Annotated in this window: 58 protein-coding genes and 1 riboswitch (1 of these 59 running past the window's edge); of the genes, 31 read left to right on the top strand and 27 right to left on the bottom strand. The window is 70.0% G+C overall.

Features of this window, described 5'->3' with window-relative positions; translation table 11 throughout:
* The 7 genes from AC1Q7O_RS16415 to AC1Q7O_RS16385 form a co-directional block, all read left to right on the top strand.
* A protein-coding gene (locus AC1Q7O_RS16415; RefSeq protein ID WP_492658733.1) for an Ig-like domain-containing protein crosses the window boundary here: on the top strand, positions 1-33,106 show its 3' portion. Its footprint begins 12,530 nt before the window's first position; the window shows 33,106 of its 45,636 coding nt (coding positions 12,531-45,636); its start codon lies off the left edge, out of view; its stop codon occupies positions 33,104-33,106.
* Positions 33,107-33,131: 25 nt separating this feature from the next.
* Entirely contained in the window at positions 33,132-33,704 is a 573-nt protein-coding gene (locus tag AC1Q7O_RS16410) for a hypothetical protein (protein ID WP_492658734.1), read from the top strand.
* Positions 33,705-33,770: 66 nt separating this feature from the next.
* Positions 33,771-35,612, top strand: a complete 1,842-nt coding sequence (locus tag AC1Q7O_RS16405; protein ID WP_492658735.1) for a hypothetical protein — start codon at positions 33,771-33,773, stop codon at positions 35,610-35,612.
* A complete protein-coding gene (locus AC1Q7O_RS16400; protein WP_492658736.1) occupies positions 35,600-37,774 on the top strand; it encodes an efflux RND transporter periplasmic adaptor subunit in 2,175 nt (724 codons plus the stop codon). The genes AC1Q7O_RS16405 and AC1Q7O_RS16400 overlap by 13 nt, the downstream gene beginning before the upstream one ends.
* Positions 37,775-38,402: 628 nt before the next feature.
* Positions 38,403-40,391, top strand: coding sequence for a preprotein translocase subunit SecA (locus tag AC1Q7O_RS16395; RefSeq protein WP_492658737.1), 1,989 nt, complete (start codon positions 38,403-38,405; stop codon positions 40,389-40,391).
* A complete protein-coding gene (locus tag AC1Q7O_RS16390) occupies positions 40,388-41,209 on the top strand; it encodes an efflux RND transporter periplasmic adaptor subunit (RefSeq protein WP_492658738.1) in 822 nt (273 codons plus the stop codon). Before AC1Q7O_RS16395 ends, AC1Q7O_RS16390 begins: the two co-directional genes overlap by 4 nt.
* A gap of 61 nt (positions 41,210-41,270) precedes the next feature.
* Positions 41,271-41,348, top strand: a riboswitch (S-adenosyl-L-homocysteine riboswitch).
* A 12-nt stretch (positions 41,349-41,360) separates the two neighbouring features.
* Positions 41,361-42,548, top strand: a complete 1,188-nt coding sequence (locus AC1Q7O_RS16385) for an MFS transporter (RefSeq protein ID WP_492658739.1) — start codon at positions 41,361-41,363, stop codon at positions 42,546-42,548.
* On the opposite strand, the gene AC1Q7O_RS16380 is transcribed toward AC1Q7O_RS16385, so the two are convergent.
* The 7 genes from AC1Q7O_RS16380 to AC1Q7O_RS16350 all read right to left on the bottom strand — a co-directional run bounded on the left by AC1Q7O_RS16380 (position 42,538) and on the right by AC1Q7O_RS16350 (position 50,422).
* Complete coding sequence (locus AC1Q7O_RS16380; protein WP_492658740.1) at positions 42,538-43,476, bottom strand: DUF3616 domain-containing protein; 939 nt, start codon at positions 43,474-43,476, stop codon at positions 42,538-42,540. The two genes, AC1Q7O_RS16385 and AC1Q7O_RS16380, sit on opposite strands and share 11 nt — an antisense overlap.
* Entirely contained in the window at positions 43,473-45,284 is a 1,812-nt protein-coding gene (locus AC1Q7O_RS16375; RefSeq protein ID WP_492658741.1) for an aminopeptidase P family protein, read from the bottom strand. Before AC1Q7O_RS16375 ends, AC1Q7O_RS16380 begins: the two co-directional genes overlap by 4 nt.
* Positions 45,285-45,335: 51 nt before the next feature.
* Positions 45,336-46,166, bottom strand: a complete 831-nt coding sequence (gene kynA, locus AC1Q7O_RS16370) for a tryptophan 2,3-dioxygenase (RefSeq protein ID WP_492658742.1) — start codon at positions 46,164-46,166, stop codon at positions 45,336-45,338.
* A 2-nt stretch (positions 46,167-46,168) separates the two neighbouring features.
* Positions 46,169-47,422 carry a kynureninase gene (gene kynU / locus AC1Q7O_RS16365; RefSeq protein ID WP_492658743.1) on the bottom strand — a complete coding sequence of 418 codons (1,254 nt, stop codon included), beginning with the start codon at positions 47,420-47,422 and terminating at the stop codon, positions 46,169-46,171.
* Positions 47,419-48,054: an arylformamidase gene (gene kynB, locus AC1Q7O_RS16360; protein ID WP_492658744.1), complete on the bottom strand. Its 636-nt coding sequence runs from the start codon at positions 48,052-48,054 to the stop codon at positions 47,419-47,421. The genes kynU and kynB overlap by 4 nt, the downstream gene beginning before the upstream one ends.
* Positions 48,055-48,151: 97 nt before the next feature.
* Complete coding sequence (locus tag AC1Q7O_RS16355; RefSeq protein WP_492658745.1) at positions 48,152-49,273, bottom strand: ABC transporter substrate-binding protein; 1,122 nt, start codon at positions 49,271-49,273, stop codon at positions 48,152-48,154.
* A 30-nt stretch (positions 49,274-49,303) separates the two neighbouring features.
* Positions 49,304-50,422: an ABC transporter substrate-binding protein gene (locus AC1Q7O_RS16350; protein WP_492658746.1), complete on the bottom strand. Its 1,119-nt coding sequence runs from the start codon at positions 50,420-50,422 to the stop codon at positions 49,304-49,306.
* A gap of 229 nt (positions 50,423-50,651) precedes the next feature.
* Here AC1Q7O_RS16350 and AC1Q7O_RS16345 point away from each other — a divergent pair, with 229 nt between their 5' ends.
* Entirely contained in the window at positions 50,652-51,362 is a 711-nt protein-coding gene (locus tag AC1Q7O_RS16345) for a hypothetical protein (RefSeq protein WP_492662727.1), read from the top strand.
* On the opposite strand, the gene AC1Q7O_RS16340 is transcribed toward AC1Q7O_RS16345, so the two are convergent.
* Positions 51,352-52,269, bottom strand: coding sequence for a LysR family transcriptional regulator (locus AC1Q7O_RS16340; RefSeq protein ID WP_492658748.1), 918 nt, complete (start codon positions 52,267-52,269; stop codon positions 51,352-51,354). The genes AC1Q7O_RS16345 and AC1Q7O_RS16340 overlap by 11 nt on opposite strands.
* Positions 52,270-52,412: 143 nt before the next feature.
* On the opposite strand from AC1Q7O_RS16340, the gene AC1Q7O_RS16335 reads away from it, so the two are divergent.
* From AC1Q7O_RS16335 to AC1Q7O_RS16300, 8 genes are read left to right on the top strand one after another with little or no spacing between them, the layout of a single operon-like run.
* Complete coding sequence (locus AC1Q7O_RS16335) at positions 52,413-53,591, top strand: acyl-CoA dehydrogenase (protein ID WP_492658749.1); 1,179 nt, start codon at positions 52,413-52,415, stop codon at positions 53,589-53,591.
* A 60-nt stretch (positions 53,592-53,651) separates the two neighbouring features.
* Positions 53,652-54,113, top strand: a complete 462-nt coding sequence (locus AC1Q7O_RS16330; RefSeq protein ID WP_492658750.1) for a YybH family protein — start codon at positions 53,652-53,654, stop codon at positions 54,111-54,113.
* Between the two features lie 39 nt (positions 54,114-54,152).
* Entirely contained in the window at positions 54,153-54,566 is a 414-nt protein-coding gene (locus AC1Q7O_RS16325; protein ID WP_492658751.1) for a hypothetical protein, read from the top strand.
* Positions 54,567-54,568: 2 nt separating this feature from the next.
* The gene (locus AC1Q7O_RS16320) at positions 54,569-55,450 is read left to right on the top strand and encodes an HNH endonuclease (RefSeq protein WP_492658752.1); all 882 of its coding nucleotides are present in this window, start codon (positions 54,569-54,571) and stop codon (positions 55,448-55,450) included.
* A gap of 15 nt (positions 55,451-55,465) precedes the next feature.
* Positions 55,466-55,951: an SMI1/KNR4 family protein gene (locus tag AC1Q7O_RS16315; RefSeq protein ID WP_492658753.1), complete on the top strand. Its 486-nt coding sequence runs from the start codon at positions 55,466-55,468 to the stop codon at positions 55,949-55,951.
* A gap of 5 nt (positions 55,952-55,956) precedes the next feature.
* Positions 55,957-56,442 carry an SMI1/KNR4 family protein gene (locus AC1Q7O_RS16310; protein ID WP_492658754.1) on the top strand — a complete coding sequence of 162 codons (486 nt, stop codon included), beginning with the start codon at positions 55,957-55,959 and terminating at the stop codon, positions 56,440-56,442.
* 5 nt (positions 56,443-56,447) lie between these two features.
* Complete coding sequence (locus AC1Q7O_RS16305; RefSeq protein ID WP_492658755.1) at positions 56,448-56,933, top strand: SMI1/KNR4 family protein; 486 nt, start codon at positions 56,448-56,450, stop codon at positions 56,931-56,933.
* Positions 56,930-57,724, top strand: coding sequence for an ATP-grasp domain-containing protein (locus AC1Q7O_RS16300; protein WP_492658756.1), 795 nt, complete (start codon positions 56,930-56,932; stop codon positions 57,722-57,724). The genes AC1Q7O_RS16305 and AC1Q7O_RS16300 overlap by 4 nt, the downstream gene beginning before the upstream one ends.
* Here the strand turns inward: AC1Q7O_RS16300 and AC1Q7O_RS16295 are convergent.
* The 5 genes from AC1Q7O_RS16295 to AC1Q7O_RS16275 all read right to left on the bottom strand — a co-directional run bounded on the left by AC1Q7O_RS16295 (position 57,708) and on the right by AC1Q7O_RS16275 (position 65,534).
* Positions 57,708-58,502, bottom strand: a complete 795-nt coding sequence (locus AC1Q7O_RS16295; RefSeq protein WP_492658757.1) for a glutaminyl-peptide cyclotransferase — start codon at positions 58,500-58,502, stop codon at positions 57,708-57,710. The genes AC1Q7O_RS16300 and AC1Q7O_RS16295 overlap by 17 nt on opposite strands.
* 35 nt (positions 58,503-58,537) lie before the next feature.
* Positions 58,538-59,920: a TolC family protein gene (locus tag AC1Q7O_RS16290; RefSeq protein ID WP_492658758.1), complete on the bottom strand. Its 1,383-nt coding sequence runs from the start codon at positions 59,918-59,920 to the stop codon at positions 58,538-58,540.
* Between the two features lie 5 nt (positions 59,921-59,925).
* Positions 59,926-61,941, bottom strand: coding sequence for an ATP-binding cassette domain-containing protein (locus AC1Q7O_RS16285; RefSeq protein ID WP_492658759.1), 2,016 nt, complete (start codon positions 61,939-61,941; stop codon positions 59,926-59,928).
* A gap of 328 nt (positions 61,942-62,269) precedes the next feature.
* Positions 62,270-63,427, bottom strand: coding sequence for an efflux RND transporter periplasmic adaptor subunit (locus tag AC1Q7O_RS16280; protein ID WP_492658760.1), 1,158 nt, complete (start codon positions 63,425-63,427; stop codon positions 62,270-62,272).
* 184 nt (positions 63,428-63,611) lie between these two features.
* On the bottom strand, positions 63,612-65,534 hold the full coding sequence (locus tag AC1Q7O_RS16275; RefSeq protein WP_492658761.1) for a glucokinase: 1,923 nt from the start codon (positions 65,532-65,534) through the stop codon (positions 63,612-63,614).
* 341 nt (positions 65,535-65,875) lie between these two features.
* On the opposite strand from AC1Q7O_RS16275, the gene glk reads away from it, so the two are divergent.
* The 6 genes from glk (at position 65,876) to AC1Q7O_RS16245 (ending at position 77,362) form a co-directional block, all read left to right on the top strand.
* Complete coding sequence (glk, locus tag AC1Q7O_RS16270) at positions 65,876-66,871, top strand: glucokinase (RefSeq protein ID WP_492658762.1); 996 nt, start codon at positions 65,876-65,878, stop codon at positions 66,869-66,871.
* A 439-nt stretch (positions 66,872-67,310) separates the two neighbouring features.
* Positions 67,311-69,995 (top strand): TonB-dependent receptor, encoded by a 2,685-nt coding sequence (locus AC1Q7O_RS16265; protein ID WP_492658763.1) that lies wholly within the window; start codon positions 67,311-67,313, stop codon positions 69,993-69,995.
* 418 nt (positions 69,996-70,413) lie between these two features.
* Positions 70,414-73,185, top strand: a complete 2,772-nt coding sequence (locus AC1Q7O_RS16260) for a TonB-dependent receptor (RefSeq protein ID WP_492658764.1) — start codon at positions 70,414-70,416, stop codon at positions 73,183-73,185.
* Between the two features lie 159 nt (positions 73,186-73,344).
* Positions 73,345-75,327 carry an alpha/beta hydrolase family protein gene (locus AC1Q7O_RS16255; RefSeq protein WP_492658765.1) on the top strand — a complete coding sequence of 661 codons (1,983 nt, stop codon included), beginning with the start codon at positions 73,345-73,347 and terminating at the stop codon, positions 75,325-75,327.
* Positions 75,328-75,389: 62 nt separating this feature from the next.
* Positions 75,390-76,619: an alpha-amylase family glycosyl hydrolase gene (locus AC1Q7O_RS16250; protein WP_492658766.1), complete on the top strand. Its 1,230-nt coding sequence runs from the start codon at positions 75,390-75,392 to the stop codon at positions 76,617-76,619.
* A complete protein-coding gene (locus AC1Q7O_RS16245) occupies positions 76,616-77,362 on the top strand; it encodes a sugar nucleotide-binding protein (RefSeq protein ID WP_492658767.1) in 747 nt (248 codons plus the stop codon). Before AC1Q7O_RS16250 ends, AC1Q7O_RS16245 begins: the two co-directional genes overlap by 4 nt.
* 7 nt (positions 77,363-77,369) lie before the next feature.
* On the opposite strand, the gene AC1Q7O_RS16240 is transcribed toward AC1Q7O_RS16245, so the two are convergent.
* The 7 genes from AC1Q7O_RS16240 to AC1Q7O_RS16210 all read right to left on the bottom strand — a co-directional run bounded on the left by AC1Q7O_RS16240 (position 77,370) and on the right by AC1Q7O_RS16210 (position 86,504).
* A complete protein-coding gene (locus AC1Q7O_RS16240) occupies positions 77,370-78,257 on the bottom strand; it encodes a hypothetical protein (RefSeq protein WP_492658768.1) in 888 nt (295 codons plus the stop codon).
* A 40-nt stretch (positions 78,258-78,297) separates the two neighbouring features.
* Positions 78,298-79,179, bottom strand: a complete 882-nt coding sequence (locus AC1Q7O_RS16235; protein WP_492658769.1) for an aldo/keto reductase — start codon at positions 79,177-79,179, stop codon at positions 78,298-78,300.
* Positions 79,176-81,551, bottom strand: coding sequence for an alpha-amylase family glycosyl hydrolase (locus AC1Q7O_RS16230; RefSeq protein WP_492658770.1), 2,376 nt, complete (start codon positions 81,549-81,551; stop codon positions 79,176-79,178). The genes AC1Q7O_RS16235 and AC1Q7O_RS16230 overlap by 4 nt, the downstream gene beginning before the upstream one ends.
* Before the next feature lie 180 nt (positions 81,552-81,731).
* On the bottom strand, positions 81,732-82,622 hold the full coding sequence (malG, locus tag AC1Q7O_RS16225; RefSeq protein WP_492658771.1) for a maltose ABC transporter permease MalG: 891 nt from the start codon (positions 82,620-82,622) through the stop codon (positions 81,732-81,734).
* Between the two features lie 2 nt (positions 82,623-82,624).
* Complete coding sequence (gene malF / locus AC1Q7O_RS16220; protein ID WP_492658772.1) at positions 82,625-84,196, bottom strand: maltose ABC transporter permease MalF; 1,572 nt, start codon at positions 84,194-84,196, stop codon at positions 82,625-82,627.
* 5 nt (positions 84,197-84,201) lie between these two features.
* Positions 84,202-85,380: a maltose/maltodextrin ABC transporter substrate-binding protein MalE gene (gene malE / locus AC1Q7O_RS16215; RefSeq protein WP_492658773.1), complete on the bottom strand. Its 1,179-nt coding sequence runs from the start codon at positions 85,378-85,380 to the stop codon at positions 84,202-84,204.
* The gene (locus tag AC1Q7O_RS16210; protein ID WP_492658774.1) at positions 85,377-86,504 is read right to left on the bottom strand and encodes an ABC transporter ATP-binding protein; all 1,128 of its coding nucleotides are present in this window, start codon (positions 86,502-86,504) and stop codon (positions 85,377-85,379) included. Before AC1Q7O_RS16210 ends, malE begins: the two co-directional genes overlap by 4 nt.
* 330 nt (positions 86,505-86,834) lie before the next feature.
* Between AC1Q7O_RS16210 and AC1Q7O_RS16205 the strand changes: the two genes are divergently transcribed.
* Genes AC1Q7O_RS16205 through malQ form a run of 4 tightly spaced genes read left to right on the top strand, consistent with a single transcriptional unit; the run spans position 86,835 to position 95,114 of the window.
* Positions 86,835-89,336 carry a glycogen/starch/alpha-glucan phosphorylase gene (locus AC1Q7O_RS16205; protein ID WP_492662726.1) on the top strand — a complete coding sequence of 834 codons (2,502 nt, stop codon included), beginning with the start codon at positions 86,835-86,837 and terminating at the stop codon, positions 89,334-89,336.
* Positions 89,337-89,338: 2 nt separating this feature from the next.
* Positions 89,339-91,516, top strand: coding sequence for a 1,4-alpha-glucan branching protein GlgB (gene glgB, locus AC1Q7O_RS16200; protein ID WP_492658775.1), 2,178 nt, complete (start codon positions 89,339-89,341; stop codon positions 91,514-91,516).
* A gap of 11 nt (positions 91,517-91,527) precedes the next feature.
* Complete coding sequence (gene glgX / locus AC1Q7O_RS16195) at positions 91,528-93,606, top strand: glycogen debranching protein GlgX (protein WP_492658776.1); 2,079 nt, start codon at positions 91,528-91,530, stop codon at positions 93,604-93,606.
* Positions 93,603-95,114, top strand: a complete 1,512-nt coding sequence (gene malQ, locus AC1Q7O_RS16190) for a 4-alpha-glucanotransferase (protein ID WP_492658777.1) — start codon at positions 93,603-93,605, stop codon at positions 95,112-95,114. Before glgX ends, malQ begins: the two co-directional genes overlap by 4 nt.
* 19 nt (positions 95,115-95,133) lie before the next feature.
* Here the strand turns inward: malQ and AC1Q7O_RS16185 are convergent, their stop codons facing one another.
* The gene (locus AC1Q7O_RS16185) at positions 95,134-96,096 is read right to left on the bottom strand and encodes an integron integrase (protein ID WP_492658778.1); all 963 of its coding nucleotides are present in this window, start codon (positions 96,094-96,096) and stop codon (positions 95,134-95,136) included.
* 1,222 nt (positions 96,097-97,318) lie between these two features.
* Between AC1Q7O_RS16185 and AC1Q7O_RS16180 the strand changes: the two genes are divergently transcribed.
* Complete coding sequence (locus AC1Q7O_RS16180; protein ID WP_492658780.1) at positions 97,319-97,831, top strand: hypothetical protein; 513 nt, start codon at positions 97,319-97,321, stop codon at positions 97,829-97,831.
* A 130-nt stretch (positions 97,832-97,961) separates the two neighbouring features.
* A complete protein-coding gene (locus tag AC1Q7O_RS16175; protein WP_492658781.1) occupies positions 97,962-98,441 on the top strand; it encodes an ASCH domain-containing protein in 480 nt (159 codons plus the stop codon).
* A gap of 193 nt (positions 98,442-98,634) precedes the next feature.
* Here the strand turns inward: AC1Q7O_RS16175 and AC1Q7O_RS16170 are convergent, their stop codons facing one another.
* Both AC1Q7O_RS16170 and AC1Q7O_RS16165 read right to left on the bottom strand, forming a co-directional pair.
* Positions 98,635-100,476, bottom strand: coding sequence for a glycoside hydrolase family 13 protein (locus AC1Q7O_RS16170; protein ID WP_492658782.1), 1,842 nt, complete (start codon positions 100,474-100,476; stop codon positions 98,635-98,637).
* Positions 100,473-102,065, bottom strand: a complete 1,593-nt coding sequence (locus AC1Q7O_RS16165) for an alpha-amylase family glycosyl hydrolase (RefSeq protein ID WP_492658783.1) — start codon at positions 102,063-102,065, stop codon at positions 100,473-100,475. The genes AC1Q7O_RS16170 and AC1Q7O_RS16165 overlap by 4 nt, the downstream gene beginning before the upstream one ends.
* 125 nt (positions 102,066-102,190) lie before the next feature.
* Between AC1Q7O_RS16165 and AC1Q7O_RS16160 the strand changes: the two genes are divergently transcribed.
* The gene (locus AC1Q7O_RS16160; RefSeq protein WP_492658784.1) at positions 102,191-104,890 is read left to right on the top strand and encodes an alpha-1,6-glucosidase domain-containing protein; all 2,700 of its coding nucleotides are present in this window, start codon (positions 102,191-102,193) and stop codon (positions 104,888-104,890) included.
* A gap of 9 nt (positions 104,891-104,899) precedes the next feature.
* Here the strand turns inward: AC1Q7O_RS16160 and AC1Q7O_RS16155 are convergent, their stop codons facing one another.
* The 4 genes from AC1Q7O_RS16155 to AC1Q7O_RS16140 all read right to left on the bottom strand — a co-directional run bounded on the left by AC1Q7O_RS16155 (position 104,900) and on the right by AC1Q7O_RS16140 (position 110,172).
* Complete coding sequence (locus tag AC1Q7O_RS16155) at positions 104,900-105,388, bottom strand: hypothetical protein (protein ID WP_492658785.1); 489 nt, start codon at positions 105,386-105,388, stop codon at positions 104,900-104,902.
* Complete coding sequence (locus tag AC1Q7O_RS16150) at positions 105,388-105,882, bottom strand: peptidoglycan DD-metalloendopeptidase family protein (protein ID WP_492658786.1); 495 nt, start codon at positions 105,880-105,882, stop codon at positions 105,388-105,390. The genes AC1Q7O_RS16155 and AC1Q7O_RS16150 overlap by 1 nt, the downstream gene beginning before the upstream one ends.
* A gap of 145 nt (positions 105,883-106,027) precedes the next feature.
* Positions 106,028-106,573 carry a PEP-CTERM sorting domain-containing protein gene (locus AC1Q7O_RS16145; RefSeq protein WP_492658787.1) on the bottom strand — a complete coding sequence of 182 codons (546 nt, stop codon included), beginning with the start codon at positions 106,571-106,573 and terminating at the stop codon, positions 106,028-106,030.
* 11 nt (positions 106,574-106,584) lie between these two features.
* Positions 106,585-110,172, bottom strand: a complete 3,588-nt coding sequence (locus AC1Q7O_RS16140; RefSeq protein ID WP_492658788.1) for an alpha-1,6-glucosidase domain-containing protein — start codon at positions 110,170-110,172, stop codon at positions 106,585-106,587.
* A 216-nt stretch (positions 110,173-110,388) separates the two neighbouring features.
* On the opposite strand from AC1Q7O_RS16140, the gene pulA reads away from it, so the two are divergent.
* Positions 110,389-113,922, top strand: coding sequence for a pullulanase-type alpha-1,6-glucosidase (pulA, locus tag AC1Q7O_RS16135; protein WP_492658789.1), 3,534 nt, complete (start codon positions 110,389-110,391; stop codon positions 113,920-113,922).
* A gap of 94 nt (positions 113,923-114,016) precedes the next feature.
* Positions 114,017-115,249: a tetratricopeptide repeat protein gene (locus AC1Q7O_RS16130; protein ID WP_492658790.1), complete on the top strand. Its 1,233-nt coding sequence runs from the start codon at positions 114,017-114,019 to the stop codon at positions 115,247-115,249.
* Positions 115,250-115,343 lie beyond the last annotated feature (94 nt).

The raw sequence follows: 115,343 nt of genomic DNA, 5'->3' as shown, positions 1-115,343 counted from the left end.
CGCGGTGGCGGCCGGCGCGTCGTTCACGCGGCTGACCAGCGACGGCCAGGTCAGCGCGGATGTCGGCGCGGGCGCCCGCATCGGCCAGGATGCCGGCCAGACGGTCGGCGCGCTGCACGTGAAGGCCGAGGCCAACCTCGACGCCGAGGCCCACACGCTGGCTTTCTCGGTTGGTGCGGTGGCCATCAGTGCCAACTTCGCCTTCGCCGACGTGAAGCCGCTGCTGCGTGCGTCGGTGGGCGACGCGTCGCTCATCAAGACGACCGGCGAAGCGACGGTGGACACACTGTCCACCGGCAAGGCCGACGCCAAGGTGCTGACCGTCACGGCCGGCGCGGGCGCAACAGGCGTCAGCCTGTCCAGCGCGACGTTCTCGCCGACGGTGCAGGCACTGTTCGGCGCCACGTCGGTGCTGAACGCCGGCGGGCTCATCCGCGTGCAGGCACGCAACAACCACAACGGCAGCGGCGCGCTGGCCAACAAGGGCGCGTGGGCCTCGTCCACGGCGCCAGGCTTCGGCGGCTTCACCGGCAACGGCGCGGTGCCTACGGCCGAGGCCAACGGCAGCGTGAAGGCCAGCGTCGGCTCGGGCTCGCTGATCAGCGCGGGCGGGCGTGTCGACGTGCTGGCCTACAACAACAACGAGGCGCAGGCCGAGGCGCTGGCGCTGTCCATCGGCGGCGCGACCGTCGGCGTCAGCATCGGCAATGCGCGTGCCAACGGCGGCACCACGGCCGAGCTGCTGGGCGGCGTGGGCTCGTCCACCGACCTAACCGTGCGCTCACAGGCGCGCAACCTCGCCAATGCCGACGCCGATGCCTCTGGCGGCGGCCTGGACGCCAACAACGGTGCCAGCAGCACGGCGCGCGCCAACGGCAATGTGCAGACCGTCGTCGGCGTCGCCGCGCAGGACGCGACGCTGAACGCCAGCGGCGCCATCGTCATCGAATCGCGCTCCAGCAACGACGCGACGGCCAACACCTACGGCCTGTCGCTGGGCGTGTCCAGCGCGGTGGGCATCATGGCCGCCAGCGCCGAGGCCTCGCCCGACGTGCGTGCCACCGTCACCGGCAACACCCACCTCGTCTCGGGCACCGGCGCACGCGTCGGCGCCTATCACAACCAGGGCGGCGAAGACGTCCGCGCCACGGCCGACGCGGCCGGCGGCGGCTTGGGCGCTGCCGTCAACGGCACCATCGTCAACGCCAAGAGCCTGGGCAACGCGCAGGCGCTGGTGGGCGACAACACGTCCATCGCCGGCGGCAGCGGTGCCGTCGTCGTCGAGGGCCTGTCCGACAACATCGCCAACGCCACCGGCACGGCGGTTTCCGTGGGCCTGGTGCTGGGCGTGGGCGGCGTCGTCGCCAACGCCAGCACCGGCGGCACCACGGGGGCCGTCAGCGGTGCCGACGTGACCGGCGCCAGCTACGCGGTGCTGGCCCATGCCGACCAGGACGCCGTCGGTAGCGCCACCGCGGCGGGCGGCGGACTGGTGGCCGGCGCCACCGGCGCGGGCGGCACCAGCAGCGTCACGCCCACCGTCAACGCCGGCATCGGCGACGGCGCGCAGGTCAGCGTGGCCGGCCCGATCTCCGTGATTGCCGAAACCACGGCCGACTCCGACGGCACCGCCAACGGCGTGGCCGTGTCGGGCGGCTTCTCGATGGGCATCTCGGTTGCCGACGCGACGCTGAGCCCGACGATGACCAACCGCATCGGCACCGGCGCCAGCCTCAGCGCCAACGGCGCGGCGTCCGATGTGACCATCGCCGCGCGCGTCAACAACGGCGTCAGCAACGCCGGCGGCACGACGGCCATCGCCACGGCGCCGTCCGGCGGCCTGGCCGCCGCGCTCAGCGGCACCAGCGCCTCCGCGCAGACGACCTACAACATCCTGCAGAGCTCGGGCGCCAGCGTCACGCTGAACGCCGGCCGCGACCTGAACGTCGAGCTCAAGCTCGGCAACCACGTCGAGTCCACCTCCAACAGCGACACCTTCGGCGGCGTCGCCGTCGGCGGCTCGGTGGCCAGCAGCACGGTGGACGGCAGCGCGCAGAGCAACTTCACCAGCGCCGGCGGCACCGTCGGGCGCAACCTGAACGCGCTGGGCGTGTCCAGCCAGCCGGTGACGGCCACGTCGCGCGCCGCGGGCGCCGGCCTGTTCAGCGGCCAGTTCAACAGCGCCACGGCCAGCTTCACGCCCAGCATGGGCATCAACCTGGGCAGCGGCACCACCAGCGTGGGCGGCAACGCCACCGTGCAGATGCTGTCCACCACGGACACGACGGCCAACACGGTGGGCCGCTCGCTGAGCGTGGCCGGCAGCATCGGCGCGTCGCTGGCGTCGGCCACGATGAGCCCGACGGTCTACGCCCGCACCGGCAACCAGCAGCTGACGGCGGGCGGCTTCGTGCTCGTCGAGGCCCGCCACAACCACGACGGCCAGGCGCCCACCGGGCAGGACACCACCGCCACCGCCAAGGCCTCGGCCGGCGGCGCGCTGGTGGGCATCACGGGTGCGTCCGCGTCGGCCACCGCATCGGCCAACGTCGACGCCAGCGTCGGCGCCGGCGCGAAGCTCACGGGCGGCGGCTCGGTGCGCGTGCTGGCCGACGGCGTCAACATCGCCACGGCCGACAGCGCCGGCCTGGGCGGCGGCGGCTTCATTGCGGAGGGCCTGTCGTCCAGCTCGGCCATCGTCGGCGGCGGCACGACGGCCGACCTGCGCGGCGGCGTGGGCGGGGCCACGCTGGTCAACGTCGTGGCCGACGGCAGGAACAACGCAGTGGCCACGGCCAGCGCGTCGGGCCTGGCCGGCCTGGGCGGCGCCGCCGGTGGCAGCGCCACGGCGCGCTCCAACAGCGGCGTGGCCGCGGGGCTGGGCGACGGCAGCGTCGCCAGCACCACCGTCACAGGGGGCGCCGTGCTGGTGGACGCCATCTCCAGCGCCGACGCCGACGCGCAGGCCAAGGCGTTCTCGTTCGGCCTCGGCAGCGCCGTGGGCTTCATGAGCGCCACCAGCCAGGTCAGTCCCGCCGTCGCGGCCGAGGTGCGCGGCAGCACCGGCGTGACCGGCGCCGGCATCACCGTGCGCGCCCGCCACAACCAGGGCAGCGAGAACAGCACGGCCGTGGCGGATGCCGCGTCCGCCGGCGGCGGCGCGTCGCTGGGCGGCGGCAACGCCGACGCGACGGCCGCGGCCGACACGCGGGCGCTGGTGGGCAACGCCGCCAGCTTCGACGCCGGCAATGGTCATGCGGTGACGGTGCAGGCCGACGCGCGCAACCTGGCGGTCGGCACCGGCGAATCCTTCAACGGCTCGCTGGGCGTGTCGGCCGGCGTCGTCACGGCCGCCGCGCGCTCCGGTGGCATCACCGAGGCCACCAGCGGCGCCGACGTGACGGCCAGCGGACTCACCGTGCGTTCCACCGCCGTGCAGACCGGCACGGCCACGGCCGAGGGCACGGCCGGCGGCCTCGTCGGCGCCGGCACCGGCGCCGGCGTGACGACCACCGTCAACCCCGACGTGCGCGCCGGCCTGGGCGACGGCGCCATCATCGACGTGGCGGGCGGCATCGCCGTCAGCGGCACCGCGACGACGGATGCCGACGGCACCGCCACCGGCGTGGCCGTGTCGGCCGGCGGCTCGCTGGGCCTGTCCAAGGCCGACGTGACGCTGGCACCCAAGATGACGCTGGCCGTGGGCAGCGGCGTCAAGGCGACGACGCACTCGGCCAACACCGGCGACATCGCGTTCTCGCTGACACACAACGGCGGTGGCGCCTCGGCCACGGCTCATGCGGCTGGTGGCGGCATCCTGGCCGGCGGCGGCGCCGACGCAGACGCCAAGCTGGCCTACAACATCACGACGACGACCGGCAGCGGCGTCACGCTGGACGCGGCGCGCGGCGTGTCGTTCACGACGCAGGCGGGCGGCTTCGCGCAGTCCGTCGGCGACGCCGAGGGCCTGGCGCTGGGCGGCGGCTTCGGCGCGGCCACGTCCAATGCCAACGTCAGCGGCACCGTCAGCCAGGCGCTGGGCAGCGTCAGCGGCACGCAGGCGCTGGACTTCAAGGTCGACACGCAGGTCAACAGCTTCGCCGACGCGGATGCGCTGGCGGCGTCGCTGGGCCTGGTGGGCGCCGGCGCGGTGAATGCCGCCACGGCCAGCTACACGCCCACCGTCACCGCCAACCTGGGCGGCGGCGGCACGCTGGACGTGGGCCGCGACCTCATCGTCAACGCGCAGACGCGCGGCGATTCGTCGGCGCTCGCCAAGGGCACGTCCATGAGCCTGGGCGGCAGCATGGGCGGCTCCATCGCGACCGCCACGCTGAGCCCCAGCGTCAACGCGCTGACCGGAAACCAGCGCGCCGATGTCGGCCGCGACATCAGCATCCACGCCAGCCACAACCACGACGGCGCCGGTGCCACCGGCCAGGTCACGTCGGCGGTGGCGCGCAGCTCGTCGGGCGGGCTGCTGCTGGGCGCCACCGGCGCGGCGTCCACGGCCAACGCCAACGCCGGCACGACGGCGCGCAGCGGCGCCGGCAGCGTGCTGACGGCGGGCGGCTCGCTGAAGATCCATGCCGACGCCAGCAACGTCGCCGACAGCGAAACCTCCGGCACGGCGCTGAGCCTGGTGGTGGGGGCCGGCAAGTCGGTGGCGATCTCCAACGCCAACGGCGGCACGACAGCCGAGATCGGCGGCGGCTCGGCGGGCAGCAGCTTCGTCGACGTGCGCGCGCTGGGCCACAACGATGCCGATGCCCGCGCCAACGCGTCGGGCGGCGGCCTGGGCGGTGGCGTCAACAGCGGCGACGCCACGGCCAAGGCCAACGGCGCCGTGACGGCCGGCGCGGGCAACGCCAGCGTGGCCAGCGTCGTGACGAGTTCCGGCGCCATCACCATCCTGGCGCTGTCCGATGCCGATGCCAATGCGCAGTCGCGCGGCCTGTCTGCTGGCCTGGGCCTGGCCGTGGGGCTGATGTCGGCCAACGCCGAGGTGGCGCCCAACGTGACCAACCTCGTGCAGGGCACGACGACGCTGAGCGGGCAGGGCGTCAGCCTGCTGGCCCAGCACAACCAGGGCGGCCAGAGTGCACGCGCCAAGGCCGACAGCGCCGGCATCCTCGGTACCGTCAACGTGGCCGGGGCCACCGCCACGGCCCGCGCCGGCGCCAACACCAGTGTCAACACGGCGGTCACGTCCACGCTGAACGGCAATGGCGGCGTCGTCACCGTGCAGGCGCTGGCCAACAACCTCGTCGACGCCGACGGCAGCGCGCTGGGCGTCGGCGGTGCCGCGCGCGGCGCGATGGCGGCCACGGCCACGTCCACCGGCACGACGGCCGCCACCAGCGCGGCCAAGGTCAACGGCGCGGGCCTCGTCATCGACGCGACAGCCAACCAGGTCTCCACCGCGACGAGCACCGCGGCCGCCGGCGGCGTGTTCGGCGCCAGCGTGGGCGCCACGTCCACCAGCGCCGTCACGCCCACGGTCACGGCCGGCATCGGCGCCGGCGCGGTCATCGACGTGAACGGCGCCGTCGACGTCGGCGCCAACGCGACAACGCAGGGCACCGGCACGGCCGACGGCGTGCAGTTCGCCGGCATCGCCGCCGTGGGCGGCACGGTGGCCGATGTCGACGTCAACCCGACGATGACGGCCAACATCGGCAACAACGCCCGCATCACGACGCATGGCGACAAGGGCGATGTCGTCATGGCCGTGCGGCTGAACAGCGGCAACGCCGGCGCCGGCAAGGCCATCGCGCGGTCCTCGGCCAGCTCGGGCTCGACGATCTCGTCGTCGGGCAGCAACGCCACGGCCAACGCCGTGTCCAACCTGACCAACAACACCGGCTCGGGCGTCACGTTCAACACCTCGGGCAGCGTGCGCTTCGACACGCTGGCCGGCCTGACGGCCGACGCCAAGGGCGACAGCCTCAACCTCGCGCTGGGCCTAGCCGGCGGCGTGGCCAAGTCGGCCGCCAGCATCGCCGGCACCACCAATGCCGTGACCGGCGCCATTTCCGGCAGCGTGGGCGGCGACCTGGTCGTCAACAGCGTGGCCAGCTACCGCGCCATCTCGGACACCCTGTCCGGCAAGGGCGGCCTGCTGGGATCCTTCGGCAACAACACCGCCAGCGCCGTCGTCACGCCGACGCTGAACGTCGGCATCGGCTCCGGCGGCAGCATCAGCGCCGGCCGCGACGTCGTCATCAACAACCTCTCCAGCGGCGACGCCGATGCCGATGCCAAGGGCACCAGCATCGCCGGTGCGGCCACGTTCAGTGGCTCCACCGCGACGGCCCGCGTGCGGCCCGACATGGACACGCTGGTCGGCGCTGCCGACGTCAGCGCCGGCCGCAGCTTCAGCGTGACGGCCCGGCACAACCACAACGGTGCCGGCGCCACCGGCGACGATGCGACGGCCGACGCCAACGCGTCCGGCGGCTCGTTCGGCTTCGCCGGCATGGGCTCGGACAGCCTGGCCCATTCCTCCGCCGACATGACCACCAGCCTGGGCGGCAGCGGCGCTGACCTGTCGGCCGGCACGGGCGACTTCAGCGTCACGACGCTGTCCGGCAACCTCGCGACGGCCAACGGCTATGCGCTGGCCATCGGTGGCCTGCTCGGCAAGGGCAACTCGCGCGCCGACGCCATCGCCGGCGGCACGCTGACCAACGCGCAGAACAACCAGTACAGCAACGACAACCAGACGACCACCATCGCCGCCGGCACCGGCATCAACGCCGGCGGCAACGTCAGCATCCAGTCCATCACCGACCAGGGCGCCACCGCCAACACGACGGCGCCTGCCGGCGGCCTCATCAGCCTGGCGTCCAACGACGCCAGCGCCGTGCTGGCGCGCAACCTCAGCACGCAGACGCTGGGCAGCGGCATCACGGCGGGCGGCAACATCCTCGTCGGCTCGCGCTCCAGCGGCGGCTCCACGGCCACGGCGCGGGCTGATGCCTACGGTCTCGGCGGCATCGGCAAGGCGGCGTCCAATGCGCAGGTCACGCCCACCATCACGACCAACGCCGGCGGCGTGCTCGATGCCGGCGGGCGCATCACGCTGCAGGCCTCGCACGACGGTACCCAGGGCGCCACGGCCCGTGCCGAGGCGGCGGCCGGCGGCGCCATCGGCATCGACGGCGCCGATGCGCGTGCCGGGTCGGCGGCCACGGTGTCCGCGGCCATCCTGAATGGCGCGTCGGTCAACGCCGACGGCGGCACCGAGGTGCTGGCCGGCATCGCCGACAAGGCCATCGCCAGCGGCGACGGCCAGGCCTACGGCCTCGGCGCGTTCGGCGCCACCGATGCGCGGGCCGATGCCAACTCGTCCAGCCGCGCCAGCGTGGGCAACGCGCAGGTCACCGGCGCCAGCCTGACGGTGGAAGCCACTGGCGGCGGTCGCGGCAACGCGGTCGCCAAGGCCACCAGCGGCGGCCTCGTGACCGGCAACGGCGCGGCACCGCTGGTCAACGTGAACCCGACGATCACGGCCGAGCTGGCGGGCGGGGCGCGCGTCAACGTCGGCGGCAACGTGGCCGTCAAGGCCAGCGGCAATGCCGAGGGCGACGGCAACGCGGTCGGCCGCGCGGGCGGCGCGGGCGCAGTCAGCATCTCCAAGGCCGACATCAACGTGAACCCCAGCGTGCGGGCCGAACTGGCGGCCGGCTCCGAGGTCGCGGCCGGCGGCAGCGTGACGGTGCAGGCCCGCCAGGGCCAGTCCGTCAGCATCGGTGACCCGACGTTCGGCGCCGGTGGCGTCGACGCCGGCAGCAACACCATCACGCTGAACGGCGAGCACGGCCTCGTCACCGGCGACACCATCACCTACAACCAGGGCGACGACGCCAACACGCCGGTGGGCGGGCTCGTCGAGGGCCGCAACTACCAGGTCATCGTGCAGAGCCCGACGGCCGTCAAGCTCGGCTCGGTGTTCAACGCGTCGGTCGTCGACGCCGCCAAGGACGAGATCAAGTTCGACGTCGAGCACGGCTTCAGCGACGGCCAGCGCGTCATCTATCACGCGGCCGGCAACCCCGGCATCAGCGGCCTCGTCGATGGCCAGGCCTACTTCGTGCGCGTCATCGACGCGCAGACCATCAAGCTGGCCACCAGCGCCGCCGCGGCCACCGTGCCGCCCAAGACCTTCTACAGCTCGGGTGTCAACGCGACCACCGAGCGCATCACGCTGAACGGCCACGGCTTCGTCGACGGCCAGCAGGTGACCTACCGCACCGGTGGCGACGAGCGCTTCGAGGGCTCGGCCGTCGAACAGGCCGGCGACAACGTCATCACCGTGGCCGGCCACGGTTTCAACACCGGCGATGCGGTCAAGTACAGCACCCGCGACCTCGTCATCGAGAGCCCCAACCTGCCGGCCACGGCCATCACCGGACTGACGGAAGACACGACCTACTACGTCATCCGCGTCGACGCCGACCACATCAAGCTCGCGCTGAACGCCACCAACGCCGGCAACGGCACGGCCATCGACATCAGCAACTCGGCCGAGTCCGCCGCCAGCGGCCACACGCTGGCGCGCGTCGGCGCGGCGCCGCTGTCCGGCCTGGCCAGCGGCAACACCTACTACGTCAAGTTCATCGACGCCAACACCTTCCAGCTGGCGGCCACGCCGGGCGGCGCGGCCATCGACATCGGCGCGGGTGGTGGCAAGCACACCATCGGCACGGAGGGCATTGAGCTGTCCGGCGCGTCGACGGCCGGCCGCCACCAACTGGAGCTGGACATCACCGGCAGCGGCAGTGGTGGTGGCCACCAGTTGCTGGGTGCCGGTGGCGCGCGGTCGCTGATCAGCGACGCCATCGACAACGGCGTGTCCAGCGGCGCCACGTCCGGCTCGGTCGGCGCACTGATCTTCGGCAGCAAGGGCTCGGAGTCGCGCGTGGACATCGTCACCAGCGTCAAGGCGCTGGTGGGCGACAACGCCAAGGTCACGGCCGGCGGCGACATCACACTGGACGCCTTCTCCGCCGCCAACGGCGCGGGCACCGGCGGCAGCAGCGGCGGCGCCTTCATCGCGGTGGGCTACACCGAGGTCTTCGTCAACGCGACGCAGACCGTGCAGGCCCAGGCCGGCGCCGGCGCGCAGCTGACGTCGGGTGGCTCGGTGCTGCTGCAGTCCAAGAGCAGCCAGAACGGCACGGTTGACGCCAACTCCAAGGGCGGTGGCGTCATCAACTCGTCCGAGGCGTCGGGCGGCGTGCAGCTGAACCACAGCACGACGGCCGGCGTGGGCAACAACGCCAGCGTGACGGCCGCGCACAACGTGACGATGGCGTCGGAGTCGGCCTTCGACGGCAACGTCTACGGCAAGGCCTCCAGCGGCGGCCTCGGCGCCGCGTCGACGAGCAGCATGTACTGGAACGTCGGCTCGTCCGGCGCGCACCAGCAGACCGGCGTGGACGTGGGCAGCAACGCCACGCTGCTGGCTGGCGACGACGTCAACCTTGCTGCGCGCATGACGCACATGCAGAGCCGCGTGACGGCTGACGCCTACTCGGCCGCGGCCCATGCGGACCCGGACGCCGACGCCTACAGCCGCTTCTACTCCGACGCGACCGTCAACGTGCGCGCCGGCGCCCGCGTGACCGCGCTGGAGAACATCAACCTGCAGACGCTGCACACCGGCATGGGCAGCACGACCTATGCCGAGGGCGAGGCCGACTCGGCCACCGGCAGCACCGACGTGAACGCGTTCTCGGAGTTCGGCACGCAGTCGCTGGTCACCGCCGACGCCGGCGCGCTGTTCGATACGCACGCGCTGGACGTGCGCGCCGAGCTGGGCAGCTACGGCTGGAGCGCCCGCGCCAAGAAGGACGGCGCCTGGGGCTACGACGGTGGCGATGCCCATGCCGGCGCGCCGCACGGCTTCAACCAGCTGATCGGCTTCAACGCCGATGCGCGCCTGTCGTCCGGCCCCAACCCGCTGCTGCATGTCGACGCGGCCGGCAACGTCGTGACCGCGCAGAACGTGACGGTCAACAACACGGCCGGCACTGTCATCGTCAACGACATCACGAACAACAGCGTCGGCACGGCCAACTTCCGCGCCAACGGCATCTACGACCCGGCGCACGCCGACATCCAGCCGGGCAAGGTCGAGGGCACGCAGTCGACGTTCACGTTCGTCCACACCTTCAACCGCATCACGCTGACCAACGAGTCGGCCAAGGACCTGCGCATCAACAACATCGCGCCGGTCAACACGACGGCGGTGCCGACGGTGAACCTGGACGTCGACAACGTGACCGGCCCGGCCACCGACGCGACGCCGTTCCACTTCAACATCCGCCATAGCTACGGGGCCACCGAACTGCTGATCCGCAACACCAGCACCAACCCCGGTGCCGACGTGCAGATCAACGGCGTCATCGACAACCCGCTGGGCTCCACGCTGATCGCCGCCGTGGGCGGCAGCATCGTGCCGTTCAGCGGCGCCGCGCTGGTGCGCACCAATACCGCCAACCTCAGCGCCGGCAGCGCCATCGGCACGGCCGGCCAGCGGCTGGAGCTGGAGCTGGTGCAGAGCGAAGGCCGGCTTGCCGCGCTGACCAGCCAGTCCGGCGGCAGCAGCTTCCTGGGCATCCGTGGCCTGTTGCGCGACCCGGCCGCCAGCGGCTTCACGCTGTCGCTGGGCAACCTCAAGGCCGGTGGCGAGCTCAACCTGCTGCTGCGCGAGGCCAGGCGCCAGGTCATCGTCAATGGCGTGCCGCCCACCTACCAGGTGCAGGTCCACATCGACTACGCCAGCACCGGCGCCGACCTGGGCACCACCAACTGGATTCGCCACTTCCGCCCCGACCAGCCGGGCAGCGCGCTCGTCGACTTCCCCGTCGGCTTCTTCGGCACCGGCAACGAGGCCATCGCGTCGACGACGTCGCTGGGCAAGCTGGAGGCCGGCACCGACCTGTCCGTCATCGCGCAAACGCCGGCGCAGCGCATGGACCTGTTCCAGCGCGCCAACTGGATTGCCAACGGTAACGCCACCGTGCGCAGCAATGGCGACATCACGCTGCCGCATACGCTGCAGGCGGCCACCGGCGACCTGTCGGTGCAGAGCCTGAACAATTCCGTCTACGCCGACCACCTGATCGCCGGCGCCGACGGCGAGGTCACCGCCGCGCTGGACATCGCCAACGTGCTGGCCAGCTACGCGCACACCTGGGTCAACCTCTACACGAACAACCTGCTGACGGCCGGCAGCACCGCCACGCTGACCGCGGGCCGCGACATCACGCTGCCGCGCATCGTGCAGGGCGGCGGCAACGTCACGCTGCAAGCCGGCCAGCAGGTGCTGGCACCGGCGTCGATCTGGTCCGAGGCGGCCGACGTGCGCATCACCAGCACCAGCGGCTCCGTGCAGGTGGACCATGTCGTTGCCGGCAGTGACGTGTCCATCACGGCCATGCAGGGCACGATCTCCAACGTGACCGGCGGCCAGACCGGCACGCGCATCGGCCTGTACCCGAGCAACCTCGTCACCGCGGGCGACAGCATCACGATGCTGGCCGGCGGCAACATCACGCTGCCGCGCCTGGTGCTGGCGCAGGCCGGCGCCATCAGCCTCACGTCCACCGGCGGCAGCGTGCTGCTGGAGCGCGTGGAGGCGGCCAACAACAACGTCACGATCTCGGCGGCCAGCGGTGGCATCCAGGAGATCGGCAGCGACGCTGCGGCCGATGTGCTGGGCATCACCCTGCGCCTGACGGCCGGCGCGGCCGGTATCGGCACGAACGCGAACGCGCTGGAGATCGACTCCTCCCGCCCCAGCCACGGCAACGTCTGGGCGCTGGCCGACGGCTCCATCTTCATGGTGGAAGTTGCCGGTGACCTCAACCTCGACCGCGTGCGCTCCAGCATCGCCGACGTCGATCTGAGCGTGCTGACCGGCGACCTCGTCGACGACCTGTCCGACCTGGCCTCCGACATCGACGGCAACAACCTGACGCTGACCGTCAGCGGCAGCGTCGGCAGCTACTACGACGACATCGAGATCGACAGCCGCTTCAGCGCCGCCGGCGGTCTCGTCAACGCGAGCGGCAACAGCGGCGTGCAGCTGACCGAAGTGGCGCAGGCGCTGTACGCGGGTGCCATCATCAGCAGCGCCGGTCACGTGCGGCTGACGTCGCGCGACAGCCAGGCCACCGGCGAGCACATCGTCGTCGGCGAGGGCCGCAGCGTGCAGGCCGGCAAGAGCATCACGCTCAGCGCGGGCGACGATCTGCGCATCGACGGCACCGTCACGGCCGGGGAGCGCCTGTTCTTCGCGGTGGACCATCACAGTGCCGACGCGGAGGGCGGCGTCGCGTTCATCGGCGGCACGGTGACGGGCGACCGCCCCGAGCTGGCGGGGGAGGAGCAGGCCGACACGCTGGACGTGTCCGCCCAGTCGCAGGGCTGGACGCTTTACGGTCGCGGCGGTGACGACGTCATCAGCGGCGGCAGCGGTGCCGACGACCTCTACGGCGGCGACGGCGTCGACACGATCTCCGGCAACGCGGGCGACGATCTCCTCGTGGCCGGCGCCGGTGCCGGCGGCACGCTGAGCGGCGGTGCGGGCAACGACCGCCTCTTCGGCAGCGACGACGGCGGCGACGGCGCCCAGGGCGACACGCTGCTGGGCGGCGACGGCAACGACCAGATCTGGGCGCTGGGCGGCTCCGACTTCGTCGACGCCGGCGCGGGCGACGACTTCGTCGACGGCGGCTCGGGCGACGACACGATCTACGGCGGCGCGGGCAAGGACCAGCTCTACGGTGGCCGCGGCGACGACACGCTCTACGGTCATGCGCCGACCGAGCTGACCGACCAGCCCGTCGACGACAACGCGACCGACCGGCTGTTCGGCGAGCAGGGCGACGATCTGCTGTACGGCGGTGGCGGCGACGACGTGCTGGACGGCGGCTTCGGTCGTGACAGCCTCTACGGCGAGGCCGGCAACGACGAGCTGAACCAGGGCTACGGCCAGGACGGCTTCATCGACGGCGGCGACGGTGACGACCTGCTGATCGGCTCCAACGACGGCGACGACCACCTCTACGGCGGTGCTGGCGAGGACCGGCTGCAAGGCCTGGCGGGCAACGACAGCCTGGACGGCGGCACCGGCGCCGACACGCTGGAAGGCGGCGAGGGCGACGACCTGCTGGAGGGCGGCGCGGGTGCCGACCTGCTGGTGGGCGGCGCGGGCAACGACACGCTGTATGGCCACGCGGCCACCGGCGCGGGCGATGACAACGCGGCGGACTACCTCTACGGCGACTTCGGCACCAATGGCAACGAAGCCGGCTCGGGCCGCGACCGGCTCTATGGCCAGGGCGGCAACGACCTCCTGTACGGCGAGGGCGGTGACGACCTGATCCAGGGCGTTGCCGGCATGGCCGTCGCCGAGACCGGTGGCGGCAGCACCAACCTGATCGACTTCGGCGGCGGTGGCGACGACGCGGCCTTCAACGGCACCGTCACCGCCACGCCGGCGCCGGCCACCGTGCCGGTGGACGACACCAGCCCGCGCGCGGCCGGCCAGCTGCCCGACGGCGTGGTGGGCAGCGGCCGCTGGGCCGACCTGAACGGCAGCGCGGCCGACGCGCTGCGCGGCCTGAGCGGCGACCTGGGCCTGTCGCAGGACCCTGCCGTCGCGACCGGCCCGGCCGGCGAGCGCTATGTCGCCTGGAGCGACAGCCGCAACGGCAACCTGGAGATCTACGTCGCCCGGCACGACGGCACGCAGTGGGTGGCGCTGGGCGGCAGCGCGTCGCAGGGCGGCGTGTCCGCCAGCAGCGCGGCGGCGTCCGCCAAGCCGACGCTGACCGTCGACGGCAGCGGTGCGCCCATCGTGGCCTGGACGGAGACGCAGGCCGACGGCAGCCACGACATCGTCGTCAAGCGTTGGAACGGCAGCGCCTGGGTCAGCCTGCCCAACGCCACCATCAACGGCCATGCGGTGCAGGCCAGGCTGGTCAACACCGCCAACGGTCCGGTCGTCGTCTACACGGACGACGCCGCGGGCAACCTGCGGCTGTACGCCCGGCTCTACACCGGCGGCGCCTGGGTCGCGCTGGGCAGCGCGGCGGCGCCCACCGGCACCGGCCTCGCGGTCGGCACCGAGCTGCGCGACTTCAGCGTCGCGGCCAGTGGCGGCAAGGTCGCCATCGGGTACTCGGCCGTGCAGGCCGGCACGTCGCTGCGCCAGGTCTACGTCACCGAGTTCACGCCAGGCGGCACGCCGGGCGCGGGCACGTGGGCGGGCCTGGCCGGTTCGGACGCTGGCACCGGGGTGTCCGGTGGCGCCGCCGTGAAGACGGCGCTGGGTCTCGACTCGACCTGGCATGCGCAGCCCAGCGTCGCCTACTTCGGCGGCAGCCTGTTCGTGGCCTGGCAGGCCTGGGCGGACCAGGGCGCCACCGTTGTCACGGCCCAGCTGGGCGCGGGCGGCGTGACGGTGCGCGACGTCATCAAGGATCAGAGCCGCCCGGGCCTGCCGCAGCTGGCGGCCGGCGGCACGTCGCTGCGCCTGGTGTGGGCCAACACGCCGCTGCTCGACGCGGCCACCAGCCTCTACGAGCGCCAGTGGAACGCGACGACGCAACACTTCGAGGAGGTGCTGCCCGGCCAGGCCAGCGGCATCGGCGCCGGCAGCGGCATCAGCCAGACCGGCGGCGAGCCGCAGCAACTGGCGCTGGCCGTCGATTCGACCGGCAAGGCCCTGCTGGCTTGGGCAGACGCGACGGTCGGATCGCCCGAGATCCTCGTGCGTGCCGATGCGGCACCGGTCGGCCGCGTGTTCACGGCCACGGCCGGGAACACGGTGCAGAACATCCTCGACACGCAGACACTGGGCGCAGGCGACGTCATCGTCGTCAGCGGCAGCCAGGGCGGCTTCACGGTGTCGGCGGCCGATGCCGGCGTGATGATCTGGGGCGCACCGGGCAGCAGCATCAGCGGCGCGGTCGTCGTCGACGGTGCGAACGTGACGCTGCAGAACCTCAAGCTGCAGTCCACGCTGACGATCGCCGGCAACGGCGTGGGCGTCAGCGACACCAGCGCCGCCGGCCTCGTCAGCCTGACCGCGGGGCAGGGCGCCCGGCTGTTCGGCAACACGTTCACCGGCGGTGTCAGCATCGCCGCGGGCGTGCAGAACGCCAGCCTGCGCTTCAACACGATCTCCGGCGGCGTGGGTCTGCTGCTGGACAGCGCCACCGGCGTGCAGATCCGCGACAACCGCATCACCGGCACGACCGCCGCACTGCGCATCGCCGCCGGCTCCACGGCCAGTGGCCTCATCGCCGGCAACACCTTCATCGCCACCGGCGCAGGCACCGGCCTGGACCTGCTGGCCACGTTCGACGGCGTCATCGAGACCAACCGCGTCCAGGGCGGCGCGCTGGGCGTCAACTACGCGGCCGGCAACCAGCTGGCGGGCAACACGGTCACCGGCGCCACCGTCGGCCTGAAGAGCAGCCTGGCCGGCGCGGCCGCGCTGGGCTGGGTGGGCGCGTCCGTCGACCGCCCGAATACCTTCGAGGCCAATGCGACCGGCGTGCAACTGCTGGGCGGCGCGCTGATGCAGGGCCAGGTCGTGCGCGGCAACACGGTGGGCGTCACCGGCGCCGGCCAGCTGGGTGGCGAGACGCTGGCGCATGCCAACCTCATCGAGGCCAATGTCACCGGCGTCAACGCGTTCACCGGCACCATCCAGTTCAACCGCTTCTCGGCCAACACGACCGCGATCAACGCCACCAGCGAGCAGCGCATCCTGCACAACCTGTTCTACCGCAACACGCTGGTGGGCGTGGAGATCAACGGCCGTAACGATGTGCGGGTGTTCAACAACACCTTCTACGCCGTCACCGGCGACAACCTGCGCAGCGAAGGCGGCAGCAGCGAAGTCGAGGTGCAGAACAACCTGATGTGGGCGATGGCCGGCTACGACCTGTTCGTGGCCAACGACAGCCGCTACGGCTTCTACTCCGACTACAACAACCTGTTCACGTCGGGCGCCGGCAAGGTCGGCTTCTGGACCAAGGACTTCCGCGACATCCTCGACTGGCAGGCCGACATCGCGAAGTTCGACCTGCACTCCATCGGCGCCACGGTCGTCAACCCGACGTGGGCGCGGCCCGAGTTCGTCAGCGTGCTGGGCGACGACTTCCGCCTGCGCGAGCCGGTGGCGCTGCAGCGTTTCAGCTCGCCCGGCATCGACATGGGCAACGTGCTGGTGGACAACGGCCGCAACCCGGCCGAGCAGAACCTCATCGCCAACCCGGGCTTCGAGACCGGCACGACCGGCTGGGAAGTCAACGCCGGCTCGCAGGCGTTCGTGACGCCCAGCGGCTCCGCGCCGCTGGCCTACGAGGGCAGCAACTTCTTCTTCGCCGGCGGCGTGGCCGGCGGCTTTGCGCGCCAGACCTTCACGCTGGCGCAACTGGGCCTGACGGCCGCGCAGGCCGACAGCCAGGACTACGAGCTGCTGTTCGGCGGCCGCATCCGCATGGGCGTGGAGAGCCCGGTGGACAGCGGCGAGGTGCAGCTGATCTTCCGCAACGCCGCGGGCGACGTGCTCGCCACCGCCGTGGCCAAGGCCGGCGGCAGCACCAACCGCTGGGAACTGGTGGGCCAGCGCGCCGAGGTGCCGGTGCAGACGCGCTCGGTGGAGTTCGTCTTCCGCACAAACCGCCTCACCGGCGGCAACGCCGACGGCTACTTCGACCAGGCCTTCCTCTACAAGGTCAGCGAGAACCAGGCCAGCGACCTCGGCGCCTACGGCCATGCGGCGACGGACCTGCCCGTGGCCGGCGCGCCGCGCATCAACCTGCGCTCGCCGGACTTCTACCTGGACTGGGAAAAGTTCAAGCCGCTGAACATCACCTGGGAGACCTTCGGCAACACCGACGACTCGCCGGTGCGCATCGACGTCTACCAGGACACGGCCGACGGCCCGAAGTGGGTGGCCAACGTCGTGTCGGCCACGCCCGACTCCGGCCAGTTCACGTGGATCCCGGGCAACAGCGGCATCGACTTCGGCACCAAGGGCCTGCGCATCCAGGTCAGCCTGGTGACCAACGCGGCCGTGCTGGACCGCAGCCAGGAACCCTTCACGGTGCCCGAGGACGGGCTGACCTACTGGGTCAACGACGGCAGCGCCGCCGGCGACGAATACGCCACGGCTGCCGGCGACAACCGCAACACCGGCAAGTCCGCCGGCGCGCCCAAGGCCAACGTCACCAACCTGTTCCGCGCCTACGACCTGCAGGCCGGCGCGACGCTGTACGTCGACACCGGCGACTACGCGCTGCTGGAGTCGCTGACGCTGTCGGGCACCGCGACGCGCGGCTTCGGCATCGACGAGGGCTTCCGCCTCACCGGCCCGACGCAGGGCGGCCACCTGGCGACGCTGTTCCCCATCGTGCCGAACGAGCGCGCGTGGGCGCTGCTGGACCTGTCGGACACCGACTTCGTCACGATCAGCAACCTCGTGCTGCGCGACGCCAACCGCGGCCTGCTGCTGACCGGCGGCGCCGACGCGGTGGAGCTGAGCCGCATCGAGGCCTACGGCCATGTCAACGAGGGCATCTACGCCAGCCAGGTCAACGCCGGCCTGCAGACCTGGACCGGCCTGAACGTGCATGACAACGGCCAGACCGGCCTGTACCTGAGCGGCACACTGGGCGGCATCGACCAGCTGACCGCCAGCCGCAACCGCGGCCAGGGCGGCTTCTACGCCGAAGGCAGCCTGGGCTTCCTGACCAACTCGATGCTGACCGACAACTTCGGCGTCGGCGCCAACCTCTGGTATCCGGGCGCGGTGCGCGTGCAAGGCAACCTGTTCCAGGGCAACACCGGCACGGGCCTGTCGTACAACGTCGGCGGCAGCAGCCAGGCGCTGGTGGGCGGCGCCCTCGGCACGGGCTTGGGCAACCGCTTCCTGAACAACGGCAACGGCGGCGCCAGCATCAGCGGCAACGCGCTGGTGCAGGGCAACACGGCCAGCGGCAACCTGGGCAGCGGCAACTACGGCCTGGCCGTCAGCAGTGGCGAGGCGCGCCAGAACGTCATCCAGGGCAATGCCAACGGGCTGTACCTGTCCAGCAGCACGGCAACCGACAACCGCATCTACAACAACAACCCGGCCACCGGCTACAACTACGGCACGGGCCTGTGGATGAGCACGTCCACGGCCACCGGCAACACCGTCTATGGCAACCTGGTGGGCGTCTACAGCCAGGGCAACAGCGTGCTGCGCAGCAACCTGGTGTACGGCAACGCGTCGGTGGGCGTGCAACTGCAGGGCAGCAGCCCGCAGTTCATCGGCAACACGGTCTACCAGACCACCGGCGACGCGGTGCAGCTGTACGGCTCTGCCGGCAACGCGAAGTTCATCGACAACATCCTGTGGGCCGTGGGCCTGGGCGCGGGTGGCGTGGCACTGAACATCGACGCCAACTCGCAGAGCGGCTTCACGTCCAACTTCAACATCTTCCAGGGGGCCGTGGGCATCTGGCAGGGCACGCAGCGCGCCACGCTCACCAGCTGGCGCCAGGCCAACTTCCAGGACCTGGACAGCCAGGCCACCGACCCGCTGTTCGTCGACATCGACGGTGCCGACGGCAACCTCGGCTACGCCGGCCCGGCCAGCGATGGCCGCGACGACGACTTCCACCTGCAGAGCACGCAGGGCAGTTTCCACGGCGCATCGCTGGCCCCCGTGCTGGGCGCGGGCGGCCTGCCCGTGCTGCTGACGGGCACGCTGGTGCGCGACGGCGCCGACAGCCCCGGCATCGACCGCGGCGCACTCGACCAGCCCTTCGACCGCGAGCCCACGCCGCGAGGCGGCTACGTCAACATCGGCTCGGACGGCAACACCGCCTACGCGTCGCTGAGCCCGGCCGTCTACGTCCGCGTGATGACGCCCAACGGCGGCGAGACCGTGGCCGAGGGCGAGACCTTCACGGTGCGCTGGCGCTCCGACGGCTTTGCCGGCAACGTCAACCTCGACATCAGCCTGGACGGCAACAGCTGGTTCTCCGTCGCCGCCAACGAGGCCAATGACGGCGTGTTCGACTGGACGCCGGGCAACGGCCAGTTCCCCGGTGGCGACTACGTGCTGCGGGTCAGTTCCGCCACGCAGCCGGCGGTCAAGGACCAGTCCGACGCGACGTTCAACCTCGCCAGCACCGTCAGCGTCTTCTACGTCAATGACGGCTCGCTGGTCGGCGACGAGTACGCCACGGCGATCGGCAACGACGCCAACGACGGCCGCAGCGCGTCCAAGCCCAAGGCCTCGCTGCAGGCACTGCTGAACGCCTACGACTTCAAACCGGGCGACCTCATCCTCATCGACACCGGCGTCTACAACTCGTCCACCAACCTGCTGGTGGACGCGCAGGACAGCGGCGTCGTCATCCGTGGCGCCGTCAACCACGCCTCGGTGCTGAACCGCGGCAACACCAACAGCGGCCAGTACGCCTTCGTGCTGGGCACCGGCGCCACCGACGTGACGCTGGACCGCGTGACGCTGACCGGCGGCCAGTGGGGCTTTGTCGTCAACGACAACTCCACGGCCCACCGCTTCACGCTGAGCAACAGCGACATCAGCGGCAACAGCTCGGGTGGCGTCTACGTCGGCATCAACATCGACGACGGCAAGGTCATCAACAACGTCGTCCACGACAACGGCAGCAGCACCGGCATCCAGGGCCAGCAGTCCACGCGCCTGCTGATCAGCGGCAACGAGGTCTACAACCAGTCCACCGGCATCTACACCTGGTCGTCGGGCGACGAGGCCAGCGACGGCCCGATGGTCATCGGCAACCTCGTCCACGACGTGTCCACCGGCATCTCGGAGTCCTACGACGGCTGGGTGCGCAACAACACCGTGTGGGCGGCCGGTACCGGCATCGCCGCCGGCAGCAACTACGACGTCAGCGGCAACACCGTGTGGGGCAGCACCACCGGCATCGACGCCGGCAGCGTCTCGGTCACCAACAACACCGTCTACGCCAACACCACCGGCCTCAACCTCAACAGCCTGGTGGCCAGCGGCAACCGTGCGTACGACAACGCGCTGGGCGTCAACGCCAGCAGCAACACGCTGCTGGTCAACAACCTGATCTGGGACAACACCAACGGCGTGCGCCTGACCGGTGGCCACAGTGGCACCGAGCTGCACGGCGTCGTCAACAACACCATCGTGCAGACGGGCGGCACGGCGGTGATCGTGGAAAACGCCAGCAACGCGCGCATCGTCAACAACATCCTGGACCTGCGCAGCGGCGCCACCGGCATCTCGGTTCACCCGAACAGCGAGTCCGGTTTCCAGAGCGACTACAACCTCTTCAGCCAGCAGGCGGGCACGGTGCTGACGCGCTGGGAAGGCCGCGACTTCACGAGCCGCCCGGACTGGGTCTACGAGACCGGCTACGACCTGCACAGCCGCGTGGCCACGCCCAATTACGTCGACGCCGACGGCGCCGACAACCTGTCCGGCTGGGATGGCGCGGCCATCGGCAGCGCGACCGTGCTCGACGACGGCGATGCGGGCGTCACGTTCAGCGGCAGTTGGGCGACGGTCGCCACCGGCACGCCCGCGACATCCGGGCTGGGCGGCGACCGCCGCGAGGCCAACGGCAACCAGTACGGCACCGGCAGCAACACCGCCACCTACACCTTCACGGGCCTGCAGGCGGGCACCTACGTCATCGCCGGCACCTGGAGCAGCACGTCGGGCAACAGCGGCAACACGCTGTACAGCTTCTACGACGGCACGGCGACGGCGGCGAATCTGGTGCGCAACATGCGCACCGGCCAGAACAGCCTGCCCGGCGACTACAGCGCCAACGGCGCCAACTGGCGCGACCTGGCCACCGTCGTCATCACCGGCGACACGCTGACCGTGCGCATCAGCGACGCCGGCGCCTACGGCAAGATCGTTGCCGACGGCCTGCGCCTGCAGCGCATCGGCGGCGACCGCGGCGCGGACGACAACTTCCACCTCGTCGCCGGCTCGGCCGGCGTGGACGGCGGCGACCCGACGCTGCCCTACAACATCGAGCCGCTGAACAACGGTGCCCGCGTCGACCAGGGCGCCTACGGCAACACCGCCGGCGCCACGCCGAGCCCGGCGCCGCTGATCCAGGTCACCGGCCCGTCCGGCTACGCCAAGCTGACGGTGGGCGAGGCCGCCACCATCGAGTGGCACAGCGCCGGCCTGCTGCCCACCGAGCCCGTGCTGGCCATCAACGCCGGCAACGGCGGCATGGTGGCCGGTGGCGCCCTGGGCAACTGGCAGCGCAACGCCTACCAGACGCAGGGCTACAGCTACAGCAGCTTCGGCGACGCGGTGGACCTGAGCGGCGCCGTCAACCCGGCACCGGCCAGCGTCTACCAGACCAACATGTACGCCAACGGCACGGTAGGCCAGGGCCTGAGCTACGCGCTGCCGGTGGCGGACGGCAGCTACGTCATCCGCCTGCATTTCGCCGAGAGCTACTACTACGCCCAGAACGGCACGCGCCAGTTCGACATCAAGCTCAACGGCGACACGGTCCAGACCAACTTCGACATCCGCGCCACGGCGGGCGCCAACTTCAAGGCTGTCGTGCGCGAGTTCACCGTCACGGCCAGCGGCGGCAACGGCATCAACCTCGACCTCATCACGAAGACGGTCAACGCCGGTGCGCTCATCAGCGGCATCGAGCTGCAGCGCGTCGTGCCCGCGGGTGATGCGAACGCGCGTGTCAACCTGCAGGTCAGCCTGGACAACGGCCTGTCGTGGAACACCATCGCCAGCAACCTGGCCATGGACCGCTTCGGCAACGGCCGCGCGACGTGGACGCCCGACTTCGCCACCGCCGGCAACACGGCGCTGATCCGCGCCATCGCCGTCAACGGCAGCGGCGCCACGCTGGCGACCGACACGTCCGACGAGCCCTTCCTGATCGCCAACGGCGGCAAGGCCTACTACGTCAACGATGGCTCGCTCAGCAACGACGAGTACACGACGGCCGTGGGCGACAACGCCAACAGCGGCAAGGACGCGGCGCACCCGATGGCCAGCCTGTCGGCGCTGCTGCGCGCCTACGACGTGGGCCCGGGCGACACCATCTATGTCGACAGCGGCCGCTACAACCTCATCACCAACTACACGCTGACGGCCAAGGACTCCGGCGTGCACATCGTCGGCGCGCTGCACGCCGTCACCGAGTTCAACCGCGGCAACACGAATGGCGGCCAGTACACGGTGCTGCTGTCCGGCGCCACCGACGTGACGCTGGAGAACCTCAAGCTCAGCGGCGGCCAGTGGGGCCTGGTGCTGGGCGACAACAGCGGCTCGCACCGCGCGACGCTGAGGAACCTGGAAGTCACTGGCAACAGCAGCGGCGGCATCTGGGTGGGCGTCAACGTCGACGACGCGCTGGTCACCGGCAACATCGTCCACGACAACGGCAACTCCACCGGCATCCAGGTCCAGCAGGCCACGCGCGCCATCGTCACCGGCAACGAGGTCTACAACCAGTCCACCGGCATCTACAGCTGGTCGGCCGGCGACGAGGCCAATGACGGGCCGCTGTTCACCAACAACCGCGTGCACGACGTGACGACCGGCTTCTCGGTGTCCTACGAAGGCCTGTTGCGCGGCAACGAGGTCTGGGGCTCGGGCACCGGCCTGTCGCTGAACAGCGTGCGTGCCGAGAACAACGTGCTGCGCCAGAACGGCACCGGCATCTCCGCCGGCGGCGCCGAGCTGGTGGGCAACCAGGTCTACGCCAACACGATGGGCATCGAGGCGTCCAGCAGCACGATCTGGGACAACCGCATCTACAGCAACACCACCGGCCTGCGCGACAGCGGCTCGGACATGGTGCGCAACAACGTGCTGTGGGCCAACGTCACGGCCGTGCGCATCGCAGGCGGCCGCAGCGGCGACGACCGCAACGGCTTCTACAACAACACCATCCGCCAGACCGGCGGCCGCGCCATCGAGGTGGAGGCCAACGCCACCAATGTCCGGCTGCGCAACAACATCTTCGACCTGACCGACGCGACGGCCATCGTCGTGCCTGCGAACGCCGAGCGCGGCTTCGACAGCGACTACAACCTCTTCAGCGGCACCGACCCGCTGGCCTTCGTCGGCATGAACTGGGAGGGCGTGGACTTCTCCAACCTGCTGACCTGGCGCTTCGAGACCGCCAACGACACGCACAGCCAGGTCGCGCCCGTGCAGTTCCGCGACGTGGACGGCGCGGACGGCGTCTACGGCTGGTCCAAGCAGGCCATCGGCGCCGCGGTCATCCTGGACGATGGCGACATCGGCGTCAGCTTCACCGGCAGCTTCACGACCGTCACCACCGGCACGCCCGGCTACGGCAATGACCGCCGCGAGGCCGGCGGGAATTACTACGGCACCGGCGCGAATGTCGCCACCTACACCTTCACCGACCTGGCGCCGGGCACCTACCAGATCGCGGCGACCTGGAACCACGCCACCAACGGCGGCTACGCGGGCAACACGCCTTACGAGATCTACGACGGCCTGGCCGACCCGGGCAACCTGGTCAGCTTCCAGCGCACCGCGCAGAACAGCCTGCCCAACGACTTCACAGCCGACGGCGCCAAGTGGCGCGAGATCGCCACCGTCGTCGTCAGCGGCAGCACGCTGACCGTGCGCGTCACCGACACCGGCGCCTACGGCAAGTTCACGGCCGACGCCATCCGCCTGCAGCGCGTGCAGGGCGATACCGGCCGCGACGACGACTTCCGCCTGGCCGCCGGCTCGGCCGGCGTCGACGCCGGCGACCCCAGCTACGACTTCGTGCACGAGCCCGTCAACAACGGCGCGCGCATCGACATGGGCGCCTACGGCAACACCGCCAACGCGACGCAGAGCGCCGCGCCGCTGATCCAGGTCACCGGCCCCGGCGGCTACGCCAAGCTGGAGGTGGGCACCACCACCGACATCAGCTGGCACACCGCCGGCATCAACCGCACGGAGCCGCTGCTGCTCATCAACGCCGGCAACACCGGCCCCGTGGCCGACCCGGTGCTCGGCTACTGGCAGCGCAACGCCTACCAGACGCAGGGCTACAGCTACTCCAGCTTTACCGACGCCGTGGACGTCAGCGGCGCCACCGATGCGGCGCCCGCCAGCGTCTACCAGACCAACCTCTACGCCAACGGCACCGTGGGCCAGGGGCTGAGCTGGGCGCTGCCGGTGGACGACGGCCAGTACGTCGTGCGGCTGCATTTCGCCGAGAGCTACATCTACACCAACGTCGGCAGCCGCCAGTTCGACATCAAGCTCAACGGCAACACCGTGCAGAGCAACTTCGACATCCGCGCCGCGGCGGGTGCGAACTTCAAGGCAGTCGTGCGCCAGTTCGACGTCGTCGCCAGCGGCGGCAACGGCATCAATCTCGACCTCATCACCAAGACCAATGGCTGGGGCGCCGAGATCAGCGGCATCGAGATCCTGCGCGTCGTGCCGGCGGCCGACCTGCAGGCCACGGTGGACCTGCAGACCAGCCTGGACAGCGGCGCCACCTGGCAGACGCTGGCCACGGGCCTGGCCATGGACCGCTTCGGCAACGGCCACTACGCGTGGACACCCGACCAGACCTCCGCCGGCAACACCGCGCTTATCCGCGCCGTGCTGCGCCATGGCGACGGCAGCGTCGCCGCGCAGGACGTGTCGGACGAGCCCTTCCTGGTCGCCAACGGCGGCACCGAGTTCTTCATCAACGACGGCAGCCTGGCGGGCGACGAGTCCAGCATCGCCATCGGCAACAACCTCAACAGCGGCAAGGATGCCGCCCACCCGATGGCCAGCCTCACGGCGCTGCTGCGGGCCTACGACCTGAACCCGGGCGACGTCGTCCATGTCGACACCGGCGTCTATCGCGTCTATACCAATGTGCTGTTCGAGACGAGCGACTCCGGCGTGACCGTCAGCGGCCCCACGGGCGTGGGCCACACGGCCACCATCAACCGCGGCAATACCAACACCGGCGCCTACACGGTGGAGTTCTCGGGCGCCGACAACGTCACCATCGACCACCTCAACATCACCGGCGCGGCCTACGGCGTGGTGTTTAACACCAACGCGGACAGCGACAACAACACGCTGCGGGCCAACGACATCAGCAGCGCCACGCAGGACGGCGTCTGGCTGGGTGCCAGCAACGACAACAACCTGCTCGCCGAGAACGTCGTCCGCAACAACGCCAGCCGCGGCATCTACTTCGAGAACGCCACCGCCAACCGCGTCGAGGCCAACGACATCCGCAACAACGCCAACGGCCTGTACTTCGCCAACGGCACCGCCAACATCGTCGATGGCAACAAGGTCCACGACAACAGCGGCTACGGCCTCTACAACTGGGGCAGCACGCTCAACGTGTTCCGCAACAACGAGGTCTACAACCAGGCCAGCTACGGCATCCAGTTCGTCTACGGCTCGCTGCTGGTCGAGAACAACCTGGTGCACCACAACGGCATCGGTATCGACGGCAGCCAGTCCAACGTGACGATCCGCGGCAACGCCATCTACGCCAACACCACCGGCGTGCAGATCTACGACGGCGTGCTGCAGGGCAACCGCATCTACAGCAACTCGGTCGGCGTCATCGACACGGGCTACAGCCGCCTGTTCAACAACATCATCTACGCCAACACCAACCAGGGCGTGCGTGTGCAGGGCGGCCACAACCCGGATGCGGGCGACGGCCTCTACAACAACACCATCCTGCAGACGGTGGGCGAGGGCATCCGCCTGACCGGTAGCGCCGCCAACGTCGTGCTGGTCAACAACATCCTGCGCGTGGACGCCGGCTACGGCATCGCCGTGGACAACAACAGCCAGTCCGGCCTCGTCAGCAATCACAACCTGCTCTACCGCGGCCCGGCCGCCAACGCCTACATCGGCCTGTGGAACGGCGCCACGCAGGCCACGCTCGCGGCCTGGCAGGCCGCCTCCGGCAAGGACGCCAACTCGCAGACCGGCAATCCGCTGCTGCTGGACATCGACGGCGCCGACAACATCCTCGGCGAGCAGGGCGTGTCCACCGGCAACGGCTTCGACGACAACTTCGAGCTCGACGCCTTCTCGCCGGCCATCGACGCCGGCAACGCCTACCTGGCGCCGGCCAAGGACATCGAAGGCCGCGACCGCGTCAACGACCCCGACGTCACCAACAAGGGCGCCGGCTGGGACCTGTTCGTGCCGTCCGACGCCGGCGCGCAGTTCGCTGCCACCGGCACCGCCAAGAACTTCCGCACCGGCGAGGGCGCGTTCGAGCAGGCGCTGGGCTTCGACTTCACGTTCTACGGCAAGACCTACACCAAGATGTGGGTCAACGTGAACGGCTACGTGCAGTTCGAGACCGCCGGCGACTCCGACTACTACTACGGCAACGCCAACACCACCGACGTGCTGCTGAGCAACGTCCGCATCGCGCCGCTGTGGGACAACCTCGAGACCTACAGCAGCGGCAAGGACATCTTCGTCGCGCAGACGGCCACCAGCATCACCGTGCGCTGGGCCGCCCGGCTGGAGGGCACCACCACCGACGTCAATGTGTCGATGACGCTGTTTGCCGACGGCAAGGTGCGCTTCGACTACGGCGCCGGCAACACCGGCCTCACGCCCACCGTGGGCCTGTCGGCCGGCAACGGCAGCAGCTACGTGCTGTCCGCCTACGACGGCCAGGCCAGCCTGGCGAGCGCCGGCTCGCTGCTGTGGACACCCACGCCCGGCCTCGTCTACTACGACATCGGCGCCTACGAGTTCCAGGGCGCGTCCGGCGACACCACCGGCCCCAAGGTCGTCGGCATCTCGCAGCTGCCCGCCAACGGCGGCACGACGGCGCTGGCCTTCTCGGCCGTGCAGATCGACTTCGACGAGAAGCTCAACGGCGTGTCCGCCCGCAGCCCGGCCAACTACGAACTGCGCCGCGCCGGCGCGGACGGCCAGTTCGACACCGGCGACGACGTCATCGTCAAGCTGACGCCGTTCTACTCCTTCCCCGAGACCAGCCTGACGCTGAACTTCGGCAGCGTGCTGGCCGAGGGCCAGTACCGCCTGACGCTGTCCGGCACCAAGGCCATCTTCGACACCGCCGGCAACCCGCTGGACGGCGACGCCAACGGCACGCCGGGCGGCGACTACGTCCGCACCTTCACGATCGACCGCAGCAGCAACCACTCGCCGGTGGCTACGCCCGCCACCGTCAGCGTGGCCGAGAACGGCAGCATCGAGATCACGCTGGCCGCGACCGACGCCGACGGCGACGCGCTGACCTACACGCTGCCCACCGGCGCGCTGCACGGCACGCTGTCCGCCATCGACCCGGTCACGCACAAGCTGACCTACACGCCCGACGCCGACTACAACGGTCCGGACAGCTTCGTCTTCAAGGTCGACGACGGCAAGACCGGCGTGTCCTCGGCCACCGTCACGCTCAACGTCACGCCCACCAACACGGCGCCGGTGGTGCAGAACCAGTCGGCCAGCGTCAACGAGAACGGCAGCCTCAACCTGCTGCTGGCCGCCACCGACAACGAGACCGCCCGCGCCAACCTCACGTTCGAGCTCGTCACCGGCCCCGCCCACGGCACCGTGACGCAGGGCGCCGGCGGCGCCTGGGTCTACACGCCCGACGCCGGCTACATCGGTGCCGACAGCTTCACCTGGCGCGCCAAGGACCGCGGCGACCCGGACGGCGCAGTCGGCAACGCCGCCACGTCGGCCACCGCCACGTTCAGCCTCACGATCCTCAACGTCAATGACGCGCCGGTCATCGCGCCGGTGGCCGACCAGCAGGTCAACGAGGGCAGCCAGATCCAGGTGCAGCTCACCGCCACCGACCCCGACGGCCCGAGCAAGACCTGGACGCTGCTCAGCGGCCCGGCCGGCGCCACGCTGGATGCCGCGACCGGCCTGTTCCGCTGGACGCCCGCCGACGGCCCCGGCAGCGTTGACATCCTCGTGCGCGTCAGCGACGGCGGCTCGCCCGCCCGCAGCGCCGATGTCATCTTCAAGATCCTCGTCAAGGACGTCGCGCCCACGCTGGCCTTCACGGCGCCCAGCAGCGGCAACGGCGTCGCCGGCGAGGCCTACACGTTCACCTACACCGTCACCGACCCCGGCACCGACACCATCACGTCGCTGTTCGTCGACTGGGGCGACGGCAGCACGCAGACCATCGCCGGCAACCCCGGCAGCCTGACCCACACCTACGCGGGCGTGGACGGCAATTACACGGTCAGCGTCACGCCCACCAACGAGGACGGCGCCCACCCGGCCAGCACGCTGGTGCTGCACATGGAGGCCAACGATCCGCCGGTCGCCACCGGCCAGACCGTGCAGGTCGACGAGGACGTGGCCAAGCCCATCACGCTCGCCGGCACCGACCCCGAAGGCGGCGCGCTGACCTTCAGCCTCGTCAGCGGCCCCGCCCACGGCACGCTGGGCGCCATCAACCCGAGCACCGGCGCGCTCACCTACACGCCCGATGCCGACTACAACGGCATCGACAGCTTCGTCTTCCGCGTCACCGACGCCGGCGGCAAGGCCGGTACGGCGACGATCAATCTCGTCGTCAACCCGGTCAACGACAAGCCCGCCGTCGCCGTCATCGCCAAGCAGACGCTGAACGAAGGCCAGACGCTGAGCGTCACGGCCGCCGCCACCGACGTGGACGGCTCCGGCCCCTTCAGCTGGTCGCTCACCAGCGCGCCGGCCGGCGCCACCATTGACGCCGCGTCCGGCCTCATCCGCTGGACGGCCACCGATGGCAACGCCACCTACAGCTTCACCGTGCAGGCCAACGATGGCGCGGGCGGCCTGGCGACGACCAGCTTCGACGTCGACGTGAAGGACGTCGCCCCGACGCTCACCGCCACCGGCGCCGCCACCATCGACGCCGGCCAGACCTACACGCTGACGCTGGGCGCCACCGACCCGGGTCAGGACACGCTGAGCGACTGGACCATCCATTGGGGCGACGGCAGCACCAGCAACGTCGCGGGCGGTGCCACCAGCGCCACGCACGTGTTCACGGCCGCCGGCAGCTTCAGCATCCAGGCCTCGGCCACCAACGAGGACGGCACCTTCGCCGCCGCTCCGGTGGCCGTCACCGTCGAGCAGAACAACCAGGCGCCGCTCGCGCAGGCCGACAGCTACACCGTCCACGCCGGCCAGACCCTCACCATCGCCGCGCCGGGCGTGCTGGCCAACGACAGCGACGCCGACGGCGATGCGCTCACCGTCACCGGCGTCGACACCACCGGCCTGCAGGGCAGCGCCAGCCTCGACGCCGACGGCCGGCTGGTCTTCACGCCTGCGGCCGGCTTTGTCGGCAGCACGCAGTTCAGCTACACGCTGAGTGACGGCGTCGGGGGCACGGCCACCGGCACCGTCACCGTCAACGTCACCAACACCGCGCCCACGGCCGGCAACGACAGCTACACGGTGCACGCCGGCCAGCAGCTGGTCATCGCGGTGCCGGGCGTGCTGGCCAACGATGCGGATGCCGACGGCGACGCACTCAGCGTCACCGCCATCGACACCACGGGCCTGCAGGGCAGCGCCACCATCGCCGCCGACGGCCGCCTGGTCTTCACGCCGGCGGCGGGCTTCACCGGGTCGACCCAGTTCAGCTACACGCTGAGCGACGGCCTGGGCGGCACGGCCACTGGCACCGTCCTCATCAACGTCACGAACTCGGCGCTGGTTGCGCAGGACGACGTCTACACCGTGCACGCCGGCCAGACGCTGGTCGTCGCCGTGCCGGGCGTGCTGGCCAACGACGTCGACGCCGACGGCGACCCCATCATCGTCACGGGCATCGACACCGCCGGCCTGCAGGGCACGGCCAGCCTCGACGCCAACGGCCGCCTGAGCTTCACGCCCACGGCCGGCTTCATCGGCACGACGCAGTTCGGCTACACGATCAGCGACGGCCACGGCGCCAGCGCCAGCGGCACGGTGCGCATCAACGTCACCAACACGGCGCCCACGGCAGCCGACGACAGCTACACGGTCCATGCCGGCCAGCAACTCGTCATCGCTGTGCCGGGCGTGCTGGGCAATGACGGCGATGCCGACGGCGACGCGGTCAGCGTGACGGCCATCGACACCGCCGGCCTGCAAGGCACGGCCACGGTGGATGCCGACGGCCGCCTGGTCTTCACGGCGGCGGCCGGCTTCAGCGGCAACACGCAGTTCGGCTACACCGTCACCGACAGCAACGGCACCTCCGCCACCGCCGTCGTGCGCATCAACGTCACCAACACGGCGCCCACGGCCGCGGACGACAGCTACACGGTCCACGCGGGCCAGCAGCTCGTCGTCGCGGTGCCGGGCGTGCTGGGCAATGACGGCGACGCCGATGGTGACGCGCTGGCCGTCACCGGCATCGACACCACCGGTCTGCAAGGCACGGCCAGCGTCGACGCCAACGGCCGCCTGATCTTCACGCCGACGGCCGGCTTCGTCGGCAACACGCAGTTCAGCTACACGACGACCGACGGCCACGGCGGCGGCGCCACGGCCACCGTGCGCATCGCGGTCACCAACGCCGCGCCCACGGCCGCCAACGACAGCTTCACCGTTGTCGCCGGCCAGACGCTTGACATCCCGGTGGCCAGCCTGCTGGCCAACGACGGCGATGCCGACGGCGATGCACTCGCGCTGCTGGGTCTCGACACTGCCGGCCTGCAGGGCATGGCCACCCTCGTTGGCAACGTTGTGCGCTTCACGCCGGCCGCCAGCTTCAGCGGCAGCACCAGCTTCGGCTACAGCGTCGGCGACGGCCTTGGCGGCACCGCCACAGCGCGTGTCAACCTGGCCGTGCTGCCGGCGCTGCCGACGCTGAAGGTCAGCAGCTTCGAGGCCACCGATACCGGCTTCCGCCTGCGCTTCGACCAGGCCGTCGACCCGACGCTGATCCAGCAATACGGCGCCGGCAACCTCGTGCCCGACATCGTCTTCACCGGCCCCACCGGCGGCGTGCAAGGCCGCGTGGCGGGCAGCGTGGTGTTCGATGCCGACGGCCGCGGCCTCAGCTTCGTCAAGACCGGCGGCCTGCTGGAAGTCGGCAGCTACCAGCTGTCGCTGAACGCGGGCGCCGACGGCTTCGTCAGCCTGGGCGGCCTGCGGCTGGACGGCAACGCGGACGGCACGGCCGGCGACGCCTACACCCGCAGCTTCACCGTCGCCCCGTCGACCGCCGCCGTGCTGGCGGTGCAGGAATTCGCCCGCGGCCCGGGCCAGGCGGCCAGCTACGACCCGGCGCTGGGCGCCTTCGCCATCAGCCTGGAGCGCGGAGCCGGCTTCCAGACCCTCAGCTTCGACCTGGGCTTCGACCCGGCGCTGCTGAAGGTCACCGGCGCCACGCTGGCCAGCGGGTTGCCCGCCGGCAGCAGCATCACGAGCACGCTGGTCCAGCCGGGCCTGCTGCGCGTGCAGGTCACGCTGGGCAGCGCGGTGACCGACACGGCGCTGCGCAACCTCGTGCTGGTGCAGGCCACGGTGCCGCTGTCCGCCGGCTACGGCGCGGCCGAGGTGCTGCGCCTGTCCAACGTCAGCGGCAACGCCGGCGCGCTGCGCACCGACGATGGCCTGCATGTCGTGGCCAACCTCGGCGACGCCAACGCCAGCCGCACGCTGACGACCGACGACGTGACGCTGATCCAGCGCGTCGCGACGCGCGCCGACACCGGCTTTGCGGCCTACGGGTTGATCGACCCGACCCGCATCGTCGACGTCAACCGCGACGGTCGCGTCACGGCCACCGACTCGGGGCTGGTCTTCAACGCCAGCAAGGGTCTCGCGGTACCGGCCATTCCGGCCACCGTGGCGCCGCCGGTGGGCCCGGTCGTCAGCCGTGTCACGCCGGAGGCCGACGGCTTCAGCCTGCGCTTCGACCGTGTCATCAACACGGCGCTGATCCAGGCCTACGGCGCCGGCACCGGCGGCCAGGACCTGTGGCTGGACGGCCCGTCCGGCCGCGTCGGCGGCAGCGTCTTCTTCGATGCCGACGGCCAGGGCCTGCGCTTCGTCACCACCAGTGGCGTGCTCGTCAGCGGCAACTACAGCCTGACGCTGAAGTCCGGCGCCGCCGGCTTCACGGCGCTGGCCGACGGCCAGCCGCTGGACGGCAACGCCGACGGCACGACGGGGGACGACTTCGTCGCCGGCTTCACGGTGGGCGCGGCGAGTGGCGCCGTTGTCAGCATCGGCAACCTCGTCGCCCCAGCGGGCGCGGCCAGCCAGGCGCTGAACCTGCAGCTGCGCGACGCCGCCGGCGCCCGCAGCGTCTACGTGCAGCTGGCCTACGACCCGGCGCTGCTGCACATCGACGCGGTGAGCCTCGGCGCCGGCGCACCGCTCGGCAGCGTCATGAGCCTGGACACCAGCGTCGCCGGCCGCCTGGGCGTGCAGCTCACGCTGGGCAGCGCGCTGTCCGATGCGGCGCTGCGCGCGCTGGTCACGCTGACGACCAGCGTGCCGGCGGGCGCCGCGGCCGGCAGCGCCCGGCTGCTGCGCCTGCTGGACCAGCAGGTCGACGGCGCCACGGCCCGCGCCGACCTCGGCGTGCAGTGGGTGGGCGTGCCGGGCGACGCCGACGGCAGCGGTGCGGTGCAGATGGCTGACGTCACTTTGATACAGCGTGTCGCCACAAGAGGCGACACGGGTTTTGCCGCCCAGCCGCTGATCGACCCGGTGCTCATCGCCGACCTGAACCGCGATGGCCGCATCACCGCGACGGATTCGGGCCTGGCGTACCAGCTGTCCCGGCAGCAGGGGCAGCAAACGCAGCTCGCCGCCGCCAGCCTCGTGGCACCGCTGCCCACCGAATCAAGGGATACCGTGTCCACCGGCTCCGGCAGCCCAATGCCTGCTGGTGGTGCGGCCGCGGCCACGCTGGTGGCGGCGCCTGGGCCGGTTGTGCGCATCAGCGCGGCGCTGGACTTCGGCCTCAACGCCCCGCTGCCCAGCAGCACCTGGGTGAATGACTGGGTGGCGGGCGCCAAGCCGGCGACGCCCAATGACTGGAAGTTGACGATCTGAACGTTTCACGAAGGAGAACAAGCACATGAAGCACGCCATCACCACGCTGGCCGCCGCGGCGGCCCTGGCTCTCGCACTGCCGGCGCAGGCCGTGACCGTCACCGGCAGCGCCACGCCGGGTTCCACCACCGTCGGCGGCACCGGGTTTGTCACGCTGACGCTGGACGTCTCGGAAGCGTTCACGCCGACCTCGATCACGTTCAACCTGGACTGGGCCGGCGGCCTGGGGCTGGATACCAGCAAGTCCACGGCATTCGGGCTGAGCTGGGATGCCCTCGCGGGCAGCGGCATCCTCAACCCCGACTTCACGATGATCACGCCGGGCACCAACCAACTGGGTGTGTCCGTCTTCGCCGAAGCACCCGCGCTGCCTGGGGGCGCCTTCGCCGTCAAGATCGCCTTCACCGGCCTGACCGCCGGCACCCACGCCGTCAACTACTCGCTGGACCTGGGCGACCCGGCCGGCGGCGCCGACTTCTCGGTGCTGGGCAGCTCCAGCGTCACGGTCTCTGCCGTGCCCGAGGCCAACCCGGCGGTGATGCTGGCCGCCGGCCTGGCCGTCATGGGCCTGCTGGCCCGCCGCCGCCGCGCCGGATGACGCAGGCCTTGCCTGCCGCCGTCCGCGCGGGCAGGGCGGGCGGCCCGACGCTTGTCTGACGATGCGATGAACGCCCGCCACGATCTTCCCGCCCCCAACCCCGCGCTCGGCGCCGACGCCGCCTGGGCGTCGCTGGCCGGCGCCGGCTCGGCCGAGGCGCTGTGCCGCGCCTGGCTGGCGGTGCTGTGCAGCCTGGTGCCCGACGCGCAGGTGGGCCTGCTGCTGCTGCAGGACGCCAGTGGCTCCTACGTGCCCGCCGCGGCGTGGCCCGAGGGCACCGAGTTGCAGCGCCTGGCCGACATCGCCCGTGAATGCCTGGCCACGCGCCAGGGCGTGCGCCGCCAGCATGCCGGCCACCCGGTGCAGCTGGCCTACCCGCTGGCGTCGGGCGAGGCGCTGCACGGCGCCGTCGTGCTGGAGCTGCTGGACGCGAGCCCCGAGGCGGCCCGCCTCGCCGCGCGGCTGACGCACTGGGGCGCCGGCTGGATGGCCGACCTGTTTGCGCAGCGCGAGCTGGCGCAGGCGCGCCAGCGGCTCGATGAATCGGCCTTCCTGTTCGAGGTGTCGCTGGCCGCGCTGGCCGAGCCCGACTTCCGCCAGGCCGGCCTCACGCTGGTCAACAAGCTGGCCGCGCGTTTCGGCTGCCACCAGGTGCAGCTGGCGCTGGCCGACGGCCCGGCGCTGGAGACGGCGGCCGTGTCGCATTCCGCGTGGTTTGACGAGCGGGCCAACCTCACCAGCCTGGCCCGCGCCGCGATGACCGAGGCCTTCGACCAGCGCCGCCAGGTCGTCTGGCCGGAGGCGAATGACACGCCCGACCTGAACACGCTGCGCATGGCCCACGGCCGGTACGCGGCCGATTCCGGCAGCCTGGCGCTCGCGTCGCAGCCGCTGGCGCTGGGCGCGGCGCCGCCGTTCGCGGTGCTGCTGTTCGAGCGCAACACGGTGTTCCAGCCGGCCGAGCTGAGCGGCATGGCGCTGCTGGCCGGCGTGCTGGCGCCCGTCCTGGAGCACAAGCATGCGCGCGACGAAAGCCTGGTGCATCACGCGCGGCGCAGCCTGCGCCACGCCGCAGCACGGCTGACCGACGCCTCCCACCCCGGCCTCAAGCTCGGCGCCGGTGTGCTGGCGCTGGGGCTGCTGATCGCAGCGCTTGTGCCGGTCGAGCACCGCGTGTCGTCGCCGGCCATCGTCGAGGGCGCCGTGCAGCGCGCGGCCGTCGCGCCGTTCGACGGCTTCCTGCGCGACGCGCCGGCGCGGGCCGGCGACACCGTCAAGGCCGGCCAGGTGCTGGCGCGCATGGACGACCGCGAGCTGCAGCTGGAGAAGGTGCGCTGGGAGACCGAGCTGGAGATGGCGCAGCGCAAGGAGCGCGAGGCCATGGCGCAGTCCGACCGCGTCAACCAGCGCCTGTCCGCCGCGCAGGCCAACCAGGCCCGCGCGCAGCTGGACCTGACGCTGTCCAAGCTGTCGCGCGTGGCGCTGGTGGCGCCGTTCGATGCGGTGGTCGTCAAGGGCGACCTGTCGCAGCAGCTGGGCGCGCCGCTGGAGATGGGCAAGACGCTGTTCGAGCTGGCGCCGCTGGCGAGCTGGCGCGTCATGCTGAAGATCGACGAGCGCGACATCGCGCGCGTGCAGCCGGGCCAAGGCGGCGAGCTGGTGCTGACCGGCGCGCCGGGCGAGCGCTGGCGTTTCACGCTGAAGTCCGTCACGCCGGTGTCGGTGGTGGAGGAGGGCCGCAACTACTTCCGCGCCGAGGCTGAACTGGTTGGGCAGGAGGGCGTCAAGCTCAAGCCCAACATGGAAGGCGTCGCCAAGGTCGTCGTCGGCGAGCGCAGCCTGCTGTGGGTGTGGACACACCGGTTCACCGACTGGGTCAAGCTGGCGCTGTGGCAATGGACGCCGTAGCGCCACCTCAGCGTCCTCTGGGCGACGCGCTCTTTTCAGCGAACTGGTACCGCGTCGCGACGCTGAAGCCGCGGCTGCGCGGCCATGTGCGCATCCACCGGCACGTCTACCGCGGCGAGATCTGGTACGTCGTCGAGGACCGCGTGTCCGGCAAGTACCACCGCTTCAACCCCGGCAGCTACCGCGTCATCGGCCTGCTGGACGGCGAGCGCACGTTGCAGCAGGTGTGGGAGCGGCTCAGTGCCGCCATGGACGAGCACACGCCCAGCCAGGACGAGCTGGTGCAGCTGTTTGGCCAGCTCTACGCGGCCGACCTGATCCAGTGCGACGTGACGCCCGACGTGGCCGAGCTGTTCGAGCGCGGCGGCAAGCAGCGCCGCTCCAAGCTGATGCAGCGCTTCGCGAACCCGGTGTCGCTGCGTTTCCCGCTGGTGGACCCCGACGCGTGGCTGGGCCGGGTCGTCGACAAGGCCGGCCCGTTGAAGGGCTGGGCGGGCGTCGCGCTGTGGCTGGCCGTCGTGCTGCCGGCCGTGCTGCTGGCGCCCAGCCACTGGCGCGAGCTGACCGGCAACATCAACGAGCGCCTGCTGGCCGTCGACAACCTGCTGCTGCTGGCCATCCTGTTCCCGCTGCTGAAGGCAGCGCACGAAATCGGCCACGGGCTGGTGGCCAAGCGCTTTGGCGGCGAGGTGCACGAGATGGGCGTCATGCTGCTCGTGTTCTTTCCCGTGCCCTACGTGGACGCGTCCAGCTCCGCGGCGTTCGCCAGCCGCTGGCCGCGCATGCTGGTGGGCGCCGCGGGCATGCTGACCGAGCTGTTCATCGCGGCCGTCGCCTTCTACCTGTGGCTGGCTTTGGAGCCGGGCTTCGTGCGCTCGCTGGCGTTCAACGTCATCGTGCTGGCCAGCGTGACGACGCTGATGTTCAACGCCAACCCGCTGCTGCGCTACGACGGCTACTACATCTTTGCGGACGCCATCGAGAGTCCCAACCTGGGCCAGCGTTCCACCGAGTACTGGGGCTGGCTGCTGCGCTACCACCTGTTCGGCCAGCACCAGGCCGAGCCGCCGCTGTCCACGCCCGGCGAGCGCCGCTGGTTCCTGGTCTACGCGCCGCTGGCGCTGGCCTACCGCCTCTTCGTCATGGTCAGCATCGCGATGTTCATCGCGAGCCGCTATTTCTTCATCGGCGTGCTGATCGCCGCCTGGGGCCTCGTTGCCAGCTGCCTGCTGCCGTGGGCCCGCGGCCTGAAGAAGCTGGCCGGCGACCCCGCGCTGGAGCCGCAGGCCGCCCGCGTGCGGCGCGTGCTGTGGGCGTCGGGCGCGGCGCTGGTGCTGCTGCTGTTCGTCATCCCGATGCCGCGGCATTCGGTGGCGACGGGCGTGGTCTGGCCCAGCGACAACGCGGTGCTGCGCGCGCAGGGCGCCGGCTTTCTCTCCAAGCTGCTGGTGCGGCCTGGCGCGGTGGTGCTGGAGGGCCAGCCCGTCGCGGAGCTGGTGGACCCGGCGCTGGACGCGCGCGTGGGCGAGCAGCGCGGCCGGCTGGCGCTGGCGCAGGCCAAGCACGACGCGGCGTTCGGCGTCATCGGCATCGCGCCGGCGCGCGCGGCGCTGCTGGCCGAGGAGGTGCGGCGCGAGCAGGCAGCGCTGGCCGTGCTGGAGGACGAGGCCGCGCGGCTGGTGGTGCGCGCGGAAGTCGCCGGCATCCTGCTGCTGACGCGCCCCGACGACCTGGCCGGCCGCTACTTCAAGCGCGGCGAGGTGCTGGGCCACCTGGACACCGCCGGCCCACCGCGCGTGCGCGTCGTGCTGCCGCAATGGCAGAGCGCGGCGGTGCAGGGCATCGAGGTGCGCGCGCCGCAGCAGCCGGGGCAGAGCTTTGACGCCAGGCTGGTGCGCAGCGTGCCGGCCGCGGCGCGTGAGCTGCCCAGCCCGGCGCTGGGCACGGCGGCGGGCGGCGACATCCCGCTCGACCCGCACGACCCCAAGGGCTTGCAGGCGTTGCAGACGCTGTTCGAGCACGAGCTGCAGCTGGGGCAGGACATGCCCTACCGGCAGATCGGCGCACGCGTGCTGGTGCGGCTGGAGCATCCGGCGGAGCCGGTGGCGGTGAGGGCGTGGGAAGGGCTGCGGCGGTTGTTCCTGTCGCATTTCCAGCTATGACGGCGAGACACGCCTCGGCACTCCTGTGCATTGCCGACTGTGGTGCCGGGATGCGCGCCTGGCAGCGCGGTAACTTTCTTCTGCGGGGCCAGAAGAAAGTCACCAAAGAAGAGGCCCTGAACCGCACACGAGCACCACATGCACGAGCCGCGCCGCGCAACAGCCGCAACGCTGTTGCCTACAAGCGAACCGCTGCGCTCTCGCGTCTGACTTGTCACGACCGGCATCCATCGCCCCACCTGCCCGTCCGACGCGCGGCTGCACGCCGTGCTCATCAAAACAGCCCAATGCAGCGCCGCCCGAGCGGCGCGGCTGTTCGGTATGTCGGCTGCCCAGCGCCGGCGTGCAGCCGCGCGTTAAGCGGGGTGCTGGTTCGGTTGTGCGCGGCCTGCCCAAGTGGTGGGCGAGAGCGCAGCGGTTCGCATCTGGGTGAAAGGCAAGCGGATGTTTTCGCGCGCCGTGTCTGGCGGCGTCGCGATGGTGTACGGTTCAGCGCCTCTTCTTTGGTGACTTTCTTCTGGCGCCGCAGAAGAAAGTTACCCGCCCGCCGGGGCGGACTCCCGGCACCACACTCGGCACAGCGCAGGAGTACCGAGGCGTGTCGCGCTTGTCTCCAAAGGCGGCAAACATGACCGCCGCCACCCTCCCTCTGGACATCGGCGAATCCCTCGCCCACGGCATCTTCCCCGAGCGGCGGGACGTCGACGAGCCCGTGCACGACCGCCTGGCCCGCGGCGTCCTCTGGCGCCTCAAGGGCCACCTCATCCCCGCCGTGCCCACGCTCCGCAAGATGGCGCAAGCCGCCGGCGAACTTGAACAGGAAGTCCAGCAGCAGACCGACGACGAACTGCGCCGCCGCCTGTTCCGGGCCGCGCCCGCCGCCGTGCAGGCCGGCAAGGCGCAAGGCCTTGCCGAAGTGATGGCCCTCGTCCGCGAAGGCGCCCGCCGCGCGCTCAACAAACGGCCCTTCGACACCCAGCTGATGGGCGCCGCCGTGCTGCTCGAAGGCCGCCTGGCCGAAATGCAGACCGGCGAAGGCAAGACGCTGACGGCTGGAATCGCCGCCGCCATCGCCGGCGCCGCCGGTCTGCCCACCCATGTCGTCACCGTCAACGACTACCTTGCCCGCCGCGACTGCGAGCTGATGCAGCCGCTGTTCGGCTTCTTCGGCATGACGGCCGGCGTCGTCTGGGCCACGCTGGAGCACGAGGCCAAGCGCGTGGCCTACCAGCGGCCCATCACCTACTGCACCAACCAGAGCCTGGTGTTCGACTACCTGCGCGACCGCGTGTCCGCCGGCGGCCGCGTCAGCCCGGCGCAGATGCAGGCGCGCCTGCTGCACGGACGCCTGCCGCAGCTGCTGCTGCTGCGCGGCCTGCACTTCGCCATCGTTGACGAGGCCGACTCCATCCTCATCGACGAGGCGCGCACGCCGCTGATCCTGTCCGAGAAGCAGGGCAGGCCGCCCGATGCCACCGACTACCAGCAGGCGTTGAAGATCGCCGCGACCTTGACGCTGGGCGAGCACTTCGGCATCGACGCGGCCCGCCACAGCCTGCATTTCGAGGCCGCCGGCCTGCCCGCCGTGCGCGAGGCAGCCGAGGGCCTGGGCGGCATCTGGGGCGTCGCGCGCGGCCGTGAGCACCTCGTCGGCCAGGCGCTGCGCGCGCTGCACTTGTTCCACCGCGACCAGCATTACGTCGTCATCGACGGCACCGTTCAGATCGTCGACGAGTACACCGGCCGCGTGCTGGAGGGCCGCAGCTGGGAAGGCGGGCTGCACCAGATGATCGAAGCCAAGGAAGGGCTGGACCTGACCGAGCCCGCGCGCACGCTGGCGCGCATCACCTTCCAGCGCTTCTTCTGCCGCTACCTGCGCCTGGCCGGCATGACCGGCACGGCCGCCGAGGTGGCGCCGGAGCTGAACCAGGTCTACCGGCTCGACGTCGTCAGGCTGCCCACGCACAGACCCGACCAGCGTGTCACGCGGCCCGCGCGGTTGCTGCGCACACAGGCCGCGAAATGGACGGCGGTGGGCGAGGCAGTGACACAGGAACTCGAAGCCGGCCGCCCGGTGCTTGTCGGCACGCGCTCGGTGAAGGCCTCCGTCGCGCTCTCGGACGAACTAGGGCCGCGCCAGGTCCACCGCGTGCTGAACGCGCGCCAGGACCAGGAGGAGGCCGACATCATCGCCACCGCGGGCGAGCCCGGCGCGGTGACGGTGGCCACCAACATGGCCGGCCGCGGCACCGACATCCACCTCGACGACCGCGTGCGCGAGAAAGGCGGCCTGGCCGTGCTGCTGACCGAGTTCCACGACTCCGCGCGCATCGACCGCCAGCTCGTCGGCCGCGGGGCCCGCCAGGGCGACCCCGGCGTCGCGCTGGCCATCGTGGCGCTGGACGACGAGATCTTCACCGCCCATGCCGCCACGCTGCAGGCGCTGCTGGGCCGCCTCTTCGCCGGCCGCGACGAACTGCCCGGCTGGGCGCTGGCGCTGCTGCGCCGCGCCGCGCAAGGCCATGCCGGCCGGCTGCATGCGGCCATGCGCCGCCGCACGCTCAAGGCCGACCGCCAACTCGACAATCTGCTCGGATTCGCCGGAAACCAGATATGAGATTGCTTCCGTTTCTGCTGCTGCCCGCCGCCGCGCTGGCGCAATCGACCAAGCCCGCGGCGCCCGCCGCGCCGGCCGGCTACGACTGCCTCATCGAGCCCAACCAGCGCATCGAGATCCGCAGCCCCACCAACGCGCTCATCGATAGGATCCTCGTCGAGCGCGGCGGCGCGGTGAAGGCGGGCGACACGCTGGTGCTGCTGGACGGCAGCGTCGAGCGCGAGGCGCTGGCCGGCGCGCAGCAGCGTGCCGAGTCCGAGGCCGAGCTGCGCGTGGCGCGGGCCCGTGCCGACTACGCGCGCGAGAAGTTCCGCCGCCGCGAGGACCTGCGCGAGCAGCACTACATCACCGCGCAGGACCGCGACGAGGCGCAGGCCGAGCTGCGCGTCGCCGAGGCCGAGCTGGCGCTGGCGGTGGACAACCGCCGCCTGGCCGGCATCGAGTCGCGCCGGCTGGACGCCGTGCTGAAGCAGCGCGCGCTGAAGGCGCCGTTCAGCGGCGTCGTCACCGACCGGCTGCAGAACCCCGGCGAGCTGGCCTTCACCGGCGAGGGCTCGCGGCCCATCCTGAAGATGGCGCAGACGAACCCGCTGCGCGTGGAGGTGGTGCTGCCGGTGTCGGTGCTGGGCCAGATCAAGGCCGGCCGCCCGGCGGAGATCACGCCCGAGTCGCCGCTCAAGGGCAGCTGGCAGGCGCAGGTGAAGGTGGTGGACCGCGTCATGGACTCCGCCAGCGGCTCGTTCGGCGTGCGGCTGGAGCTGCCCAACCCGGGCGGCGACATCCCGGCCGGCGTGCGCTGCAAGGTGCGGTTTCTCTGAGCGCGCTGCTGCGGCTTTGACGGCTTCGTAGAATCCGCCCCGCGCCGCCTGTCGGCGCCGTCTCACCGAGGGGTGCTGCGACGGAGCACGGTCTCCGCCACGCTCGGTCGCGACGACAGGTCAAGGGCGCCCTTTGTGAAAAGGGTTGTCCGTGTCCTCGTCATCTTCCGCGTCCATACGCACCATCCTGCCGCTGGCCTTCGTCACCGGCGTCAGCATGGCCGCGATGGACCTCTACCTGCCCGCCGTGCCCGCGCTGCAGACCGGCCTGGGCATCAGCGTGTCGCTGGCGCAGGCCACCGTCGCGGTCTACCTCGCCGGCCTGGCCGGCGCGCAGCTGCTGTGGGGCGAGCTGCTGAACCGCCTCGGCCCGCGCCGCAGCCTGCAGATCGGCCTGGCGCTGCTGGCCATCACCAGCCTGGGCTGCGCGCTGGCGCCGGGCATCGAGTCGTTGCTGTTGCTGCGCCTGTTGCAGGGCGTTGCCGCGGCGGCGGCCACCGTCGTGGCGCCCACGGTCGTGCGCGCCACGCTGGGCGATGCCGACGTCGTGCGCGGCATCGCCGCCATCTCGATGGTCGAGGCCATCGTGCCGGCGGCCGGGCCGGTGCTGGGCGTGCTGCTGCTGCAGGTGACGGACTGGCGCGGCACCTTCTGGGTGCTGGCGGCGCTGTCGCTGCTGGTGCTGCCGTGGGTCGTCAGGATCGCGCCGCGCCGGCTGCCTGGCCTGGACCTGGCCCATGACGCCAGCTACGCGGGCATCCTGCGCAACCGCCACTACGTGCGGCTGGCGCTGTCGCATGCGCTGTGCATCGGCGCGCTGCTGACCTTCCTGGCCAGCGCGCCGCAGCTGCTGCAGCACACGTTGGGCCTGGGGGGCAACGCGTTCGCACTGCTGCAGGTGCTGGGGGTCGGTTCCTTCATGCTGGGCGCGTCGCAGTCCGGCCGGGTGGCCAAGCGGCTGGGCCATGCGCGCGCGGTGAGGCTGGGCAGCACGGCGCAGGTGCTGGCCTGCGCGCTGGCGCTGCTGACCGCGTGGGCCTCGGGGCCGCCGCCCTATGCCGTCGTGGCGGCCTACTGGATGTGTTTCTGCGGCGCGCTGGCCATCCGCGGGCCGGCCACGTTTGTCGACGCGCTGACCGTGCCGCCCGCGCAGATGGGCCGCGCGACGGCGCTGCTGGTGCTGGCGTTGCTGGCGGCCGGCGCGTTGGGCACGCAGATCGTCGCGCCCTTCCTCGGCGGCGCGAACAGCGCGGTGCCGGTGTTCTGCGGCGTGCTGGTGCAGTTGCTCGCCAGCGCGGCGCTGGTGTGGCGCTACCCGGTGCTGCCGGTCAGGGCCTGAGGGCCAGGTCCAGCGCGCGGAAGGCGCGCTTGCCCTTGTCCGCGTCCTTGCAGGCCTTCTTGCCGACCATCACGCCGCCGTCGTCGCTGAGCAGCGTGACCCGCCCGTCGGGCCAGGCGAACAGCGCCTCGGGGCGCAGCGAGCCCAGGTCGGCCTTCACGGGCGTGGGCGCGTCGCCGGCCTGGCCGCTCCAGCGGAAGAGCGCGAACGTGCCGTCGTCGGCCGGCGGGCCGGCGGCAATCAGGTAGGCGTTGCCGACGCGCTCGATGGAGCGCACGCCGCGGCCGCCCAGGTCCAGCCGGATGACGGCGCCGAACCGCGCCGGCCCGCGCCCGTCGACCAGCTCGGCCGGGTTCAGCAGCGGGATCAGCAGCGCCCGGCCCTGCGGGATCGGGTTGCGCAGCCCGATCAGCAGGCTGCCGTCGGCCGCGGTGGCCAGGCCCTCGATGTTGAAGCCGCCGTCCGCCTCGGCGGCCCGCACGGCAGCCTCCGCGAGCTTCAGCGGGGCCAGCGACGGCGCGGCCAGCAGGTCGTCCAGCAGCCGGGTGTACGGCTTGCCGGCCGGTGCCACCGTGTCGCCGCGGATGTCGGTGGCGAAGAAGCGGTGGCGGTCCTCGCGCAACTCGCCGCGGCTGTTGCGGGCATGCGAGCTGATCCAGTAGATGCGGTCGCCGCGCTGCGCGGCGCCTTCGAGGTCGGACTCCTTCTTCGCGCCGAGGAACTTGTCCAGCTCCACCTCGCCGACGCGCTTCGCGTGGCCGTGCCGGTAGACGGTGAGCCGGTTGTGTTCGTCGTCGGCGACGATGAAATGGCGCTCGTCCAGCGCCACGGCGGCGGAGGCGTCGCACAGGCCGTCGTAACGCGCCGGCTCAGCCTGCGCCGTGGCCGCGCCGGCCGCCACGAGCAGCAGCGCGGCCAGGGCCTTCACAGCGGTTCGGTCCGGGCCAGCAGCCAGGCCAGCGCCGGGCCGCTCACCAGCGGCTGCAGGCGTTCGCGCACGGTGGCGTGGTAGCCGTTCAGCCAGGCGATCTCGTCGGCGCGCATGAGGCTGCGGTCAATGCAGTCGGTGGCGATGGGGCACAGCGTGAGCGTCTCGAATTCGAGCATCTCGCCGAAGGCATTCTGCTCGGGCGTGTCGACGGCGACGTTCAGCACCAGGTTCTCGATGCGCACGCCCCACTGGCCCGGCCGGTACAGGCCCGGCTCGATGGACGTGATCATGCCGGGCTCCATGGCCATGGCCGGCTCCGGGATGGCCTTGCTGATGCTCTGCGGGCCTTCGTGCACGTTCATGAAGTAGCCCACGCCGTGGCCGGTGCCGTGGCCGTAGTCCAAGCCGTGCTCCCACAGCGGCGCACGGGCGATGGCGTCCAGCATCGGGCTCAGCGTGCCGCGCGGGAAGCGGGTGCGCGACAGCGCGATGGTGCCCTTGAGCACCAGCGTGTAGTCGCGCTTCTGCGCGGCGCTGACGCTGCCGATGGGCCACACGCGCGTGATGTCCGTCGTGCCGCCGAGGTACTGGCCGCCGGAGTCGATCAGCAGCAGGCCATCGCCGTCGATGAACGCGAACGACTCGGGCAGCGCGCGGTAGTGTGGCAGGGCGCCGTTTGCCTGCCAGCCGGCGATGGTGCTGAAGCTCAGGCCGACAAAGCCCTTGCGCTGGCGGCGCCGGGCCGACAGCTTCGCGTCGACATCCAGCTCGCTCCAGCGCTCGCCACGGGCCAGCGAGGCCTCGAACTCGGCGTAGAACTCGCACATCGCCGCGCCGTCCTCGGCCATGGCGTCGCGGATGAACACCGCCTCTGCCGGCGTCTTGCGGCTCTTCAGCAGCGTGCTGGGGTTGATTTGCTCGACGACCTTGACGCCCGCCGCGGTGGCCTCGCGCAGGCCCAGCGTCACGCGGCGCGGGTCCACCAGCAGCGTGGCGCCAGCGGGCAGCGCGGCCAGCGCCGGGCGCGCCGCGTCGTAGGGGGCGAGCTGCATGCCGTCTGCAGCCAGATGCGCCGCGACGTCGGCCGGCACCTTGCCGTCGGCGATGAAGAGGCGGCCGCCGGTCGCATCGAGCAGCAGGTGGGCGATGAAGACGGGGTTGCACTCCACGTCGCTGCCGCGCAGGTTCAGCAGCCAGGCCACGTCGTCGACGGTGGACACGAGGTGATGCGTCGCGCCGATGCCGGCCATCGCGGTGCGCACGCGGGCCAGCTTGTCGGCGCGGCTGACGGCGGCCTGCGGCGGCAGGTGTTCGTAGACGGGCTCGGTGGGCAGGCCGGGGCGGTCGTCCCAGGCGGTCTGCACGAGGTCCAGGTCGGTGCGCAGCGTGATGCCCTTGCGCGCCAAGCCCGCACGCAGCGCGTTGGCCAGCGCCAGGCCCAGCACCTGGCCGTCCACGGCCAGCACTTCGCCGGGCTGCAGCTGGTTGGCGATCCAGTCGATGTAGATCGTCGACGCGCCGGAGGCCATCTTCTCGAGCTGGATGCCGCTGCCGGCCAGCTGCGCCTCGGCCTGGGCCCAGTAGCGGCTGTCGGCGAACAGCGCGGCGCGGTCGCGCGTGACGACCAGGCTGCCCACCGAGCCCGTGAAGCCCGACAGCCACTCGCGGCCCTGCCAGCGGCCGGGCAGGTACTCGGAGAGATGCGGGTCGGCGGAGGGCACCAGCACGGCATGCGCGCCGGCGGCGGTCAGGGCGTCGCGCAGGCGCTCGATGCGCAGGCGGGTCTCGGAGGTGCGGGTGTCCATGGTGGCGGACCTTTTCAACTGGAGCGGTGGGCGGATTTTAGGTTTGCGCGCTCAGAGCTCCGTTCGTAACGCCCACAGCTCCGGGAACAGCACCACGTCCAGCATCTTGCGCAGGTAGCTGACGCCGCCGGTGCCGCCGGTGCCGCGCTTGAAACCGATGACGCGCTCCACCGTCGTCACGTGCCGGAAGCGCCACAGGCGGAACGCGTCTTCCAGGTCCACCAGCTCTTCGCCCATCTGGTACAGGTCCCAGTGCGTCTGCGGGTCGCGGTAGACGGTCAGCCAGGCCTGCTTGACGCCTTCGTCGGCGAAATGCGGCTGCGTCCAGTCGCGGTCCAGGTTCGCGGCCGGCACGGCGATGCCGCGGCGGGCCAGCAGCTTCAGCACCTCGTCGTACAGCGACGGTGCGTCGTAGGCCGCCTGCACCTGCGCCAGCAGGTCGGGCCGGTGCTCGTGGGGCTTGAGCATCGCGGCGTTCTTGTTGCCCAGCATGAACTCGATGCGCCGGTACTGCGCGCTCTGGAAGCCGCTGCTCTTGGCAAGGTAGGGCCGCACGGCGGAGTACTCGGGCGGCGTCATCGTGGCCAGCACGTCCCAGGCGTGCACCAGCTGCTCCATGATGCGCGACACGCGGGCCAGCATCTTGAAGGCCTCGTGCAGTCGGTCGGCGGCGACGTTTGCGACGGCCGCGTGCAGCTCGTGCAGCATCAGCTTCATCCACAGCTCCGAGGTCTGGTGCTGCACGATGAAGAGCATCTCGTTGTGGTCGGGCGAGAGCGGCTTCTGCGCGGTCAGGATGGCGTCGAGCTGCAGGTAGTCGCCATAGCTCATGTCGCGCGAGAAATCGAGCTGCGCGCCGTGGTGTTCGATGGTCTGTGTCACGGTCAGGTCACCTTGGAGCGGCTGGTGAACTGAGGCGCGTTCCACGAGCCGCTCTCGACGATGCCGGCCAGCACGTCGACGGCATGCGCCACGTCGGCAAAGCCGTTGTACAGCGGTGCGAAGCCGAAGCGCAGCAGCTCCGGCGTGCCGGCGCGGAAGTCGCCGATGACGCCTTGCGCGATCAGCGCCTGCATGACCGCGTAGCCGTCCACGCCCTTGGCCAGCGAGAACGACACCTGCGAGCCGCGCAGCGCCGAGTCGCGCGGCGTGGCGATGACGGCGCCGGGCACGCGGGCCTCCACGCTGTCGATGAAGGCCTCGGTCAGCGCCAGCGACTTGGCGCGCAGCGCCTTCATGCCGCCCAGCTTCTGCGCGGCGTCGAACACGTCCAGCGCCGTGTCCAGCCCGGTCATGGACAGCAGCGGCGGCGTGCCGCACTGGTATTGCTGGATGCCCGGCGCGGGCAGGTATTCGCTGTCGAAGTCGAACGGGTGGGCATGGCCCAGCCAGCCGGTCAGCGGCTGCCACACCTGGCCCTCGTGGCGCGGGTGCATCCACACGAAGGCCGGCGCGCCGGGGCCGCCGTTGAGGTACTTGTAGCCGCAGCCGATGGCGAAGTCCGCCGCGCAGCCCAGCAGGTCGATGGGCACGGCGCCGGCGCTGTGCGCCAGGTCCCACACGGCCAGCGCGCCGGCCTGGTGGGCCCAGCGCGTCAGCAGGCCCATGTCGTGCATGCGGCCGGTGCGGTAGTTCACGTGCGTCAGCATCAGCACGGCGCAGCGCTCGTCCAGCAGGCCGGCGATGTCCTCGGGCGACTCGGCCAGCACCAGCTCGCCGCCGTGGGCGCGGGCCACGCTCTGGGCGATGTAGTTGTCGGTCGGGAAGTTGCTGCGCTCGCTGACGATGACGCGGCGCTGGCCCTGCTGCAGCTGCAGCGCGGCGTGCAGCACCTTGTAGAGGTTGACGGACGTGGAGTCAGCCACCAGCACCTCGCCGGGCCGTGCGCCCAGCCACGGCGCCAGCCGGTCGCCCAGGCGGCGCGGCAGGTCGATCCAGCCGGCGGTGTTCCAGCTCTTGATGAGGCCCTGGCCCCATTCCTGTTCGACGGCGCGCTGGATGCGCTCGGGCGTGGCCTTCGGGCACGCGCCGAGGGAGTTGCCGTCCAGGTAGGTGATGCCCGGCGGCAGCGTGAACAGCTCGCGCAGCGAGCGCAGGGGGTCGGCGGCGTCGAGCCGCTTGGCGTCTTCGAGATTCATGGCAGTTCCCTCAGGATGGCGCGCACGGGGCTGGCACAGGCGCCTTGGAGTTTGAGTGGCAGGGCGATCAATTCATAGTCCCCGGCGGGCACGTCGTCCAGCACGAGGTTCTCCAGCACGCGCAGGTCCAGCCGGCGCAGCTGCTGGTGGCTGTCCAGCGACTTGGAGTCGGCCGGGTCCACGCTGGGGGTGTCGATGCCGATGAGCTTCACGCCACGCGCGGCCAGCCAGTCGACGGCCTCGGGCGCGTAGGCGGTGAAGGCCGGGTTCCAGGTGGTGTCGGCGCGCTCGCAGACGCGCACCAGCACGCGCGGCGGCAGTGCCTCTTCGGCGTGGCGCAGGTGGTCGACGGTGATCAACGGCGCCGCGCCGATGGCGTGGATGACGCGGCAGCGGCCCAGGTAGGTGTCCAGCGGCACGTCGGCGATGGCCGGCGCGTCGTTCGCGTAGTGCAGCGGCGCATCGGCGTGCGCGCCCACGTGCGGCGACATCGTGATCGCGCTGAGGTTGACCGGGCAGCCCGGGGAGAGCTGCGCCGTCCAGCGCAGGTTGTAGGGTTCGTCGCCCGGGAAGATGGGCGCATCGGGCGAAACGGTGGGAGAGATGTCCCAGAGGCGAGGGGAGCTTGGCATGGCGGGCGGCACCTTAGCGTTGCCGGGCGGGTCGTGGTGTCGGTTTATTCCAACTCTGCACCCACCGGCCGCCGCCGTCCAATCCCGCGCGGGCGGGTCAGCGCCTGAACTTGCCCGTCTCGTCGAGGATGGCCAGGTCCACGTACTGCAGCCCGCTGTGGTCGGACGGGCTGTAGCCCAGCTCCAGGCCGCCCAGGTCGTACTGCTTCATGCCGTCCAGCGCGTCGCGCAACGCCTGCCGGCTCACCTTGGGGCCGGCGCGCTTGAGGCCTTCCACCAGCACCTTGGCCGAGGCGTAGCCCTCGATCATGCTGGGCGTCAGCTCCAGCCGCGCCTTGCGGGCACTGTCCTGCGCGTCCTTGATGATGGCCTTGGCGATGGAGCGCTCGGGCGGGAACACCTGGCTGACGACGACGCCGTGCGCCACCTTGCCCAAGGCCTGGATGAAGCCGGCCGACGCGTTGTTGGACAGCGTCACCAGCTGCGCCGTGGAGCCACCCGCGCGCATGGCCTTCATGCCCTGCGACACCGCCTCGCCCGTGCCGACGAACAGCACCGCCTGCGGCGACGCAGCGAGCAAGCGGCTCACGACGGGCGCCATGTCGGGCTTGTCGCGCGCGTACTTTTCATGCGCGACGGGCTTCTGCTTCGCCTTGGCCAGGCCCGCCAGCGCGCCGGTCATGGCGTCGTCGCCGAAGGAGTCGTCCACCTGCACCAGGGCGACGCGTGTCACGCCCAGCGAGCCCAGGTGCTCGATGACGCGCTCGGCCTCGCGCTGATAGGAGGCGCGCACGTTGAACAGCCAGGGGTTCACGGGCTTGTGCAGCACCATCGCGCCGGTGGACGGCGCCACCAGCGGGATCCTGTGCTCGGCCAGCAGTGGCATGACCGCCTGCGTGTGCGGCGTGCCGCGCGTCAGGAAGAGGGCGATGGCGCCCTTGTCGATCAGCGCCTTGGCATTGGCCGCCGCGAGCTTGGGGTCGAACTTGTCGTCCAGCGACAGCAGGTTGAGCTTCTGGCCGTGCACGCCGCCCGCGGCGTTGACGGCGTCGAAGTACAGCTGCGCGCCCTGCGTCACCTCCTTCACGCTGCCCGCCGCCGGCCCGGTGATGCCGGCGGTCTGCCCGATCAGCAGGTCCGCCCGGGCGGTGGTCATCAACCCGGCGGCCATCACGGCGATCGTGATCCAGCGGTGGGCGGTGTGCGGCGCAAAAGCCATGGTGTCTTCCTTGTTCTTGTGAGTGCAGCGTCAGCGGCGGAACTTGCCGGACTGGTCGATGATGGCCAGGTCCACGTAGTCCATGCCGCTGTGGTCATTGGGGCCGTAGCCCACCTCGATGCCGCCCAGGTCCAGGCGGCCCATGCCTTCCAGCGCCTTGCGCAGCGTCTCCCGCGTGGGCTTGGGGCCGGCGCGCTTGATGCCTTCCACCAGCACCTTGGCGGCGACGAAGCCTTCCACCATGCTGGGCGTCAGCTCGGTGTTCGCCTTGCGGGCGGCTTCCAGCGCCTCCTTGATGATGGGCTTGGCGATGGAGCGCTCATACGGGAAGACCTGGCTGACGATGACGCCGTGGCCGGCGTCGCCCAGGTCCTTGATGAAGCCGGCCGACGCGTTGTTGGACAGCGTCACCATCTGCGCCGACGAGCCGGCCGCGCGCAGCGCCTTCATGCCGTCCACGACGGCCGAGCCCGAGCCGATGAACACCACCGCCTGCGGCTGCGCCGCCACCACCTTGGCCACCACGGGGGCCAGTTCGGGCTTGGCGCGGTCGAACTTCTCGTGCGCCACCGGCTGCTTGTTGGTCTTGGCCAGGCCCGCGAGCGCGCCCAGCACGGCATCCTCGCCGAAGCTGTCGTTGACCTGCACGATGGCGATGCGGTTGATGCCGATGAGGCTCAGGTGCTCGATGGCACGCTCGGCCTCGCGCTGGTAGGTGGCGCGCACGTTGAACAGCCACGGGTTGACGGGCTTGTGCAGCGCCATCGCGCCGGTGGACGGCGCCACCAGCGGGATCCTGTGCTCGGCGAGCAACGGCATGATGGCCTGCGTGTGGGGTGTGCCGCGGTTCAGGAACAGCGCGATGACGCCCTGGTCGATCAGCGCCTTGGCGTTGGCCGCCGCGAGCTTGGGGTCGAACTTGTCGTCCAGCGACACCAGCGTGATCTTCTGTCCGCCGACGCCGCCATCGGCGTTGACCGTGTCGAAGTACAGCCGCGCGCCCTGCGTGACCTCCTTGACGCTGGTCGCGACGGTGCCGGTGTGGCCGGCCGTCTGGCCGACGGTGATCTGCGCCTGGGCGGCGCCGAGGCTGGTGGCCATCAGGGCGGCGGCCAGCAGCCGGCGGGTGAATTGCCATCGAGGGGTCATGACTGTCTCCAGGCCGGTGCGACGGGCGCACTCGGCGATTCTCGGGGTGATTGTTGTGGGGCGAGGCGGCTGAGCGGCTCGCGGCGCGCCGAGATCATGACGGTAGCGGCTTGCCGCGCCGCCCGGGTGATGTCCCTCAAAATTGCTGCGCAAACCCCGGGGCTCCGTGAAAACCGTCGTCTATCAATCATTTCGTAACAAGGACGTTCCGGCCTGGATCACCGCCTGCATGGCCAGCGTGAAGGCCTGGGCGCAGGCGCAGGGCTTCGAATACCGCTTCTACGACGACGCCTTCCTGGCCCGCGCGCCGGACTGGTTTCGCCAGAAGTGCGCCGGGCAGATCTGCCCCGTGACGGACCTGGCGCGGCTGGTGGTGGCCAAGGAGCTGCTGGCCGAAGGCTGGCAGCGCACCGTCTGGGTGGACGCCGACCTGCTGGTGTTCGACCCCGGCGCGCTGCAGATCAGCGCGCAGAGCGGCTTCGCGCTATGCCTGGAGCTGTGGCTGTACGCCGACGCGTCAGGGGCGCGCCGCGTCAGCCAGCGGGTCAACAACTCGGTGGCGGTGTTCTGCGCCGGCAGCCTGCACCTGGACTTCTTCATCGACGCCTGCGTGCGCATCGCCCGCCAGCGCGAGCAGATCGGCAAGCTGGACGTCGGCACCGCCTTCCTGTCGCCGCTGCGCCAGATCCTGCCGTTCCCGCTGATCACCGAGGTGGGCATGCTGAGCCCGGCCTTCATGGCCGAGATCGCGGCAGGCCAGCCGGCCGGCGTGGCCGACTACATGCGCGCACTGCCCGGCCCGCTGGCCGCCGTCAACCTGTGCGGCTCGCTGCAGGGCCAGCCGGTGCACGGCGTGGTGGCCGACGACGCGCTGTACGAGGCGGTCATCGCGAGGCTGCTCGCCACGCGGGGCGGGGCGCTGAACGGGCTCAGGGGCTGAACGGCGGCGGCCAGGCGGGCGCGCTGGCCAGGAAACGCTCGCGCAGCGGGCCGGCCGCATCGCGTCGCCAGGCGGCGAACACGGCCGACGGCTCGAAGGCCTCTGCCAGCGGCCGGAACACGGCGCCCTGGATGCCCGAGCGCTGGAACGCCGCCGGCACGATGGACACGCCCAGCCCCTGCGCCACCAGCGACACGACGGACAACCAGTGCCGCCCCTCGTGCTGCAGCCGCGGGTAGAAACCGTGCCGCCGGCAGATCTCGACGATGCGGGCGTGGTAGTCCGGCGAACCCTTGCGCGAGAACAGGATGAAGGGCTGGTCGCTCAGCGCTGCGAGAGGAATGCTCGCCCGTGCTGCCAGCGGGTGCTGCGCGGGCAGGCAGGCGACGAAGGGCTCGCTGTACAGCGGCGCGGCCGCCAGCGCCGGCGGCAGCCGGTCCGTGTGCACCAGCCCCAGGTCCAGCTCCTCGGCCAGCAGCGCGTCGATCTGGTCCTGCGAGTTCAGCTCGACGACCACCACCTCCACCTTCGCATGGCTGGCCTGGAAGGCCTGCAGCCACGCCGACAGGCCGTTGAACAGCGTCGACCCGACAAAGCCCAACCGCAGCCGCCCCACCTCGCCGGCCTGCACGTCGCGGGCCAGCGCGCAGGCGTCCTCGGCGCGCTCCAGCAGCGCCTGCGCGCCGGTGCGGAACGCGGCGCCCGCCGGCGTCAGCCGCACGCCCTTGCTGTCGCGGTCGAACAGCCGCGCGCCGACGCTGGCCTCCAGTTGCTGGATGGCGACCGACAGCGGCGGCTGCGAGATCGCCAGCCGCTGGGCCGCGCGGCCGTAATGCAGCTCCTCGGCCAGCGCCAGGAAATAGCGCAGGTGGCGGAACTCGAGGGAACGTGGGGTATCGATAGGCATGGCGAATCGTCGGAGTCGATGATTGAATTGGACACGAATCGGCTGGCGGGGGAATACTCGGCGCCATACGCGCCCGGCGGCGAGCCGGGTGCCTCACGATGACGGCGCCTGACCGGCGCACACCGAACACCGAGGAGACCGCCATGGCCCACAAGGCAAGCTTTCACTGGGACGACCCGCTGCTGCTGAACGAGCAGCTGACCGACGACGAGCGCATGGTGCGCGACGCGGCCGCCGCCTACTGCACCGACCGCCTGCGCCCGCGCGTGCTGGACGCGTTCCGCAAGGAGCAGACCGACGCCGGCATCTTCCGCGAGATGGGCGAGCTGGGCCTGCTGGGCCCCACGATCCCGGCTGAGTACGGCGGCGCCGGTCTGAACTACGTGTGCTATGGCCTCATCGCCCGCGAGGTGGAGCGCGTGGACTCCGGCTACCGCTCGATGATGAGCGTGCAGTCGTCGCTGGTCATGGTGCCCATCCACGAGTTCGGCAACGAGGCGACGAAACGCAAGTACCTGCCCAAGCTGGCGACCGGCGAATGGATTGGCTGCTTCGGCCTGACCGAGCCCAACCATGGCTCCGACCCTGGTTCCATGGTCACGCGCGCCCGCAAGGTGGACGGCGGCTACGAGCTGACCGGCAGCAAGATGTGGATCACCAACAGCCCCATCGCCGACGTGTTCGTCGTGTGGGCCAAGGATGACGGCGGGCAGATCCGCGGCTTCGTGCTGGAGAAGGGCTGGCAGGGCCTGAGCGCCCCGGCCATCCACGGCAAGGTGGGGCTGCGCGCGTCCATCACCGGCGAGATCGTCATGGACAAGGTGTTCTGCCCCGAGGAGAACGCCTTCCCTGACGTGCGCGGCCTCAAGGGCCCGTTCACCTGCCTGAACAGCGCCCGCTACGGCATCGCCTGGGGCGCCCTGGGCGCCGCCGAGGACTGCTGGCACACCGCGCGCCAGTACACGCTGGACCGCCAGCAGTTCGGCAAGCCGCTGGCCGCCAACCAGCTCATCCAGAAGAAGCTGGCCGACATGCAGACCGAGATCACGCTGGGCCTGCAGGGCTGCCTGCGGCTGGGCCGCATGAAGGACGAGGGCACGGCGGCCGTGGAGATCACGTCCATCATGAAGCGCAACTCCTGCGGCAAGAGCCTGGACATCGCCCGCACCGCACGCGACATGCTGGGCGGCAACGGCATCAGCGACGAGTTCGGCATCGCCCGCCACCTCGTCAACCTGGAGGTCGTGAACACCTACGAGGGCACGCACGACATCCATGCGCTGATCCTGGGCCGCGCGATGACGGGCATCGCCGCGTTCTGATGACTTGAGTCACCGGGCCGGGTGGGGCGCATGCTGCGGCGTCCCATCCAGGAGATCGCCATGACCACCCGTCGCCATGCCCTGCTGGCCGCCACGGCCTTGCCCGCTGCGGCCGGCGCTGCCCCCGCCCAGTCCTGGCCGTCCGCCGAAGAGATCGCCCGGCGCGTCGCCGAGGTCACGGCCACCGAGCAGGCATTCGCCAAAACGATGGCCGACCGCGATCTGGCGGCGTTCCGGCGCTTCCTCGCGGCCGACACGATCTGGCTCAACGGCCGGCAACCGCTGAACGGGCCGGACGCCGTCGTGGCCGCGTGGGCCCGCTTCTTCGACGGCCCCGCGGCGCCGTTCTCCTGGGTGCCCGACCTCGTCGTCGTGCTGCCCAGCGGCGACCTGGCGCAGAGCAGCGGGCCGGTGAGCAACCCGGCCGGCGTCGTCACGGCGCGCTTCCAGTCGGTGTGGCGGCGCAAGGCCGGCGGCGGCTGGGAGATCGTCTTCGACCAGGGCGCGGAAGTCTGCCGCTAACATGCCGCCAGCCGGCACAGCGGCGCTACTGACTGCCTCATGATCAAGCTCACCGCCGAACATCTGCAGCGTCTCGTCGCCGGCTCCGACAGCATGCTGGAACTGGCCATCGCCAACCTCGTGCGCGAGGAGCATGGCTACGTCGTCGACGGCCTGCCTGGCGACATGCTGCAGGACCTCGTGCGGCGCGGCATGACGACCGCGCGCGGCTACGGGCTGCAGACGCCCCAGCAGCTGGCCACCTTCGTGCTGCTGCAGTTCGAGGTGGGGCCGGAGTTCCACCGCCATGCGGCCATCCAGGCCGTGCTGCAGGACGCCCGCCCGACGCCGCAGGAAAAGCTGGACACCCTCCTGAACGCGCTGCCCGCCTCGGTCTGGGCCGAATGCGAGGCTGCGCTGGACCGCCAGACCTGGTACCCCGAGCGGCGCGACGCCGCGGCGCAGGAGGGCTGAGCATGGGGGCCAGCCTGCGCGACCCCGAGGTCGCCAAGAAGCTCGACGGCCTCAAGGCCGACACCGACGCCGCCGCCCGCGAGTTGAAGCTGGACATGGCGCAGGCCGCCATCGACGCCGCCGGCCTGGTGGACCCGACACCCATCAGCGATGCCTGCGGCGCGGTGTTCAGCGCGGCGCGCGGCGACTGGTTTGGCGCCGGCATGTCGCTGGTGTCCATGATTCCCTACGCCGGCGACGCGCTGGGCAAGACGGCCAAGGGCGCCAAGCTGGCGGCCAAGGTCGTCAAGCTGAAGGAGCGCATCGCCGACAACGTCGTGCGCGGCCGCCAGATCGTGGCCAATGCGCTGAAGAAGGACGCCGCCGCCATCCGCGCCCGCCGCGCGGCGCAGAAGGCCGAGAAGATCGAAGAGGGCGTCGTGCAGGGTTGCAAGGTGGGCGGCAACCGCTTCGGCACGCAGAGCCCGAAGGAGGGCTGGGTCAAGGGCGAGCGCGGGCATGGCGAGTGGGACCCGGCGAAGTCCGGCCTGAGCAAGGACAAGGTCGAGGACATCGAAAGCGTGACGGGCGGCAAGCCCATCCAGTGGAAGGACGGCAACCCCGACTTCTCCGACTACACGATGAAGACCCCCGGCGCCGACGGCAAGATGGTGGATGCGTCGGTCGAGATCAAGCTGGACCCGACCGGCAACCGCAATGCCGACTTCGGCGAGGCCCGCCGTGCCATGGCCGAGAAGCTCGGGCGCGACAACTACCGAGAGCCCGACGGCTGGACCTGGCACCACAAGGAAGACGGCACGACGATGGAGCTGGTGCCATCCGATCTGCACAACAACGTGCCGCACAGCGGCGGCGTGTCCGTCGCCAAAGATCCTTCGTACTGAACATCTGGAGACGCGATGCCCGCAGAGATCCGTGAAGGCAATGGGCCTTTGCCCGAGAGTGACGTCCAGGCCGCCGAGCAGGTGCTGGGGGTGCAGTTCCCGCCGGATTACCGCGCTTTCCTGCTGCGCGTGAATGGCGGCTACCCGGAGCCGGATGGCGTGCGCATCCACTGGGCGCCCGGCCAGGTCTGCGGCGAGGACTGGCGCACGACGGCGATGTCCTGGTTCTACAAGATCACGGACGAGCGCACGGGCAATCTGGTGCGCAGCAACCAGGTGACGTTTGCGGGCCGTCTGCCCTCCGGCACGCTGACCATCGGCAGCGATGCCGGTGGCAACCAGCTGCTGCTGGCCTTCAGCGGCCCGCACACTGGCAAGGTGCTGCTGTGGATCAAGGACCACGAAGCCAGCGACGGCGAGACGCCGGGCTACGACAACGTCGGGATCGTGGCGGACAGCTTCGCGGACTTCATCCAGAACCGGCTGACCGACAAGCCCTGACACCGATGACGGCGACGATCCACGAGGGCAACGGGCCGCTGGCCGAGGCCGACGTGCGGGCCGCCGAGCAGGCGCTAGGGGTCAGGTTCCCTCCTGACTACCGAGAGTTCCTCCTGAGTGTGAACGGCGGCTATCCGGAGCCGGACGGTTTCGATATCCACTGGGCCGCTGGGCAGGCTTGCGGCGAGGACTGGCGGCGCACGTCGATGTCCTGGTTCCATGCGATCACGGACGACGATGTCGGCAACCTGCTGAAGATCAATCGTGTCGACTTCGCCGGTCGACTGCCGCCCGAGACGCTGGCCATCGCCAGCGATGCCGGCGGCAATCAGCTGCTGCTGGCCGTCGGCGGCCCGCATGCCGGCAAGGTGCTGCTGTGGATCAAGGACCACGAAGCCAGCGATGGCGAGACGCCTGGCTACGACAACGTGGGCTTCGTGGCCGACAGCTTCGAGGATTTCATCCAGAACCGGCTGACGCCTCCTGCGTGACGCCCATGGCAGCGACCATTCACAAAGGCAACGGGCCGCTGGACGACGCCGACGTGCGGGCTGCCGAGCAGGCGCTGGGTGTCAGCTTCCCGCCGGACTACCGCGAGTTTCTGCTGCGCGTGAACGGCGGGTTCCCCGACCCTCGCGGTTTCAACGTGGACTGGGCGCCGGAGCAGGTGTGCGGGCAGCACTGGCGACGCACGTCGATGTCCTGGTTCTACGAGATCTCGGACAGCGACGTCTGCAACCTGGTGACCACCAATCGCGTCGACTTTGCCGGCCGTCTGCCGCCCGGCACCTTGGCCATCGCCAGCGATGCCGGCGGCAACCAGTTGCTGCTGGCCCTCGGCGGCCCGCACATCGGCAAGCTGCTGTTGTGGATCAAGGGCCACGAAGCCAGCGACGGCGAGGCACCGGGCTATGACAACGTGGGCTTTGTGGCCGACAGCTTCGCGGACTTCATCGAGCGCCGGCTGACGGAGACGCCGTGAGCTCGACCGGCACCCCGGCCGCGCCGTTGCCGGAGCCCGCCTGGAGCTGGATCGAGCACTGGCCCGCCGAGGTGCAGGCCTGGTCGTTCCGCCAGCGCGGGCTGACGCTGGGCATGGCGCAGGTCCACGCGCTCGGCCGGGCCAATGGTGTGCAGTCGGCCCGCTTCGAGGCATTGCCCGACGGCGATCAGGCGCTGCTGGCCGTGGAGGCCGCGCTGGAAAGGTTGTTCGCCGAGTTCCCCTGTGGCGCCTTCGTGCGGCTGGGCTCGCGCAGCGCCAAGGACACGCCGCTGGGCCTGGCCTCGGGTGGCCACGCACGCACGGGCGCGCAGGCGTTGCGGCTGCTGAGCAGCGGCTCCCGGCGCGTGGCGCATGACCTGGCCTGGGCGCTGCAGCAGCAGCTCACGCCGTGGATCTGGCTGCGCGAATGGCAGGACATCACTTGGGCGGACGAGTGGCGCTGCTTCGTGCGCGGCGGGCGGCTGGTGGGCGTGGCGCAGTACCACGCGGCGCAGGTGCTGCCGCTCGGCCCTGCCGGGCGGGCCCGGGCGGCGCTGCCGGACCTGCGGCACCGGGCCGCGCAGCTGAGCCGCGCGCTGGCCCGGCCCGACTTCGTCTTCGACGCCTGGCTGCGCGACGGGGCACAGGCGCCGCTGCTGATCGAGCTGAACCCCTGGGGACCGTCGACCGAGGCCGGCCTGTTCGAAGGTGCCGCCGGTAGCGAGGCCAGTCTGCGCTGGCGGCCGGCGGCGGGCGAGGTGGCCGTGGAGCCGTTCAGCGCGCCGGCTTGACGAGCTGGATCTCGAACAGCTTGGGCCACAGCTTGCCGGTGACGAACAGGCGTTTGGCCTTGGCGTCGTAGGCGATGCCGTTGAGCACCGCGTCGGGGTGCGGGCGCTGGCCGTCGGGCAGCAGGCCGGTCAGGTCGATCCAGCCGGTCACGCGGCCGGTCTTGGGGTCGATGCGCGCGATGCGGTCGGTCTGCCACACGTTGGCGAGGATCTCGCCCTCCACCCACTCCAGCTCGTTGAGCTGCGTCACCGGCCGGCCGTCGGCCGTCACCTTCACGCGGCGCAGTTCCTTGAAGGTCAGCGGGTCCAGGAAGCGCAGCTCGGCGCTGCCGTCGCTCATGACCAGCTCGCGCTCGTTGTGCGTGATGCCCCAGCCCTCGCCGGGGTAGCTGAACTTGCGCCACAGCTTGAAGGTCTTCAGGTCCAGCACGAAGGCGGTCTGCTCCTGCCAGGTGATGCCGACGAGGCGGTCACCCCACCGCGTGATGCCTTCGCCGAACACGTCGGGCGGCAGCTCCACGCCCTGCAGCACGCGGCCGGTCTCCAGCTCCACCTTGCGGATGCTGGAGCGCCCGCGCAGGCCGGTGCCCTCGAACAGGAAGCCGTCGTGGAAGAACAGGCCTTGCGTGAAGGCGTCGGGGTCGTGCGGGTAGCTGCGCACGACCTTGAAGCCCTGCACGGGCGTGGCGGCCGGTGCGGGCGGGGCTAGGCAGGCGAGGGCGGCGCCGGCCAGCGCGGCGAGCAGCGTGCGCCGCCGCAGGTCAGAGATCAGTTGCATCCCGGCAGCGTAAATCAAGCCGCGGCGCGTAGCTGTCAGCCACCCAGCGCCTTGAACAGCGCCGCCTGACGCACCCACTGCTGCAGCCGCAGCTGGACGGCGTTCTGCTCGGCATCCAGCCGGGCGCTGCGGGCCTGCAGCCAGTCGGCGCGGGCGATGGCGCCGGTGTCGTAGCGCAGCTGCGCCAGGCGCTCGTTCTCGGTGGCCTCGCGCAGCCGGCCGGCGTTGGCAGCCAGCTGCTGCGTCAGCCGCTGGGCCTCGATGCGTTGCGTCTCGATCTCGGCCAGCGCCTTCTGCAGCGTGTCCTGCAGCGACAGCGCGGCGCTGTCGAGCTGGCTGCGGGCGCTGTCGCGCTGCAGGTTCAGGCGCCGCCAGTCGATCAGCGGCACGGCCAGGTTGGCGCCGAGGTTGGCCAGCGGCTGGGCGAACCAGTCGCGCGCCTGCGTGCCACCGGTGCTGAGGCCGGCGTTGAAGCTCAGCCGCGGGTAGCGCTCGGCCTCGCTGACGCGCAGCTGCGCCAGCGCCTGGTCCACGCCCAGCCGGGCACGCTGCACGTCGGGGCGGCGGGCCAGCTGCTCGGCGGGCTCGGCCAGCCGCCAGCGCGGCGGCTCGGCGGCGGGCAGCGTGGCCTCGGGCGCGGGGCCGGGCAGCGGTTCGGCCAGCAGCATCGCCAGGCGCTGGCGTTGCAGCAGCGTGTCGGCGGCCAGGTCGGCGATGCGGTTCTCGGCGGCCTGCACGGTGACGGCGATCTTGTCCAGCTCCACCGGGAGCAGCTTGCCTTCGCGCACGCGCAGCCGGGTCAGCGCCAGCGTCTCGCGGGTCAGCGCGAGCTGGGTCTCGGCCAGCGGCTGCTGCGCGCGCAGCGCGGCCAGCGTCCAGTAGGCCTCGGCCACCTGGCTGCGGATGGACAGCCGGGCAGCCTCGATGTCGGTGCGCGCGGCCTCGGCACTGGCGCGCTGGCCGGCGGTGGTCTGCGCGAGCCGGTCCCACAGGTCCAGCTCGTAGCCCACGCCCAGCGACGCACCGTAGCTGCGGCTCCAGCCGGTGGACGTGGTGACCGGTACCGTGATGCCGCCGCCGACATCGACGTTGCGCGTGCTGTTCTGCGTCTCCACGGGCCGGCTGGCGCTGGTGGACAGGCTGGCGCTGGGCGTCCAGCGCAGCGCGCTCTGCTCGGCCAGCAGCTGTGCCTGCTTCCAGCGCTGCGCGGCGATGGCGAGGTCCAGGTTGGCGGCCAGCGCGCGGTCCTGCAGCGCGGCCAGCGTCGGGTCCAGCAGGCCGGCCCAGTCGGGGGCGGCGTCGCCGGCCGCCAGGCTCCAGGCGGTGGGCATGGCGACGTCCGGCGCCTTGGCCGTGGGGCCCAGTGCGCAGCCGGTGAACAGCAGCGCGGCGGCCAGCGAGATCAGGGTTGTCTTCATCGTCTTCACTCTCTTGCCAGCGCATCGACCGGGCTCAGCGCGGCGGCGCGGCGGGCCGGCAGCGTGCCGAACACCAGGCCCACGCCGCTGGACACCGCGAACGCCACGCCCAGCGCGGCCCAGCTGATGGTCACCTGCAGATGTTGCTGCGCCGCATTCAGGCCTTGCGCGGCCAGCCAGCTCAGCAGCACGCCCACCAGGCCGCCCAGGCAACAGAGGACGACGGCCTCGATGAGGAACTGCAGCCGCACGTCGCCCTGGCGTGCGCCCACGGCCATGCGGATGCCGATCTCGCGGGTGCGCTCCGACACCGACACCAGCATGATGTTCATGACGCCCACGCCACCCACCAGCAGCGAGATGGCCGCCACGCCGGCGAACAGCGCCGCCATCGCGCTGGTCACGCTCTGGAACTTGCGGAACTCCTCCTCGCCGTTCCAGGTGCCGAAGTCCTCGGCGCCGTGCAGCGCCTTGAGGCGGTGGATGATCTGTTCGCGCACCTGCTGCGGCGGCACCGTCAGGTCCAGCAGCACGTCGAAGTTGTCGACGTCGGCGCGGGCGTCGAGCTTGCGCGAGAACGTCGTGTGCGGCAGGTAGAGCTGGCCCAGCCAACTGCCGAAGCTGAACGCGCCGCCCTCGGGCGCCACGACGCCGACCACCGTGAAGGGCAGGGCGGCCACCGGCGGCGGCGAGGCACCGGGCAGCATCGGCTGGCCTTCGGGTGCGCCCAGCGTCGGGTTCACGAACACCAGCTTGCCCAGCGGCGACTCGCCCTTCTTGAACAGCGCGTCACGGGCCTTCTCGTCCAGCACGACGACCTGGCTGCGCGTCTCGAAGTCCATCGCACCGAGGTAGCGGCCCTGCACGAGCTTGAGCTTGCGGGCCTTCAGCGTGTTGGCGTCGCCGCCGATGGCCTCCAGCATCGCGTCGCGCGACTGGTGGCGGGCGGTGAGCTGCATCTGCCGGTTCAGCGTGATGCCCTTGACGCCGGCCAGCGCGCGCAGCGAGTCGATCTCGTGGGGCCGGAACGGCTGCGGCACCGCGCCGGGCGGCAGCGCCGGGTTGCCACGCCAGACCGGGATGCGGCCGGAGATGAGGCTGCTGAGGTCGGTCTCGATGGACGCCCGCGCCGCGGTGGTGAGCGCGACGATGCTGACCACCGACGCGATGCCGATGCTGATGCCCAGCATGGACAGCGCCGTGCGCAGCCGGTTGCCCTTCAGCGCCAGCAGCGCCGTCGCGACGGCCTCGCGCCACTGCACCTGCAGGCGCCGCAGCCGGCCGCCTTCCTTCACCGGCGGCGCGTCGCTGGGCAGCTCGGTGGGCGGCACATGGCCGGCGGGCGTGCCGTTGTCGGCGACGACCTTGCCGTCCTTCAGCTCGATGACGCGGCGCGCATGCGCGGCGACGCTGGGGTCGTGCGTGACCAGGATGATGGTGTGACCACGGCCGTTGAGCTCCTTCAACAGCCGCAGCATCTCGGCGCCGGAGGCCGAGTCCAGCGCGCCGGTGGGCTCGTCGGCCAGGATGATCTGGCCGCCGTTCATCAGCGCCCGCGCGATGGACACGCGTTGCTGCTGGCCGCCCGACAGTTCGTTGGGCTTGTGGTGCAGCCGCTCGCCCAGACCCAGGCGTTCCAGCAGCGCTTCGGCGCGGCTGGTGCGCGGGCCGCTGGCAACGCCCGAGTAGACGGCTGGCAGCGCGGCGTTGGCGCGCGCGTCCAGGTGGGGCAGCAGGTGGTAGCGCTGGAAGATGAAGCCGAAGCGCTCGCGGCGCAGCGCGGCGAGCTGGTCGGGGCCCAGCGTGGAGGCGTCCTTGCCGTCGATGAGGAAGTGGCCGTGCGTGGGGTTGTCCAGGCAGCCCAGCACGTTCATCAGCGTGCTTTTGCCGGAGCCGGACTGGCCCATGATGGCGACGAATTCGCCGGCTTCGATGGCCAGCGACACGCCGTCCAGGGCGGGGACGTCGATCTCGCCGAGCTGGTAGTGGCGGGCGACGTGCTTGAGTTCGATCAGAGGCATGGGGGGGCCTCCGGTACTGTGCGTTGGCGGTGAGCGTCGTGCCGGGATTTCGCCCCGGCGGGCGACCTACTTTCTGGGCCGCCAGAAAGTAGGCAAAGAGCTCCCCCCGACCGCACCGCCCTCGCTTCGCTCGGGTGCCCGAGCAACGCAAGCCCCGAAGCCCCACGCCGAACTCGCGCCGCTACGCTCTGCTCAAACAGTCGTCGTGAGTCAGTGCTTGAGGCGAGCTGCGCTCGCGGGCTTCGGGTCTTGCGTTCCTCGGCGGTGCTCAAGGGGGCATACCGAACAGCCGTCGACAGTCGGCTTTCGGGCTTGACTGCCGGCGTCATCAGCTGCTCGCCGCACTGGCCGCAGCCGAGGCTGCCGCATCCGCCGCGCTCGGCGGTGCCAGCAGCACCTTCTCGCCGGCCTTCAGACCGTCCAGCACCTGCACCTTGGCGCCGTCCTGCAGGCCCACCTTCACCTGCCGTGGCGTCTGCTTGTTGGCGGCGTCCAGCACCGTCACCGTGAAGCGCCCGTCCTTGCCGCGCTCGCCCAATGCGACGACCGGCATGGACAGCACCTGTTTGGCCGCGCCGGTCTCGATGTCCACCTGCACCGTCATGTCGCTGAACAGCGCGCGGTCGCGGTTGTCGACCTCGAACAGCACGTTGTAGAACACCGCGTTGCCCGCGCGCTCCGGCACCGGCTGGATGACGCGCACCTTGCCCTCGTAGCGCTTGCCTTCGCCCGACAGCGTCGAGAAGCGGGCCAGCTGGCCCACCTTGATCGCCTGGATGTCGGCCTCGGGCACCTTGGTGCGCACGGTGATGGTGTCCAGGTCCGCCAGCGTCAGGATGACCGGCGTCACCTGCACCGAGATGACCGTCTGGCCCACCTGCACCGGCAGGTTGACGACGGTGCCGTTCATGGGCGCCGCGATGCGGGTGTAGGACAGGTTGACCTTGCGCTTGTCCAGGTCGGCCTGCAGACGCTGCAGGTTGGCCGCCTGGCCGCGCAGGTCGGCCTCGATCTTGGCGAGCTCGGTCTCGGCGCGCTCGGCTTCATTGCCGGACGTCGCCTGGCCGGCCAGCAGGCGCTGCTGGCGCTTGAGCTCGCGGCGCGCCGCGTCGGCGTCGATGCGGCGGCTGTCCAGCGCAGCGCTGGCCTGGGCGACGGCGGCCTCGGCCTGGGCGACGTCGCTGCGGGCCAGGTCGGGGTCCAGGCTGACGAGCAGGTCGCCCTTCTTCACCTGCTGGCCCAGCTCGATGTGGATGGTCTGGATCTGCCCGCTGACCTGCGCGCCGACGTCCACGCGCGTCTTGGCCTGCAGCACGCCAGCCGCCTGCACGGCCTGCGTGATGTCGGCCAGCGCGACGACGCCGCTGGGCGGCGGTGGCGGCACCGACGGCTTGTGGAAGACCGCGACGGCCGCGGCGATGCCGCCGGCGATCAACGCGATGACGATCAGGCGCTTGCGCCAGCGCTTCAGCAAAGAGGCTTTCATGTCCCTCCCAGGACGTCGGGGTCTGGGCCCCGGGTCGACGTTCCGGCGCGGGCCGGATCGGTGGATCAGCGGCCCGGGTGCGCCTGCGTCGGATGCTGCTCAGCGATGGCGGGCTTGGCGAAAGTCATGCACCGGCGCGGGGGCGCGCCCTGGTCAGGGTCAGGGCTTGCCCCGGGGCAGCGCTTCAGCGGCTGTGCGACGTCAGCCGCGCCAGCGGCGACGCGGCACTGACGCCCGGCGCCACGGTGCTGGCGCCGCGGGCCGGCCGGGCCTCTTCGTCGGCAGGGCCACCCGCGGTCAGCGCGGCAATGCTGCCGGGGCTGCGCCTCATCGCCACGCCGACGGCCAGGATGTCGATGACCAGCAGGTGCAGGATGCGGCTGACCATGGGCAGGTGGGTCTCGATGTCCTCGACGTGGTCGACGATCAGCGCCACGTCGGCTCGTCTGGCCAGCGGGCTCTGGCTGGCCGTGATGGCCACGACCTTGGCGCCGCGCTCCTGCGCCTTCTCGACGACCTGCAGCAGCTCCGGCAGCCGCCCGCCGCTGCTGATGACGACGGCCACGTCGCCCTCGCGCAGCACGTCGGCCGCCAGCAGCTGCAGCCGCGGGTCGGTGTAGGCGCCGCAGGGCATGCCGAAGCGCAGGAACTTGAACTGCGCGTCCTGCGCGACGACACCGTAATGGCCCAGCGCGAAGAACTCGATGCGGCCGGCCGCCAGCAGCATCTCGGTGGCGCGGTCGATGGTGTCGCGGTTCAGGTGGCTGCGCACCTGCAGGATGGCGCTGGCCGTGTTGCCCAGCACCTTGGCGCCCAGCTCCAGCATCGAATCATTCGTGTTGACCTGCGTGTGCGTGACCGGCACCGTGCCCGTCAGGCCCGAGGCCAGGCGCAGCTTGAAGTCCGACAGGCCCTCACAACCCAGCGAGCGGCAGAAGCGGATGACCGTGGGCTGGCTGACGCCGGCGGCGCGGGCGATCTCGGCGATGGGGTCGTTCAGGACGGAGCGCGGCTGGGCCAGCACCAGGTCCGCCACGCGCAGCTCGGCCGGCGACAGCTCGCTGCGCGCGCGACGGATCTGCCCCAGGATGGCCGAGCCGGGCGACGCCTGCAGGTTGCGCAGCTGGTTGTCCAGGATGGCCGACGCACCCTTGAAGGTCGCGTTCTCGGCCGTGATGACGAAGGTCGGGATGGCCGACACGTACTCGCGGAAGCGCCCCTTGTCCTCGAAGCGCGCGCGGAACGGGCTGCGGTCGAAGTACTCGCCCAGCCGCGGCACGATGCCGCCGCCGATGTAGATGCCACCCAGCGACCCCAGCGTCACCGCCAGGTTGGCCGCAGCGGTGCCCAGCAGGCCGCAGAAGACCTCCAGCGTCTCCAGGCACAGCGCGTCGCCATCCTCCAGCGCGCGCTGCGTGATGGCCGGTGCCAGCAACGGCTCGGCGCCGGCTACCCCGTGGCGGTGGGCCAGCGCGCGGTAGATCAGCTCCAGGCCGGGGCCGGAGATCAGGCGCTCGTAGGACACGTGGTCCTGGTTCAGGTGCTTCCACGCGAACTTCAGGATGTCCATCTCGCGCTCGTCGCGCGGGCCGAAGTTCACGTGGCCGCCCTCGGTGCCCAGCGCGATCCAGCCTTCGCCGGCCGGGATCAGCCCCGACACGCCCAGGCCCGTGCCCGCGCCCAGCAGCCCAATGACGCTAGGCCGCCGGGCCTGGCCGCCGCCCACCTGGCGCACGTCCACCTCGGCCAGCCGCGGCAGCGCCATGGCCAGTGCGGTGAAGTCGTTGACGACCACCAGCGTGTCCAGCCCGAGGCGCTGGCGCATCTCGTCGATGGAGAACTGCCAGTGGTAGTTGGTCATGCGCACGCGGTCGCCTTCCACCGGGTTGGCGATGGCGATGGCGGCGTGCGCGATCTGCTGCGGGCCGCCCAGGTCCTGCCAGCTCAGGCCCGCGAGGTAGGCGCGCACGGCGGCGTGGAAGTCGGCATGGTCCGCGCAGCGCAGCGAGGCGGTCTGCGTGAACTCGCCGGGGCCGGTTTCCAGCGCGAACCGGGCATAGGTGCCGCCGATGTCGGCAAGCAGGCGGGGGCTGTCGAAACGGGGCATGGGGCGCTGGGCAGGGAAGCTGGAGAGGAGCAAGCGGCGGATTATTCAGCAGGCCGCCACAGGCACCCGGAACGGGCGGCGGGCGACGAAGCGCACCAAAGCGGTTGTAGCTTCACTACAGCCCTCGGGGCAGCCGAGTTTCCCCAGGGAGAAGGACGAGATCGGTGATTGTGAAAGCGTTTTCGCAGTGCAATGCACCGTCTTAGGGCGAGTTTGTATTGTCCGTGCGTTGTAGTTTTGCTACCGTCCGCCCAGCCGAAATTCCACCCACATCTACCAGTGTCTGCCCAAGTCATCCCAGTGAATCTCCAGATCTCATCCCTGCCCGCCGGAGGTCAGCCATGAGCGCCCCCTATCCCTGGCTGGTCGCCGACGTCGGTGGCACCAATGCGCGCTTCGGCACGGTGGCGGGTCCGGGTGCGGCCGTGGAGGACGTGCGGGTGCTGTCGGTCGCCGCTCACGCCGGCCCGGCCGCCGCGGTGCGCGCCTATCTCGAGGGTCAGGCGCCGGGCGCCGCACGCCCGCAGAGCGCTGCCTTTGCGTTGGCCACGCCGGTGCAGGGCGACCGCATCGCGCTGACCAACGGCGCGTGGGATTTCTCGCGCTCCGGGACGCAGGCGGAACTGGGCCTGAAGACCTTTCTGTGCCTGAACGACTTCGAGGCGCAGGCCTTGTCATTGCCCAAGCTGAAGCCGCATCAGTTGCGTGCCTGGGGTGATGCGCCTGTGGCCGATGTCGGCGCGGCGCCGGTCGGCACCATCCTGGCGGTCATCGGCCCGGGCACGGGCCTGGGCGTCGGGGGTGTCATCCGCGCCCCGGGCCTGTGGCTGACGCTGCCGGGCGAGGGCGGTCATGCGACGCTGGCGCCGGGCGACGACTTCGAAAGCGCCGTGCTGGCAGCGGCGCGCCGTGAGTTCCCGCATGTGTCGGCCGAGCGCTTCCTGTCCGGCATCGGTCTGCCTGTGCTGTGCCGTTCGGTGGCGTCGGCGCTGGGGCAGGGCGAGGATGTTGCCGCGCTGCCGGCCGACCAGATCGTCGCGCGCGGCCTGTCGGGCGAGTCGCCGGCCTGCGTGCGCACGCTGGAGTTGTTCTGCGGCCTGCTGGGCAGCTTTGCCGGCAATGTGGCGCTGACGCTGGGCTCCCGCGGCGGCGTCTTCATCGGTGGCGGCATCGTGCCGCGCCTGGGCGACTATTTCTTCCAGTCGCAGTTCCGGGCCCGTTTCGAAGCCAAGGGCCGTCTGCACACCTTCGTCGACGGCATTCCCACGCTGCTCATCACCGACACGCTGGCGGCCCTCTCCGGCGCCTCGCTCGCCCTCGAACAGGCTGAAGCGTGACGCGCCGCGGCTGGCGGTGCCCGCCGTTTCCGGCCTGACCCGACGACGGCGCCGCAATCGCGGCGCCGTTTCTCTTTCTGCCGCCTGACCTAGCCTGGTTGCGCTTTCAAGCGACGGGCCTGCGGAGCCCTGTTCGGACATGAATCCGCACCGCTCCTTCGCTCGATTCGCATATGTAGCTTGACTACAAATTGCATGAGAGGGAAATTGCTTTCAGGCGTGGGTGCATGATTTTTTGGCCATGTAATGCTTTTCATCCCTAGTTTTAGGGCCAAAAAAGCGATGAAATCGCATGTTCCTGGGGTTTGCGCAAGAAGGTGTGTTGTCTAGTTTTGGTACAAACGTAATTGAAATGTTGTGTTTTGCGAAGCGAGAGAGCCGCGGCTGCGGTTCGATGTCGCGGGCGAGACCGCTTTCCAACAAACCAGAGGAGACCTACATGAGCATGAACCAAGACCCGTGCGGCGCCCAGGCGGCTGCATCGTTCGGCGTCAACCCGGTGGCCATCGGCTGCGCGCTGCTGATCGCTGCCACGGGCGCTGCGGCGCAGCAGCCCCAGCAGTTGGACACGGTGACCGTCACCGGCATCCGCAAGGGCATCGAGGACGCGATCTCGGTGAAGCGCAATGCGACGTCCGTCGTCGAGTCCATCTCGGCCGAAGACATCGGCAAGCTGCCCGACGTCAGCATCGCCGAATCGATCTCGCGCCTGCCCGGCCTGGCGGCCCAGCGCGTCAACGGCCAGGCGCAGCAGATCAGCATCCGCGGCACGGCGCCGGACCTGTCGTCGGCGTTGCTGAACGGCCGCGAGCAGGTCAGCACCAGCGGCGACCGCTATGTCGAGTACGACCAGTACCCCGCCGAGTTGATCGGCGCCGTGACCGTCTACAAGACCGGTGACGCGGCGCTGGTGGGGCAGGGGCTGGCGGGCACGGTCAACTTGCAGACGGTCAAGCCGCTGAGCTTCGGCAAGCGCACGCTGGCCTTCAACGTGCGCGGCGAGCGCAATTCAAACGGTTCGCTCGATGCCGGCGCGCCGGCCAACGGCAACCGCGTCAGCGCCTCCTACATCGACCAGTTCGCCAACAAGACCATCGGCGTGGCGCTGGGCTTTGCGCATAGCGATCGCCCCAACAGCCGCTATCGGGCCGAGGCGTGGAACTGGGTGGCCGCCGGTAGCGTGGCGGGCGCCGGCGCGGCCAACACCTCGGCGCGCTATCCCGAGGGCCTGACGGGCATGTTCTATACCGGCCGCGAAAAGCGCGACGGCGTGATGGGCGTGGTCGAGTTCCGCCCCAGCAACACCTTCTCGTCGACGCTCGACTTCTACCGCTCGCAGTTCAAGTACGAAGAAACCCGCCGCGGCATGGAGATCCCGCTGCGCAGCGGCGACGGCGCGGTCTTCAGTTCGACCGCCTTCACCAACGGCCTTGCGTTGCAGGGCGCGGTGCAGGCGACGCCGGTGGTTCGCAATAACCGGCTGGACCGCGACGACAAGCTCGGTGCCGTGGGCTGGAACAGCAAGTGGACGTGGGATGCGTGGACGGTTGTGGCCGACCTGAGCCGCTCGACCGCCGATCACGACCAGTCGCTCATCGAGATCAACGCCAGCCGCGGTGCGGACACCATCGCCTACAACGTCACCGGCGACGTGCCGACGCTGACGTTCGGCAGCGGCTACGACAGCAATGCGACGCTGAAGATCGGCGGCCCTTACTCCAACGGTTATGTCAACGTGCCGAAGTTCCGCGACAAGCTGAGCTCCGCGCGTCTGGATGTGTCGCGTGACATTGAGGGGGGTGCGATCTCCAGCGTCGACCTCGGCATCAACTTCTCGCGCCGCGAGAAGGTCCGCCAGCATCTGGAGACGGGGTTGACCGTGACGAACGCGAACTTCGACTCCGCTGACCTGCTGCCAGCGACCAATCTGTCGCGTGTCGGCATGCCGCCTGTGCTGGCCTGGGACATCGACAAAGTGCTGGCGCACAACTTCCAGGTCTACACGCCGGCCGTGCTGAACCCCTGGGGTGCGACGAAGAACTGGCAGATCAAGGAAGACGTCGTCACGGGCTATGCCAAGCTGAATCTCGACACCGAACTGGGCGGGCGGGCACTGCGCGGCAATGTGGGCCTGCAGGTCGTCAACACCGACCAGAGCTCCACCTCCAACGCGCTGCTGCAGTGGCCGCTGGCCGGCCTGGTGCCCGTCAGCGACGGCAAGAAATACACCGACGTGCTGCCCAGCCTGAACCTGGCCTGGTCGCTGGCGGATCAGCAGCAGCTGCGCTTCGGCATCGGGCGTTCGATCGCGCGGCCGCGGCTGGATGAGCTCAATGCGTCGTTCCAGGTCGGCTTGTCGTCCGGCAACACCGGCGTGCCCAGCGGCAGCGGCGGCAATCCCAAGCTGGACCCGTGGAAGGCCGACTATGTCGACCTGTCGTGGGAGAAGTACTTCGGCAACAAGGGCTATGTGGCCGTCGCCGGCTTTTACAAGAAGCTGAAGTCCTACATCTACAACATCAGCTCGCCCTACGACTTCAAGGACTACCCGCTCACCGGCACGGCGCCCGACGGCACGCCGATCCAGCCGACGACGACGTTGGGCACCATCACCCAGCCGGTCAACGGCCAGGGGGGCTGGTTGCGGGGGCTGGAGCTGTCGGCATCGCTGCCGCTGGACATGGTCAGCAGTTCGCTGGCCGGCTTCGGCGTGCAGGCCAATCTGTCCCTGACCAACAGCTCCATCACCGTTCGCGATGCCGGCTACCCCGACCAGGCGCTGCCGCTGCCGGGCCTGTCCCGCAACGTGCTCAACCTGACGGCCTACTACGAGAACGACGGCTTCTCCGTGCGGGCCAGCCGCCGCAGCCGCGGCAATTTCCTGGCCTCCGTGGGTGGCATCGGCGGCAACACGGACAGGACCTTCATCAAGGGCGACGTCGTGGTGGACCTGCAGCTGGGCTACGAGTTCCAGGGTGGTGCGGCCAAGGGGCTCTCGGTGCTGCTGCAGGTCAACAACCTGACTGACTCTGCGTACCGGACCTATGGGGCCAGCGAAGACCGCTTCCGCATCTGGGAGAAGTACGGCCGCCAGACGCTGCTGGGTGTCAGCTACAAGCTCTGAGCAACCGGCCGTGAGCCCAAGCCCGGCTTCGGCCGGGCTTTTTGGATGCGCAGACCCGTAACACAAGCGCTGGGCGGTGTGTGCATGAGGTGCATGCGGAATGTGCGTTGCTCACGAGTTTGTGGCTTGTAGGTGCGCTTGTAGTCGGATGTAGTTGCGCTACAGATTGGTGCGATCTTTGGGTTTGTCTGGAGGTTGTTTAGCGATTTAACGTCGATTCCATGCTGGTTTACCCTGGGTATTGGGCTGAAATCAGGTCGTTTCTACGCAACGTCTAGGGTTTACGCAGGTGCGGAGAAAAATCTAGTTTTGATACAAACTAGCCCGAGACGTTGGGTTCTCGCCCAAAAGTTGTGCGCCAGGTGCTGGCGCCGGGTTGCGGGCCAAGCCGCTTTCCAATGAACCACAGGAGACATCCATGACGACGAGTAGTGACAAGTTCCGTATCAGCCCGGTGAGCATCGGCTGCATCTTGCTGATGGCCGCTGCGGGTGCTTCCGCTCAGCAACAGGCCCAGCAACTGGAAACGGTGGTCGTCACCGGTATCCGCAAGGGCATCGAGGCCGCGATCTCGGTGAAGAAGAACGCCGACAACATCGTCGAGTCGGTCTCCGCGGAAGACATCGGCAAGCTGCCGGACATCAGCATCGCCGAGTCCATCGGCCGCCTGCCCGGCCTGTCGGCGCAGCGCGTGGCCGGCCGCGCCCAGGTCATCAGCGTCCGCGGCCTGTCGCCCGACTTCGCCACGTCGCTGCTGAACGGCCGTGAGCTGGTGAGCACCGGCGACAACCGTTCCGTCGAGTTCGACCAGTACCCCTCCGAGCTGCTGGCCGGCGTGAGCGTCTACAAGACCCCGGACGGCGGCCTGGTCGGCCAGGGCCTGTCGGGCACCATCGACATGCAGACCGTGCGCCCGCTGAACTTCGGCAGCCGCGTGCTGGCCCTCAATGTGCGCGGCCAGAAGAACTCGCTGGGCGGCGCCGCCGGCGCCAAGGGCACGGGCAATCGCGTCAGCGTCAGCTACATCGACCAGTTCGCCGACCGCACCGTCGGTCTCGTGCTGGGCTATGCGCACCAGGAAACGCCCATCCAGGAAGAGCAGGTCGGCCTGTACGAGCCCTGGCAGTCGCTGGGCGACGGCTGGCGCCCGGGCGTTGCCGCCGGCACCTTCTACTCCGACGGCATCAAGGCGCTGCGCCGCACCGGTGTCAGCAAGCGCGACGCCTTCCTGGCCACCGCCGAGTTCCGCCCGAACAAGAACTTCACCAGCGTGGTGGACTACTACCACACCAAGGCCAAGCAGGAAGACACTGCCAACCAGTTCGAGGTCAACCTCAGCGGCTACAACGGCGGCTACTCGCCGGGCCTGAACATCACGTCGCCGGTGGTCAACGACAACAAGACCTTCGTCGGCGGCAGCGCCAGCGGCCTGTACCCGCTGGTGCGCGGCATGTACAACGACCGCAAGGACACCATCGACGCCTTCGGCTGGAACAACAAGCTCAAGCTCGAAGGCGGCGGCTCGCTGACGGCCGATGTCAGCTACTCCAAGGCCGACCGCAAGGAAATCAGCCTGGAGAACAACACCCAGCTGGCGCCCACCGGCTCCACGGCGCCGCTGGACACGTTGAAGCTGAATTTCGCCGCCGGCGGCTTCCCCAGCATGGTCCCGACGCTGAACTACTCGGACCCGACCAAGCTGTTCCTGCGCGGCACCATCTACGGCTCCGGCTACGGCAAGACGCCCAGCGTCGAAGACGAGCTGAAGTCGATCAAGCTGGCGGGCAACTTCCCGCTGCCTGAGGCGATCAAGGGGCTGTTCCAGGACGTGGACATCGGCATCAACTACGCCGACCGCTCCAAGAAGAAGCGCCAGCCGGAAGGCAACATCAACGTCGGTGCCCAGGGCGACACGGCGATCGCGTCGGACCTGCAGTACTCGCCGGTGGACCTGAGCTTCGCCGGCCTGGGCAGCATCCCGGCCTGGAACGTGCCGGCCGCCGTCTCTCGCTACATGACCTTCAGCCCCAGCGAGACCAGCGCCGCCTACCTGATCCCCAAGGCCTGGAGCGTGTACGAGAAGACCACGACCGGCTTCATCAAGGGCAACATCGACAGCGAGCTGGGTGGCATTCCGGTGCGTGGCAACGTCGGTGTGCAGGTGATCCGCGTTGACCAGTCATCGGACTCCAACTACTGGGACAACAACGCGCCGGCCGGCAGCAACATCAAGCCGTTCAGCGACGGCAAGGTGCGCACCGACGTGCTGCCCAGCGCCAACCTCGCGTTCTCGCTGGCGAATGACCAGACCGTGCGCGTCGCGCTGGCCCGCCAGATGGCGCGTCCCCGTGTCGACCAGCTGCGCTCGGGCATCGAGTTCGGCGTGGACAGCGCCACCGGCAAGCCCGGCGCCAGCGGCGGCAACCCCAAGGCCGACCCGTGGATCGCCAACGCCTTCGACGTGTCCTACGAGAAGTACTTCGGCACCAAGGCCTACGTGGCCGCCGCGGCCTTCTACAAGGACCTGAAGAGCTACATCTACACGCAGAAGCAGGACGGCTACGACCTGAGCTCGTTCACCAAGACCTACGTGCCGCCGAGCACCTGCACGACGCCCGCCGGTCCGAACCAGCCGTGCCCGGCCGCGCTGCCCACCGGTACCTTCACGGCACCGTTCAACGGCAAGGGTGGCAGCCTGTCTGGCGTCGAGCTGTCGGCCTCGCTGCCGCTGGGCCTGGTGTCCGACTCGCTGAAGGGCTTCGGCATCGTGGCCAGCGCCAGCTTCACCAACAGCGGCATCAAGATCCAGGATCCCGAGAGCGCTTCCAGCGTCGGCGGTGGCGACATCGCGCTGCCTGGCCTGTCCAAGCAGGTCTACAACCTGACGGCCTACTACGAGATGAACGGCTTCGAGGCCCGCGTCAGCCAGCGCCGTCGCTCGGACTTCATCGGTGAAATCGGCAACTTCAACGGCGCCCGTACGCTGCGTTACGTTGTCGGCGAGAACATCACCGACCTGCAGCTGGGCTACACCTTCAACGAGGGGTCGTTCAAGGGTCTGGGGCTGCTGTTCCAGGTCAACAACCTGACGAACGAGGGCTACAGGACCTACGCCGGCACCAAGGACCGCCCGCTGGAATACGTCAAGTGGGGCCGTACCATCCTGCTCGGCGCGAACTACAAGTTCTGAGCTGATCAGCACCCCAACCCCTGCCGTCGTCAGACCCGGCAGGGGTTTTTCTATTCCGGGCCGCCCATTGGGCCGCCGCGTGCGGGGCATGCAGCGGCGGGAGGCCCATTCCCTCTCCCTGTCGACATGAAAAAGCTTTGCCTACCTTTGCGCGCCCCGATGCGCCGTCGTGAGCTGCTGGCCGGCGCGGCCCTGTCCGCCGCGCTGCCCCCGGCCTGGGCGCAGGCGCCGCTGCCGGTCGACGCGTCCCGCTTCTTCGCGCGGGCGCAGATGACTGGGGCGGTGCTGTCGCCAGATGGCAAGCGGCTGGCGCTGCGCAGCCGGAGCAAGACGGGACGGATGATGCTGTCGGTCCTGCCGCTGGACACGCTGAAGCCGCAGGTCGTGTTCGGCGTGGATACCGATGACGTCGGCCAGGTCGTGTGGGTCAACAACGACCGCCTCGCCTTCGACCTTGTCGACAGCACCGCCGCGGATGCCGACCAGGATGCCGCGCCGGGGCTGTTCGCCGTGGACCATGACGGCAAGCGCTTCAAGCCCCTGGTGGAGCGGCAGCGGACCTGGGTGCGCGATGGCGGCGACACGCGGCGCGTCCAGCCCTGGAACACCTTCCTGCTCAATGGCAGCACGCAGCGCCAGGGGCCCGAGGTGCTGGCGGTGCGTCCCGAGTCCTACAGCAACAAGGAAGTGGGCTACATCAAGCTGCTGCGCCTGAACACGCTCACGGCGGTGGACGAGGAGGTCGATGCGCCGCTGCACAGCGTGGACTGGCTCGCCGATGCCGACGGCCAGCTGCGTGTCGTCGTGACGCACCAGGACGAGAAAGGCAGCCTGCGCTGGCGCGACCCCGCGAGCGGCCAGTGGAAGACGCTGCGCGAGTTCAACGTGTTCACGGACGACGGCAATCTGCAGGTGCGTCATGTCGGCGCAGATGGCCGGCTCTACGTGGCCGCCCGGCGCGGCAGCGATCGGTTGTCGATGTGGACCATTGACCCGGCGACTGGTGAGTTCTCTGCCCAGGCGCTGGCCTCATCGCCGCAGTTCGACGTGGACGCGACCGTGGTGTCGCGCCGGGACCGCGTGCTGGGCCTGCGTTTCACCATCGACGCCGAAGTCACGCAGTGGCTGGATGCCGACATGCAGGCGCTGCAGCAGCAAATCGACAAGGTGCTGACGCGCACGGTCAATCGCCTGACGGTGCCCTGGACCGGCGACGAGCCCTGGGTGCTGATCGAGGCGTTCTCGGACACCCAGCCGACGCTGTTCCTGCTCTTCAACCGCAGCACGCGCAAGTTCACCCGCCTGGGCAGCGAGCGGCCCGACGTGGACCCCAAGCAGCAGACCGGGATGGACCTGCAGTGGCTCAAGGCGCGTGATGGCCGGGCGCTGCCGACCTGGGTCAGCGTGCCGGGCCAGACGCCGCAGGCCGCGGGCAAGAACCTGCCCACCATCGTGCTGGTCCATGGCGGCCCGTGGGTCAAGAACACCAGCTGGCGATGGGACGAGGAGGTGCAGTTCCTCAACGCGCTGGGCTACGCGGTGCTGCAGCCGCAGTTCCGCGGCACGCGCGGGCTGGGCAGCAGCCATGAGCACGCCAGCTGGCGCCAGTGGGGCCGCGCCATGCAGGATGACCTGGCGGATGCGGCCCGCTGGGCCATCGGCACCGGCCTGGCCGACCCCAAGCGCATCGCGATCATGGGCGCCAGCTACGGCGGCTACGCCACGCTGATGGGCCTGGCCCGGGATGCCGCGCTGTTCCGCTGCGGCGTCGCATGGGTGGGCGTGACGGACCTGGACCTGCTGTACGGCGCGCACTGGAGCGACAGCAGCGACGCGTTCAAGCGCCATGGCATGCCCACCCTCATCGGCGACAGGGTCAAGGATGCGGCCGAGCTCAAGGCGAACTCGCCCATCCACGTCGCCGCCCGCATCAAGCAGCCTGTGCTGCTGGCCTATGGTGAGCGCGACCAGCGCGTGCCGCTGGATCATGGCAAAGCCATGCGCAGCGCGCTGCAGGCTGCCGGCAATGCGCAGGTCGACTGGATCACCTATCCCAAGGAAGGCCATGGCTGGCGCGACCCCGCCACGGAGGTGGACTTCTGGAACCGCGTGGCGCGCTTCCTGGCCCGCCATCTCGCCTGAGCCCGTCTGCCTGAGCCCTCTTTGCCTGAGCCCGTCTTCCTGCCGCCCCCGCGTTGCCCGCCATGACCACCACCGCCGCCGACGTGCCCCATCTGCCCTGGACCCGCCAGTCCGTCCTCTACCAGGTCAACGTGCGCCAGTACTCGGCCGCCGGCACGCTGGCCGCCGTGCAGGCCGACCTGCCGCGGCTCAAGGCGCTGGGCGTGGACATCCTGTGGGTCATGCCCTGGCAGCCCATCGGCAGGCTCAACCGCAAGGGCACGCTGGGCAGCTATTACTCGATCAGCGACTACACGGCCGTGAACCCCGAGTTCGGCACGCTGGCCGATGCCAAGTCGTTCGTGGCCGAGGCGCACCAGCTGGGGTTGAAGGTCATCCTCGACTGGGTGGCCAACCACACCGCGTGGGACCACCCCTGGTCCACCGCGCACAAGGACTGGTTCAAGCTCAACGCCCAGGGCGAGGTCTATCCCGTCACGTTCAACGAGGGCCAGCCCGGCGAGGAGCACTGGGACGACGTCATCGCGCTGAACTACGGCAGCGAGGCGCTGCGCACCGCGATGATCGACGCGATGAAGTTCTGGGTGCGGGAGGTGGACCTGGACGGCTTCCGCTGCGACGTAGCCAGCCTCGTGCCCACCGACTTCTGGGTGCGCACGCGCCGCGAGCTGGACACGCTCAAGCCGATGTTCATGCTGGCCGAGTCCGACGCGAAGGAACTGCACACCAGCGGCGCCTTCGACATGACGTACTCCTGGGACCTGGCCGACGAGGTGTTCAAGAAGATCGGCAAGGGCGAGGCGGGCGTGCCCCTGTTGAAGGCCTGGCTGGAGAAGCAGCCGGCCGGCTACCCGGCGCATGCCTACCGCATGCGCTTCACGAGCAACCACGACTTCAATTCCTGGCACGGCACCGACGCCGAGCTGTACGGCGACGCCTACCACGCGCTGGCCGTGCTGACGTTCACGCTGCCCGGCATGCCGCTGATCTACAACGGCCAGGAGTCGCGGCTCCCGAAGCGGCTGGCCTTCTTCGAGAAGGACGCCATCGCGTGGGGCCGCTACGAGCTGACCGGCTTCTACCAGCAGCTCATCGCGTTGAAACACCAGCACCCGGCGCTGGCCGCCGGGCAGTACGGCGCGCCGGTGACGCTGCTGGACGCGCCGGCCGGCGTCGTCGCATTCGAGCGCCGGCTGGGCGCTGACGTCGTGCGCGTGGCCGTCAACCTGTCTGCGCAGCCGCAGACCTGGCAGGGCCAGCCGCTCGCGCCCTGGGGCTGGGCGCTGTCTTGAAGCTCCTCGTCACCGGCCTGAACGGCACGCTGGCGCCGCGCCTGGCCGAGGCGGCGCGGGCGGCGGGGCACGAGGTCGTCGGCTGGGACCGCGCCGCGGTGAACCCGGACGATGAAGCGGCCTCCGCCGCCTGGCTGGCCGGCCTGCAGCCCGATGCCGTCGCGCACCTGGGCATGGGCTCTGCGCGCTTCGCCGGGTTCCTGGCGGCGCGCTGCGAGCGCTTCGTGTTCACAAGCACGGCGATGGTGTTCGGTGACGCGCCCGACGGCCCGCATGATGTGGCTCACGAGCGCACCGCCAAGGATGACTACGGCCGCTACAAGATCGCCTGCGAGGACGCCATCCGCGCCGCCAGCGCGACCGCGGCCATCGCCCGAATCGGCTGGCAGATCGACCCGACCCAGCCCGGCAACAACATGCTGATGGCGCTGGACGATTGGCAGCGCCGCGCCGGCCGTGTGGCAGCCAGCCGGCAGTGGACGCCGGCCTGCTCCTTCATGGCCGATACGGCCGCGGTGCTGCTCGCGCTGATCGAGCAGCCGCAGCCCGGCGTGCATCACCTGGACAGCAACGCGCAGGAGGCCTGGCGCTTCGACGAACTGGCCCGCGCGCTGGCGGCCGCTCACGGCCGCGACTGGCGCGTAGAAGCCACGGACGACTACGGCCATGACCAGCGCCTGGTGGGCGGCACGAGCCGGCTGCCGCCGCTGTCGAGCTGGTTGGGGCGAGCTCCCGGCGTGTGAACCAGCCCTAATCCTGCCCCGGCCGTAGCCACAGCTCGCGGCGCTGCACCGGCGTCTCGGGCGGCAGCAGCGGGTTGCTGAGCCTCAGCACGCCCCCGGGCGACACGGGGTGGGCCTTGATGACGGCGGCGTACTGCTCCCGGTGCAGGCGCTGGAAGCTGCCGTCCGCCACGGCGGCCTCCAGCCCGGCCTTGAGCTCGGCGGCCAGCTCCGGCCGCGTGGGGCTGACGAACAGGTAGGCCGCGGCGGGGTAGTGCAGCATCAGGTCGGGCGCGATGGCGAGGTCGGGGTGGCGGCCGCCGGCGAGCTCGGCGTCCACCTCCAGGATGGCGCGCGGGAAGTAGTCGATGCGGCCGGCAGCCAGCATGCGGAACAGCGCCTCGTAGTTGCTGCTGGTTCCGACCTGCAGGCCGTTGGCGCGCAGGATGGTGGTGTCGGGCCAGTCGTGGCCCTGGCCGGCCAGCAGCCTGCCCAGCGCCTTGAGGCTGCGCACGCGCGCCCACTGCGCCAGCTCACGGCGGCGCACCAGCAGCAGCCGCCAGCCCATCAGCCCGCGGTCGATGGGGATGCGCACCGGCAGCAGGCCGCTGGCTTCACGGTCGCGGTCGGTCACGGTCCACAGCAGGTCCACCGGGCTGCGGCCCGAGGCCAGCTCGATGAGGGTGCGGCCCTGCGCCATGTCCAGGTCCACCGGCCGCACCTCCAGCCGGCTGCCGGCGCGGGCCAGCGCCAGCTCGACGAGGCGGCGCACATAGGCCAGCTGCGGGTCGGGCATGGTGATGTGGCGCGGCACGCGGACGGCGTCTGCCGGCTGGGCAGGCAGCGGGCGGCCGGCCAGCAGCAGGGGCAGGGCCAGCGCATGGCGGCGGTGCAGGCGGGCGGTGGGCGGCGGCATCACCCCCGCATCATGCGTCACGGCGGCCGAGGGGTGGCGTTCAGATCAGGCCCGGCCAGGCGTCACCGCCGTGCTGGCGGAAGGCACCGCGGATGGCGACGGCCAGGTCGGCCGGCAGCGGGCCGCGCGCCACGGCAGCCAGGTTGCGCTGCAGGTTGGCCGGCCGGGCGGTGCCGACGATGGCGCTGGCCGCGCCGCTGTGGAAGGCGACGAAGCGCAGCGCCACGTCGGCCCAGTCCTCGGCGCCCACCAGGCCCATGGCCTTGAAGCGGTCCCAGTAGGCGCCCTCGGCGTGGTCATCGGGGCGCTGCGCGAGCCGCCACACGGCGCCGGCCAGCGGGCGCTTGGCGATGACGCCGAGGCCGGCATGGTCGGCCAGCGCCGCGCGCTGCGCGAGGTGGGCCTGGTCGCACAGGCTGATGGAGGTCTGCAGGCTGCCGAAGGCGCCGCAGGCGATCGCGAAGTCGATCTCGGCGTTGTCGCCCGAGTAGGCGGGCACGCGCAGCTTGCCGGCGGCGCGGCAGTCCAGCAGCGCGCGGATGACGTCGCCCTGCTGCAGCACCGGCAGCGGGCAGGAGTGCAGGTGCACGATGTCCAGCACATCGGTCTTCATCAGTCGCAGCGCGCGTTCCACGCCGCGCACGATGCAGTCGTACGTCCAGTCGGGCACGCCTTCGACGCCGTAGCCGACCTTCGTGGACAGCACGAACTCATGGCGGCGGTGCGCGATGTGGCGGCCGATGCGCTCCTCGCTCAGGCCATAGCCGCGGGCGGTGTCGATGAGCGTGATGCCTTCGTCCAGCACCCGGTTGAGCAGCGCGCCGGCCTCGGCCTCCGAGGTGCGCTCGTCGTGGAGGTGCATGGCGCCGAAGCCCAGCGCGGACACCTTCAGGCCGGTGTGGCCGAGAGGGTTCTGGATCATGGGCTGACGAGCACGCGGCCGAACAGCGGCGGCACCGTGAGCTGCAGCGAGCCGTCGTTGACGGCGACGGACTCCCCGCCCAGCGCGTCGCGCAGCCGCTCGGCAGGGAAGGGCAGGGCGACTTTCACGGTGCGGGGCTTGTCGCTGTTGTTGGTGGCGGTGATGGCCCAGGTGGCGCCGTCCTGGCGGGCCAGCACGACGACCTGTTCGTCCACGTGCAGCGGCGCCCGCAGCGTGCCGTGGCGCAGCACGGGCAACTCGTGGCGCAGCCGCGTCAGGCGGCGGAAGTCGGCCAGCAGCGCCTCGTCGGGGTGGCCGCCTTCGTCGGCCCAGGGGTAGGGCGCGCGGTTGAACGGGTCGTCGCCACCGCCCAGGCCCACCTCGTCGCCGTAGTAGATGGTGGGCGAGCCGGGGTAGGTCATCTGGAAGAACACGGCCAGGCGCAGCCGCTGCTTGGCCTGGGCCAGGTCGCGGTCCTCGCCGAAGTGGTGCAGCGCGCGCGGCTGGTCGTGCGTGGACAGCAGGTTCATCAGCGCCGAGAACGCCTGTGGCGGGTAGGCCTCGCGCATCAGCTCCAGGTTGGCGGCCATGGCCTTGCCGCTCTTGCCGGCGGCGTAGTCCAGCACGGCGTTGCGGAAGATGTAGTTCATCGTGCTGTCGAACATGTCGCCGAGGAAGTACTTGGAACTGTCGAACCAGGTCTCGGCCACCGTCAGCGCATCGGGCTTCTTGGACTTCACCGCCTGGCGCCATTCGCGCCAGAAGTCGTCCGGCACCCAAGGCGCCACGTCCATGCGCCAGCCGGCGGCGCCGCGGTCCAGCCACAGATTCGTCACCGAGTCGGCGTCGCGGTAGGCGTAGGCGCGGAAGGCGGGGCTGCTCTTGTCGATCTCCGGCAGATCGGCCACGCCCACCCAGCCCTGGTATTGCTTGGCGGGATCCTTCTCGTCCGGCTTGAACTTGAACCAGCTGGCGTAGGGCGAGGCCGGGTTGATCTTGCCGTTGTCGAAAGCGCCGCCCGCCGGGAAATTACCAAACCGGTTGAAGTACGGCGAGTCCGCGCCGACGTGGTTCAGCGAGGTGTCCGGAATGACGCGGATGCCGCGCTTGGCGGCTTCGGCGCACAGGCGCACGAAGTCGTCGTTGCTGCCGAAGGCGGGGTCGATCTGCTTGTAGTCGGCCGCGTCGTACTTGTGGTTGCTGGGCGCGCGGAAGACGGGCGTCAGGTACAGCGCGTTGGCGCCGACGCTCTTGATGTAGTCCAGCTTGTCGATGAGGCCTTGCAGGTCGCCGCCGAAGAAGTCGTTGTTGAAGAGCGCGTCGGAGCCGTCGCCCGTGCCTGGCTTGAACGGCTTCTCGTTCCACCTCGCGTGGCGCTCCACATCGCGATCCTGGTAGCGGTCCTGTGCTCGTCCGCCGCCGGGGCGCGGGTCATTGGCCTTGTCGCCGTTGCGGAAGCGCTCGGGGAAGACGTAGTAGTAGACGATGTCGCGCGCCCAGTCCGGCACCTTGAAGTCGGGCGCGTAGATGGTCTGCCGGTAGCGGCGGATGTGCCGGGTGCTGGCCGGCAGCCGCTCGACCGTGGCCGGGCCCATGCTGCCCTTCTCGCGCGTCCAGTAGACGGTGTCGCGGTTGTTCTGCAGTGCGTAGCGCGTGCCGTCGTACATCTCCAGCTCGAACCAGTAGCCGTAGATGCCGGTGTCGGCAAAGCGGTAGCGCGTGGAAAAGCCCACGCCCAGGCCACGTGAGTGCGGCGTCATCGCGATGCGGGCCAGCGGTTCGTAGTCCAGCTGTTCCTGGTTGCCGGTCATGCGGCGGCGTTCGATGACGAGGGTGGCCTGCTTCAGGCCGGGCGCGTCGTTGCCGACGCTGAACGTGAACTCCGTGCCCGCGGGCTGGGCGCCGAAGGGCGTCTTGCTCTCGCTGGCGCGCGAGTTGAAGTGCGTGGTCAGCGCAGCGCGGTCGGTGATGGGGCGCGGCGGCGTGGGCTTGAAGGTCTTGGGGCCCACCGTCAGCGTCGCGCTGCCGTCGGCCGCGATGGCCAGCCGCAGCGTGTGCTCGCCGGTGAAGGCGCGCTTCAGGTTGCCGTTGGCGCCACGGGCCGGCCGGCCCTGGGCGTCGCCGCCGAAGGTGAGGGCGGGTGTCCAGTCCTCGTCGGCGAGCTTGAACTCCTGCGGGCCGCTGGCCTTGAGGTTGAGGAAGTAGGCATCGCAGCGGTACTCGAAGGCCTGCTCGTCCTGTGCCGCCCAGTTGTTGAGGCCGCCGCGCAAGTACAGCGTGGCGTCGCCCAGCGGCGGGGGCTTGCAGGAGGCGGCCTGGGCCGCCGGGGCGAGGGCGAGCAGCGCTGCGCACAGCGCGAAGTTCTTCATCATGTGTCTACGCCGGGCTGGCGGCCTCATGCCAAACGGAATTTGCGGGCCGAGCGCCGGGCCGCTCCCAAGCCGGCCCGCCTTGGGCGATGTGCTTGCGGCTTGACGCCGCAAGCATCGTCGTCCCCTCGGGGGACCGACCAGACTCGCTCGCGTTCAGCGATGCGAGGTTGGGCGAGGGGCTCATCCCTTTACGCCGCCGGCGGTCAGGCCGGAGACGATCCAGCGCTGAGCGAGCAGGAAAACCAGCGTGATCGGCAGGCCCGACAGCACAGCCGCAGCCGCGAAGTCGCCCCACAGGAAGCGCTGGTCGTGCAGGAAATACTTGGAGCCGACGGCCAGCGTCAGGTTGCCTTCCTCGCGCAGCAGGATGCTGGCCACCGGGTACTCGATGATGGTGCCGATGAAGGCCAGCACGAACACCACCATCAGGATGGGCACGGCCATGGGCAGCAGCACGCGGGAGAAGGCCTGCCAGTGCGTGGCACCGTCGACTTTGGCGTTCTCCTCGATCTCGACCGGGATGGTCTCGAAGTAGCCCTTGATCGTCCACACATGCGTGGCGATGCCGCCGAGGTAGGCCAGCACCAGGCCGGCGTGGGTCTCGACGCCCAGTGCCGGCACGTAGGTGCCGATGGTCTCGAAGATGGCGAAGATCGCGACCAGCGCCAGCACCGGCGGGAACATCTGCAGCAGCAGCATGCCGTTCAGCACGGGCTTGCTGAAGCTGAACTTCAGCCGCGCGAAGGCGTAGGCCGCGGTCGTCGAGATGGCGACGATGAGGAAGGCCGACGCGGTGGCGATCTTGATGGAGTTCCACAGCCAGGTCAGCACCGGGAAGGGCGGCTGCACGAGGCTGCCGTCGGCGGCCTGGTAGGGGATGCCGAGCGCGAGCTTCCAGTGCTCCAGGCTGATCTCGGTCGGGATCAGGCTGCCGGTGGCAAAGTTGCCGGGCCGCAGCGAGATGGACACGACCGCCAGCAGCGGGAACAGGGTGATGGCGATGAAGACCCACATCACCGCGTGGGCGGCGAAGGTGCGCCAGCGGGCTTGTTTGCCGAGGACGATGGCCATGATTACTTCTGAGCTTTCGCGCTGAGGCGCAGGTTGATCAACGACAGCGCCGCCACCAGGAAGAAGATCAGCGTCGAGATCGCCGCGGCGAGGCCGAAGTCGGAGCCCGAGTCGCGGAAGGCGATGCGGTAGGTGTAGCTGACGAGGATGTCCGTCTGGCCCGCGGGCAGCTTGGTGGACAGGAAGTCCGGCCGGCCGTCGGTCAGCAGCGCGATCAGCACGAAGTTGTTGAAGTTGAACGCGAACGCACTCACCAGCAGTGGCGCCAGCGGCTTGATGATGAGTGGCGCGGTGATCTTGAAGAAGTTGGTCGCGGGCGACGCGCCGGCCAGCGCCGAGGCTTCGTACAGGTCCGCGGGAATCGCCTTCAGCAGCCCCGAGCACAGGATCATCACGTAGGGGTAGCCCAGCCAGACGTTGACGATCACCAGCATCGTCTTTGCGAGGAACGGGTCGGCAAACCACGCCGGCTTGACGCCGAACAGTGCGTCCAGGATGGCGTTGATCTCGCCGAAGTTCTGGTTGAACAGGCCCTTGAAGACGAGGATGGAGATGAAGCCCGGCACCGCGTACGGCAGGAACAGCAGCGTGCGGTAGGTGGTGCGGTACTTCATGCCCTCCCAGTTCAGCATCACGGCGAACAGCATGCCGATGGCCGTGGCGAAGAACACCGTCAGCGCCGAGAACACCACCGTCCATGTGAAGATGGACAGGAAGGGGCCGCGGAACTCGGCGTCGAACAGCATGCGGGCGTAGTTGCCCGCGCCGATGAAGGCCTTGAAGCCGGGCTGCAGCGTCTCGCCCGTGGCGGACTCGAAGAAGCCGGTGTCGCGGTTGGGCTTGAACACGACGCCGTCGGCAGTACGCGTCAGGCTGCCGTCGGCCGCCGCGGTCCACTGCGGCTTGACGGGGCCGAACTCGCGCAGACCCAGGTAATGCAGCTCGGTTTTGTCCGGCAGCACCAGCACCAGCTTGGCCAGCGCGTCGCGGTGCTTGACGAGTTCGGGCAAGGGCAGGGCGGGGCCCGTGGGTGCGGTGGCCGCGTCGGGCGCCGTGGCGTCCACGCGCAGCGCCTTGCCGGCCCGCAGCGCCAGTGGCGGCGACACCCAGCGCGGCGCCGGGTCGCCCTCCTTGGCCAGCGCCAGGCGGTACTCGGCGCCGCTGGCGTGCAGGCTGTAGGCCAGCACCTGGTCTTCCACCGCGTCGTGCTGCTCCAGCAGGTACTCGCGCACGCGGCTCTCGCTGAGCAGGTGGGTGCTGGAGTAGTTCGTGAAGCCGATCTGCGCCGTGTAGACCAGCGGGAAGGCGATGAACACCAGCATGCCGGCGATGCCGGGGAACAGGTAGCGCCACGCGAAGCCACCGCGGCTGAGGTAGACGTAGAAGCCTGTCGTGAACAACGCCAGCAGGCCCGTGGCCCAGGCGGCCTGGCCGGTGGCGTAGACGACGAAGACGAAGTAGAGGGCGCCGACGATCAACGCTGCGACGGCGGGCCAGTACAGCAGCCGGCCGAGCTTGTCGGCGGTGGTCGGGGGCAGCGTGGAGTACGTGCCCTGGCCGAGGGAGGAGGACAACGCGTTCATTTCTTGTTCAGCAGCATCCGTGCGGCGGCGCCATCCAGCGCATCCTTCGGGGATTGCAGGCCGTTGGTGATGGCTTCCAGCGCCGCGTCCATCGCGGTCCAGAAGCGTCCCACCTCGGGGATGTTGGGAATGGGGGCGCCGTTGCGGGCGTTGACCATGCTGGCCGCGATCAGCGGGTTGACCGACAGCTGGGCGTAGAACGCCTTGTTGGCCGGCACGCCGATGGGCACGTCGGCGTCGAGCACCTTCAGCGCCTCGGGCCGCATCAGGTGGTTCTCGATGAACTCCTTGGCCAGGTCCTTGTTCTTGCTGGGCGCCGCGATCATGCAGCCGAGCACGCCGACGAAGCTCTTGCTGGGCTTGCCGGCCACGACGGCGGGGATGGGCGCCACGCCAAAGTCGATCCTGGCCTTGCGGGCGTTGTCCCAGGCCCAGGGGCCGGAGATCATCATCGCCACCTCGCCGCGGGCGAAGCCCGTTTCCATCTCGGCGTAATTGGCGCCCTTGGGCATGTGGCCGTCGCGGATCAGGCGGTCCAGCACCTCGGCGGCCTGGAGGGCGCCGGGCGTGTTCACACCGACCTGGCCGGCGTCGAAGTCGCCCTGCGCATCACGGCCGAAGATCTCACCGCCGGCGCCGGCCAGCATGGGCCAGGTGAAGAAGCTCTTGTTGTAGTGCCACAGGATGGCGTGCTTGCCCTGCGCCTGCAGCTGCTTGTCCAGCGCGATGACGTCGTCCCAGGTCGCGGGCGGCGTCTTCACGAGGGCCTTGTTGTAGATCAGGCCGGTCGTCTCGATCGCGATCGGGTAGCCCCACACGCGGCCGCGGTAGGTCAGCGCTGCCCAGGCCGTCTCCTCGGACTCGGCCCTGAGCCGCGCCGACGGCCGCAGCGGCGTCAGCAGGCCGGCCTTGGCCCATTCGCCGACGCGGTCGTGTGGCCAGCAGAAGATGTCCGGCCCCTTGCCGGCGCCGGCGGCCTGCTGGAACTTGTCGGTGGGGTCCACCGGGTGCTCCACGACGACCTTGACGCCCGAGGCCTTCTCGAACGCGTTGCCCACCGTCTGCAGGCCGTTGTAGGCCTTGTCGCTGTTGATCCAGACGAGCAGGCGCGGCGACTCGGCGAAGGCCGGTGCCGCGGCCAGCAGGGCTGCAGCCCACAGGTGCTTGAGCTTCATGCGCCCAGCTCCGGGGCGGCCAGGCGGCGCAGCGCCAGCCCGTCGGCGTTGAACACGTACAGCGCCTCGGCCGGCAGGTGCAGTTCCAGATCCTGGTTGCTGCGCAGGCGGTCCGCGCCGTTGCGGCCCTCGAACTGGCAGGTCAGGGCTTCCTCGACGCCGGGGTAGGGGCAGTAGGCGAAGGTGACGCCGCCCAGCGACTCGACAAAGGCCACCGTGCTGTGCAGCAGGTTGCCCTGGCCGTGGTCGCCGCGGCGGATGTGCTCGGGGCGCACGCCCAGCTTGACCTTGTCGCCCAGCTGCGCCGTGCTGCCGTCCACGCGGGCGCGCAGCACCACGCCGCTGCCCACCAGCTTCACGTCGACATGGCCCGGCTCGATGGCCACCAGCTCGCCGTCGATGAAGTTCATCTTGGGGCTGCCGATGAAGCCGGCGACGAACAGGTTGCGCGGGTGCTCGTACAGCTCCAGCGGCGAGCCCACCTGCTCCACCTTGCCGGCGGACAGCACGACGATGCGGTCGGCCAGCGTCATGGCCTCCACCTGGTCGTGGGTCACGTAGATCATCGTGGTCTTGAGGTCTTCGTGCAGCTTGGCGAACTCGTAGCGCATGCGCACGCGCAGCGCGGCGTCCAGGTTGGACAGTGGCTCGTCGAACAGGAACACCTCGGGCTTGCGCACGATGGCGCGGCCGATGGCGACGCGCTGGCGCTGGCCGCCGGACAGGTCCTTGGGCTTGCGGTCCAGCAGGTGCTCGATGTGCAGGATCTTGGCAGCGCTGCGCACCGCGGTGTCGATCTCGGCCTTGGGCACCTTGGCCAGCTTCAACCCGAACGCCATGTTGTCGTACAGGTTCATGTGCGGGTACAGCGCATAGCTCTGGAACACCATCGCGATGCCCCGCTCGGCCGGCGGCACGTCGTTGACGACGCGCCCGCCGATGGTCAGCTCGCCGCCGGTGATCTCTTCCAGCCCGGCGATGGAGCGCAACAGCGTGCTCTTGCCGCAGCCGGACGGGCCGACGAAGACCATGAACTCCCCGTCGCGGATCTCCAGGTCGATGCCGTGAAGGATGCGGATGTCGCCATAAGCCTTCTCCACGCCGGTCAGTCGAACGTCTGCCACTTCTCACCTTTCAGTCAACGGGCGCCGTGTCGTCTGACTACGCCCGCTTGTCTCGCCAAATCGGGCCCAAATTTCTCGTCTTTGCCCGTGTTTGTAGACAATATACATTCCAAGGGCGCTAGAAACAACAGCAACAACACGGCTGAAATTTCATGAAACCCTTGAAAATCAATGATTTATCAAAGTCACCGGGTTTTCCCGATGTAGTCAAACTACACAACGAGCCAAAGCTGGCCGATACTTCGTTCAACGCTGCTCGTCGAGTAGCATTCTTGCCCCCGTTGCCGGGGGTCGGCACTGATGAACACCCCAACCCGTACCCGCTCCGCGTTGACCGCTCAGCGCAAGCCCAGCCCCAAGGCCGCCACCGCGATGAAGAAGCCGACTGCCCTCTCCGCCGACGACACCGCGCTGCGCGCCGCGTTCGAGGCCGCCTACGAGCGCGAACTGTCCCAATCCAGCCATGGCGCCACGCCGCAGGCGGCGCTGCATGCTGCGGCCATCGCCTGCCGTGAGACGCTGGCCCGCCGCTGGGCCGCGACGCAGGCCGCCGACGCCCAGCGCGGCGACCAGGCGCCGGTGCGCCGCGTGCACTACCTGTCGATGGAATTCCTGATGGGCCGCGCGTTGTCCAACGCGCTCGCGGCGCTGAAGCTGACCGAGCCGCTGGAAGCCAGGCTGGCTGAGCAGGGCACGGCGCTGGGCGACGTGCTGGAGCGCGAGCCCGATGCCGCCTTGGGCAACGGCGGCCTGGGCCGCCTGGCTGCCTGCTTCCTGGACTCCTTCGCCGAGTTGGAGCTGCCGTCGTTCGGCTACGGCCTGCGCTACCGCTACGGCACCTTCGCGCAAGTCATCAGCCAGGGCCGCCAGCTCGAACAGCCCGATGACTGGACGCGCGACGCACCCGCCTGGGAGCTGCCGCGCCACGATGTGCGCTTCAACGTCGGTTTCGGCGGCCGCGTGGAGGTGGACGCCTCCGGCGTGCGCCGCTGGCTGCCGGCTGACACCATCGAGGCCCAGGCCTTCGACTTCATCGTGCCGGCACACCACAGCGAGCGCGTCTCCACGCTGCGCCAGTGGCAGGCCACGGCCGCGCCGATCGCGTTCAAGCCGTTCTGCGAGGGCGACTACGCCCGCGCCGCGCGCCACCAGGTGCTGGCCGACGCGCTGAACTGGGTGCTGTACCCGGACGACTCCACCGAGGCCGGCCGTGAGCTGCGCCTGAAGCAGGAGGCCTTCCTCGTCAGCGCGTCGCTGCAGGACCTGATCGAGCGCCACCTGCGCGAGTTCGGCACGCTGCACAACCTCGGCAAGACCAACGCCATCCACCTCAACGACACGCACCCTGCGCTGGCACCGGCCGAGCTGATGCGCCTGCTGCTGGACGAGCATGGCCTGGGCTGGGACGAGGCGTGGAAGATCACGCGCCAGGCGGTGGCCTACACCAACCACACGCTGATGCCCGAGGCGCTGGAGACCTGGCCCGTGCGCATGTTCGAGCAGCTGCTGCCGCGCCACCTCGAAATCATCTACGAGATCAACCACCGCTTCCTCGAAGAGCTGCAGCAGCGCTTCCCGGGTGACCATGCGCTGGCCGCGCGTGTGTCGTTGATCGACGAAGGCGGCCATGGCCACGGCGAGCGCCGCGTGCGCATGGCGTCCCTCGCGCTGGTGGCGTCGCACCGCGTCAACGGCGTTGCCGCGCTGCACTCGGACCTGATGGTGCAGACCATCTTTGCCGACTACGCCCGCATCTGGCCCGAGCGCTTCCACAACGTCACCAACGGCGTCACGCCGCGCCGCTGGCTGCAGCAGGCCAACCCGGCGCTGTCCACGCTGCTGGATGGCCGCATCGGTGACGGCTGGCGCAAGGACCTGGCACAGCTCGCCGAGCTGAAAGCCCTGGCGGCCGACCCGGCGCTGGGCGAGGAGTTCCTTGCCGTCAAGCGCGCCAACAAGGAGCGCCTGGCCGCCGTCATCCGCCGCGAGCTGGGCATCACGGTCAACGTGGACAGCCTGTTCGACATCCAGATCAAGCGCATCCACGAGTACAAGCGCCAGCTGCTGAACCTGCTGCACGTGATCAGCCGCTACCAGGCCATCCGCGACAACCCCGACGCGAACTGGGTGCCGCGCACGGTCATCATCGCCGGCAAGGCGGCCTCGGCCTACCAGACGGCCAAGAGCATCGTGCGCCTGGCGCACGACGTGGCCCGCGTCATCAACAGCGACCCGCGCGTGGGCGACAAGCTCAAGCTCGTGTTCCTGCCCAACTACAGCGTCACGCTGGCCGAGAGCATCATCCCGGCGGCCGACCTGTCGGAGCAGATCTCGACGGCCGGCACCGAGGCCTCGGGCACCGGCAACATGAAGTTCGGCATGAACGGCGCGGTCACGATCGGCACCTGGGACGGCGCCAACATCGAGATGGCCGAGGCCATGGGCGTGGAGAACATGTTCGTGTTCGGCCTGCGTGCCGACGCGGTCGCCAAGATCAAGCAGCTGGGCTACGACCCGCGCCTGTACGTCGAAGAGAATCGCCAGCTCAAGCGAGTCATCGATGCCATCTCGGCGGGCGTCTTCAGCAACGGCGATACCGAGCGCTACCGCGCGCTGGTGGACAGCCTGCTGCACCGCGACGTCTACCTGCTGATGGCCGATTTCGCCGATTACGTCGCCACCCAGGCCAAGGTCGACACGCTGTTCGCCGACCGTGCCGCCTGGGCCGAGCGAGCCCTGCGCAACATCGCCGGCATGGGCCCGTTCTCGTCCGATCGCACGATCGCCGAGTACGTGGACCGTGTCTGGTCCGTGAAGAGTCTGAACACCTGACGATGCTCACCGAAGCCGACCTCGACGCCCTTCTCGCCGGCCGCCACACCGACCCCTTCGGTCGGCTGGGCCTTCACGCGGACGACTCGGGTCGGCTGTGGGTGCGCGCGCTGCTGCCCGGCGCGTCCGAGGTGGCGCTGCTGGATGCCGGCAGCAAGAAGCACATCGTCGACCTGACGCAGCGCCGCGGCGGCTTCTTCGAGGCGCAGGTGCCGCGCCGCAAGCACCGGTTCGACTACCGGCTCGCGGTGCGCTGGGCCGGCGGCGGGGAGGGCGTCTATGCCGACCCGTACAACTTTTACCCGCAGCTCGGCGACGACGAGCTGAAGGCGTTTGCCGAGGGGCGCAACTTCCGCCCCTTCCTGAGCCTGGGTGCGCACCTGGTGCAGCACGGCGACGTCAGCGGCGTGCGCTTCGCTGTGTGGGCGCCGAACGCGAAGCGGGTCAGCGTCGTCGGCAACTTCAACAACTGGGACGGCCGCCGCCACCCGATGCGGCTGCGGCACATCGCGGGCGTGTGGGAGATCTTCGTGCCGCACGCCGGCGTGGGCGACCTCTACAAGTTCGAGATCGTCAACGGCAACGGCGCACTGCTGCCGCTGAAGGCCGACCCCTACGCCCGCCAGGCCCAGCTGCGGCCCGACAACGCCAGCATCGTCGCGCCGTTGCCCGAGCCCACGCCGCTGCCGCGCCAGCGCGAACGCGCGAACCGGCGCGAGTCGCCGATCAGTGTCTACGAAGTGCATGCGGCGTCGTGGCGCCGCGGGGTGTCCGGCGAGTTCCCGACCTGGGACGAGCTGGCCGAGCACCTGCCGGCCTACGCGGCCGACCTGGGCTTCACGCATGTGCAGCTGATGCCCATCAGCGAGCATCCGTTCGACGGCTCCTGGGGCTACCAGACGCTGGGGTTGTACGCCCCCAGCGCCCGCTTCGGCCCGCCGGAGGGCTTCGCGCGCTTCGTGAAGGCGGTGCACGACCAGGGCCTGGGCCTGCTGCTGGACTGGGTGCCGGCTCACTTCCCGGTGGACGCGTTTGGTCTGGCCGAGTTCGACGGCACGCGCATCTACGAGTACGCGGACCCCAAGGAAGGCTTCCACCGCGACTGGAACACGCTGATCTACAACTTCGGCCGCACCGAGGTGCGCCAGTTCCTGATCGGCAGCGCGCTGTACTGGATCGAGCGCTGGGGCGTGGACGGCCTGCGCGTGGACGCCGTGGCGAGCATGCTCTACCGCGACTACTCGCGGCCCGCGGGCGAGTGGATTCCCAACATCCGCGGCGGCCGCGAGAACCTCGAAGCCATCTCGCTGCTGCGCGAGATGAATGAGCACGTCGGTGAGGTGGAGGGCGCCATCACCGTCGCCGAGGAAAGCACCAGCTTCCCCGGCGTCTCGGCGCCCACCTACGCGGGCGGCCTGGGCTTCCACTACAAGTGGAACATGGGCTGGATGAACGACACCTTGCGCTACATGGCCGAGGACCCGATCAACCGCCGCTGGCATCACGACAAGATGACCTTCGGCCTGATCTACGCGTTCAGCGAGAACTTCATGCTGCCCATCTCGCACGACGAGGTGGTGCACGGCAAGGGCTCCATGCTTGCCAAGATGCCGGGCGACGACTGGCAGAAGTTCGCCAACCTGCGTGCCTACTACGGCTTCATGTGGGGGCACCCGGGCAAGAAGCTGCTGTTCATGGGCCAGGAGTTCGCGCAGCGCAACGAGTGGAACCATGCCGAAGGCCTGCCCTGGGGGCTGCTGGAGGACGACCGCCACGCCGGCGTGCAGCGCCTGGTGCGTGACCTCAACAGGCTGTACCGCGAGCACTCCGCGCTGCACCGGCTGGACTGCGAGGCCGGCGGCTTCGAGTGGATCAGCGCGCACGACGCCGAGCATTCCATCTACGCCTGGGTGCGCCGCGACGGCACGGGCCGCATGGTGCTGGTCGTCTGCAACATGACGCCGGTGCCGCGCGAGGGCTACTCGCTGGGCGTGCCCGACGGCGTGACCGCCTGGAAGGAAGCGCTGAACACCGACTCCGCCTACTACGGCGGCAGCAACATGGGCAACGGCGTGGCCGCCGCCGGCCTGCCGGTGCAGGCGCAGCCGGCGCATGGCAAGCGGCTGTCCATCACGATCAACCTGCCGCCGCTCGCGACCGTCTTCTTTGTTCCGATCTGAGTCTGTCGTCCATGGCTCACTTGCCTGATCTGCAACCCGGCTGGCACGAGCCGCTGGGCTCCTTCGCGCGTGATGGCGGCGTCAACTTCGCCGTGGCCAGCGACGGGGCGACGCGCATCGAGCTGTGCGTGTTCGATGCCGAAGGCCAGCGCGAGCTGCGCCGCTACGAGCTGGCGGGCCCGCACGACGGCGTGTTCCACGGCTTCCTGCCCGGCGTCGGTCCAGGCCTCGTCTACGGCATCCGCGCGCACGGCCCTTACGCGCCCGAGCAGGGCCACCGCTTCAACCCGCACAAGCTGCTGCTGGACCCCTATGCCCGCGAGATCGTCGGCCACTTCGGCTGGCGCGCCGAGCACCACGGCTACGAGCTGGGCCACCCGGACGGCCCGCGCTCGCTGGACACCCGCGACAACGCCACGCAGGCGCTGAAGGCCCGCGTGCCGCCGCCGCCGGTGGCCACCGTGCGCCCGCACCGGCCGCGCCGCGCCGCGGGCGACGTCGTGCTGTACGAGGTTCACGTCAAGGGCTTCTCGCGGCTGCTGCCCGGTGTGCCGGAAGACCTGCGCGGCACCTATGCCGGCCTGGCGCACCCCGCCTCCATCGCCCATTTCAAGCGCCTGGGCGTCACGACGCTGTCGCTGCTGCCGGTGCAGTACTGCATCGACGAGCCCCACCTCGCCGAGCGCGGCCTGCACAACTACTGGGGCTACAACACACTGGGCTTCTTCTGCCCCGACCCGCGCTGGGCGCAGGCGGTGCACCGCGGCGACCCCACCGCCGTGACGGCCGAGTTCCGCCACATGGTGGCCGCGCTGCACGAGGCCGGGCTGGAGGTGGTGCTGGACGTCGTCTACAACCACACGCCCGAGGGCAACGAGTTCGGCCCCACGCTGAGCTTCCGCGGGCTGGACAACGCCACCTGGTACCGGCTGGTGGCCGACGACAGAAGCCGCAACGAGAACCTCACCGGCTGCGGCAACACGGTCAACTGCGCCCATCCGCGCATCACGCAGTTCGTGCTGGACTCGCTGCGCTACTGGGTGGCCGAGATGGGTGTGGACGGCTTCCGCTTCGACCTGGCGCCCGTGCTGGGCCGCACCCACCACGGCTTCGAGCCCAACGCCGCCTTCTTCACCGCGCTGCGGCAGGACCCGGTGCTGGCCGGCGTGCACCTCATCGCCGAGCCCTGGGATGCCGCCTACGACGGCTACCAGGTAGGCCGCTTCCCCGGCCGCTTCCTGGAGTGGAACGACAAGTTCCGCGATGCTGTGCGCGGCTACTGGCTGAAGGCGGGGCAGGGCGTCGGGCGTGGCGAATTCGCGCGGCGCTTCATGGCGTCCAGCGACGTGTTCCACCACGGCCAGCGCCAGCCCACCGCGTCCATCAACTTCATCGCCGTGCACGACGGCTTCACGCTGGCCGACCTGACCAGCTACAGCACCAAGCACAACCACGCCAACGGCGAGGACAACCGCGACGGTCGTGACGGCGAGCTGTGCGCCAACTTCGGTGCCGAGGGCCCCACCGACGACGCGGCCATCAACGCCACCCGCGAGCGCGTGCGCCGTGCGCTGCTGGCGACCACGCTGCTGGCCCAGGGCACGCCCATGCTGTGCGCCGGCGACGAGATCGCCAACAGCCAGGGCGGCAACAACAACGCCTACTGCCAGGACAACGCGACCACCTGGCTGAACTGGGACCGCGCCGAGGGCCGGCTGACCGAGCTGGTGTCGCAGCTGCTGGCGCTGCGCGCGCAGGAGCCGCTGCTGCGCCATCCGCGCTGGTTCGCCGGCGGCCCGGGCGAGGCCAGCATCGCCTGGTACGCCCCCAGCGGCCACGAGATGACGCCCAACGACTGGCATGACGCCGGCCAGCGCGCCTTCGGCGCCCAGCTGCGCGAGGCCGGTGCCGGCGCGCCGCGGCTGATGATCGTCTTCAACCCCGACCCCACGCCGCTGCCCTTTCTGCTGTGCAACGGGCCGTGGCAGCTCATCCTCGACAGCAGCGGCGAATCCGCCGCGCCGCTCGTCCTTCCCGGCCAGCCGCTCAACGTGCCGGCCCGCTCCCTCGTCGTACTGCGCCACGTATGAACCTCAACCAACGCTCCTCCGGTGTGCTGCTGCACATCACCTCGCTGCCCGGCCCGCACGGCATGGGCGACTTCGGCCCCGACGCCTACCGCTTCGTCGACTGGCTGCAGTCCGCCGGCCAGAGCGTGTGGCAGCTGCTGCCGACGACGCCCATCGGCCCTGGCGACAGCCCCTACCAGGGCGTGTCCGCTTTTGCGGGCAGCCAGTGGATGGTGGCGCTGGAGCCGCTGATCGCCAAAGGCTGGCTCAGCGCACCGACCGTGCCGGCCTTCAACGCCGAGCTGGTCAACTACGGCGAGGTCACGCCGTGGCGTGAGCAGCAGCTGCGCGCCGCGGCCAAGGGCTTCTTTGCCAACGCGACTGATGCCGACCGCATCGCCTTTGCCAAGTGGTGCCTGGAGGCGCAGAGCTGGCTGGACGACTACGTGCTGTTCATGGCCATCCGCTCGCCGCTGAACGGCCAGCCCTGGTGGGAATGGAGCGAAGGCCTGAAGCGCCGAGACCCCGCCGCGCTGGCCCAGGCCCGCAAGGACTACGCCGACGAGATCGCCTTCTGGCAGTTCGTGCAGTGGCAGTTCGACGTGCAGATCGGCGCGCTGAAGGCCTACGCCAACGAGCGCGGCGTGAACATCATGGGCGACCTGCCCATCTTCGTTGCGCATGACAGCGCCGACTGCTGGTCGCGCCCCGACCTGTACTACCTCGACGAGAACTTCCAGACCACCGTCGTCGCCGGTGTGCCGCCCGACGACCTGGGCCCGCTGGGTCAGCGCTGGGGCAACCCGCTGTACCGCTGGGACAATATGGCCGCCGAGAACTACGCCTGGTGGACGGCGCGCGTTCAACGTGCACTGTCCCAGGCCGACGTGTTCCGCATCGACCACTTCCGCGGCTTTGCCGGCTACTACGAAATCCCCGGCGACAGCCCCGACGCCAAGCGCGGCGAGTGGAAGACCGGCCCCGGCATGGCGCTGTTCGACGCCATCAGAAAGGCGCTGGGCCCGCTGCCCATCGTGGCCGAAGACCTGGGCTTCATCACCGACGACGTGCACGCGCTGCGCGACGGCTGCGGCTTCCCCGGCATGAAGATCCTCCAGTTCGGCTTCGGCGCCGAGGGCGACCACGAGTTCCTGCCGCACATGTGGCCCACCACGTCGGTGGCCTACACCGGCACGCACGACAACGACACCGTCCGCGGCTGGTGGAACCAGGCCAAGCCGCGCGAGCGCGCGTTCGCCGGCTCCTACCTCGCCTGCGGCGAGCACGACGTGCACTGGGCCATGATCCGCGCCTGCGCCAACTCGGTGGCCAACATGGCCGTCTACCCGCTGCAGGACGTGCTGGGGCTGGACAGCGCCCACCGCATGAACGTGCCCGGCGTGCTGGGCGGCAACTGGGGCTGGCGCTTCCGCTGGGACTGGATCGGCGCCGAGCCGACCCGCGTGCTGGGCCTCATCACCGCGGCGGCAGGCCGCGGGCCGTTCGAGCTGCTGAAGCTGCCGGCCTGAGCCCCGCGCCGGCCGGCGCTCAAAGCGTGTCCAGCGGGCTGCGCACCGCGCCGCCGCCGAGCTTGAGCACGTGGGTGTAGATCATGGTTGTGGCCACATCCGCGTGTCCCAGCAGTTCCTGGACGGTGCGGATGTCGCTGCCCGACTGCAGCAAATGCGTGGCGAAGCAGTGCCGCAACGTGTGCGGCGTCGCCGGCTTGGTCAGGCCGGCGGCCAGCACGGCCCGTTTGAACGCGCGCTGAAAGGTTTGGTCGTACAGGTGGTGACGCCGCACGACGCCGCTGCGCGGGTCGGTCGAGTGGTGATCCTGCGGGAACACCCAGAACCACGGCCAGCTCGCGCCCATGCGGGGGTATTTGCGCTCCAGCGCGTGGGGCAGTTCGACGCCCGCCGTGCCGGCCTCCACATCGCCCGCCCACACGAGGCGGGCCCTGGCCAACTGTTCATGCAGGTCGGCCACGAGCGACTGCGGCAGCATGACGACGCGGTCCTTGGCGCCCTTGCCCTCGCGCACGATCAACGCGCGCAGGCCGAAGTCGATGTCCTTGACCCGCAACTGCAGCGCCTCGCTGATGCGCAGGCCGGTACCGTAGAGCAGGCGCGCCAGCAGTCCGTGCTCGCCGTCGAGGCCGGCCAGCACCTGGCGCACCTCCTCCACGGTCAAGACCGCCGGCAACCGGCGATGCTGGTGTGGATGGCCGATCTCCTTCAGCCACGACACGTCCTGGCAGAGCACTTTGCCGTAGAAGAACAGCAGCGCCGACAGCGCCTGGTTGTGTGTTGACGGGGCCACCGAGCGCACGTCTGCCAGATAGGTCAGGAAGGCTTCCACCGCCGGCCCGCCCATTTCCGCCGGATGCCGCAGGCCGTGGAAGCGGATGAAAGCCTTGACCCAGTAGGCGTATACCTCTTCCGTGCGCAGGCTGTAGTGCATCAGCCTGAGGCGTTCGCGCAACTGGTCGAGCACCCGCGTCGAGCGCAATGGCGGCAGCTCAATGGCGCGTTAGGGCCGCAGGTGTTTGCGAGGTGGCAACGCGGGCAGTGGGGCTGGCATCATCGGCCTCCCAGCGGGCGCGCGGCCTCGGCGAGAACTTGCAACGGCGCGCCGCTTTTGCTGGAAATTTAATGCTGTATAAAAATACAGTCAAGCCAGGGAGGGTTTTGATGAATCAAGCACTTGCGCGTGGGGGGCGGCCGCGTTTTTAGGGCGCAGCCTGCCTGCTTAGGCGGCGTCGGGCGTCTCCCGAAAACACGTTAGCCAGCATGCAACGAGATCGAGTTCTAAGAGCAGTCGACGCCATCGCCAGCTGCATTGCCTCGGGGTCCGAGGAACTCGCAGCATTGCACGCTGCAGGGTTTGGTCCGGAGGAGTCGCGGGTCATCGTGGACACGCTTCCAGAGGCGTTCGCTTTGCCGGCGATGGAAGACTTGGGCGTTGTAGTAAGCAACGTCGCTAGCGCCAGGGATTCAGCCGGTCGATGGACGGAGGTTTCACTTGCCGAATGCTCGTTTTTCCAAGCGGCGTTGACTCTCGCTCGCGAACATCGTGCGATTGGTGCACTGTCGCAAGAGACTTACAAAGCAATCGCCGAGCGTTCATCGCTGGTTAATGCGGTCAGCAATGCACTCAACGCCGGCGCCGATGTCAATGGCGCAACTGTGGCTATCGCGCTAATCGGCGCGCGCGCAGAGGACTTTGGTAGCCGCCCATGGTATTCACGACTTTGGGGGCGGAATGCTGGCTAACCTGTCATTGGAGCGGACCGCCTTCGGCGTCCGCTCATCTTCACGTTAGGCATCACTAAACTAAGCGAGGTGCATCATCGAAATCCCTTGGAACGGAAACGATTGCGTAATCTGCATCGAGCCAAAGCCGATGACGCTTGAGCATTTGATCCCAGAGTCTCTGGGGGGGCAAACTTACGTCCCGATTCCTTTGCAAAGCATGCAATTCGCGCCTTGGATATAGCCTAGAAGGGCATGCAAAAAAAGATCCAATAATTCGTCAACTAGCAGCCAAACTTCGCCCACAAATCCCCAAGTTAGCAACGGAGCTGGAAGAGGGGCAAAGCTATGTCACTGTCGGGCCAGGCGGATCGTCTAAGGGGAAAATAAAAAACGGCAACTTCGTTGTACACGCAACCAAGCTTCCCGATGGTTCGCTGATTCAGGAAACCCAATCAGCCGCTAAAACCATTCGTAAGTTGCTGGAGCGCGAAGGCCTCACTGAATCACAAATGGCGCTTGCATTGCAAACTTTTGCCAAAGCACCAGAGAACGTCAAAATCGCCCTGTCACCAGGGATTGACGTAGTTAAGTGGTCAGTCACGGGATTAAGGGCGTCATTGGAAGGCCCAATGCTGAACAACCTCATCCCCGTGAAGTCCGCGTATGAATTTCTTGCGCTACATGTTGGCACTGCTATTTATCAGAACACGCCACCACTTGCTGCAATACGATTGTCGCTGCGCAGTGGGCAACTAGACTCATCTCACATAGAAGTAGAGCGACTACAAGCCCCCGACGCAAAAGCATTTCATGGTCTTGTCTTCGAGGGCAACCAGCCATATGCAAAAGTGCAAGTACGCCTATTCGGCCAACTTGCCTTCAGAGTTCACTTCAAGAGGTTGTCAATTGGAGGGCCGCGCGCCATGTACACACATGATTTGCAGGCAGGGCAAGAGTTCGTTCAACAATTGCCCGCGAGTGATGCCTAACTGGTCGTTCAACGCGGACGCCAATACAGGCCATGCCTTCGGTATTTTCATGGCCTGTATTGGTTCCCTCCGCACTTCGTGCTCCGGCGCCGGTTAACTCTGGCGTTAGTCAACAACAATGTCAGCGCCAATGACACCTGTCGTTCAACAGTTCTGGGACGCGTTCAAGGCCACGCAGCAGGAAGGCGTCGACGCTCGTTTCTTCGAGGTCTGCGTGTTTGACGACAACGAGCCGAGCGCCAATCACTTGGCCGATTTGGTCGTCCGGGGCATCAAGAGAGCCACCGCCAGCCTGGTCTGGTCGTTCGAGGCGGGAAACCAGGCCGTTCCAAAGCCAGGCGATCTCAGCGTCGTCACAACCTGGGATGGCCAGCCGAAATGCGTGATGGCAACAACTCAAGTTGACATCGTGCCGTTCTCCGAGGTCACCGCGGAGTTCGCGGCCGTCGAGGGGGAGGGGGATGGTTCGCTCCAGTTTTGGCGCGAAGCTCACACTGCCTATTACGCAAGAGAGTGCGCCCGCATCGGCCGGGTTCCTGGCCCCGCGATGCCAGTGGTGTGTGAGCGGTTCAAGGTCGTCTATTGCCCTTCAAGGGAAGGTGCGGCCTGACCCGTCTTGTGCGGGCTCCCCCACAGCGGCAACGACCTGACCGACAAGGGCTGGCTGAGAGAGGTGTCTGCGGTCGTACGCCCGGCATCTGGCGTGGGAAGGCGCGGTGGTCGATCGCCCCCACCGCCAGTGGCGCAGCAAGCCGGGGTGAAAAGGCGCCGGCGCCGCATCGTCCCGGCGCCCCCAGCCCCCTTCAGCGCTCAATCTCCAGGATCAGCGGCCCGCGTGCCGGCACCTTGACGCTGCTGCCCAGCGTCGTCGTCGCGCCGGTCAGCACGTCCCGCGCCTTCTGGCCCGCCGACACACGCTCCGCGAAGCGGCCCAGCGCCAGTTCCATCGGCTTGGCGTTCTTGTTCAGCACCACCATCACGGTGCGGGCGGCGTCGTAGCGGAAGAACACGTACACGCCTTCCAGCGGCGCGAACTGCATCAGCGCGCCGTCGTGGATGACGGTCGCGCCCTTGCGCCAGGTGAACAGGCGGCGCGTCCAGTCCAGCATGTCGCGCTGCTCGGCCGTGAGGCCGGCGCCGGTGAAGGCGTTGACGCTGTCGCCCGCCCAGCCGCCAGGCATGTCGCCGCGCACGCGGCCGTCGTCGCGTTCGGTGGGGCTCCGCATCAGCAGTTCGCCGCCGTAGAACAGCTGCGGGATGCGGCGCGTGGTGGCCAGGTAGGCCAGTGCGATCTTTGTGAGGCCCACGTCGTGCCGCAGCAGCGAGTGGATGCGCGGCGTGTCGTGGTTGCCGTCGAACAGCACGAGGTTGGCCGGGTCGGGATAGACGAAGTCGTGCGCCAGGCCTTCGTACAGCTTGGTCAGGCCGGTGTGCGGGCCGTCGTCCTCCAGCAGCGCGGCCAGCAGGTTGGACTGCATCGGGAAGTCCATCATGCTGGGCGCGTGGGACACGTAGCCGTCGTGGTTCTTCTTGCCGCGCTGCCAGTAGGACACGACGGCCGGGTGCGGGCTCCATTCCTCGCCGACGATGTTCAGCCGCGGGTACTCCTGCATGACGCGGGCGGACCAGCGCGTCAGGAAGTCGCGGTCTGAGTAGGACCAGGTGTCGGTGCGGATGCCCGACAGCCCGTAGCGCTCGATCCACCACAGCGTCATCTGCGTCAGGTAGGTCGCCAGTTCGGGGCGGCGCTGGTTCAGGTCGGGCATGCCGGGCACGAACCAGCCATCGGTGAAGCGCTTGCGGTCGCTCGCCGACGCGTACGGGTCCTGCAGCGTCATGCGGGCGTGGTGCGTCTCCGTGTACTGGGGCCAGGCATTGACCCAGTCCGGCGCTGGCAGGTCGGCCATCCACCAGTGGCCCGCGCCGATGTGGTTGAGCACGATGTCCTGGATGACGCCCACGCCCTGGGCGCGGGCCTCGGCCGTGAAGGCGCCGAAGTCGGCGTTGCTGCCGAAGCGCGGATCGATCTTGTAGAAGTCGGTCGCCGCGTAGCCGTGGTAGCTGTACTTGGCGCTGTTGTTCTCCGCCAGCGGCGTGGGCCACACCTGCGTGAAACCCAGGCTGGCGATGTAGCCGAGGTGCTTGCGCATGCCGGCCAGGTCGCCGCCGTGGCGGCCGCCGGGGTCGGCGCGGTCGGTGCCTTCCAGCATGCCGGCGCGGCCGAGCTGGCCGGCCTGCGCGAAGCGGTCGGGCACGACGAGGTAGATGGCGTCTTTGGGCCCGAAGCCCTGGCGCTCCGCCGAGCCGGGCGCACGCGCCAGCAGCGGGTAGCGCAGCGTGCGGCCGGCCACGGTCAGCGTCAGCTCGCCCGGCTGGGCGTTGGGCGCCACGTCGAGGTCGACGAACAGGTAGTTGGGGCTGGTGGCGCGGTGGCTGCGTTGAAGCGTGACGCCGGGGTAGGGCGCCAGCGCGGGCTGCGCGTCGGCGATGCCGGTGCCGTGGATCATCAGCTGCAGCGACGTGTCGCGCATGCCCACCCACCAGTTGGGCGGCTCGACTCGGGGGGCGGCGGTGGGTTGGCCGGGGGCGGCCGCGGTGCTCAGGCTCATCAGCAGGGTGGTGGCAAGGGTGATCAGGGGTTTCATGGCGCTTCCAGCTGGTAGACGCGCACGGACAGCGGCGGCAGCGTCGCGCGCGGGGCGGCCGTCTTGGGGAGCAGCGGGCGGGCGCGGGCCGGCAGGTCCAGCGTGGCGGGCGTGTCGCCGTAGTTGATGGCGACGAGCACGCGCTCCTTGCCGTGCACGCGCTCGAAGCGCCACACCAGGCCGTCGACGCGATCCGCCTCGTAGTGGCCGATCGTCAGCGCGGGCGACGCGCGGCGCAGCGCGATGAGCTCGCGGTAGAAGTGGAACAGCGAGCCGGGGTCGCGCTGCTGGCTCTCGGCGTTGTGCCGGCTGCGGTTCAGCGACAGCGGTCGGTAGGGCTGGCTGCTGGTGCTGAAGCCGCCGGCGGGTGTCCAGCTCATCGGCGCACGCAGCGGCGCGTCGTCATCGGCGTTCTTGCCGTCGACGCCGGCCAGCCCGATCTCCTCGCCGTAGTAGACGAACGGCGTGCCCGGCAGCAGCAGGTAGCTGGCGGCGGCCAGGCGGTAGCGGGCCTCGTCGCCGTGCAGCTGCTCCCACAGCCGGCGGCCGGTGAAGATGTCGTGGTTGTGCAGGAAGGTGGCCATCGTCGGCGCCATCGTGCGGTAGTAGTCGGCCATCTTCTGCACGGCCGCCGGCTCCCCCTTGGCGGCCTTGACGATCTCGTAGTTCTGGTTGAACGCGAACGCGCCGCCGCACAGCTCGGGCTTGCCGTAGGCGATGGGCTCGGCCGTGGCCTCGCAGACAACGTAGCGGCCGGGGTAACTCTTGATGAGGTCCTGGAAGCGCTTGGTCAGCGCGCGGCTTTCGGGCTGGTCGTTCCAGTCCTTGGCGCTGTTCTCGATGAAGTGCGGCACGGCGTCCAGCCGGTAGCCGTCCAGTCCGCGGTTGAGCCAGAAGCGCAGCGAGTCCTCGTGGTAGGCCACCACGTCGGGGTTGCGCATGTTGAAGTCCGGCATCTGCGGGCCGAAGGTGCCGAAGTAGATGTCCGGCGAGCCGGGCTTGAGCGGCGGCATGTCCTTCAATGCGCCGGTGAAGGTCCAGGGCTGGGTGCTGGCGTCGTACCAGGGCACCTTGCCCCAGATGTCCCAGCCGGGGCCGGGGTCGGGGTTCCAGACGAACCAGCTGCGCCACGGGCTGGCGCGGTCCTTGGCCGCGGCCTGGAAGGGCGGGAACTCGTGCGAGGCATGGTTGATGACGTAGTCCATCACGATGCCGATGCCGCGCTTGTGCGCCTCGCGGATGAGCTCGTCGAAGTCGGCCAGCGTGCCGTACTGCGGCTCGATGCCGCGGTAGTCGGTGGTGGCGTAGCCGTGGTCGTGGTCGGCGCTGGCGGTGATGGGCATCAGCCACAGGCCGCTGACGCCCAGCTGCTTCAGATAGTCCAGCCTTCGTGTGAGGCCCTTCAGGTCGCCGATGCCGTCGCCGTTGCTGTCCTGGTAGCCGCGCACGAAGATTTCCATGAACACGCCGTGCTGCCAGTTCGCGGGCAGCGTGCTGGCGCGGGGCTCGGCAGGGACGGGGCGGGTGTCCAGCGGCGCGGCAGCCGCCAGCGTTGAGGCGGCCAGCATCAGGCTGGTCAAAAGCTTCAAGGTGTTCATGTATTCAAACTACTTTGTCTCCACGGCTGAAGCATATAAGCCCAAGCCGCATCGGTGCCAGTCGGATTTTCGATGATGTAGTTTTGCTACTATTTGCGCAAAACAAAGGAGACTTCATGGCGACGCATGCTGCACCCCTGGTGTTGGTTCTGGCCTTGTTGGCGGGGGGCGCCCGGGCGGCTGAGCTGGCGGACTGCGACGCGCCGGTGCCGCAGCCGACGCCGGCCGCCCGCCCGGCAGCGCAGGCCTACTGGCTGGACGCCCGCACGCTGCAGTGGCCGGGGCTGGTGCTGCGGCCCGGTGAGCGGGTGCGGCTGCATCACGCCCGCGCGGCTGGGCTGCGGGCGGTGCCGGGCGAGGTGGTGGCGGGCAGCGACGGCGCCGTCGCGCTGCCGCCAAGTGCGGCGCCGTTGCCGGCTCGCTTTCGCTTCATCGGCGACGGGCCGCGCTTCGACGCCGCCGGGGCCGACGTCGCGGCGCTGCTGCGCTCGCAGCTGCTGCTGGTGCACGAGGCGGCGGACGGCCGCGTCATCGCCGCCACCGGCGTGCAGCTGCCTGGCGCGCTGGATGACCTCTACGCCGCCGCCGAGCGCGTGACCGACCTCGGCGCGCACCCGGCAAAGGCGCGCACCACCTTCGCCGTCTGGGCGCCCACCGCGCAGCGCGTGCAGCTGTGCCGCTACGCCGGCCCGGACGCGCCCGCGGCGGCCGTGGACGCGATGACGTTCGATACGGCCACCGGCGTCTGGCGCGCCGCGCTGCCCGGCGACCTGGGCGGCCAGGCCTACCGCTACCTGGTGGACGTCGTCACGCCCACGCACGGGCTGCAGCGCAACCTCGTCACCGACCCGTACTCGGTGGCCTTGACGACGGACTCGCAGCGCAGCATCGTCGCCAACCTCGCGTCGCCCGCGCTGAAGCCGCCCGGCTGGGACAAGGCCCGTGCGCCAGGCCGCGTGAAGGCCGCGACCGACCAGCTCATCTACGAGCTGCACGTGCGCGACTTCTCGCTGACCGACGCGTCCGTGCGGCCCGCGTGGCGCGGCAAGTACCTGGCCTTCACCGAGGCGCAGTCGCACGGCATGCGGCACCTGAAGGCGCTCGCGAAGGCCGGCCTGACGGACGTGCACCTGCTGCCCGTGTTCGACCTCGCCAGCGTGCCCGAGCGCGGCTGCAAGACGCCCGTGGTGCCCGATGCCGCGCCCGACAGCGACGCGCAGCAGGCCGCCGTGATGGCGCACGCCGCCGACGATTGCTTCAACTGGGGCTACGACCCCTGGCACTTCAATGCGCCCGAGGGCAGCTACGCGACCGACCCGCTGCGGCGCGTCGTCGAGTTCCGCGCGATGGTGATGGCGCTGCACGCGGCCGGGCTGCGCGTGGGCATGGACATGGTCTACAACCACATGGCCGCGGCCGGCCAGGCGCCGAAGTCGGTGCTGGACCGCCTCGTGCCCGGCTACTACCACCGGCTCAGCGCCACCGGCGACATCGAGCGCTCCACCTGCTGCGACAACACGGCCACCGAGCACCGGATGATGGCCAAGCTGATGATCGACTCGGCGGCGCTGTGGGTGCGCGAGTACCGCATCGACTCGATGCGCTTCGACCTGATGGGCCACCAGCCGCGCGAGGCGATGGAGCGGCTGCAGCAGCGCGTGGACGCCGAGGCCGGCCGCCCGGTGCAGCTGCTGGGCGAGGGCTGGAACTTCGGCGAGGTGGCCAACGGCGCGCGCTTCGTGCAGGCCTCGCAGCTGAGCCTTAACGGCAGCGGCATCGGCGCGTTCAGCGACCGCATGCGCGATGCGGCCCGTGGCGGTGGCGCCGGCGAGGGCGGTGACGCCAGCGTGCGCAACCAGGGCTGGCTCAACGGCCTGGTCTACGCGCCCAACGCGCTGGCCGCGGCCACGCCGGCGAAGCCCGAGGCTCTGCTGGACGCGGCCGACATGATCCGCGTGGGCCTGGCCGGCTCGCTGCGCAGCGTCGAGCTGACGACCTGGCGCGGCGCCACCAAGCGCCTGGACGCCATGCCCTACGGCGGCGACCAGCCGGCCGGTTTCGCCAGCGAACCCGGCGAGGTCGTCAACTACGTGGAGAACCACGACAACCAGACGTTGTTCGACGTCAACACGCTGAAGCTGCCGCTGGCCACGAGCCGCGAGGACCGCGCCCGCGTGCAGATGCTGGGCGCCGCGCTGGTGGCCTTCAGCCAGGGCGTGGCCTATTTCCACGCGGGGCAGGACATCCTGCGCAGCAAGAGCCTGGACCGCAACAGCTACGACAGCGGCGACTGGTTCAACCGGCTGGACTGGCGCTACCAGGCCAACCACTTCGGCACCGGCCTGCCGCCGAAGCAGGACAACTTCGGCGCCGACGGCCGCGACTGGGCGCTGGCGCGCGAACGGCTGGCGATGCGCGACGCGATTGCGCCGTCGCCAGCCGACATCGCCTGGGCGCGCGACGTGTTCCGCGACCTGCTGAAGATCCGCGCGACGACGCCGGCGCTGCGGCTGCGCAGCGCGGCGGAGGTGGGCAAGCGCATCAGCTTCCCCGGCAGCGGCCCGGGCCAGAACCCGGTGCTGGTGGCCACGCGCATCGACGGCCGCGGCCTGGGCGGACCCCAGGCCGTGATGACGCTGATCAACGTGGCGCCGACAGCGCAGGTGCTGGCGCTGCCCGAGGAGGCTGGTGCGAAGTGGGTGCTGCATCCGGTGCAGCGCGAGGGCGCTGACAACCGGGTGAAGCGCGAGGCGCGGTTTGCGGCAGGCCGTTTCGAGGTGCCGGCGCGCAGTGCGGTGGTGTTTGTACTGGACTGACGCCCACCGTCAGTTAGGGTGTTCCTTCCACTGGAACCCCTTGGGGCTGTGGCTGAGGGTGCCGTGGCTGCCTTCGGTTTCGATGTCGATGGTCCACTCTGCGCGCTTCTTGCGCTGGGACCAAAGCTGCTCATCGTTGCGCGAGGGTTGCAGCACCAGCAGGCTGGTGGAGCCCCACAACAGCACGCGCCCTGGGGTGTCCGCCGCACTGCTGCAGGCGCCGGCAAGCAAGGCTCGCTGGCCGTCCTGCAGCACCTGGATGCGGCGGGATTTAAAGAGCTGCTGGCATGTCACGGCATGGCACGCGCGCGCTGCGTCAACGACCTCCACAACGCGTACGCATTGTCGATTGGTGTCGTTTGTTCCAGCATGGAGCACGGGTGGTTTGACGGTCTCGACGGCGCTCAGGCCGGAGTCCGCCGGGATTTGCAGCGCAGGTTCGGAGGAGGCCGGTGCAGCTAGAGCTAGGAGGAGCGATGCGAGCCGGGCGGAATACATTACGCAATGTTCCAGGTGGCGGCGTAGTGCATCAGGCGGAGGCGATCTAGGAAAGCTGTGGGATCCACCAGATCGGAGCGCCGCCGGTAGGCGTTGCCTGTTTGCGTTAGTTTGCCACTACCTTTGCCGCTGAACATTTCGAGGTGGAGCATGGGGTGGATGTTGCCCATGCCGGCGAGCTTGGCCACTTTGCCCAACATGGCCCCGGCCTCCACAACTTGGCCAGCTCCGATGGAATCATCCGCAATCAGCTCGCCATACCGTACGACGCCCAAGGCGCCATGATCCACCTCAATGGCGTCTGCCTTGCCGTAGAACTCGTAGACCGACCTGACGGTGCCATGCCAGATGGCCAATACGGGCGAACCTTCGGGCGCGTAGAGATCGCAACCGGCGTGCTTGCGCTTGCCGCCGTCCCGCGATGCGCCAAAACTGCGCGGCCGCTCGTGGTAGGAGTATGAGGGATTCCACTGAGGGACGGGCCAGACATACATGGCGTTGCGCTTTCGGTGTCTCTAGGTGGGTATTGAGCCTACGGCGAACGACTAAGCCCCGAATCCTCAAGTCTGACGGTACGGTCAGACGAGTGCAGGCGCAGAGAAGCCCGGCATCAGCACCAGTGTGGCAAAAGGGGCGGGGTCAGCCACGCCGTGCGCGGGCGCCGAGCAATACCGCTACGCCGACCAGGACTAGCACTGCGCTGGCCGGCTCCGGCACCGGGCTGACCCCCAGCGTAAGTTGGCCCGACAGCCACTGCCCATCGGGCTCACCGACGCGGTCCTTGAAGGTCTCGCTGAACTCGATGCGCAGTTGGCCGTCTGCGCCGGCGCCCACACCCAGGCCGGTCAGGTCCAGCGTGCCGGTGTAGGCCGCGCCGGTGAAGCTGCTGAATGCCGTCAGCGGGATGTCCAACTGGCTGGCGCCGCTGCCCAGGCTGACCTGCATTTCGTCGACGCTGCTGGGCGCAAACGCCTGCAGCGTGACGTTCCAGCTCAGCCAGGTCACCAGCGCGTTGGCGCCGATGTTGACGAACAGCACCGTGTTGGCGGGATCGCCGACCTGCTCGAAGCTGTTGATGCCGGTCACGTCTACGACGGCGTCGGCCGCGTGGGCGGAGGTGCCGGCCAGCAGCCCGGCGCAGGCGAGGGCGGCCGTGGCGGCCAGGCGGTGGAGTTGCTTGTTCATGGCGTTGGTGTTCAGTTGTTGGCGGCGGGGCGGGCGACGAAGACGACGGCCGTGCGGGCCGGCACGTTGACGGTGCCGGTCGCGCGGTCGAAGGTGGCGGCGCGGGCGCGCTGGTCGGCCGTGTGGGCCGGGTGCAGTTCCAGCGCATGGCCGGCCAGCGCGGGCAGCGTCAGCGTCTTGGCGGTCTTGTCGACGTTGATCAGGTAGACCAGCTCATCGAAGTTGGCGCCCGGGTAGCGCACGCCGCCTAGATTTCCAACCAGGCGGCCCACCAGCACGGTGGCTTCCTGGTTGGAGCCGGTGTTGAGGAAGGTCAGCCGCGCCTTGATGTCCTCGGCTGTGCGCAGGCGCAGCAGCGTGGTGCTCTTGCGGATCTTCAGCAGGTCGCGGAAGGCGTCGCGGGTCCACGCGATGTCGTTGGCGTGCGGCTTGATGAGCGGGTTGGCCAGCAGCGGGCGGGCCAGCGCCCAGTTGTCGGCGTTGTCGCGCGACGGCGGCAGGCCGACGCCGAAGTTGTTGTCCGCATAGCTCCAGTCGAGGCGGTTGAACCAGTCGCCGCTGTCGTAGCTGTTGCGGTCCAGGCTCTTGCTGCGCAGCACATCGGTGCCGGCGTGGAAGTAGGCCACGCCCTGGCTGAACGCATTGATGGCGTTGGCCAGGATCTGCACGCGGGCGCGGTCTTCCTTGCTGGTGCCAGTGGGCAGGCGGAAGGCGTTGTTGTCGAACAGCGTCAGGTTGTCGTGGTTCTCCACGTAGTTGACGACCTCGCCGGGCTCCAGCACCCAGCCGGCGGGGATGCCGCCGACGTCGATCTGGTCCAGCCGCAGCGTCGCGTCCCAGCTCGTCTGCATCTGGAAGCTGCGGATGGAGCCGGCCAGCGACGCCTTGATCCGGTCGGCCTGCCACATCAGCTCGCCGCGGGTCTGGCCGCTGGCGGCGGCGTTGGGGTCGTAGAAGAAGCCGTTGACATAGCCCTGGTTGGCGACGACGGCGTTGCCGCTGTCGCAGCAGCCGCCGCCGCGCACCGCGTCGCGGATCAGCGGGTTGAAGCTGCCGATGCCGGAGCCGTTCAGGCTCAGCATCTCGGCCTGCACGAAGCGTGCGCCGTTGGCGACCTCGCCGAAGTTCCAGCCCTCGCCGACGATCTGCACCTGGCGGCCGGCGGCGGCCTCCACGCGGGCCTTCAGCGCCTCGATGACCGAGCGCGGGTGGTGGCCCATGATGTCGAAGCGCAGCGAGCTGATGCGGTAGTCGCGCACCCAGGTGACGGCCGAGTCGATCATCAGCTTGGCCATCATCAGGTTCTCGGCCGCGGTGTTCTCGCAGCAGGTGGAGCGCTCGATGCCGCCCGTCGCGTTGTAGCGGAAGTAGTAGCCCGGCACGACCTTGTCGAGCACCGACGTGGCGTTCTGGCCCGACGACGTGGTGTGGTTGAACACCACGTCCATGCCCACGCGCAGGCCGGCCGCGTTCAGCGCCTGCACCATGCGGCGGAACTCGACGACGCGGGCCAGCGGGTCGGCCGCGTTGCTGGCGTAGCTGCCGTCGGGCGTCGTGAAGTGGTGCGGGTCGTAGCCCCAGTTGAAGCAGTCGGTGCCGGCGGTGGCGGCCACGGTGGCCTGCTGCGCATCGCTGTCCGGCGCGCCAGCGGGCGAGGGCGTCGTGCAGCTCTTCTCGTTGACGCTGGCGATGTCGAACACCGGCAGCAGGTGCACGTCGGTCAGGCCCGCGGCGGCCAGCGCCGCGAGGTGCTTCATGCCGTTGGACTGCGGCTGCGTGAAGGCCAGGTACTTGCCGCGCTGCGCGGCGGGCACGGTCGCATCGTTGATGGAGAAGTCGCGCACGTGCAGCTCGTAGATGCTGAGGTCGGACGGCGCGTTGACGGTGGCGGGCGGGGCGCTCTGGTCCCAGCCGATGGGCTTGGTGGTCTGCGCCTGCAGGTCCATGACGACGCTTTGCTGGCCGCCCAGCGTCAGGCCCAGCGAGTAGGGGTCGGTGACGAGGTTCTTCACCAGGCCCACGCCGCGCACGAACACCTGCACCTGGTAGCGGTAGGTGGCGCCCTGCAGATGGCCGGGCTTGGTGAGGCTCCACACGCCGGTGGCGGCGTCGCGGGCCATGGGCTCGGTGGTGGTGCGGGTGAGGCCGGAGCTGCCCAGCGCCTGCGTCAGCACCAGCGACACGTTCTGCGCCGTCGGCGCCCACAGCTTGAAGCGCGTGTTGCCGTTGCTGGCCACGGCACCGAGGTCGGGCACGTTGGCGGCGGCGGCGTAGAGGTCGTCCAGCGCGCCGGCGATCTGCGCCGTCGTCGCGTTCTGCACCTTGCCGGCGGCGTCTTCCTGCACCAGCGCGAGCTGCTGCTGGTGCAACGCGGGCAGGCGGGCCAGGTCGGCGCTGCGCACGGTGAAGACGGCGCCGCTGCCGACGTACTTGAAGCGCAGCGCATCGGCGGCGGGCACGGTGCCGGTGAAGGCGTCGAGCGTGATGAAGCCGTCCGCGCCCTGCACGGCGGCGCCGGCGGCGACGCTGATCTGGCCGGTGGCCGAGTGGTACAGGCGCACCGGCGCGCTGGTGGCCAGGCGTGGCCACTTCACCAGCGACTTGTTCAGCCACACGGCGCGGGCGTCGGTGCTGGACACCTGGCGCAGGTCGGGCGTGGCGGTGTAGACGGTGGCGTCGCGCTCCACGAGCCAGATGTGGCCCACCTGGTTCTGGATGGCCAGCGCGCCGTACTCGACGCGGATGTTGTTGTCGCGACCGTCCTTGTCGTTCTGGTTGGGGGCCAGGCCGTGGATGATGAACTCCAGCCCCTTGCGGTTGGCGTCGCCCTGCGGGTTCAGCACCGGGATGTCGAAGACGACCTCGCCGTCGCCCGCTGCGTAGCCGGGCATGGCGCCGAGCGGCACCGGCTGGCCCCAGTTGTCGATGGCCGTGCCGGCGGGCAGCGCGGCGGCGTCCAGCCCGCTGCCGTTCCACAGGTGCAGGCCCCAGGCGCTGTAGCCGCCGTCGAAGCGCTTGTAGTGCACGCGCACGGTCTTGATGTCGGGCGCGGCCAGCAGCAGCGGGTTGCTGGTGTAGTTGGTGCTGTCGTTCTGCAGCCGCCAGATCTCGTTGGCGCCGGCCTGCAGCACGTAGCTCTGGTCGCCGCCGCCGTTGTCCTTGTTGTCGCCGTTGTGGAGCAGGAAGCCGACGGTGCCGCTGGTGGCGGCCAGCGGCACGTCGTACCAGACGCCGTAGTCGTCGCTGCCGGCGGCGTTCCAGCCGGCATTCCAGTTCGGGCTCTGGGCGGCATTCCAAGTGTGGATCTGCCAGCCGGCGTGGTTGCCGTCGCTGCGGCGGTAGTGCACGCGCAGCGAGGTGGCCGGTTCGGTGGGTGTGGCAACCGCAGCGATGCGGGCGCGCGGCATCTGGGCGGCCGGCACGCCGGCCAGCAGCTCCACGCCGGTCTCGTCCGCCGCGGCGCTGACGCTGCGCGTGGGTTCGGGCGAAGGCGCGTCGGCGCCGCCGCCGCAGGCCGACAGCAAGCCCATCAGCCCCAGTGCCGCCGCCCCGGCCATCCGTCGCGCACGGCGCGCGAAACCCACCGCCCAAGTCTCCATGGTCTTGTCTCCTTCGAAGTTGGCGAATGCTATTGAAGTAAAACTACAAACAATAGTTGGTGGAATCCCGGTGGACTTTGCTGGATCTCCGTGAGGGAATGCGCGGCAATTGCGTGGTAGACAAGAGATTCACGCTCTAAATGTAGTTTTGCTTCTTTGTAAAAGTGATGGCGACGCGCCAGCCCGGAAGGGGGCGATACGCCGCCCGGAGACACCATGAGAGCCCTGAGACACAGCATCTGGACCCTTTTTGTGGCCCTGGCCCTGACGGCCTGCGGCGGCGGTGGAGGCGGCGGGGCGACCCCGGTGCCCGACCCCGCGCCCACGCCGCCGGCCGGGCTGGACATCGGCAACGACACGGCCTTCCAGAAGGTGCTGAGCGCCCAGGCCGCCAGCCCGGCGGCCAGCACGCCCACCAGCAGCACCACGACGACGCTGACCGTCCACTACCGCCGCACCGCCGGCGACTACACCGGCTGGCAACTGCACCACTGGGGCGCGGCAGCGGCCGTGGACTGGAATGCCGGCCGCAACGCCGACAGCACCGACGCCTTCGGCGCGGTCTACAACGTGCCGCTGGCGGCGCAGACGGGTTCGGTGGGCTACCTCTTCCACAAGGGCGACACCAAGGACCACGGCGGCGCGGACCAGAGCTGGGTGCTCAAGGCCGGCGCCAACGAGATCTGGCGCATCGAGGGCGACAGCACGACCTACACCGCCAACCCGCTGACCAGCGGCGCGCCGGACGTGACGACCGTGCGGGTGCACTACAAGCGTTTCGACGGCGGCTTCGCCGCCTGGGGCCTGCACCTGTGGGGCGGCAGCGGCCTGGACACGGCGCGCGTGCCCGCCGGCGTCAACATTGGCGACTGGCCCAACCCCGTGGCCTTCAGCAAGATGCCCAACTACGCGGCGGTCAACGCGGGCGAGGTTGTCTTCGACCTGCCGGTGCTCAACCCCAAGGACGACGCGTCGCGCAAGGCGCTGGAGTTCATCGTCCACGGCATGTCGCCCAACGAGGCCAACAAGGACGGCCGGGCCGACAACATCCGCGTGGACTTCGGCTCGTTCGCGATCAGGAACCAGATTGCCGAGGTGTGGCTGGTGCAGGGCGACCCGCAGGTCTACCCGGCTGCGCCGGACACGCGCAGCGTCTCCACGACCGATGCCAAGGCCTACTGGCTGACCAGGCAGCTGCTGCAGTGGCCGCAGGTGGATGGCAGCGGCGTCTTCAAGCTCTACCACTCGGCGACGGCACAGATCACCGCCGTCAAGGATGGCAAGGTCACCGGCGCGGACGGCGCACTGACGCTGGACCGCTTCACCGGCGCTGTGCCCACGACCGTGGCCGCGCGCTTCAAGTTCATCGGCGCCGGCGTCGTGCTGGCCGTCAAGGACGCCGACCTCGCCCAGCTCGGCGAGCTGCACAAGAAGCAGCTGCTGCTGGTGCAGGAAGACAGCGCCGGCAACGTGCAGAACGCCACCAGCGCCCAGACCCCCGGCGCGCTGGACGACCTGTACGCCGTGGCCGCCAACGTCAACGACCTCGGCGTGAAGATCGCCGGCGGCCAGACCACCTTCAAGCTGTGGGCGCCGACGGCGCAGAAGGTCACCGTCTTCACCCACGACACGGGCACCGGCGAGGCCAGGACCGTCGATGCGCTCGCCTTCGACGCCGCCACCGGCGTGTGGAGTGTCAGCAAGCCGGGCGACCTGTCCGGCAAGTACTACCGCTTCGCCGTCGAGGTGTTCGTGCGCGGCGTGGGCGTGGTGCGCAACCTCGTCACCGACCCCTATGCCATCAGCCTGACGACCGACTCCAAGCGCAGCTACATCGCCGACCTGGGCGCCGCCAACCTCAAGCCCGCGGGCTGGGATGCGCTGGCCACCTCCAACAAGGTGGCCGCACAGACCGACATGGCCATCTACGAGCTGCACATCCGTGACTTCTCGGCCAACGACGCCACCGTGACTGCCGCCAACCGCGGCAAGTACCTGGCCTTCACCGAGGCGGGCTCCAACGGCATGAAGCACCTGAAGGCGCTGGCCGACGCCGGCCTGACCGACGTGCACCTGCTGCCCGTGTTCGACCTGGCCTCGGTGCCGGAGAGCGGCTGCACCACGCCCACGCCGGCCGGCGCCGCCGATGCCGAGACCCAGCAGGCCGCCGTGTCCGCCACGGCCGGCACCGACTGCTTCAACTGGGGCTACGACCCGTACCACTACAACGCCCCCGAGGGCAGCTACGCGTCCGACGCGGCCGACGGCGCCAAGCGCATCGTCGAGTTCCGCCAGATGGTCCTGGGTCTGAAGAACGCCGGCCTGCGGGTGGGCATGGACGTGGTCTACAACCACACCACGGCCTCGGGCCAAAACGAGAAGTCGGTGCTGGACCGCATCGTGCCAGGCTACTACCACCGGCTGAATGCGACTGGCAAGGTCGAGACCTCCACCTGCTGCGACAACACCGCCACCGAGCACCTGATGATGGGCAAGCTCATGAGCGACTCCGTGCTGCAGTGGGCGCGCGACTACAAGATCGACTCCTTCCGCTTCGACATCATGGGCCACCAGCCGCGCGCAATCATGGAGGCGATGAAGTCGCGCCTGAAGACCGCGCTGGGCCGTGACGTGCAGCTGATCGGCGAGGGCTGGAACTTCGGCGAGGTGACCGACGGCGCCCGCTTCGTGCAGGCTACGCTCTACAGCCTGAACGGCTCGGGCATCGGCAGCTTCAACCCCATCATCCGCGACGCCGTGCGCGGCGGCGGCTGCTGCGACAGCGGCAGCGCGCTGGTCAGCAACCAGGGCTTCGTCAGCGGCCTGTTCTACGACCCGAATGCCTCGGCCGGCACGCGCAGCAAGACCGACCTGATGTGGCTGGGCGACCAGCTCAAGGCCAGCCTGGCCGGCAGCCTGCGCAGCTACACCTTCACGACGCACTGGGACGCCACCGTCACGGCCGAGAGCCTGGGCAACAGCATCGGCTGGAGCACCCAGCCCGACGAGGTCGTCAACTACGTGGAGAACCACGACAACCTGACGCTGTTCGACGTGCTGGCGCTGCGCCTGCCCACTACCACCAGCCGCGAGGACCGCGCCCGCGTGCAGCTGCTGGCCAACGCGATCAACGCGTTCAGCCAGGGCGTGGCCTACTTCCACGCCGGTACCGACGTGCTGCGCAGCAAGTCGCTGGACAAGAACAGCTACGACAGCGGCGACTGGTTCAACCGGCTGGACTGGAGCTACCAGGACAACTACTTCGGCACCGGCGCGCCGCGGGCGGCGGACAACAGTGCGGACTGGCCGATGCTCAAGCCCTTCCTGGCCAACGCGGCCATCAAGCCGGCACCGGGCGACATCGCGTGGATGCGCGACGCCTTCCGCGACGTGCTGAAGATCCGCGCCAGCTCGACGCTGTTCCGCCTGCGCACGGCGGATGACATCAAGGCACGCCTGAAGTTCCTGAACACCGGTTCGGGCCAGAACCCGGTCGTGCTGGCCGCCACGCTGGACGGCAACGGCTACGCCGGCGCCGGCTTCAAGCGCATCGTCTACCTGTTCAACGTCGACAAGGCCACGCAGACGCTGACCGTGCCCGGCGAGGTGGGCCAGGCGCTGCAGCTGCACCCGGTGCACAAGGCCACCGGCGCCGCCGACCAGCGCGTGGCCACCGGCGCGAGCTTCGACAGCGCCACCGGCCGCTTCACGCTGCCGGGGCGGTCGGCGGTGGTGTTTGTCCTGCCCTGACCTGGGTGACGTGACTGGAGACAGGAGGGCGCGGCGGGACTAAGCTGGTTCCATGGCCGGCAGACGACCGGTCTGGACAAGCGAGGAGACCGCCATGCTGATCCGTGCCCTCATCGCGCTGCTGGCCGTGGCCGGCAGCGCCACCCTGAGCGGCTGCGCCGTCGAGCCCGCCGCGCCGCCGCGCACCGACGTCTTCCTGGACACTGCCTTCCGGCCGCCCAGCGTCGTTATGGACGCCGACGAGGCCATGAAGCTGAGCCCGGCGATGCAGCGCTTCGCCGAGACCGAGATGGCGCAGGAGATCCGCGCCAAGGGCGTGCGCGACGGCCTCATCGACGCGCTCTACACCAAGGGCCGGCTGCAGCTGGACTACGACAGCGAGATCACCCGCACCGCGGCCGAGGCCTTCGACGCGCGGCGCGGCAACTGCATGTCGCTGGTCATGATGACCGCCGCCTTCGCCCGCCACCTGAAGCTGCCGGTGCGCTTCAACAGCGTCTACCTCGAAGAGAACTGGACGCGCAACAACGGCATCTTCTTCGTCGCCGGCCACGTCAACATCAGCCTGGGGCGGCCCCAGACCTCGTTGCAGCGCATGACGGTCTACGGCGACCCGGAGATGCTGACCATCGACTTCCTGCCGCCCGACCAGGTGCGCCGGCACCGCGCCCGCGTCATCGACGAGAGCACCATCCTGGCGATGTTCCAGAACAACCGCGCCGCCGAGGCGCTGCTGCAGGACAAGGTGGACGACGCCTACTGGTGGGCGCGCGCGGCCATCCTGACCGACTCGCGCTGGCTGGCCGCCTACAACACGCTGGCCGTGCTGTACCGGCGCAAGGGGCTGTACGGCCCCGCCGAGAACACGCTGCGTCTGGTGCTGGAGCGCGAGCCGCTGAACGTGCAGGCGATGTCCAACCTCGTGCTGGTGCTCAGCGACCTGGGCCGCCGCGAGGAGGCGCAGAGCTACGTCAACCAGCTGGCGCAGGTGCAGCCCGTGCCGCCCTACAAGTTCTTCGACGAGGGCGTGGCGGCCATGAAGGCCGGCGAGTTCGCCGCGGCGCGCTCGCTGTTCCGCAAGGAAGTGGCCCGCGCCGCCTACGTGCCGGAGTTCCACTTCTGGCTGGGCCTGGCCAGCTACGGCCTGGGCGACCTGCCCGGTGCGCGCGGCGAGATCGCCAAGGCGCTGGAGAACAGCGCCACCTCGCACGACCGCCAGATGTACGGCGCCAAGCTGGCCTGGCTCAACGAGCTGCGCGACCAGCAACAGGAGCAGCAGCGGCAGCAGCGCCGCCGCGAGCCGTTGATGAACCGGGCGGGGACCTAGGGAGGGTCTGCAAAACTCCTGCGGGCCGCGGCGAGGTCTTTGCCGGATGCGGGGCAAGGCGCGGACCGCCGCCCAGGCTCGTGCCTGGGCAAGG

It is taken from the genome of Roseateles sp. GW823-FHT07B05, assembly GCF_058794515.1.
The sequence above is the reverse complement of the archived record's forward strand: the minus strand, read 5'-3'. Positions and strand labels throughout refer to the sequence as shown.

Excerpts from the sequence above, each read along its gene's own strand:
- AC1Q7O_RS16230 (WP_492658770.1), bottom strand. The coding sequence starts at position 81,551 with ATGATGAAGAACTTCGCGCTGTGCGCAGCGCTGCTCGCCCTCGCCCCG.
- AC1Q7O_RS16405 (WP_492658735.1), top strand. The coding sequence starts at position 33,771 with ATGAACGCCCGCCACGATCTTCCCGCCCCCAACCCCGCGCTCGGCGCC.
- AC1Q7O_RS16175 (WP_492658781.1), top strand. The coding sequence starts at position 97,962 with ATGACACCTGTCGTTCAACAGTTCTGGGACGCGTTCAAGGCCACGCAG.
- AC1Q7O_RS16340 (WP_492658748.1), bottom strand. The coding sequence starts at position 52,269 with ATGCCTATCGATACCCCACGTTCCCTCGAGTTCCGCCACCTGCGCTAT.
- AC1Q7O_RS16350 (WP_492658746.1), bottom strand. The coding sequence starts at position 50,422 with ATGACCCCTCGATGGCAATTCACCCGCCGGCTGCTGGCCGCCGCCCTG.
- AC1Q7O_RS16390 (WP_492658738.1), top strand. The coding sequence starts at position 40,388 with ATGAGATTGCTTCCGTTTCTGCTGCTGCCCGCCGCCGCGCTGGCGCAA.
- kynU (WP_492658743.1), bottom strand. The coding sequence starts at position 47,422 with ATGAATCTCGAAGACGCCAAGCGGCTCGACGCCGCCGACCCCCTGCGC.
- glk (WP_492658762.1), top strand. The coding sequence starts at position 65,876 with ATGAGCGCCCCCTATCCCTGGCTGGTCGCCGACGTCGGTGGCACCAAT.
- AC1Q7O_RS16275 (WP_492658761.1), bottom strand. The coding sequence starts at position 65,534 with ATGCCCCGTTTCGACAGCCCCCGCCTGCTTGCCGACATCGGCGGCACC.
- AC1Q7O_RS16310 (WP_492658754.1), top strand. The coding sequence starts at position 55,957 with ATGACGGCGACGATCCACGAGGGCAACGGGCCGCTGGCCGAGGCCGAC.
- malG (WP_492658771.1), bottom strand. The coding sequence starts at position 82,622 with ATGGCCATCGTCCTCGGCAAACAAGCCCGCTGGCGCACCTTCGCCGCC.
- AC1Q7O_RS16235 (WP_492658769.1), bottom strand. The coding sequence starts at position 79,179 with ATGATCCAGAACCCTCTCGGCCACACCGGCCTGAAGGTGTCCGCGCTG.
- pulA (WP_492658789.1), top strand. The coding sequence starts at position 110,389 with ATGAGAGCCCTGAGACACAGCATCTGGACCCTTTTTGTGGCCCTGGCC.
- AC1Q7O_RS16160 (WP_492658784.1), top strand. The coding sequence starts at position 102,191 with ATGGCGACGCATGCTGCACCCCTGGTGTTGGTTCTGGCCTTGTTGGCG.
- AC1Q7O_RS16295 (WP_492658757.1), bottom strand. The coding sequence starts at position 58,502 with ATGCAACTGATCTCTGACCTGCGGCGGCGCACGCTGCTCGCCGCGCTG.
- AC1Q7O_RS16345 (WP_492662727.1), top strand. The coding sequence starts at position 50,652 with ATGGCCAGCGTGAAGGCCTGGGCGCAGGCGCAGGGCTTCGAATACCGC.
- AC1Q7O_RS16155 (WP_492658785.1), bottom strand. The coding sequence starts at position 105,388 with ATGTATTCCGCCCGGCTCGCATCGCTCCTCCTAGCTCTAGCTGCACCG.
- AC1Q7O_RS16140 (WP_492658788.1), bottom strand. The coding sequence starts at position 110,172 with ATGGAGACTTGGGCGGTGGGTTTCGCGCGCCGTGCGCGACGGATGGCC.
- AC1Q7O_RS16305 (WP_492658755.1), top strand. The coding sequence starts at position 56,448 with ATGGCAGCGACCATTCACAAAGGCAACGGGCCGCTGGACGACGCCGAC.
- AC1Q7O_RS16355 (WP_492658745.1), bottom strand. The coding sequence starts at position 49,273 with ATGGCTTTTGCGCCGCACACCGCCCACCGCTGGATCACGATCGCCGTG.
- AC1Q7O_RS16255 (WP_492658765.1), top strand. The coding sequence starts at position 73,345 with ATGCGCCGTCGTGAGCTGCTGGCCGGCGCGGCCCTGTCCGCCGCGCTG.
- AC1Q7O_RS16280 (WP_492658760.1), bottom strand. The coding sequence starts at position 63,427 with ATGAAAGCCTCTTTGCTGAAGCGCTGGCGCAAGCGCCTGATCGTCATC.
- glgB (WP_492658775.1), top strand. The coding sequence starts at position 89,339 with ATGCTCACCGAAGCCGACCTCGACGCCCTTCTCGCCGGCCGCCACACC.
- AC1Q7O_RS16265 (WP_492658763.1), top strand. The coding sequence starts at position 67,311 with ATGAGCATGAACCAAGACCCGTGCGGCGCCCAGGCGGCTGCATCGTTC.
- AC1Q7O_RS16130 (WP_492658790.1), top strand. The coding sequence starts at position 114,017 with ATGCTGATCCGTGCCCTCATCGCGCTGCTGGCCGTGGCCGGCAGCGCC.
- AC1Q7O_RS16315 (WP_492658753.1), top strand. The coding sequence starts at position 55,466 with ATGCCCGCAGAGATCCGTGAAGGCAATGGGCCTTTGCCCGAGAGTGAC.
- AC1Q7O_RS16335 (WP_492658749.1), top strand. The coding sequence starts at position 52,413 with ATGGCCCACAAGGCAAGCTTTCACTGGGACGACCCGCTGCTGCTGAAC.
- AC1Q7O_RS16375 (WP_492658741.1), bottom strand. The coding sequence starts at position 45,284 with ATGGACACCCGCACCTCCGAGACCCGCCTGCGCATCGAGCGCCTGCGC.
- kynB (WP_492658744.1), bottom strand. The coding sequence starts at position 48,054 with ATGCCAAGCTCCCCTCGCCTCTGGGACATCTCTCCCACCGTTTCGCCC.
- AC1Q7O_RS16285 (WP_492658759.1), bottom strand. The coding sequence starts at position 61,941 with ATGCCTCTGATCGAACTCAAGCACGTCGCCCGCCACTACCAGCTCGGC.
- AC1Q7O_RS16250 (WP_492658766.1), top strand. The coding sequence starts at position 75,390 with ATGACCACCACCGCCGCCGACGTGCCCCATCTGCCCTGGACCCGCCAG.
- AC1Q7O_RS16240 (WP_492658768.1), bottom strand. The coding sequence starts at position 78,257 with ATGCCGCCGCCCACCGCCCGCCTGCACCGCCGCCATGCGCTGGCCCTG.
- AC1Q7O_RS16400 (WP_492658736.1), top strand. The coding sequence starts at position 35,600 with ATGGACGCCGTAGCGCCACCTCAGCGTCCTCTGGGCGACGCGCTCTTT.
- malQ (WP_492658777.1), top strand. The coding sequence starts at position 93,603 with ATGAACCTCAACCAACGCTCCTCCGGTGTGCTGCTGCACATCACCTCG.
- AC1Q7O_RS16320 (WP_492658752.1), top strand. The coding sequence starts at position 54,569 with ATGGGGGCCAGCCTGCGCGACCCCGAGGTCGCCAAGAAGCTCGACGGC.
- glgX (WP_492658776.1), top strand. The coding sequence starts at position 91,528 with ATGGCTCACTTGCCTGATCTGCAACCCGGCTGGCACGAGCCGCTGGGC.
- AC1Q7O_RS16330 (WP_492658750.1), top strand. The coding sequence starts at position 53,652 with ATGACCACCCGTCGCCATGCCCTGCTGGCCGCCACGGCCTTGCCCGCT.
- AC1Q7O_RS16150 (WP_492658786.1), bottom strand. The coding sequence starts at position 105,882 with ATGTATGTCTGGCCCGTCCCTCAGTGGAATCCCTCATACTCCTACCAC.
- AC1Q7O_RS16145 (WP_492658787.1), bottom strand. The coding sequence starts at position 106,573 with ATGAACAAGCAACTCCACCGCCTGGCCGCCACGGCCGCCCTCGCCTGC.
- AC1Q7O_RS16395 (WP_492658737.1), top strand. The coding sequence starts at position 38,403 with ATGACCGCCGCCACCCTCCCTCTGGACATCGGCGAATCCCTCGCCCAC.
- AC1Q7O_RS16170 (WP_492658782.1), bottom strand. The coding sequence starts at position 100,476 with ATGAAACCCCTGATCACCCTTGCCACCACCCTGCTGATGAGCCTGAGC.
- AC1Q7O_RS16325 (WP_492658751.1), top strand. The coding sequence starts at position 54,153 with ATGATCAAGCTCACCGCCGAACATCTGCAGCGTCTCGTCGCCGGCTCC.
- AC1Q7O_RS16290 (WP_492658758.1), bottom strand. The coding sequence starts at position 59,920 with ATGAAGACAACCCTGATCTCGCTGGCCGCCGCGCTGCTGTTCACCGGC.
- malE (WP_492658773.1), bottom strand. The coding sequence starts at position 85,380 with ATGAAGCTCAAGCACCTGTGGGCTGCAGCCCTGCTGGCCGCGGCACCG.
- AC1Q7O_RS16260 (WP_492658764.1), top strand. The coding sequence starts at position 70,414 with ATGACGACGAGTAGTGACAAGTTCCGTATCAGCCCGGTGAGCATCGGC.
- AC1Q7O_RS16410 (WP_492658734.1), top strand. The coding sequence starts at position 33,132 with ATGAAGCACGCCATCACCACGCTGGCCGCCGCGGCGGCCCTGGCTCTC.